Annotated in this window: 94 protein-coding genes, 1 other RNA gene and 1 pseudogene (2 of these 96 cut by a window edge); 47 read left to right on the plus strand and 49 right to left on the minus strand. The window is 71.4% G+C overall.

What is annotated here, in order from left to right; translation table 11 throughout:
* The 3 genes from ACSRUE_RS10325 to ACSRUE_RS10335 all read right to left on the minus strand — a co-directional run.
* Positions 1-17, minus strand: the 5' portion of a protein-coding gene (locus ACSRUE_RS10325) for a hypothetical protein (protein WP_441290852.1). 2,008 nt of this gene lie to the left of the window's left edge; the window shows 17 of its 2,025 coding nt (coding positions 1-17); it begins with the start codon at positions 15-17; the stop codon falls past the left edge of the window.
* Positions 18-141: 124 nt separating this feature from the next.
* Positions 142-747: a hypothetical protein gene (locus ACSRUE_RS10330; protein ID WP_441290853.1), complete on the minus strand. Its 606-nt coding sequence runs from the start codon at positions 745-747 to the stop codon at positions 142-144.
* A gap of 109 nt (positions 748-856) precedes the next feature.
* Positions 857-2,470: an AMP-binding protein gene (locus ACSRUE_RS10335; protein WP_441290854.1), complete on the minus strand. Its 1,614-nt coding sequence runs from the start codon at positions 2,468-2,470 to the stop codon at positions 857-859.
* Positions 2,471-2,532: 62 nt separating this feature from the next.
* Between ACSRUE_RS10335 and ACSRUE_RS10340 the strand changes: the two genes are divergently transcribed.
* Together ACSRUE_RS10340 and ACSRUE_RS10345 are read left to right on the plus strand one after the other, a co-directional pair.
* Positions 2,533-3,312 carry an ExbD/TolR family protein gene (locus ACSRUE_RS10340; protein WP_441290855.1) on the plus strand — a complete coding sequence of 260 codons (780 nt, stop codon included), beginning with the start codon at positions 2,533-2,535 and terminating at the stop codon, positions 3,310-3,312.
* 546 nt (positions 3,313-3,858) lie between these two features.
* Complete coding sequence (locus ACSRUE_RS10345; protein ID WP_441290856.1) at positions 3,859-5,010, plus strand: hypothetical protein; 1,152 nt, start codon at positions 3,859-3,861, stop codon at positions 5,008-5,010.
* 3 nt (positions 5,011-5,013) lie between these two features.
* Here ACSRUE_RS10345 and ACSRUE_RS10350 read toward each other — a convergent pair whose 3' ends face one another.
* From ACSRUE_RS10350 to ACSRUE_RS10395, 10 genes are all read right to left on the minus strand, one after another.
* Positions 5,014-5,553, minus strand: a complete 540-nt coding sequence (locus ACSRUE_RS10350; protein ID WP_441290857.1) for a DUF2085 domain-containing protein — start codon at positions 5,551-5,553, stop codon at positions 5,014-5,016.
* 1 nt (position 5,554) lies between these two features.
* A complete protein-coding gene (locus ACSRUE_RS10355) occupies positions 5,555-6,658 on the minus strand; it encodes a uracil-DNA glycosylase family protein (RefSeq protein ID WP_437763946.1) in 1,104 nt (367 codons plus the stop codon).
* A 10-nt stretch (positions 6,659-6,668) separates the two neighbouring features.
* Positions 6,669-7,628, minus strand: coding sequence for a thioredoxin-disulfide reductase (gene trxB, locus ACSRUE_RS10360; RefSeq protein WP_437763947.1), 960 nt, complete (start codon positions 7,626-7,628; stop codon positions 6,669-6,671).
* 184 nt (positions 7,629-7,812) lie between these two features.
* Positions 7,813-9,384 carry an OmpP1/FadL family transporter gene (locus ACSRUE_RS10365; protein WP_441290858.1) on the minus strand — a complete coding sequence of 524 codons (1,572 nt, stop codon included), beginning with the start codon at positions 9,382-9,384 and terminating at the stop codon, positions 7,813-7,815.
* A gap of 42 nt (positions 9,385-9,426) precedes the next feature.
* Positions 9,427-11,193 carry an MXAN_5187 family protein gene (locus ACSRUE_RS10370; protein WP_441290859.1) on the minus strand — a complete coding sequence of 589 codons (1,767 nt, stop codon included), beginning with the start codon at positions 11,191-11,193 and terminating at the stop codon, positions 9,427-9,429.
* A gap of 3 nt (positions 11,194-11,196) precedes the next feature.
* The gene (locus ACSRUE_RS10375) at positions 11,197-12,039 is read right to left on the minus strand and encodes a hypothetical protein (protein WP_437763950.1); all 843 of its coding nucleotides are present in this window, start codon (positions 12,037-12,039) and stop codon (positions 11,197-11,199) included.
* 268 nt (positions 12,040-12,307) lie between these two features.
* A non-coding RNA gene (ssrS, locus tag ACSRUE_RS10380) (6S RNA) lies at positions 12,308-12,500 on the minus strand.
* A 264-nt stretch (positions 12,501-12,764) separates the two neighbouring features.
* Positions 12,765-13,637, minus strand: coding sequence for an inositol monophosphatase family protein (locus ACSRUE_RS10385; protein WP_441290860.1), 873 nt, complete (start codon positions 13,635-13,637; stop codon positions 12,765-12,767).
* The gene (locus tag ACSRUE_RS10390; protein ID WP_441290861.1) at positions 13,634-15,121 is read right to left on the minus strand and encodes a UDP-N-acetylmuramate--L-alanine ligase; all 1,488 of its coding nucleotides are present in this window, start codon (positions 15,119-15,121) and stop codon (positions 13,634-13,636) included. The genes ACSRUE_RS10385 and ACSRUE_RS10390 overlap by 4 nt, the downstream gene beginning before the upstream one ends.
* 264 nt (positions 15,122-15,385) lie before the next feature.
* Entirely contained in the window at positions 15,386-16,006 is a 621-nt protein-coding gene (locus ACSRUE_RS10395; RefSeq protein ID WP_441290862.1) for a helix-hairpin-helix domain-containing protein, read from the minus strand.
* Positions 16,007-16,342: 336 nt separating this feature from the next.
* Here ACSRUE_RS10395 and ACSRUE_RS10400 point away from each other — a divergent pair, with 336 nt between their 5' ends.
* Together ACSRUE_RS10400 and ACSRUE_RS10405 are read left to right on the plus strand one after the other, a co-directional pair.
* Entirely contained in the window at positions 16,343-17,443 is a 1,101-nt protein-coding gene (locus tag ACSRUE_RS10400) for a DUF362 domain-containing protein (RefSeq protein ID WP_441290863.1), read from the plus strand.
* 51 nt (positions 17,444-17,494) lie between these two features.
* Positions 17,495-18,250 carry a hypothetical protein gene (locus tag ACSRUE_RS10405; protein WP_441290864.1) on the plus strand — a complete coding sequence of 252 codons (756 nt, stop codon included), beginning with the start codon at positions 17,495-17,497 and terminating at the stop codon, positions 18,248-18,250.
* A 69-nt stretch (positions 18,251-18,319) separates the two neighbouring features.
* Here the strand turns inward: ACSRUE_RS10405 and ACSRUE_RS10410 are convergent, their stop codons facing one another.
* The 3 genes from ACSRUE_RS10410 to ACSRUE_RS10420 all read right to left on the minus strand — a co-directional run bounded on the left by ACSRUE_RS10410 (position 18,320) and on the right by ACSRUE_RS10420 (position 23,561).
* Complete coding sequence (locus tag ACSRUE_RS10410) at positions 18,320-19,561, minus strand: serine/threonine-protein kinase (RefSeq protein WP_441290865.1); 1,242 nt, start codon at positions 19,559-19,561, stop codon at positions 18,320-18,322.
* A 260-nt stretch (positions 19,562-19,821) separates the two neighbouring features.
* Positions 19,822-21,549, minus strand: coding sequence for an acyl-CoA dehydrogenase family protein (locus ACSRUE_RS10415; protein ID WP_441290866.1), 1,728 nt, complete (start codon positions 21,547-21,549; stop codon positions 19,822-19,824).
* A 65-nt stretch (positions 21,550-21,614) separates the two neighbouring features.
* Entirely contained in the window at positions 21,615-23,561 is a 1,947-nt protein-coding gene (locus tag ACSRUE_RS10420) for an HDIG domain-containing metalloprotein (protein WP_441290867.1), read from the minus strand.
* A gap of 535 nt (positions 23,562-24,096) precedes the next feature.
* Between ACSRUE_RS10420 and folP the strand changes: the two genes are divergently transcribed.
* The 3 genes from folP to ACSRUE_RS10435 are packed head-to-tail and all read left to right on the plus strand — an operon-like array spanning position 24,097 to position 27,255.
* Positions 24,097-25,020, plus strand: coding sequence for a dihydropteroate synthase (folP, locus tag ACSRUE_RS10425; protein ID WP_441290868.1), 924 nt, complete (start codon positions 24,097-24,099; stop codon positions 25,018-25,020).
* A complete protein-coding gene (cdaA, locus tag ACSRUE_RS10430; RefSeq protein ID WP_441290869.1) occupies positions 25,013-26,320 on the plus strand; it encodes a diadenylate cyclase CdaA in 1,308 nt (435 codons plus the stop codon). The genes folP and cdaA overlap by 8 nt, the downstream gene beginning before the upstream one ends.
* Positions 26,317-27,255, plus strand: a complete 939-nt coding sequence (locus ACSRUE_RS10435; protein ID WP_441290870.1) for a CdaR family protein — start codon at positions 26,317-26,319, stop codon at positions 27,253-27,255. Before cdaA ends, ACSRUE_RS10435 begins: the two co-directional genes overlap by 4 nt.
* 131 nt (positions 27,256-27,386) lie before the next feature.
* Here ACSRUE_RS10435 and ACSRUE_RS10440 read toward each other — a convergent pair whose 3' ends face one another.
* Positions 27,387-27,872, minus strand: a complete 486-nt coding sequence (locus ACSRUE_RS10440) for a nitrate reductase associated protein (protein WP_441290871.1) — start codon at positions 27,870-27,872, stop codon at positions 27,387-27,389.
* A gap of 100 nt (positions 27,873-27,972) precedes the next feature.
* On the opposite strand from ACSRUE_RS10440, the gene ACSRUE_RS10445 reads away from it, so the two are divergent.
* Positions 27,973-28,674, plus strand: a complete 702-nt coding sequence (locus ACSRUE_RS10445; RefSeq protein WP_441290872.1) for a hypothetical protein — start codon at positions 27,973-27,975, stop codon at positions 28,672-28,674.
* 1,332 nt (positions 28,675-30,006) lie between these two features.
* Entirely contained in the window at positions 30,007-31,281 is a 1,275-nt protein-coding gene (locus ACSRUE_RS10450) for a carbohydrate porin (RefSeq protein WP_441290873.1), read from the plus strand.
* Positions 31,282-31,377: 96 nt separating this feature from the next.
* Here ACSRUE_RS10450 and ACSRUE_RS10455 read toward each other — a convergent pair whose 3' ends face one another.
* Positions 31,378-32,163 carry a UPF0158 family protein gene (locus tag ACSRUE_RS10455; RefSeq protein ID WP_437943415.1) on the minus strand — a complete coding sequence of 262 codons (786 nt, stop codon included), beginning with the start codon at positions 32,161-32,163 and terminating at the stop codon, positions 31,378-31,380.
* A 276-nt stretch (positions 32,164-32,439) separates the two neighbouring features.
* Entirely contained in the window at positions 32,440-33,951 is a 1,512-nt protein-coding gene (glpK, locus tag ACSRUE_RS10460; RefSeq protein ID WP_441290874.1) for a glycerol kinase GlpK, read from the minus strand.
* Positions 33,952-34,220: 269 nt separating this feature from the next.
* Between glpK and ACSRUE_RS10465 the strand changes: the two genes are divergently transcribed.
* The 10 genes from ACSRUE_RS10465 to ACSRUE_RS10510 all read left to right on the plus strand — a co-directional run bounded on the left by ACSRUE_RS10465 (position 34,221) and on the right by ACSRUE_RS10510 (position 48,871).
* Positions 34,221-36,104 carry an adenylate/guanylate cyclase domain-containing protein gene (locus tag ACSRUE_RS10465; protein ID WP_437943413.1) on the plus strand — a complete coding sequence of 628 codons (1,884 nt, stop codon included), beginning with the start codon at positions 34,221-34,223 and terminating at the stop codon, positions 36,102-36,104.
* A gap of 125 nt (positions 36,105-36,229) precedes the next feature.
* Positions 36,230-37,183: an acetyl-CoA carboxylase carboxyltransferase subunit alpha gene (locus tag ACSRUE_RS10470; RefSeq protein ID WP_441290875.1), complete on the plus strand. Its 954-nt coding sequence runs from the start codon at positions 36,230-36,232 to the stop codon at positions 37,181-37,183.
* A gap of 55 nt (positions 37,184-37,238) precedes the next feature.
* Positions 37,239-37,640, plus strand: coding sequence for a hypothetical protein (locus ACSRUE_RS10475; protein ID WP_441290876.1), 402 nt, complete (start codon positions 37,239-37,241; stop codon positions 37,638-37,640).
* A complete protein-coding gene (locus ACSRUE_RS10480) occupies positions 37,637-38,656 on the plus strand; it encodes a Gfo/Idh/MocA family protein (RefSeq protein ID WP_441290877.1) in 1,020 nt (339 codons plus the stop codon). Before ACSRUE_RS10475 ends, ACSRUE_RS10480 begins: the two co-directional genes overlap by 4 nt.
* A gap of 272 nt (positions 38,657-38,928) precedes the next feature.
* Positions 38,929-39,267: a gamma-butyrobetaine hydroxylase-like domain-containing protein gene (locus tag ACSRUE_RS10485; protein ID WP_437763969.1), complete on the plus strand. Its 339-nt coding sequence runs from the start codon at positions 38,929-38,931 to the stop codon at positions 39,265-39,267.
* The gene (gene yihA, locus ACSRUE_RS10490) at positions 39,264-40,031 is read left to right on the plus strand and encodes a ribosome biogenesis GTP-binding protein YihA/YsxC (RefSeq protein ID WP_441290878.1); all 768 of its coding nucleotides are present in this window, start codon (positions 39,264-39,266) and stop codon (positions 40,029-40,031) included. Before ACSRUE_RS10485 ends, yihA begins: the two co-directional genes overlap by 4 nt.
* Positions 40,032-40,238: 207 nt before the next feature.
* Positions 40,239-42,830 carry an NADH-quinone oxidoreductase subunit L gene (locus ACSRUE_RS10495; RefSeq protein WP_441290879.1) on the plus strand — a complete coding sequence of 864 codons (2,592 nt, stop codon included), beginning with the start codon at positions 40,239-40,241 and terminating at the stop codon, positions 42,828-42,830.
* Between the two features lie 7 nt (positions 42,831-42,837).
* Entirely contained in the window at positions 42,838-45,096 is a 2,259-nt protein-coding gene (locus tag ACSRUE_RS10500) for a complex I subunit 4 family protein (RefSeq protein ID WP_441290880.1), read from the plus strand.
* Positions 45,097-45,099: 3 nt separating this feature from the next.
* Positions 45,100-46,620, plus strand: coding sequence for an NADH-quinone oxidoreductase subunit N (locus ACSRUE_RS10505; RefSeq protein ID WP_441290881.1), 1,521 nt, complete (start codon positions 45,100-45,102; stop codon positions 46,618-46,620).
* A 97-nt stretch (positions 46,621-46,717) separates the two neighbouring features.
* The gene (locus ACSRUE_RS10510) at positions 46,718-48,871 is read left to right on the plus strand and encodes a beta-galactosidase (RefSeq protein ID WP_441290882.1); all 2,154 of its coding nucleotides are present in this window, start codon (positions 46,718-46,720) and stop codon (positions 48,869-48,871) included.
* An 84-nt stretch (positions 48,872-48,955) separates the two neighbouring features.
* Here the strand turns inward: ACSRUE_RS10510 and ACSRUE_RS10515 are convergent, their stop codons facing one another.
* Complete coding sequence (locus tag ACSRUE_RS10515) at positions 48,956-49,720, minus strand: TM2 domain-containing protein (protein WP_441290883.1); 765 nt, start codon at positions 49,718-49,720, stop codon at positions 48,956-48,958.
* Positions 49,721-49,915: 195 nt separating this feature from the next.
* On the opposite strand from ACSRUE_RS10515, the gene ACSRUE_RS10520 reads away from it, so the two are divergent.
* Positions 49,916-51,055, plus strand: coding sequence for an AI-2E family transporter (locus tag ACSRUE_RS10520; RefSeq protein ID WP_441290884.1), 1,140 nt, complete (start codon positions 49,916-49,918; stop codon positions 51,053-51,055).
* Positions 51,056-51,124: 69 nt separating this feature from the next.
* Here ACSRUE_RS10520 and mrtC read toward each other — a convergent pair whose 3' ends face one another.
* On the minus strand, positions 51,125-51,961 hold the full coding sequence (gene mrtC, locus ACSRUE_RS10525) for a myxosortase MrtC (protein ID WP_441290885.1): 837 nt from the start codon (positions 51,959-51,961) through the stop codon (positions 51,125-51,127).
* A 240-nt stretch (positions 51,962-52,201) separates the two neighbouring features.
* Between mrtC and ACSRUE_RS10530 the strand changes: the two genes are divergently transcribed.
* The 5 genes from ACSRUE_RS10530 to ACSRUE_RS10550 all read left to right on the plus strand — a co-directional run bounded on the left by ACSRUE_RS10530 (position 52,202) and on the right by ACSRUE_RS10550 (position 59,330).
* Positions 52,202-53,527, plus strand: a complete 1,326-nt coding sequence (locus ACSRUE_RS10530) for an extensin family protein (RefSeq protein ID WP_441290886.1) — start codon at positions 52,202-52,204, stop codon at positions 53,525-53,527.
* A 192-nt stretch (positions 53,528-53,719) separates the two neighbouring features.
* A complete protein-coding gene (locus tag ACSRUE_RS10535) occupies positions 53,720-54,712 on the plus strand; it encodes a serine/threonine-protein kinase (RefSeq protein ID WP_437763979.1) in 993 nt (330 codons plus the stop codon).
* A complete protein-coding gene (locus ACSRUE_RS10540) occupies positions 54,709-56,079 on the plus strand; it encodes a serine/threonine-protein kinase (RefSeq protein WP_441290887.1) in 1,371 nt (456 codons plus the stop codon). The genes ACSRUE_RS10535 and ACSRUE_RS10540 overlap by 4 nt, the downstream gene beginning before the upstream one ends.
* A gap of 61 nt (positions 56,080-56,140) precedes the next feature.
* Positions 56,141-57,124 (plus strand): hypothetical protein, encoded by a 984-nt coding sequence (locus ACSRUE_RS10545; RefSeq protein ID WP_441290888.1) that lies wholly within the window; start codon positions 56,141-56,143, stop codon positions 57,122-57,124.
* 145 nt (positions 57,125-57,269) lie between these two features.
* Positions 57,270-59,330, plus strand: a complete 2,061-nt coding sequence (locus ACSRUE_RS10550) for an ATP-dependent helicase (protein WP_441290889.1) — start codon at positions 57,270-57,272, stop codon at positions 59,328-59,330.
* Between the two features lie 27 nt (positions 59,331-59,357).
* On the opposite strand, the gene ACSRUE_RS10555 is transcribed toward ACSRUE_RS10550, so the two are convergent.
* Positions 59,358-61,022: a nitrite/sulfite reductase gene (locus tag ACSRUE_RS10555; protein ID WP_437763982.1), complete on the minus strand. Its 1,665-nt coding sequence runs from the start codon at positions 61,020-61,022 to the stop codon at positions 59,358-59,360.
* A gap of 85 nt (positions 61,023-61,107) precedes the next feature.
* Here ACSRUE_RS10555 and ACSRUE_RS10560 point away from each other — a divergent pair, with 85 nt between their 5' ends.
* Positions 61,108-62,304 (plus strand): trans-sulfuration enzyme family protein, encoded by a 1,197-nt coding sequence (locus tag ACSRUE_RS10560; protein WP_441290890.1) that lies wholly within the window; start codon positions 61,108-61,110, stop codon positions 62,302-62,304.
* Here ACSRUE_RS10560 and ACSRUE_RS10565 read toward each other — a convergent pair.
* The 17 genes from ACSRUE_RS10565 to ACSRUE_RS10645 all read right to left on the minus strand — a co-directional run bounded on the left by ACSRUE_RS10565 (position 62,301) and on the right by ACSRUE_RS10645 (position 79,916).
* A complete protein-coding gene (locus tag ACSRUE_RS10565) occupies positions 62,301-62,858 on the minus strand; it encodes a response regulator transcription factor (RefSeq protein WP_441290891.1) in 558 nt (185 codons plus the stop codon). The genes ACSRUE_RS10560 and ACSRUE_RS10565 overlap by 4 nt on opposite strands.
* A gap of 7 nt (positions 62,859-62,865) precedes the next feature.
* On the minus strand, positions 62,866-64,338 hold the full coding sequence (locus ACSRUE_RS10570; protein WP_441290892.1) for a sensor histidine kinase: 1,473 nt from the start codon (positions 64,336-64,338) through the stop codon (positions 62,866-62,868).
* A gap of 193 nt (positions 64,339-64,531) precedes the next feature.
* Positions 64,532-65,029 carry a cytochrome C oxidase subunit IV family protein gene (locus tag ACSRUE_RS10575; RefSeq protein ID WP_441290893.1) on the minus strand — a complete coding sequence of 166 codons (498 nt, stop codon included), beginning with the start codon at positions 65,027-65,029 and terminating at the stop codon, positions 64,532-64,534.
* Between the two features lie 15 nt (positions 65,030-65,044).
* Positions 65,045-65,731: a cytochrome c oxidase subunit 3 family protein gene (locus ACSRUE_RS10580; RefSeq protein WP_441290894.1), complete on the minus strand. Its 687-nt coding sequence runs from the start codon at positions 65,729-65,731 to the stop codon at positions 65,045-65,047.
* Positions 65,728-67,365, minus strand: coding sequence for a cytochrome c oxidase subunit I (gene ctaD, locus ACSRUE_RS10585; protein ID WP_441290895.1), 1,638 nt, complete (start codon positions 67,363-67,365; stop codon positions 65,728-65,730). Before ctaD ends, ACSRUE_RS10580 begins: the two co-directional genes overlap by 4 nt.
* 19 nt (positions 67,366-67,384) lie before the next feature.
* The gene (gene coxB / locus ACSRUE_RS10590; protein WP_441290896.1) at positions 67,385-68,329 is read right to left on the minus strand and encodes a cytochrome c oxidase subunit II; all 945 of its coding nucleotides are present in this window, start codon (positions 68,327-68,329) and stop codon (positions 67,385-67,387) included.
* A gap of 30 nt (positions 68,330-68,359) precedes the next feature.
* Positions 68,360-69,202: an SCO family protein gene (locus ACSRUE_RS10595; protein WP_441290897.1), complete on the minus strand. Its 843-nt coding sequence runs from the start codon at positions 69,200-69,202 to the stop codon at positions 68,360-68,362.
* Positions 69,202-69,849, minus strand: a complete 648-nt coding sequence (locus ACSRUE_RS10600; RefSeq protein ID WP_441290898.1) for a hypothetical protein — start codon at positions 69,847-69,849, stop codon at positions 69,202-69,204. The genes ACSRUE_RS10595 and ACSRUE_RS10600 overlap by 1 nt, the downstream gene beginning before the upstream one ends.
* Before the next feature lie 10 nt (positions 69,850-69,859).
* Positions 69,860-71,065 carry a hypothetical protein gene (locus ACSRUE_RS10605; protein WP_441290899.1) on the minus strand — a complete coding sequence of 402 codons (1,206 nt, stop codon included), beginning with the start codon at positions 71,063-71,065 and terminating at the stop codon, positions 69,860-69,862.
* Positions 71,062-71,667 (minus strand): c-type cytochrome, encoded by a 606-nt coding sequence (locus ACSRUE_RS10610; RefSeq protein WP_437763993.1) that lies wholly within the window; start codon positions 71,665-71,667, stop codon positions 71,062-71,064. The genes ACSRUE_RS10605 and ACSRUE_RS10610 overlap by 4 nt, the downstream gene beginning before the upstream one ends.
* Positions 71,664-72,431, minus strand: coding sequence for a DUF3341 domain-containing protein (locus ACSRUE_RS10615; protein ID WP_441290900.1), 768 nt, complete (start codon positions 72,429-72,431; stop codon positions 71,664-71,666). Before ACSRUE_RS10615 ends, ACSRUE_RS10610 begins: the two co-directional genes overlap by 4 nt.
* Positions 72,421-73,854 carry an NrfD/PsrC family molybdoenzyme membrane anchor subunit gene (nrfD, locus tag ACSRUE_RS10620; RefSeq protein WP_441290901.1) on the minus strand — a complete coding sequence of 478 codons (1,434 nt, stop codon included), beginning with the start codon at positions 73,852-73,854 and terminating at the stop codon, positions 72,421-72,423. Before nrfD ends, ACSRUE_RS10615 begins: the two co-directional genes overlap by 11 nt.
* A complete protein-coding gene (locus ACSRUE_RS10625; RefSeq protein WP_441290902.1) occupies positions 73,851-76,850 on the minus strand; it encodes a TAT-variant-translocated molybdopterin oxidoreductase in 3,000 nt (999 codons plus the stop codon). The genes nrfD and ACSRUE_RS10625 overlap by 4 nt, the downstream gene beginning before the upstream one ends.
* Positions 76,847-77,278, minus strand: coding sequence for a cytochrome c3 family protein (locus ACSRUE_RS10630; protein WP_441290903.1), 432 nt, complete (start codon positions 77,276-77,278; stop codon positions 76,847-76,849). Before ACSRUE_RS10630 ends, ACSRUE_RS10625 begins: the two co-directional genes overlap by 4 nt.
* Positions 77,279-77,885: 607 nt before the next feature.
* Entirely contained in the window at positions 77,886-78,671 is a 786-nt protein-coding gene (locus ACSRUE_RS10635; RefSeq protein WP_441290904.1) for a phytanoyl-CoA dioxygenase family protein, read from the minus strand.
* Positions 78,668-79,663: an aldo/keto reductase gene (locus ACSRUE_RS10640; RefSeq protein WP_437763999.1), complete on the minus strand. Its 996-nt coding sequence runs from the start codon at positions 79,661-79,663 to the stop codon at positions 78,668-78,670. The genes ACSRUE_RS10635 and ACSRUE_RS10640 overlap by 4 nt, the downstream gene beginning before the upstream one ends.
* 10 nt (positions 79,664-79,673) lie before the next feature.
* A complete protein-coding gene (locus ACSRUE_RS10645) occupies positions 79,674-79,916 on the minus strand; it encodes a hypothetical protein (protein WP_012240189.1) in 243 nt (80 codons plus the stop codon).
* Between the two features lie 129 nt (positions 79,917-80,045).
* On the opposite strand from ACSRUE_RS10645, the gene ACSRUE_RS10650 reads away from it, so the two are divergent.
* From ACSRUE_RS10650 to ACSRUE_RS10665, 4 genes are all read left to right on the plus strand, one after another.
* Positions 80,046-82,064, plus strand: coding sequence for a SpoIVB peptidase S55 domain-containing protein (locus tag ACSRUE_RS10650; protein ID WP_441290905.1), 2,019 nt, complete (start codon positions 80,046-80,048; stop codon positions 82,062-82,064).
* 56 nt (positions 82,065-82,120) lie between these two features.
* Positions 82,121-84,226, plus strand: a complete 2,106-nt coding sequence (locus tag ACSRUE_RS10655; protein ID WP_441290906.1) for a hypothetical protein — start codon at positions 82,121-82,123, stop codon at positions 84,224-84,226.
* A gap of 304 nt (positions 84,227-84,530) precedes the next feature.
* Positions 84,531-85,397: a hypothetical protein gene (locus tag ACSRUE_RS10660; RefSeq protein WP_441290907.1), complete on the plus strand. Its 867-nt coding sequence runs from the start codon at positions 84,531-84,533 to the stop codon at positions 85,395-85,397.
* 98 nt (positions 85,398-85,495) lie between these two features.
* A complete protein-coding gene (locus ACSRUE_RS10665) occupies positions 85,496-86,692 on the plus strand; it encodes a metallophosphoesterase (protein ID WP_441290908.1) in 1,197 nt (398 codons plus the stop codon).
* A 13-nt stretch (positions 86,693-86,705) separates the two neighbouring features.
* Here ACSRUE_RS10665 and ACSRUE_RS10670 read toward each other — a convergent pair whose 3' ends face one another.
* Complete coding sequence (locus tag ACSRUE_RS10670) at positions 86,706-87,398, minus strand: hypothetical protein (RefSeq protein WP_441290909.1); 693 nt, start codon at positions 87,396-87,398, stop codon at positions 86,706-86,708.
* A 135-nt stretch (positions 87,399-87,533) separates the two neighbouring features.
* On the opposite strand from ACSRUE_RS10670, the gene ACSRUE_RS10675 reads away from it, so the two are divergent.
* On the plus strand, positions 87,534-88,904 hold the full coding sequence (locus ACSRUE_RS10675) for an OmpP1/FadL family transporter (protein ID WP_441290910.1): 1,371 nt from the start codon (positions 87,534-87,536) through the stop codon (positions 88,902-88,904).
* Between the two features lie 83 nt (positions 88,905-88,987).
* Here ACSRUE_RS10675 and ACSRUE_RS10680 read toward each other — a convergent pair whose 3' ends face one another.
* Positions 88,988-89,782: a response regulator transcription factor gene (locus ACSRUE_RS10680; protein ID WP_441290911.1), complete on the minus strand. Its 795-nt coding sequence runs from the start codon at positions 89,780-89,782 to the stop codon at positions 88,988-88,990.
* A 59-nt stretch (positions 89,783-89,841) separates the two neighbouring features.
* Here ACSRUE_RS10680 and ACSRUE_RS10685 point away from each other — a divergent pair, with 59 nt between their 5' ends.
* From ACSRUE_RS10685 to ACSRUE_RS10695, 3 genes are read left to right on the plus strand one after another with little or no spacing between them, the layout of a single operon-like run.
* Entirely contained in the window at positions 89,842-90,903 is a 1,062-nt protein-coding gene (locus tag ACSRUE_RS10685) for a DsbA family protein (RefSeq protein ID WP_441290912.1), read from the plus strand.
* Positions 90,900-91,676, plus strand: coding sequence for a 3'-5' exonuclease (locus ACSRUE_RS10690; protein ID WP_437764008.1), 777 nt, complete (start codon positions 90,900-90,902; stop codon positions 91,674-91,676). Before ACSRUE_RS10685 ends, ACSRUE_RS10690 begins: the two co-directional genes overlap by 4 nt.
* 4 nt (positions 91,677-91,680) lie before the next feature.
* On the plus strand, positions 91,681-92,250 hold the full coding sequence (locus tag ACSRUE_RS10695) for a hypothetical protein (protein ID WP_441290913.1): 570 nt from the start codon (positions 91,681-91,683) through the stop codon (positions 92,248-92,250).
* A gap of 21 nt (positions 92,251-92,271) precedes the next feature.
* Here the strand turns inward: ACSRUE_RS10695 and folK are convergent, their stop codons facing one another.
* The 6 genes from folK to ACSRUE_RS10725 all read right to left on the minus strand — a co-directional run bounded on the left by folK (position 92,272) and on the right by ACSRUE_RS10725 (position 96,675).
* Entirely contained in the window at positions 92,272-92,769 is a 498-nt protein-coding gene (gene folK, locus ACSRUE_RS10700) for a 2-amino-4-hydroxy-6-hydroxymethyldihydropteridine diphosphokinase (protein WP_441290914.1), read from the minus strand.
* Between the two features lie 112 nt (positions 92,770-92,881).
* Complete coding sequence (locus tag ACSRUE_RS10705; RefSeq protein WP_441290915.1) at positions 92,882-93,268, minus strand: hypothetical protein; 387 nt, start codon at positions 93,266-93,268, stop codon at positions 92,882-92,884.
* 55 nt (positions 93,269-93,323) lie between these two features.
* Positions 93,324-94,280, minus strand: coding sequence for a glutathione synthase (gshB, locus tag ACSRUE_RS10710; protein ID WP_437741930.1), 957 nt, complete (start codon positions 94,278-94,280; stop codon positions 93,324-93,326).
* A gap of 67 nt (positions 94,281-94,347) precedes the next feature.
* Positions 94,348-95,214 carry an anti-sigma factor family protein gene (locus ACSRUE_RS10715; protein ID WP_441290916.1) on the minus strand — a complete coding sequence of 289 codons (867 nt, stop codon included), beginning with the start codon at positions 95,212-95,214 and terminating at the stop codon, positions 94,348-94,350.
* Positions 95,211-95,897: a sigma-70 family RNA polymerase sigma factor gene (locus ACSRUE_RS10720; RefSeq protein WP_437764013.1), complete on the minus strand. Its 687-nt coding sequence runs from the start codon at positions 95,895-95,897 to the stop codon at positions 95,211-95,213. The genes ACSRUE_RS10715 and ACSRUE_RS10720 overlap by 4 nt, the downstream gene beginning before the upstream one ends.
* A gap of 34 nt (positions 95,898-95,931) precedes the next feature.
* On the minus strand, positions 95,932-96,675 hold the full coding sequence (locus ACSRUE_RS10725) for a polyhydroxyalkanoate synthesis regulator DNA-binding domain-containing protein (protein ID WP_441290917.1): 744 nt from the start codon (positions 96,673-96,675) through the stop codon (positions 95,932-95,934).
* A gap of 96 nt (positions 96,676-96,771) precedes the next feature.
* Between ACSRUE_RS10725 and ACSRUE_RS10730 the strand changes: the two genes are divergently transcribed.
* From ACSRUE_RS10730 to ACSRUE_RS10745, 4 genes are all read left to right on the plus strand, one after another.
* Complete coding sequence (locus ACSRUE_RS10730; RefSeq protein WP_441290918.1) at positions 96,772-97,563, plus strand: ABC transporter ATP-binding protein; 792 nt, start codon at positions 96,772-96,774, stop codon at positions 97,561-97,563.
* Between the two features lie 108 nt (positions 97,564-97,671).
* Positions 97,672-99,651 (plus strand): NADH-quinone oxidoreductase subunit NuoH, encoded by a 1,980-nt coding sequence (nuoH, locus tag ACSRUE_RS10735; protein WP_441290919.1) that lies wholly within the window; start codon positions 97,672-97,674, stop codon positions 99,649-99,651.
* Between the two features lie 49 nt (positions 99,652-99,700).
* Entirely contained in the window at positions 99,701-101,512 is a 1,812-nt protein-coding gene (locus ACSRUE_RS10740; protein WP_441290920.1) for a hypothetical protein, read from the plus strand.
* Positions 101,509-102,678 (plus strand): trypsin-like peptidase domain-containing protein, encoded by a 1,170-nt coding sequence (locus ACSRUE_RS10745; protein ID WP_441290921.1) that lies wholly within the window; start codon positions 101,509-101,511, stop codon positions 102,676-102,678. The genes ACSRUE_RS10740 and ACSRUE_RS10745 overlap by 4 nt, the downstream gene beginning before the upstream one ends.
* A gap of 264 nt (positions 102,679-102,942) precedes the next feature.
* On the opposite strand, the gene ACSRUE_RS10750 is transcribed toward ACSRUE_RS10745, so the two are convergent.
* The gene (locus ACSRUE_RS10750) at positions 102,943-103,728 is read right to left on the minus strand and encodes a hypothetical protein (protein WP_441290922.1); all 786 of its coding nucleotides are present in this window, start codon (positions 103,726-103,728) and stop codon (positions 102,943-102,945) included.
* A gap of 345 nt (positions 103,729-104,073) precedes the next feature.
* On the opposite strand from ACSRUE_RS10750, the pseudogene ACSRUE_RS10755 reads away from it, so the two are divergent.
* From ACSRUE_RS10755 to ACSRUE_RS10785, 7 genes and pseudogenes are all read left to right on the plus strand, one after another.
* Positions 104,074-104,703: pseudogene (locus ACSRUE_RS10755) on the plus strand (hypothetical protein); the annotation flags it as partial.
* A 110-nt stretch (positions 104,704-104,813) separates the two neighbouring features.
* Positions 104,814-105,059 (plus strand): hypothetical protein, encoded by a 246-nt coding sequence (locus tag ACSRUE_RS10760; protein ID WP_441293210.1) that lies wholly within the window; start codon positions 104,814-104,816, stop codon positions 105,057-105,059.
* Between the two features lie 86 nt (positions 105,060-105,145).
* A complete protein-coding gene (locus ACSRUE_RS10765; RefSeq protein WP_441290923.1) occupies positions 105,146-105,352 on the plus strand; it encodes a hypothetical protein in 207 nt (68 codons plus the stop codon).
* Positions 105,353-105,725: 373 nt separating this feature from the next.
* Positions 105,726-106,001 carry a hypothetical protein gene (locus tag ACSRUE_RS10770; protein WP_012240164.1) on the plus strand — a complete coding sequence of 92 codons (276 nt, stop codon included), beginning with the start codon at positions 105,726-105,728 and terminating at the stop codon, positions 105,999-106,001.
* 545 nt (positions 106,002-106,546) lie between these two features.
* Positions 106,547-108,919, plus strand: coding sequence for a 3-hydroxyacyl-CoA dehydrogenase/enoyl-CoA hydratase family protein (locus ACSRUE_RS10775; protein ID WP_441290924.1), 2,373 nt, complete (start codon positions 106,547-106,549; stop codon positions 108,917-108,919).
* Positions 108,920-108,928: 9 nt separating this feature from the next.
* Positions 108,929-110,110, plus strand: a complete 1,182-nt coding sequence (locus ACSRUE_RS10780; protein ID WP_441290925.1) for a thiolase family protein — start codon at positions 108,929-108,931, stop codon at positions 110,108-110,110.
* A 129-nt stretch (positions 110,111-110,239) separates the two neighbouring features.
* Positions 110,240-110,497 carry a BolA/IbaG family iron-sulfur metabolism protein gene (locus ACSRUE_RS10785; protein WP_012240161.1) on the plus strand — a complete coding sequence of 86 codons (258 nt, stop codon included), beginning with the start codon at positions 110,240-110,242 and terminating at the stop codon, positions 110,495-110,497.
* Positions 110,498-110,518: 21 nt separating this feature from the next.
* Here the strand turns inward: ACSRUE_RS10785 and ACSRUE_RS10790 are convergent, their stop codons facing one another.
* Complete coding sequence (locus ACSRUE_RS10790; protein WP_441290926.1) at positions 110,519-111,286, minus strand: DUF4215 domain-containing protein; 768 nt, start codon at positions 111,284-111,286, stop codon at positions 110,519-110,521.
* Between the two features lie 441 nt (positions 111,287-111,727).
* Between ACSRUE_RS10790 and ACSRUE_RS10795 the strand changes: the two genes are divergently transcribed.
* Together ACSRUE_RS10795 and ACSRUE_RS10800 are read left to right on the plus strand one after the other, a co-directional pair.
* Positions 111,728-113,794 carry an OmpA family protein gene (locus tag ACSRUE_RS10795; RefSeq protein WP_441290927.1) on the plus strand — a complete coding sequence of 689 codons (2,067 nt, stop codon included), beginning with the start codon at positions 111,728-111,730 and terminating at the stop codon, positions 113,792-113,794.
* A gap of 82 nt (positions 113,795-113,876) precedes the next feature.
* Positions 113,877-113,976, plus strand: partial view of a hypothetical protein gene (locus tag ACSRUE_RS10800; RefSeq protein ID WP_441290928.1) — the beginning only. The gene runs 404 nt beyond the window's last position; the window shows 100 of its 504 coding nt (coding positions 1-100); its start codon is at positions 113,877-113,879; the stop codon falls past the right edge of the window.

Below are 113,976 nucleotides of genomic sequence, written 5' to 3' on the forward strand. Positions count from 1 at the left end.
ACAGGATCGAGGCGCATCGCGCGGGACCCTCGCAGAGCTCGCGGAAATGGGCCAAGTTTCGGCGAGCGAGCGACCGAAGGCAGCGCCGGCCGCGGCATCGGCGGGCCTCTCGCGAGGCCGCGGCGGGTCTCGGGTGGGGGCCTAGCGGGACTCGCGCGCGGTCTCGGCCATGAGGGCGAGCAGGGAGCAGGCGATGGCGAACCGGGCGTCGATTCGCCCCTGGTTCATCGACAGGTCGAGCGTGAACTCCTTCACGAACCACCGGAACACCTGCTTCACCTTCGCGACCTCCTGCTGGTGGAGCTCGATGTGCCACTTCCCGATGAGGAGCGGGAACATGCGGCGGAGCAGCGCGGCGCCGTCCTCCTGCATCAGCCCGACCGGCTGATCCGCGGGGTCGAGGATGTCCCAGGTGTCGCGGACGATCGATTTGAGCCCGCGCGAGCGGAGGGTGCCGACGCGCTCGCCGGTGCGCGCGTCGAGGACGTCGAGGCACCGGTTGAGGGCGATGACCTCCCGCGCGCGGATCGTCAGCAGCGGCTGCGACTCCGACTCGTCCGCGAAGAGGGTGAACTCCTCACGCAGCTTGAGCAGCGGGTGCTTGACGAAGCAGACGAGGGAGCCGTCCGGCGCATAGACGTGGAACTTGCGGCCGAGCAGCGACCAGAAAGGCCGCTTGATCGTGTACGTGGGGTGCGAGAACGGTTGAACCGCGAGGCCGCCGTGCGCGGCTTGGGCTTGGACCATGGGGCTGGCAGGCTGCATCGGCGTCGAGTAGGCCGGAGCCGAGCGCGTCGGTCAAGCAGCGACGACCGCGCGTCTCGCGCGTTCAGCGACGACCGCGCGTCTCGCGCGTCTACCGCGCGAGAGGGCCGCGCTCCTCCACGGCAATGCCCGCTGCGATGGTCTTCACCAGCTCTGGTTTGACGACCTTGCCCATCGCGTTGCGCGGCAGCGCCCGCACGACGATCGACTCGCGTGGGACCTTGTAGGGCGCGAGGCGCTCCTTCGCCCAGGCGCGGAGCGGTCCGGTGGCGCACTCCGCCTCTCGCCCGGGCGCGGCGACGACGACCGCGACGACGCGCTCTCCCCACGCCTCGTCAGGGACGCCGATCACCGCGACCTCGGCGATCGCGCCGTGCTCCCGCAGCGCCTCTTCGATCTCGAGGGCGGACAGCTTGTATCCGCCGCTCTTGAGGATATCGACCGAGGTCCGCCCGAGGAGCCGGAAGCGCCCGTCGCTGGAGCGCTCGGCGACGTCGCCGGTGCGGAACCAGCCGTCCTGGAAGGCCGCGGCGGTGGCGTCCTCGCGCCCGAGGTACCCCTTGAAGACGCTGGGCCCGCGGATCCAGAGCTCGCCCCGCGCGACCGCGGCGTCGCGCGGCGCTCGCGGATCGCCCGGCGGTCGTTCCCCCGGCGTCCACGCATTGCCCGCGTCGTCCGTGATGCGGGCCTCGACGGTCGGCAGCGGGAAGCCGACCCAGCCTGCCCGCCGCGCGCCTGGATCGAGCGGGTTGCTCATACCGACGCCGATCTCGGTCATCCCGAAGCGCTCGAGCGGGATCGTGCCGGTGAGGTCGCGCCAGCGCTCGGCGAGCGTCACCGGCAGCGCCGCGGAGCCGCTCGTCGCGAGCCGCAGGGCCTTCGCCCCCGCGGCGAAGCCGGGCGCGCCGCCCCGGTCGACGTGCTCGAACAGCCGCTGGTACATGGTCGGCACCGCCATGAACGACGTCACCGAGCGGCGCGCGATCTCGGCGGCGACGCGCTGGGCGTCGAAGCGCGGCAGCATCCGGGTCGCGCTGCCCGCGAGCAGCGACGTCATGAGCGCGATGACGACGCCGTGGAGGTGGTGCAGCGGCAGCGCGTGCAGCAAGAGGTCGTGATCCGAGAAGCCCCAGGCCGCGCGCAGGAGCTCCGTTTGCACGGCCAGGTTGCGGTGCGTGAGCAGCGCCCCCTTCGGCTTGCCGGTCGTGCCGCTCGTGTAGAGCAGGAGCGCCGGATCGTCCGCGGCGATGTCGGAGATCGCCGCGTCTCGCCCGGGCGCGGCGCGCTCCAGGTCCTCCACGCGGAGCACGGCGCGGCCCTGCGCGATCGGGGCGGCCACGGCGGCGAGCTCGCCGTCGGTGATGATCCGCCGCACGCCGGCGTCGCTCGCGAGCCACTCGAGCTCTGCCGGCGGATAGAGCGCCGACAGCGGCAGCGCGATCCCCCCGGCGAGGAGGGCGCCGAGGAAGGCCGAGACCCACGCCGCGCCGGGCGACACGAGGAGCAGGATGCGCTCCCCCGCGAGGGAGCTCGGGCTCTCGGCCTCACCCGCGCCGGGCCGCGCGCCGCCGGCGAGCAGCGCGCCGCGGACGCGGAGGGCTCGCTCCAGGAGCGCCGCGAAGGTGGTCTGCCCCCGCTCGTCCTCGACGGCGGTTCGGGCGGACGAGCCGAGCTGCGCGAGCCGTTCGACGAGCGGGGAAGCCATCGCGCGGACTCTCGCACAGCGGGGGTGCGCGGAGCCAGGCCGGTTGGTTACACTGCCGCGCCATGAGAGCTTCCTGCCTCCTTTTCAGCGCCTCGCCGCGCCTCGCGCTCGCCGCCGGCCTGCTCCTGGCCGCGGCGGCGTGCGAGAGCGCGCCGAAGCCCGCCGAGCCTGGCGCGGCCGCCACGGCGGCCTCGAGCGCCGAGGCGCCCGTCGCGCCGCCGAAGCCGAAGGGCATGCCGGAGCTGCTCGTCGACTCCATGGGCCCGTACATCGGCGGCCAGCGCGTGGATCTGGCGCACAAGGAGGGGCCCGAGAAGCTGACGAAGGTGATCCGTGAGCTGCCGATCGAGGGCAAGCCCGTGACGCTGCTGGCCGACAAGAGGGCGAAGCCGAGCGCCGTCGCCGCCGTCGTGACCGAGCTCGGCGCGGCCGGCGCGCCGAAGGTCGTCATCAAGACCGACGGGCGGGACGACCTCCCGAAGGAGATCACGGTGGTCCCCGAGGGGCGCGTGTCGAAGCCGCCCTCCTGCGCCGTCAGCACGATGGTGCTGAAGGACCTCGCGACGGCGATCTGGCCGTTCGGCGGCGGCATGGGCAAGAAGCAGCGCAAGGGGCTCGCCGGCCCGGATCTGTCGAACACCGGCGAGCAGCTCACGAAGGACATCGCCGCGTGCAGCGCGACGGTGGCCTTCTTCTCGGCGGACGACGAGGTGCCCTGGGAGATGGCGCACAACCTGGCGGGCACGGTCATGGCTTCCGACGCGAAGAAGAAGCTCGACACGCTCGTCCTGCTCCGCGCTGCCCCGGTCGCGGGGCGGCCAGTGCAGCTCGGTGGAAGCTGACGTGCGCAGTGCCGGGGGGATCCATCACCTGGATCGCCGTGCCTTCGGGGCACACCGGCCGCAGGAGGCAGCGGGTGCGCTCGATGCGCATTTTTGCGGAGGGGCTGTCGAACGCGGTGGGGCGAGATGGCGTGTGTGCTCGTTCGAGCGCGGGTAGGGTTGGCTGGGGTGACCGCGGCACGATCCGGCACAGGCGATGGTGCTGCGAAGGCACAGAAATGCGCGGGCGAGCGCTCGCCGTTGGGGTCGGCCTGGATCATGAATAGGGCGAGTCGCCGGTCCCCTGCGCCATCGGGGGCGTGACAATCACGGGAGGATGGTTCGGACATGTCGAAGCGACTTCTTGGATCCGCCCGCGCGAACAGGGGCCGGAGTCTCCGTCCCCGGGCCTCCCAGCCGCGGGCGTCGGCGGCGCCTGAGGGGCCGGCCGTCGCGACCAGGGACTCCGCGAGGCCGGTCGCGAGCGGCTCGGACGTCGTCGCCGAGGTAGCTGAGTGTTCCGCCGCTCCTGCGCCGGCGGCCCGCGCCGCGGATGACGTTCCCGCTGTGTCGCCGGCTCTCGATGCGCCCGCCGCACCGATCGTCGCGGAGGTGGCCGCGGCTGCGCCGGTGGTTGCGGCTGCGCCGGTGGTTGCGGCTGCGCCGGTGGTTGCGGCTGCGCCGGCGTCCGAGGCGCTCGCCGCGCTGCGCGCCGTTCCAGGCGACACGGACGACGCGGGCCCAGACAAGGGGCTGGAGCGCGACCCGTTGATCATGGCTCCACAAGCCGGCGCCCTGAGCCAGCCGGGTGCCCTTGCGTCCCCGCCCGATGAGCTGGCGTCCGACGAGGATGCGCTCGATCTGATCGACCCTTCGTCGCCCACGGCGGCGTTCTTTCGGCGCGAGGAGGAAGAGTCGTTCCCGCCGCTCGCCGAGGTGGCCAGCGGCTCCGACGATCACGCTGACGAGCGCCTCGTCGTGGTTCATCAGCTGTCGCCCGAGACCCTCGCCCGGCGGGCGCGCCTTCGTCGGATCGTCGCGGCCGTCGCAGGGCTCGCCGGGGTGATCTCCGTGGCGGTCGTCGCCAAGGCGGTGTTCTCGAGCAAGCCGTCCTCACCTGCGCCGGTCGCGATGGCCGCGCCGGCTCCGAGGCCAGCGCCCGTCGAGACGAAGCTCCTGGCCGCGGCGGGCGCTCCCTCTCCGGCACGGGCGAAGACGCCTGCGCAAGCCGAATCGGCGCTGACGGAGTCCTCTGCAAAAGGCGCCGGCGCCGTTCCCGATCCGGTGAAGGCGGCGGCCGGCGCGGAGAAGGCCGAGGCAGAGGAGGCCGCGGCGGAGAAGGCCGCGGCAGAGAAGGCTGCGGCGGAGAAGGCCGAGGCGGAGAAGGCCGAGGCGGAGAAGGCTGCGGCGGAGAAGGCCGAGGCGGAGAAGGCCGCGGCGGAGAAGGCCGCGGCGCCGGCGGCCGGCGCTGAGGACGCGAGCAAGCTGAAGAAGGAGGCGCTGAGCTTCCTCAACCGCGGCAGGTACAAGGACGCGATCGAGGCATCCCGCGCGGCCATCGCGGCCGATCCGAGCGACGCGCTGCCCTATCTCTACCTGGGCTCGGCGCTCCAGGACACGGGCAAGTGGAAGGACGGACTCGCCGCGTACAGCGATTGCGTTCGCAACGCCACGAAGGGCCCCGTCCACGAGTGCAGGGCCATGGGCGGCCGTAAGTAGCGCCTAGAGCGGGCGGCGAGCGATCTGCGCGAGGAACGCCGCGGCCGCGGCATAACCGAAGGCCACGCCCGTGGCGAGGCGGCTCGCGTGCCAGACGGGGCGCAGCCCGAGGTCCTGGGTCGCCACGTCGACCGCCATCAGCGCGGCGAGGGTGATGAGGATCGGGCGCCACGCCGTCATCGCCAGGCGAGGGCGCGCGATCGCGGCGCCCGCCGCGAGCCCGGCGAAGATGCCAGCGCAGCGACTGCAGAGCGGCATGACGACGCCGTCGAGCGCGAGGGATCGCTCGGGCATCCGGTGGCACATCGGCGCGAAGACACGATCGAGCGCTGCGCCGAGCTCTCCGAGCGGCGCGTGGCTCCGCGCGAGGGGGAGGCACCAGGGCAGGGCGCCGAGGAGGAACAGCGCGGAGCGCACGATCGACAGCAGCGAGGGCTGCTCGGCCGGGCTCGATTCGCCGGGCGCGTGCGGCTCGGCGCCCGCGTGGACGGCGGCGGGCACCTGCGCCGCTGGCTGTCCGCGCCCGGACGCGCGCGCGGCCACATCAGCCTCTGTCGGGCGCGCTCTTGCCGAGGTGGCGCATCACCTCTTTCAGGTCGCTCCACACCTCTCGCTTCGCGCCCGGCTGGCGCAGCAGGTAGGCCGGGTGGAACGTGGGCATGATCGGGATCGATCCCTTGTAGAGCTTCCACGTGCCGCGGAGCTTCGTGATCCCCTCGCTCGTGCCGATCAGCCCCTGCACCGCGGTGGCGCCGAGCGCCACGATCACCTTCGGCTTGATCAGCGCGAGCTGAGCGGTGAGGTACGGGCTGCAGGCCGCCATCTCGGCCGGCTCTGGCTTCCGGTTCTTCGGCGGCCGGCACTTCACGATGTTGCAGATGTAGACCTCGTCGCGGTGGTACCCCATCGCCGCGATCATCTTGTCGAGCAGCTGCCCCGCCGCGCCGACGAACGGCTGCCCCTGCAGGTCCTCTTCCGCCCCTGGCCCCTCGCCGATGAACACGACCTCGGAGCTCGGGTCGCCGCGCGAGAACACGGTGTGGGTGCGGCCCTCGTGGAGCGGACACTTCTGGCAGGTGCGGACCTCCTCCGCGAGGAGCGAGAGCCGCGCCGCGCGCTCCTCCTTCGTGTCCGGCAGCGTTGCGCTCGCGCGTGCAGCCGTCTCCGCGCGATGCGCCGGTGCGGCGCCCACGGCAGGCCGGGGCGACGGCTCGGGACCTCGCTGCGCCTGCGTCGGCGACCACGCCCCCTGCAGCTCGGAGCCGCCGCGCTGCTCCGGCCGCGGGGAGGCGCCAGCTGCGCCACCGCGCTGCTCCGGATGCGGCAGGGAGGCGCTCGCGGTGGCTCCGCGCTGCTCCGGATGCGGCAGAGGGGCGCCCGCGGCGCCACCGCGCGGCGGCGGCGGCGAGAACGCCGCGCCGCTGCCCCCTCGCGCCACCGGCGGCGAGGGCGCATCCTGCCCGGAGAAGCCGCGCTCCGGCCGCCGAGGCGCCGGGGTCGCGCCGTCCGAAGGAGCCGCGCCCAGCGCCTCGTGGAGCGCTGCAGGGTGGCCCGGCATTCCGTCCGTGCCGGTCGTTGCGTGCCATTCCAGGAACGCCCGGACCGAGGCGGTCAGATCGGCGAGCTCTTCGCGCAGCGCTTCGACCATGGTCGTCCCCTCAGTGGCCGCCCTGCTGCGCGAGCCAGCGCTCCGCGTCGAGGGCCGCCATGCAGCCCGTGCCAGCGGCCGTGACGGCCTGGCGGTAGTTCCAGTCCTGCACGTCGCCCGCGGCGAAGACGCCCGGGATGTTGGTGCGCGTCGAGCCCGGCACCGTCTTCAGGTAGCCGTTCGGGTGCGTGTCGAGCTGCCCCACGAAGAGATCGGTCATCGGCGTGTGGCCGATCGCGACGAACATCGCCGCCGCCGGCACGAGGTGGCTGTCGCCCGTCTTCGTGCTCTTCACGCGGACGCCCGTCACCATATCGGCCTTCACGTCGAGCACCTCCTCCACCACGTGGCTGTAGAGGATCTTGATCTTCGGGTTCTCGACCACGCGCTGGACCATCGCCTTCGACGCCCGGAACTCGTCGCGGCGGTGCACCAGCGTGACGCTGCTGCAGAGGCCGGACAGGTAGGTGGCCTCCTCCATCGCCGTGTCGCCGCCGCCGACGACCACGACGTCCTGGCCGCGGAAGAGCGCGCCGTCGCAGACCGCGCAGGCGCTGACGCCCTTGTTCTTGAGCTTGTCCTCGCTCTCGAGGCCGATGTAGTTGGCGCGCGCGCCCGTCGCGATCACGACCGCCTTCGTCAGGTAGAGCGTGTCCTCCACCCACACCTTGAAGGGGTGGCCCGTCAGCTCGACCTTGGTCACGTCCGCCGTCACGATCTCGGTGCCCTGATGAGCGGCCTGATCGCGAAAGCGCTGCATCAGCTCCTGGCCGGTGATCTTCTCGGGGAAGCCGGGGTAGTTCTCGACGTCGGTCGTGAACATGAGCTGGCCCCCCGGGATCAGGCCGCCGGCGCTGAAGCCCTCGATGAGGAGCGGCTTCAGGTTGGCGCGCGCCGCGTAGATGGCGGCGGTGAGCCCGGCGGGGCCGGAGCCGATGATGACCAGGTTGCGGACGTTCGATTCACTCATGGTGGAGGCATCTTATAGGCGCGACCGCCTTCCGCGTCGACCGCCCCGGCGGTCGACGCGCCTCCGCTGCGCCGCGGCTCCGCCTCCTGCGCTCCGCTACGTCGGAGGTACGTCGGAGGTACGTCGGAGGTACGTCGGAGGTACGTCGGACGCACGTCGGAGGCACGCCCGAGCAGCCGCTCGCTCAGAAGCGCATCGTTCCGCTCAGACCGAACTCGTCCAGGCTGCTCTCGAAGCGGCCGCCGTTGACGCTCTGGATGCTGCGGTAGCCGCTCAGCGCAGCGCCGGAGACGGCCTTGAGGCGCCCGTTCCCGCCGTTGTCCAGCGCACCGAAGGACGTATGCTGAAACGCGGCTGAAATGTCGACCGGGCCGACTCGCGCGGTCACGCCGGCCCCGACGCCGATCCGGTAGCCGAGGTGGAAGTCGAGGTTCAGATCGGCGTCGTCCTGCCCCTTGTTCTCGAAGAAGCCGCCGGCGCGCAGCGCGAGGAGGCTCGGGAGCACGACGAAATCGCCGCCGAGCCGGACTCCCAGGACGTCTCGCCAGCGGTGCGGGACGTCGGCGTTGGGCGGCACCGTGCCCACGCTCGTGCCGCGCACGGCGATGCCCTTGCGGAACCGGACCTCGATCGCGTCGACCGCGCTGTTGTTGGCCCAGGTGAAGTCGAGCTCCACATCGAAGAGGTCGTCCGCCATCGGGTCGCGGACGCGGGGCTCAGCGGCGGAGGCGCGGCGTGCGCTCGCGGCGCTCCGCGCGCCGGCGCGGGGCATGTGGTACCGGAGGCCGAGCTTCGCCTCCATGGGGATCCGCATCGTGAGATCGCCGGCGTTCTGCTCCTCGGTGACGTTGCACGCCGGCGCCTCGCCCTTGCACGGCGCCTCGTCCTTCGCCCCTGCCGGCGTCCAGTAGCGAGACTCGATGGTGAGATCGGTCTTCGCGCGCACGGCGTCCTGCCACTTGAACCATGCGCCCAGGTCCAGGTGAGCCGCCGCCGCCCAGCGCGCGCCGAGCACGAACCCAGGGATGAAGAGGTCGGTCGCCTTCGCGCGCGTGCGCAGGTCGCCGTGCGCCTTGAAGTCGTCGCCCCCTTCGCCCGAGAGCGCCTCGCTGAAGTTGACGAAATCGATGGCCGCCGTGCCCCAGATGAAGCCGGCGCCGAGCGAGACCCCCTCCGCGGGGGTGAAGCCGACCGAGAGCGTCGGCATCAACATCAGGGCGTCGAGCGACGTGAGCAGGTACCGCTGCGGCGACGGCTGCGTCATGTCGCCGAAGCTCGGGTGCGTGTACCGGAGCGACTCGGGCCATGCCCGCTCGCCGACGCCGTGCGGGCCGAGCACCGCGACGCCGAGGGCGAGCGCGTCGCTCAGGCGCAGGGTCGCCGCGAGCTGCGGGTTCGGGAACAGGCCGCCCTCGGCGCACACCTCGGGGTCGGGGCCCCCGTCGCTGCCGGGCGCCGGGATCGCCGTCGTGGCGCTCGGCGGGACGGGGCGGCCGCCGGGGCCGAGCCTCGTGAAGCACTGGGCCAGCTCGATGAAGTGGACGCCGCCGTGGGCGCCGCTCCGCTGCGCGGCGAGCCCCGCCGGGTTGAAGTAGGCGGCGAGCGGGTCGTCCGCCCGCGCGACCCACGCCCCGCCGCGGCCGAGCTGGAGCACCCCGATGTCGGGCGAGTCGAGCCCCGACGACGCGCGCGCGGCGCCGGCGGCCACCATCGCAGCGAACACGGCGCCCGCGGCGCCGGCAGATCCTCGTTTCATGACCCCCCGTCCCCGCCGCGCGGCGATCCCCGCCGCGCGGCCTCACTTCACCGGAGACGCCTTGAGCGCCGCCTTGCCGTCCTTCACGTAGACCGTGAAGCGAACACGCGAGCAGTTGTGGCGCGCCACGAGCGCGTCCTTGTTGCGCTGCAGGGTCCCCTTGAACTTCTCGAAGGTGAGCGCGTTCGTGGGCTCCCCGCACTGCTGCTTGACCGACAGGAACTCCTCGTAGACGGCGTTCCATTCGGTGAGCTCGTCCGGATCTCCCGCGCCGTCCTGCTGCGGCGCCGGCGCTGCCGGCGCGCTCGCCGCCTCGGGGAGCGGGTTCGGCACGGCGGGCGCCCCCGGCGCCCTGGGCGGCGGCGGCGGCGGCGGCGGGCGCCGCGGCGGCGGGCGCCCGGGAGCGCCCGCGGGCTCGACGGCGGAGATCGCCATCCCCGCCTCCGAGACCTCCTCGATCGCCTCGACCGGCTCCACGGAGTCGCGGGCCGGCGGCGGGCCGCTGAGCGGGTGCGAGCCGGGCCGCCGCGTCGGGCCGCGCGGGCTCACCATGGGCTTCGGGTACGAGGGGCGCGAGTCGGGGCGCGGCTCGCCGGGGCCGAGCGGCACCGAGAACGCGCTCATCGCCGGCTGTGCCGGGATCGGGCCGAGCACCTGCTCGAGGTCGGCGGCCTTCCGGGGCGCGCCGCCCTTCGCGGCCACCTTCTCGACGCCGTCGTTGATGTCGGCCGCGATCTTCCGGTAGGCGCCGCGGAAGCGGCTCGGCGCCAGCACGTCGACCTCGCCCTTGGCGAAGCGCGCCGCCTCGCCGCGGAAGACATGGAGCGGCCGCGTGTGCTCCAAGAACGAGAGCACCAGCCCGATCGCGGCCACGGCGAGGACGCCGACCAAGAGCAGCACCGTGGGCACCTCGCTCTTGTCGTCGTTGTTCGCCTTGTCGAGGAAGTTGAGCGGCGAGTCGACCGACGCCGCGAGGCGGCCGACCGCGTAGCCGGCGCCGAGCTCCCACGCCTCGCCGGGCAGCCGCGCGTAGACCACGCCGAGGTGCTGGCCGATGACGCGGACCTCCGAGCGCCCCTTCTCGACGTAGTCCTTGTTGTCGTCGAGCAGCTTCAGATCCTGCGTGATCTGGTCGAGGTTCGCCTTGTCGAACCCCTCGGGCGCGCCGGAGGCGACGCGCGCCCCCTCGGCGTAGAAGCCGACGGCGGCGCCGGTGCGCTTCGTGACGGCGCGGGCGAAGGTGTCGTCGATGATCTTGGCGCCGATCACGGCGCCGACCGGCTCGCCGTTCACGTCCTGCTCGACGGGGCGCGCCACGACGCGGAGGATGCGGCCCTTCCAGACCCACGCGTCATCGCGGATCCAGCCGTGGAGTGCGTCGGCGACCAGCGGGTAGCCGCCGAGCTCCCAGTCCTCGCGGTGCTCGAAGTCCACCGACGCCATCACCCGCCCCGTCGCGTCGACGGCCCACACGTGATCGAACTTGAGCTCCGGGGGCACCTCCGCGGTCGCGGCGCGCAGCGCGGTGCGGGCCTTCTCGCGCAGCTCGGCGCCGGGCTTGGCCTCGGTCGACGACTTGGCGAGCGCGGTCCGCAGGGCCGGGTTCAGCGCGACCCGGATGAGCGCGCTCGAGCGCTTCCGGGCGTCGTCGTTGAGGAACCACTCGACCGCGCTGGAGTCGGCGCTGAGCGCCTCGCTCATCGCGCGGTGGCTCGAGCGGTTGTAGAGCTGCGCGGCGACGAAGAGAACGAAGACCGCGGCGCCGAGCGCGAGCGCGAGCACCCCGTACCAGAAACGCGACAGCAGCATGGCCTACTTTCCAGCCTCCGCGCTCGGTCCGCCGGCCGCACCCACGACGACCGGCTCCCTGATGAACTGCTCGTCCGGCCCGGGCTTCACGATCGCCTCGATGGCCTTCCCGACCGGCTCGCCGTTGAAGTAGCCCTGCAGCGTGTACGTGCCGGCCTCGATCTCCATGGCGAAGTTGCCCTGACGATCCGGGTAGGCGACGGCCACCGCCCTCGGCTCGACGACGATCCACGACCGGACGCTCGGGGCGAGCTGGTCGCGGAGCTCGTATTTGCCGGGGCCTGGCGGTGTCCAGGCGCGGGTCTTGGCCGCGGCGATCTCGACCGGCTGGAGCCCCTTGTTGCCGACGTCGTAGATCTTGTGCGGGAACGGGTCCTGGTTCTCGAACTGGATCTGCTGGCCCTCGGCGACGACGAGCGTCACGGGCGAGGTGCGGCCGCCCGCGATGACGACCGATCGCGGTGTCTTGAGCGGCGCGCCCTTCTCGCCGAGCGCGGCGATGCACAGCTCCTTCGGCGCGTAGCCGAAGAGCGCGCGGACATCGGCGCGGACGGTCGGGGACGGCTCGCGGAAGGTGTACCGGTTCGCCTTCGGGTCCTTGGCCTCGTTCCAGGCCGGGTTCAGGAGCTTGGGCATGCCCGTCGCCCGGCCCTTGATCGTCACCGCCGCCAGGGCGGCCCCGGGCACGGTGAGGATCGCGAGCGTCAAGGCCAGGCGCCGGACGAAGCGCGAGCTGCCGGGGAGGCAGCGCGCGAGGTGGCCTGACGACCCAAACCGCGCTGCGCCGACGAGCGGGCCCTGCTCGCCGTGCTGCGCACCTGCCGATCGAGGGGATCTCGTATCCATCGCGGGCCCGAAGCTACCGGAAGGGGGATGAGAACGGAAACAAAAGCCGGGCCGTGCGCCGCGTGCCCCGCCCGCGCCGCCCTCCGGGCTCCCCGTTCCTTGTCCGGTGTGCTTGGCCTTGTCCGGTGCCGCGAGCGCCGTGGCGCCGCGCCCGGGCGGGGGGACCCCCCGCCGTCAGGTGATGCCGCGGTGCGCCGGTCGCCGGGCGCATGTCGAGGGCATCAAAAAAAAACTGCGGGCCGCTTGGACGGCCCGCAGGGGAGAGATGTTCCGTACCGCCGAGGACGTGGGCCGAAGGACTTGAACCCCTAGCATAGCTGCTAGGTGGGAGCCTAAGTACCGCTTCAGGCTTCCCGGTGAATGATTCCGGGCCTAGCTCACCACGGTATCGTTGCTGGCTCCCTGGTTCTTGCTTACTCGGGATTCAATCGTCCAGCGCCTCACGAAGTCGGCAGAGGGAACAACCATAGGATAGTTCACTGGGCGGCTCCGTCAACCGCTCTTCCGCACGTTCTCCTGTTTTGCTCATGTTTTGCTCATGTTTTGATGGTCGCGTTCGCCGGTCGCTGGTTGCTGGTCGCCGTTCGCTCGCCGTTCGCGGTTCACGTCGCTCGCACGGGTCGTGCATGAATCGCGCAAGGATCTCGCCCGATTCACCCGTGAGTCCTGCGCGCGTCCTGCACGAGAGCCTGATGGCGTACGGGGAGCCCCGAGCGGGCCGGCGCCTAGCTGGTCGGCGAGCCCGGGTGAGAGAACAGCGCGACGATGGGGGCATGGACGAGGCCGTTCGACGCCACGATGTTGCCTGTGTGGTAGTTCGGCGGACCGCCGTCGAGCGCGGTGACGACGCCGCCCGCGCCGCGCACGATCGCGCTTCCGGCGGCGACGTCCCATACATGCAGCCGGCGCTCCCAGTACGCATCGTAGGTTCCGTCCGCGACCATGCAGAGATCGATGGCCGCGCTGCCGCAACGACGCACGGCCTGCGCGTTGCGCTTGACGGTCATGAAGGCGTCGAAGTTGTTGTCCGGCGCCCGGTCGCGGATCGGCGGGAAGCCGGTCGCCACCATCGCGCGCTGCAGCGACGCCGTGGCGCTGACCGCGCATCGCTCGCCGTTGCGGCGCGCCTCTCCGTCGATCGCCGCCGTGCTCGCCGCCGCGCGAGCGGCGCCGCGCGGCCGGAAGCCCGTCCAGCGGAGCCCGAGCGCGGGCGCGACGACGGCGCCGGCGACGGGCACGTCGTCCTCCATCAGGCCGACGGACACGCACCAGAACGGATGGCCGTGGACGAAGTTCGTCGTGCCGTCGAGCGGATCGACGTACCAGACGAGCCCGCCGCGCGGCTCCGCGCGGCGCGCGGCGCTCTGCTCCTCGCCGACGACGGCGACGCCGGGCGTGAGCGCGTCGAGCCGCGCCACGAGCAGGTCCTCGCTCGCCCGGTCGAACTCGGTCACGAGATCGTGCGGCCCCTTCTCCTCCACGCGCAGGCCGCGCGGCCCTGCCCGGAACCCGGCCTGGACGAGCGCCGCCGCCTCCTCGGCGACGCGCAGCGCGATCCCGGAGAGCTCGAGCAGCTCGGCTGATCCGCGCCCGCTCATCGCGCCCCCGCCGACAGCGCGCCGCGGAGCTTCTCGTAGATGCCGCCGAACGCCCCGTTGGACAGGAGCGCGATCGTGTCGCCCTCCCGCGCGTCGCGCGCGATCGCGGCGACGATCGCGTCCACCGAGGCCGACGCCTCCGCGCGCTTGCCCCCGCGCTCGATGTCGCGCACCAGCCTGTCGAGATCGAGCCGCTCGCCGGCGGCGATGTCGGGGCGCCCGAGCGGCGCCAGCACGACGCGGTCGGCCGCGTCGAACGCGCGCGCGTAGGGCTCCTGGTGGAGGGCGCGGCACGCGGTCGCGCTGCGCGGCTCGAACACCGCCCACAGCGCGCCTCCCGGGTGCCTGGACCGGAGCGCGCGCAGCGTCTCGTCCACCGCGGTCGGGTGGTGCGCGAAGTCGTCGTAGACGCGGACCCCGCGCGCCTCGAAGAGGAGGTCCTGCCGGCGCCGGACGCCCGCGAAGCCGGCGAGCGCCGTGGTCGCGGTCGAGAGCGGCACGCCGAAGCCCTGCGCCGAGGCCGCGATCGCGGCGATGGCGTTGCGCACGTTGTGGTGCCCCGGCATCTGCAGGGCGAAGCGCCCTGCCAGGACGCCGCCGGCGTACAGATCGAACGACTGGCCGCTCTCGCCTGCCTCCGCGGGCGCGGCGAGCCAGTGCGGCGGCCGCCCGTGCGTGTCGTCGCCCTCGAGCGCGAACCACGCGACCTCTGCGCGCGCCGATCGCGACACCAGCTCGACGACCCGCGGATCGTGCGCGGCCGCCACGACGAGCCCGGTCTCCGGGATCCGCTCGACGAACCCGCGGAACGCCGCCTCGTAGGACGCGGCGTCGGGGTAGATGTCGATGTGATCGTGCTCCATCGACGTGACGACGCCCACCTCGGGCTGGTAGTGCCAGAACTTCGGCGTCTTCTCGAAGAAGGCGGTGTCGTACTCGTCGCCTTCGACGACGAACGGCGTCCTGCGGCGCCCAGCGCCCGCCTCGCCGAGGAGCGGCAGGCCGCGGCGGTCGCTCGCCGAGGAGGCGCTCCGGGGCAGGCGGAAGCTCGCCTCGAAGTTCTTCGGCAGGCCGCCGATGAGGAAGCCAGGGTCCCTGCCCGCCTCGTGAAGGATCCACGCGCACATCGAGCTCGTCGTCGTCTTGCCGTGCGTGCCGGCCACGACGAGCGGGGAGCGGCCCGCGAGCAGGTGATCCGCGAGCGCGTGCGCCATCGTGGTCACCCGCATGCCTCCGTCGATCGCGGCGCGGGCCTCGGGGTTCGTCGGGCGGCAGACGTTCCCGATCACGACGAGATCGGGCCGGGGGTCGAGGTGCGCGGGATCGAACCCGGTCAAGAGGCGGATGCCCCACCGCTCGAGGGCCGGCCCCATGGGCGGGTAGAACGAGACGTCGGAGCCCGAGACGTCGTGCCCCGCGGCCTTGAAGAGCCCCGCCAGCGCACCCATGCCGGTGCCCGCGACGGCGACGAAGTGGACGTGCATCGCGGCGCAGTGTGCCCGAGCGCCCCGGGGGGGCAAGGGGGCATCCGCGCGAGAGCTCGCCAGACCGCGCTGGTCCCAGGGAGTCGCCGCGCGCCACGTCCGCGATGCTGAGTCGCGCGCGCGATCTCGTTGCGGAAAGACCGAAGAGAACGAGCGCGCCTTGACTCGACATCTCACGCTCCGCGGGTTTACCGGTCCTGGCAGACTCCCTGTCTGGACGGCTCGACCGAGGAGGCGAGCCGGCGCTGCGGCTCGCGTCCAGCGTCAAGCCGGATCGACGAGCACGAGCGGCCTCAGCCGCTTCAGCGACCGCCGGCCCAGCCCCTTGACCCGGAGCAGGTCATCGACCTTCCGGAAGCGCTTGAGCTTGGCTCGCAGCGCCAGGATCGCGGCCGCCTTCGCCGGGCCGATGCCGGGAAGGCGCCGGAGGTCCGCCTCGGTCGCGAGGTTCAGCACGACCTTTCCGTCTGCGGTCACGCCGGCGCCCGCGGGAGCGCCGGCCCCGCCATCGCTGGGCGGTGGCGGCTCCACCGCTGCAGCCCCCGCGTCGGCGCCGGGCTCGGAGCTGGCCTGGGGCGGCGGGCTTCCGGCGGAGCCGAGCGGCGCTGGATCGACGGCGACCATCGCCAGCTCCGCGGTCGGGTCCGGCGGGCGGGCCGCGTCTGCCGGGCGGGCCGGGAGCAGGCTCAGCGCGTGCCCGGAGCCCACGAGCGCCAGCGCGAAGAACCCCGCAACGTAGGCCGCGACCTTGCCGCCCAGCGCGGTCCAGGCCGAGTCCCTCAGCGCTGCCAGCGCCCGCGCTCGCCACGGGCGAATCACCTCGTTGTCCTGCGCTGCATCCGCCGGCCCGGCGGGCGAGCCTGTCCCCTTCGATGTCGCTTGCATCGTGCCGCGTCTCCTTCCGGTCTTCCCGTCTCGTGCCAGGGACGTCGCCCTCCGCGCACCCGCGCGCGGCGTTCGTCTCCTCGGCGTCGCCGCCACCGCCAAGCGAGCGGCGTGCCGGCGCGCGCTTGCCTGGAAACCCGAGCAAATCCCGGGTGGGAGGCGCTCCGGGCCCTGGCGCCGCCATGGCGGAGTCGCGCGGCGCGGCGCGGTCGACCTCGCCGCCGGGCGGCCGAGCGCCGTGTCTCGAGCGAGAAGCTCGGCTACCATCAGCGCCCCGGGCGCCCCGCGACCGGCGGCATCCACCACCGCCGCGAGGCGCTCTCACCACGAGGTCTTATGCCCCACGATCCCCGTCGCTTCGTTGATCCCGGCCCCGCGGGGCGCTCGCGCCGAGGCTTCCTCGGCGGGCTCGTCGCCGGCGCCGCGGGCGCCGCGCTCCTCGGCCCGCGCGCGGCGTTCGCCGAGGCGCCCCTGAGCCTCGCGGCCGCGCCGCCCCCCGGCTTCACGCCGCTCTCCATTCCGGGGAAGATCGTGAAGGTCACGAAGGCGAACACGATGCAGCCGAACGGCCTCTGGCCCGACGCGTCCGCGGCGAAGGTGATGCTCGACCGGGCGATGGCCGAGCTCACCGGGAAGGCCGATCTCGGGGCCGCCTTCGCGCGGTTCGTCCACAAGGACGACCGCGTGGCGATCAAGACCAACGGGATCGCCGGCCAGAAGGGGGCGACCATGGCCACCAACAAGGAGCTCGTGCTCGAGATCGTGCGCGGGGTGATCGCGGCGGGCGTCCCCGCGGAGAACGTGGAGATCTTCGAGCAGTACCCGTCCTTCCTCGCCGGCACCCGCTGCGCCGACCGCAGCGCCAAGCCGGCGGCCGAGTTCCCGGTCGGGATCCGCGCCGCGGTTCACGAGAACAAGGACGCGGTGATGCCGAGCATCTCGGTCTGCGGCATCCCCACCAAGTTCGTGCGCCCGTTCACCCAGGCGACGGCGGTGATCAACGTCTCGCTGATCAAGGACCACTCGATCTGCGGCTATACCGGCTGCCTCAAGAACATCACCCACGGCGCGACCATCAACCCGCACTCCTTCCACGAGCACACCGCGAGCCCGCAGATCGCGGAGCTCTACGGGCAGGACGTCGTGAAGAGCCGTGTCCGCCTGCACATCACGGACGGCTTCAAGCTCATCTACGACCAGGGTCCGCTCGACAAGAACCCGAAGCGGCGCGTCCTCCACGAGTCGGTCTACGCCACGACCGATCCGGTCGCGATGGACGTGATCGGCTGGGGCGTGGTCGAGGCGTGGCGCAAGGAGAACGGACTGCCCACGCTGAAAGAGGCGAGCCGTGAGCCTTCGTACATCCGCATCGCCGGCGAGCTCGGTCTGGGCGTCTTCGACAAGAATAAAATCGCGATGCGCGAGGTCCGACTGTAGCGGCGCCGCGGAAACCGCTCGCGGGGCTGCCAGCCGAGGCTCGTGTTGCCCATGCCCCGCTCCAGCTCGCTTGCGCGTTCGTTCCTGCGTGGGGGGATCGCGTCCGCCGCGGCCCCTCTGCTCGTCTCCCTTGCGGTCACCGCTTGCAGCAACAGCCCCCCGCCGAGGGCGCCGGGGTTGCCGCCGACGCCGGACTCGGTGACGCGCGAGAACCCGGGGGGCGATGCGGCAGACCCGGAGCGGGCCGCGCTAGAGCGGCTGCTCAACGAGCCGTGGGGCCGACGCCAGGACCCCTTCAAGACGCTCGACGTGCCCCTGGTCGACTGGCGAAGCTGGCGCGGGTTGCGGATCTGGAGCCACCCGACGCGCGCGACCTTCCGGTACGGCGACGAGCACTACGCCGCCCTGACGGTCCTCTACACGAGCACCTCCGGGCCGAGCGATCCCGACAGCTGCCTCGACGAGTTCTGGGCGAAGCACGCGCCGCTCGCCGATGGCTACGGCGTGCGGCTCGGGGAGGCGCAGATCATCCGCACGACGCAGGAGATCGACGGCGAGGTGCGGCCGCTCGTGTTCAAGGTCCTCCAGGGCAGCGTCGAGTCGGTGCTCGCGAGCGACGAGTATGTCGGAGCGATCGCCGTCTACGAGTCGTGGCCGGGGACCTGCCTCATGGCCGCGATGGCCGTGAAGTCGACCCAGCACCCCGAGCTCGCGCGCCGGGTGCGCGACCGCTGGATCGACGAGGGCGCTCCGAAGCTCAAGTGGACGTCCGGTATCACCGAGGCGCCCACGACCAGCGCGCGGTAGCGGCGCCGCCGCGCCCTGGCGATGGCCGGCGATGCGAGCGCCAGGGCGGCGTCGCGACGCCCCGCGAGATCACGGTCCCCCGGGCGCCGGGCTCTCCGCGGCCTCGTGCGACCACGGCGCGCCCTGAGCCACGCTGTGGAAAACAACGCAGGCGGCCGCGATGAGCAGGCCGACGGCGACCATCCACGGGACCCGGAGCGGCGGCAGGACGCGGCTGTCCAGCACGACCTCGCTCTGCCGGTCGCACGAGGCGGAGGCGGGCTCGACGGCCGCGTCCGTCGCCGTGGGGCTGCCGAGATCGTTCGCCGGCGCCGCCAGCATGGCGGCCATGGTCGTCTGATCATCCATCGCGCAGCGAAGCGGGGCCGCGACCGCGCCTATCGCGCTCCGCTTCACGATGGCGCTCCGCTCGGAGGGCGGCGGGACGGGGATCGCCCGCGACGACTCCGACGACGGCATGGAGGTCGGCACCTGCACGATCGCGGAGAACGCTTCCATCATCTCCTTGCCCGACTGGAACCGCGCCTCCGGCTCGAACTCGAACGCTCGGGCGAAGAACGCGTCGACCCCGGGCGGGAGCTCGGGCGCGAGCGCGGACGCCCTCGGGAACGACGTCTGGCAGATGTGCCTGACCAGCTCATTGATGTTGGCGCCCGCGAACGGACACTGGCCGGTGATCGCGCGGTAGAGGATCACCGCCATCGACCAGAGATCGCTCCTGTAATCGACCTGCCTGGGCGCCATGGTCTGCTCGGGGCTCATGTACCTGGGCGTCCCGAGGACCATGCCCGTCTTCGTGATCCGATCGCGCGAGCAGGACGACTTCGCGACGCCGAAATCGACGACCTTGACCAGATCGTCGCCCGCCGAAGACGTGATGAAGATGTTCCCCGGCTTCAGATCCCTGTGGATCACCCCCGCGGCGTGGATCGCGTCGAGCGCCTTGCCGAGCTGCGTGAACAAGGCCGTCGCCTGCGGGAGCGGGATCCGCTCCTCGCGCTCGAGGCGGCGATTCAGGTCCTCTCCCTCGAGGTACTCCATGACGATGAACGCGCAGCCGCGATCGACGCCGTAATCGTAGGTCTCGATGACGTAGGGGCTCCGGACGCGCGCGGACGCGCGGGCCTCGCGCTCGAAGCGGGCGATGAGCTCGGGCTCCGTCGCCGCGAAGCTCCGGATGAACTTGATGACGACCCGCCGCCTGAGCTTGATATCGAAGCCCAGCCACAGATCACCCATCCCACCGCCTCCGAGCCTGCGCTCGAGACGGTACTTGTCCATCACGGCACGACCTTCAGCAGTCTCCTTCATGGCTCCGCACCTGCCACCCAATGCTCTAGCCTGGGACAAGTGATCACCTGATTCCTGTCGAAGGGTCCACCCCCGATACTACGCCTGATCAAACTATAGAGCAATCCGTCCGGGCGGTGAGCCGAAAACGTCCCGAAACAGAGCGCAGCTCACAATGAATGAGCGTACTGCGCCGAAGCGCGCGTGGCGCGTGTGTGACTCTATGTGACTTGATGTGACTTGAGGTGAATCGATGTCCGTCGAGGTGCGGCAGACTGCGATTACAGGATGTCGAAGGGGTAGGCGCGATCCGCATAAGCTCGCACCGCGATGGCCTTGCGCAGCTCGTCGTCGTTCTTCTGGAAGTCGGCGACGTGCTGCCGCAGCCGCTTCTGCGCCATGCCGGTGAACACGGTCGTGAGATCGATCTCCCGCCGCGCGCCGTCCTCCCCGCGCCGCTCGATGGCCCGGGTCGTGCGCGAGATGCACGCGGCCACGCAGTAGAGATCGATGGTCATCTCCGCGATGCGGCGCTGCGCATACTGCATCTCCGCGATCTCCCTCCCGTGCTTCCGGAGCATGTCCTCGCTGTGGGTGGCGAGCTCGGCGGTGCATTCCTCGAAGATCACCGCCTCCCGGCTGAGCAGCGGGTGCGCCTTCGACATCCGCTCGCGCCCGAGCACCGAGCGCGCCTTGCGGAGCGCGAAATCGCTGAGCAGCCCGAAGCCCTTGATGGGCTCTCGCATCGCCTTCGCGACGTCCGCGAGCGCCTTGCCCGGGCCGCTCATCCCGGAGAGCGCCATGAAACAGCGCAGGATCTCGTTCGTCCCCTCGAAGATCATGTTGATCCGCGCGTCGCGCAGGTGCCGCTCGTAGGGGTACTCCTCCATGTAGCCGATGCCGGCCGCGATCTGGAGCGTCTCGTTGACCACGAACCACAGGGTCTCGCTCCCCATGACCTTGCAGATCGCGCTCTCGATCGAGAAGTCGGGGACCTTGGCGTCGACGAGGCTCGCCGTCAGGTACGTGATGGACTCGAGCGCGTACGTGTGCGCGAGCATCGTCGCGATCTTGTCCTTGATGAGCCCGAAGTCGCCGATGCTCCGGCCGAACGCGCGCCGCTCCTGGACCCGGTCGAGCGCCAGCCGGATCAGCGTGTTGCACGCGCCCACGCACCCCGCCGAGAGCCCGAGGCGCCCGTTGTTGAGCACCTCGACGGCGACCTTGAAGCCCTTGCCGACCTCGCCCAGCACGTTCTCGCGCGGGACCTTCACGTCGTCGAAGAAGAGCTCCGTCGTCGAGGAGCCGCGGATCCCGAGCTTCTGCTCGTTCGGCCCGTTCTTCACGCCCATGCTCCGCTCCACGATGAAGGCGGTGAGCTTCGGCTTCTTGCCCTCCTCGAGCGCCGAGGTCCGGGCGAACACCGTGAAGACGTCGGCGAAGCCGCCGTTCGTGATCCAGATCTTCGACCCGTTCAGGGTGTAGTACGAGCCGTCGGCCGACATCTCGGCGCGCGTCCTGATCGCCGCGGCGTCGGAGCCGGCGCCCGGCTCCGTCAGGGCGAAGGCCGCCATCCACTCGCCGGTCGCGAGCTTCGGGAGGTAGCGCTGCTTCTGCTCCTCCGTCCCGAAGAGCTGGATCGCCTTGAAGCCGATCGACTGGTGCGCGCCGAGGGTGACGGCGATCGACGCGTCGAGCCCGCCGATCTCCTGCATCACGCGCGCATACGCCATGTTGCTGAGGTTGACGCCGCCGTGCTCGGCCGGGATCTGCAGGCCCATCAGGCCGAGCCGCTTCATCTCGGCCAGGAGGCCCGGATCGATGGTGTGCTCGCGGTCGATCCGGCTGCTGTCGACGCTCGACGCGAAGAACCGCCGCACGCTGTCGAGCATCATCGACGTCGTCTCCCGGTCCTCGGCGGGCATCTCGGGGTACGGGAAGATGATGTCCTCGGCGATGATGCCGTGGAAGAGGGCCTTCATGAAGCTCTGCTCGATCGTGGGAGGCATCGGACCGTCCTTTCCTGGAGCAGGCCGCTCGGCCTCCGCGGGAGCGCGCGGCGCGCCCGGCCTGCTCAGTGCGTCTTCCTCGGCGTCCGCACGGACTCCGCTGGGCTCTCGTCCTTCACGGGCCCTCCGGCCTCGTCCACGACGACGGGCGCGACCGCGCCCCGCGCGCTCGCGGAGGGCGGCGGGGCGGCGCCCCGGGTGCTCGCGGGGGGAGGCGGGGCGGCGCCCCGGGTGCTCGCGGGGGGCAGGGCAGCACCCCTGGCGCTCGCGGAGGGCGGCGGGGCGGCGCTCCCGTCCCGACCCGGCGCGCTGGACGCGGGGACGGGCGTGGGCGTGCCTGGGCGCGTGGGGTGCGGCGTGACCGTCGGCGGCGCAGGCGTGTGCCCGGCGCGCTCGCTCTCGCGCTGCCACGGGTACTTGATGCGCCCGTGGTACATGTTGACCAGCGTCGACGCCATGCGGCTCGTCATGATGCGCAGGTCCTCGATCGTCAGCCCGGATTGATCGAGCTGGCCAGACGCGAGCTTCGAGAACATCACCCGCTGGATCATCTCCTCGAACTTCTTGTGTTCGGGCGGCCAGATGGTCCGCGACGCCGCCTCGATGGAGTCGACGAGCATCAGGATGGCCGTCTCCTTCGTCTGCGGCTTCATGCCGGGATAGCGGAAGTGCTCCTGCGTCAGGTCCTTCGGGTTCCCTTGCTCGACGCACTTGTGCCAGAAATACTCGACGACCTGCGTGCCGTGGTGGGTGTACGCGAACTCGACCACCGGCTCGGGGATGTTGCCCTCGCGCAGGATCTTCGTGCCCATCACGACGTGCGCCATGATCGCGTCGGCGCTCACCTCCGGATCGAGCTCCTCGTGCGGCGATCGCTCGCCGGGCGGGAGGTTCTCGATGAAGTACTTGGGCTGCACCGTCTTGCCGAGGTCGTGGTAGTAGGCGCCCACGCGCGTCAGCAGCGCGTCGGCGCCGATCGCAGCGGCCGAGGCCTCGGCGAGGTTCGCCATCGCGCGCGCGTGCTCCCAGCTGCCCGGCGCCTCCGCCGCCATCTTCTTGAGCAGCGGCTGCTCCAGGTCGGTGAGGTCGAGCAGCTTGTCGCGGGGCACGTGCCCCATCGCCCGCTCGGCCGGCTCCCTCAGGCTCCGACCGAGCACGCCGACGAGCAGCCCCCCGCCGACGCAGGCGAGCACGTTGGAGCCGAGCCAGCGCTTCAGATCGGCGCCGAGATCGAAGCTCCCCTCGAACAGCACGGTCAGCGCGATGAACCCGATCGCGCCGGCGATGCCCGCCAGGCTGCCCGCGACGAGCAGCTGCCGCGAGCCCTTGCGCTTGAAGAAGAACATCGTCGCGGCGATGCCGCGCACGAGCAGCACCGACAGGAGCACGACGTCGAACCGGAGCAGCGACGACGCGATGAACGCCACCCCGACCTCGACGAGGAACGCTGTCCGCCGATCGAACGCGATCGCCACCCAGAGCGGGAGCGCCGCGACCGGCATCCAGAACTCGGGCAGCGCCGTGAAGAGCAGGAGGAGCTTCGCGACGATGAGCGAGCCCGTCATCAGGACGAACATGCCCACCTGCGTGCGGAGCAGCCGCACCCGGTTCTGCCCGAAGCGACGCAGGTAGACCGTCAGCATCAGGCAGACGATCAGGTAGATGGCGTACATGCTCGCGAGGCGCGCGCCGAGCCCGGGCCGCCGCATCCGCCGCACCGTCTCGTACGCCATCGCGGCGTCATGATCCTCGTTGTGCTCCGAGAGGACCGTGCCGCGCGGCACGATCACGCGCCTGTGCTCGTACGAGAGCGTGAAGCTCCCGTCGTGCGTGTCGCGCACGATCCGCGGACCGTACGGGACGCGCAGCGTCACGGGCGCAGGCATGCCCATCTCGGGGCTGAGCGCAGGGATGAAGAGCTCGCCCACGCCGAGCACGGCGAAGCACGCCGCGAAGAGGGCGCTCAAGACGAAGCCGGCGAGGGGACCTGCCCGGATACGCGTGCGCAGCATGGAACCGCTCGGTCTCGTCCGCTGGTGCAGCCTGAGAAATGGTTGACAGGGCACGCTCGCGCGTGTCCCCGCCTCCACCGGACGACCGCGAGGGGCCGCCGATGTCAATGTGTAGGCGGGACCCTAGCAAAGAAGCAAGGCCGAGTCAGCGGCGCGCGGAGCGTGGGGGGGGCCCCCGGTGCCGCGCGCCGCTGATTCGGCCGTGCTTCCCCTTGCTTCCCCTTGCTTCCCCTTGCCTGATTGCCTCCGTTCTCTGCGTTCCCTCCGTTCCCTCCGTGCCGTTTCTTCCCCATGGTTCGCGCTGAGTCCCCGTCCGAGCGTGGGGCGGCCGCCGGGAAGCCGGCGCCCGAAGCGAATGTGGACGCCGGTGCGCCGTCCAACGCCGGCGCCCGTCGGCCCAGCCGGCGGTTGGCAGAGCGCGACGCGCCGGACCCCCCCTCGCGATGTTCCAATTGCTCCTGGAAAACATCGATTCGAGCAGACAATTGCCGTTCGGCGCAAAAGTTGCTACCCACAGGAAATGTCCCCGCTGCGCATGCTGCTCGAACGCCGCAGGAGCGTGGTGATCATGGGGGTCCTGAACCGCACGCCGGACTCGTTCTCCGACGGCGGTCGCTTTGCGGATGAAGGTACGGCTCTCGCGCAGATCGATGCGATGCTCTCCGAGGGGGCAGACATGATCGACATCGGCGCGGAGTCGACGCGGCCGGGCGCGCGGCCCGTGCCGGATGACGAGCAGATCGCGCGCATCGGCGGGAGCGTGCGCGACGCGGTGAAGAGGGGAGCGGTGGTCTCCATCGACACGACCTCTCCCGCCGTCGCGGCGCGCGCGCTCGACGATGGCGCGGCCGTGGTCAACTCGATCTCGCTCGACAGCGCGGCGGAGCTCGGCGCGCTCTGCGCTCGGCGCGGGGCGTCGCTCGTGCTCATGCACAGCCGCGGCCCGATGTCGGCGATGGCCGGCTTCTCCGCGTACCCCGACGACGCCTACGGCGACGTCGTGGCCGACGTGTCCCGCGAGTGGTCGAGCGCCGCCGCGCGGGCGCTCGAGGCAGGCTTGCCGGAGGGCGAGCTCGTCCTCGATCCGGGCCTCGGCTTCGCGAAGAACGCGCGGCAATCGCTCGAGCTGTGCGCCAGGCTGCACGAGCTCTGCGCCCTCGGCTTTCCCGTGCTCGTCGGGCCGAGCCGCAAGTCGTTCCTGGCGCGCGCCGCGGCCTCGGAGGCCGCGGGGCGAGGCGGCGGCGGGGAAGCGCCGCTCGCGCCGCCCCCGGACCGCCTCGGCGGCACCGTCGCCGCCGCGATCGCGTGCGCCGCGCGCGGCGCCGCGGCCGTCCGTGTCCACGACGTCCGCCCCGTGCGGCAGGCCCTCGACGTGATGCGCGCGATCGAGCGCGCGGGCGCCGGCGACCGTCGGCGCCCGGACGGCCCCGTCGCCCAGGGGGCGCGCGGCGATGGTTGAAGGGTTCCTCCGCCTCTTCTCGGTGAGGCCGGCGACGCAGGTCATCCGGGACTTCTTCGACATCTTCATCGTCGCCTACGTCGTCTATCGCGCGCTCCTCGTGCTGCGCGGCACCCGCGCGATGCAGATGGGCCTCGGGCTCGGCATCGTCTTCCTCATCTATCTCGGGGCGAAGATCTTCGGCCTGACCACGCTCCTCAACCTCCTCTCCTGGCTCCTCTCCTCGATCATCCTCATCGTGGTCGTCGTCTTCCAGAACGACATCCGCCGCGCCCTCATCCGCGTGGGCGGCAGCAACTGGTTCACGAGCGGACGCGAGCAGCAGTCGCGCGTCATCGACGAGGTGGTCGCCGCCGCGACCGAGCTCGCCCGCCACCGCATGGGCGCGATCATCGCCTTCGAGCAGGACGCCAACGTGCTGGAGTTCGTCAAGAGCGAGGGGATCCACATCGACTCGGTCGTCACCCGAGAGCTGCTCGTCTCGCTGTTCGTCCCCGAGTCGGTGAACAAGCTGCACGACGGCGCGGTGCTGATCCGCGATCTCAAGATCGCGCGCGCCGGCGTCTTCTTCCCGATGCCGGAGACCAAGATCCTCGACGCCAGCCTCGGCTCCCGCCACCGCGCCGCGCTCGGGATCACCGAGGAGACGGACGCCGTCGTCGTCGTCGTCAGCGAGGAGCGCGGCACGATCAGCTTCTGCTTCAGCGGCAACATCGTCTCGAACCTCGACGGCCAGTCGCTGCGGCACGCGCTGCTCGGGCTCTTCGGCCGCTCGTCGCGCAGGCGGCGCTTCGCCAAGAAGGTCGCCCAGGTCGGCCGCGCGAGCCTCCCCACGCCGGCGGCGCGCGGCCCCGCCGCGGGCGCGACGCAAGGCGCCGGGCAGGCCCACGAGCCCGGCAAGCCCCCCGCCGCGAAGCCCGCGCCGATCGAGGCCAAGCCTGCAGCGCCGGTCTCGAAGACGTCCTCGATGATCAAGGCGGCCGTGGACCCCGACGCGCGGCCGATGGCGCGGATGTCGACGTCCACGCCGATGCGCTCGGGCGCCGAGGCGCGCACCGCGACGGGATCCAGCGCCGACCTGCGCGCCGCGCCCGGGGCCGGCGCCGGGGGGACGGCCGCGCCGCAGGACGCGGATCGCCCGTCCGAGCGCGGCCGGGCGGCGGTGGTCGACGTCCCCGCGGCGGCCGCGACCGACTCCCCCGTCCCGTCGCAGCGCACCTTCGTCCCGACCGGGCAGGTCGCGGCGACCGCCGCATCCAAGGGGAGCGCGGAGGGGATGCCCCCGCGAGATGAGCCATGACGCTTGCCGGCATCCGCGAGGCGCTCCGCTCGGCGCTGCTCGACAACCTCGGCCTCAAGCTGCTCTCGATCACCTTCGCGCTGTGCCTCTACGCCTTCATCCACGGCGCGGAGAACGCGCAGCGCACGCTGATGCTCAGCGTCGTCTCGATCCTCCCGCCCGAGTCGAGCAACCGGCAGCTCATGACCCAGATCCCGAACGAGGTGGCGGTCACGGTGCGCGGCTCCCGGACGCAGCTCGACGACCTGCGCGCCGAGAGCCTCGGGACGCTGCGGCTCGATCTCCGTAACGGCACGGTGACGCACATCGATCTCGACGCCTCGATGTTCCACGTGCCGGCCGGGCTGATGGTCGAGCAGATCTACCCGTCGACGATCGAGCTCGGCTGGGACGACGTCGTCGTCCGGGCCATCCCGGTGCACGTCCCCCGCACCGGGGACGTCGCGCAGGGGTTCCTCGTGAAGGCGATGATCTCGGTCGAGCCGCCGATGGTCAGCGCCCGCGGCCCGCGCTCGGTCGTCGACGTGATGCAGCTCGCGCGCACGGCGCCGTTCGACGTCAGCGGGCTCACGGAGGGCACCTACCAGCGGCAGCTGGCGCTCGATCGGCCGCCGAAGCTCGTGACGTACAGCGCCGAGAGCGTCATGGCGACGCTCGAGATCGGGCGCGAGCTCGCCACGCGCACGTTCGAGCGCAAGGTCGAGGTGATCGGCATCCCGCGCGCGACGGTCGCGCCGGCCGTGGTGCAGGTGAGGATCACGGGGACGCCGGAGGACGTGGGCGCCGTCAACGCCGACGCGATCGTGGCGCGCGTGGAGCCCAAGGCGGCGAGCCTCGATCTGAGCCAGCCGGGCAGCGACTTCCTCGACGTGCTCGTCGACGTTCCGCGCGTCACCGCGGAGGTCAACCCGTCGAAGGTCATGGTGAAGTGGTGAGCGCGGCGCGCTGACGCTCCGCCGCCGCGGACGTCAGCGCGAGGGGACCACGAGCTCGCCCCGCGCGAGCCGCGCGGACGGCGCCCTCACCCGCGCCCTCGTCGCGCCCGGGATCCTCGCCGCGGCCTGGCTCACGGCGAGCGCGCTGCGCCGGCGTCCCGGGACAGCCCGAGCTCGCCGAGCAGCGCGCGCAGCTTCTCGGGCCCGCGCTTCGGATCGGCGAGCTTGACGATGGCGTAGCGCTCCTCCTCGGTCAGCTCCGCCAGGCGCTCGAGCGCGCCCTCGTCGAGCGCGCCGTCCGGGCCGAGCCGGTCGCGCAGCCGCGCGCTGACGCTGTCCGGATCCCAGGCCGCGCGGCGCACCGGCGCGCCGGCGAGGGGGGCGAGGGCGACCCCGGCGCGCTCCGCGAAGCCGCGGAGCACCTCGGCGTAGACGGCGACGTCCTCGTCCGTGTCGGCCGGCAGGTGACACAGGGCGAGCCGCTCCGCGCGCGACAGCGCCTGCCACCCTGCGAGGGAGATCTTGATCTCGGCGAGGTCCAGCTTCCGCCGCACCGAGAGCGGCACACAGTCGAGCAAGGCGTGGACCTCGCCCTCGAGCGCGAACTGCCTGTACATGGTGGCGCCATTCTATACCGGCTGCCCGCACCCCGGGCGCTCGGCGAGCGCGGCGCTGCCAGGAATGGGATGCGCGCGGCGGTTGCGCTAGCCTGCCGATGTGCGCCGCTCCGGGCTCCTCACGACGCTGCTCGCGTTGCTCACGCTCGCGTCGCTGACCTCGAGCGCCCACGGCCAGGTCGCGCCGTCGGCGGCGGCGCCGGTGCCGCTCGATCGCGTCGTCGTGCGCTGGCACGCGCCGGAGACGGGCGGCGTGCGCCGGCCTCGGTTCATCTTCGAGCGGGAGCTCGCCTTCGAGGCCCGCCTCGAGGCGCTCGCCGATCCCGACGCGGAGCCCGGGCTGTACCGGGACAGGCATGTCCGCGCCGCGCTCGACAGGCACATCGCGGAGACGCTGCTCGCCAGCCTGCCGATCTCGCCGGCGCCGACCTCGACCGAGGTGGCGCAGCGGGCCGAGGCCGCCCGGATCGCGCTGGAGCAGCGCGCTCGCGGCCGCGCGCGCCTCCTCGCCGCGGCGGCCGCCGAGGGGATGAGCTCCGACGAGCTCGACGCGCTGCTGCGCCGCCAGGCGCGCGCGAGCTTGTACCTGGATCGCATGGTCGCGCCGATGCTCGAGCCCACCGATTTCGAGCTCAAGATCGTCCTGCGCTCCGGCGCCACGCCGTTCAAGGATCAGCGCTACGAGGAGGTCGCCCCGGCGCTGAAGCGCTGGTACGTCGGGCAGCGGCTCGCCCAGGCGCTCGACGCGTACTACCAGAACGCGCGGGCCCGGGTCTCCTTGAGCATCATGCCCGCTCGCTGAGCCGCGCCGAGCGACCGGCGAGCTGCGCGCCGCGCCGAGCCGCGCGACCGAGCGGCAGGAGAGCAGAAGTCCATCTCACCGGTCGATTCCACCTCTCGATAGCGAAGGACAGCACCAGAGATGGTGAAGAGGGCTCACGAACCGTTGTGCCTGCGGAGGATGGAGGCCTCTCTTTCAACAACTCAGGCGTTCGGCGCGGCGAGCCGGTGGCATCGCGGCGCGCGCCGCGACCGCGCCCGGAGGCCCGCCAGGCACCAGCCGGCCTCGCCGAAGCAGATGGGATGTCTCGGGGCGACAGCGCAACGCCCTTCCTGGACAAGAACATGTCCACCCGCGCTGCACTGCAATCGAGACTGACCCGCTCTGGATCTGCGTCGCTCGTTGCGCCGTTGCGGCGCGACGCGTTATCCTGTCGACCGAGGGCGATCTGCCTGCGCGGCCTGCGCTCCGCGGCATGGTCCTGCGCGCGTGCGCAGGATCCGCTCGCTGGCGCGGCGCGTTCGGTGCGCCGGCGAGCGTCAATTGACGCTCAGCGGGGCCGACGGCTCGCCCTGGGTTCAACCCAGGAGAGAGACGCGCACCGCGGCGACGCCCCGGCCGGGTGTCGACATGAAAAGCCAGGTTCGAGGTCCCGAAACACGCGGCACACCGTCGCGCGCGGCGGCGCCATCGCGCTGCGAAAGCGCAGCTGGCCGGGGCCCGCCAATGCAGCCTTCCTGTCCGTGCCACGCGCGCGGCGCGCACCCGGTAACGCACCAGAGGCACCCGTGAATTCTTCTGGCAACACTTCAGCCAGCGCGAGAGCCAGCGCGAGCCTGTTTTTGGTGCATCGCGTCATTCCAGGCCCCCGTTCCTCGCCCGAGGAAGAGCGCGGGCCCTGCTTAATCGAGTGATTTCGATTACTTAATAATGACGCGCCGCAGAAGATGACAAACTGCTGAAGGGTGTTCGGAGACCTTTGACATGAACAGAACGTTCCTGTTAACTGTGCCCCCCGCGGGCCCCGCATGTGTGGCAGCGGGTGGCTCATTCCTACAGAGTCAACTTAGATTCTCTTGTCAGGCCACTTCCTCTGCCGCGCTTGGCCATCTGGCCGAATCACCTCCCATCACCCCAAGCACACTCCCAGAGAATGGATAGGAGCGTCGTTCGATGACATCACTTATGAGAGACAGGTCGTCGGTCCCCAGCAAGCGAATCGCGGGTCGGCGCGCCGCTGTCCGAGCCCTCGGGTTGCTTTCCGTCTCCGCCCTTTGCCTCACGGCGGCGCCGCGGTCGGCTCACGCGGTGGGGAGCGAGAATTTTGAGTGGCACTGGTACTCACGCCTCGGCATGGCGTGGTCCCCGGTCTACGGGCAGAACGTCCAGGGCGCGTCCCTGAACCTGCTCGGGTTCGGCATCGGTGGCCGCTACGAAGAGGGCGATTACTCCGAGCCGTCGTTCGTCGCGCACGTGGTGAAGGGCGCGACGCCGGATGACTTCTACGTGAAGTCCGAGATGACCTTCGCCATCTGGAACCAGTACGGCGGGCCGTTCATGCAGCCCGCGTCGAACGGCGGCCAGTCGATCACGGTGCAGTTCAACCAGGCCTACATCGAGGCCGGCAACTTCCTCGTCCCGGGCCTCAGCGTCTGGGGCGGCGCGAAGTTCTTCCGCGAGCAGTACGCGCCCATCGGCGACTACTTCTACCTCGACGACCTCAGCGGCCAGGGCGGCGGCATCAAGTACGGCGGCCTGCAGCTCGCGATCCTCGGGTATCGCGGCTTTGGAGCCACCACCCCCCCCTACAACATCGACGTGAACGGGGACGCGCCGGGCGGGAACCTCGAGCGCTTCCGCACCATCTTCGCCGGCAACTACAAGGCGGAGTTCGGCGGCGAGGCCAAGCACCACGTCAAGGTCCACGGCGAGTTCCATGTCCTGCCGGCCGCGAAGCTGGGCGAGGGCTACGCGGTGCCCGACAACGCGCCGGCGGATTTCGGCGGCGTCATCGGCGCGAAGCTGCACCTCGGCCTCGGCCAGGGCAACTTCAGCGACACGGCGGTGCGCTTCGGCACCGGCATCGCCAACGGCGCCGCCGGCGGCGCGAAGACGTACCAGACCTGGGGCGCTCCGAGCTCGGACAACACCTACGCGGGCTCCTTCGGCATCGAGGCGGTCGAGCACGTCGGCTTCCGGCTCGGCGACGCCGCCGCCCTGGAAGGTCTCGCCACCTTCCACTACACGAAGGCGGCGTACGAGGCCGAGGGCGCCGCGCCCCCCACGGCCCTCGAGAAGCAGATGGACTTCTCGGTCCAGGCGAACGCCACGATCTTCGCGCACAAGAACTTCCACCCCGTCGTCGAGGCCTCGTTCCAGGGCCGTAAGGACGGCGACGGCGAGCTGGGCACCGCGGTCAAGGTCTCGGTCGTCCCGACCCTCGTGCCGACCGGCGAGCTCAGCGCCGGCGCGCGGCCGCACTTCAAGCTCATCTACTCGCTCGCCATCTACAACGACGCGGCGAGGGATCAGGCGATGTCCGGCTACCTGCAGAGGACGGGCGCCGGTCCGGGCGTCGGCTCGAAGCTCGGCCAGTACATCGGTGCCCGCACCGACTGGTACTTCTAGACCGCTCGGCGCTCGAAGCCGCCGCTCCCTTCCGTTCCCTCACCCACCCTCAGGCCAGCGCCCCGGCGCCGCGATCGCGGCGCCGGCGGCGCGCCCTCACGCCGTGTCGCTGCGCGACTCGCTCGCGATCTCCTGCGAAGCAGGCCCGGCGTCGTCGTCCACCGGCCCCTGGGCCTCGTGGTAGTGGTGCGCGAACGAGCGCGCCGCGCGGCGCGCCTTCAGGAACTCCGCGAACGCCGTCAGCGTGTCGAGATCCCGCGGACCGAGCGCCTCGGCGATGTCGCGGAGGTTCTTGCGCAGGCTCTCCACGCTCTTGCCGCGGCGGGGCTCTCGCGTCTCCTCGCGCTCGCGCGTCGGCGGCTCCACCGCAGGGGCCGCCGGGACGACCGGCTCCGGACGAGACGGCACCTCCGGCACCCACAGCGGGCGAGGGACCGGGTTCAGCGCGTGGGCGCTGAGCCACGCCTCCATGAAGATCCGCAGCCGCTCGCTCCGGAACGCGAACCAGCGCTCCCGCTCCGGACCGTAGGACATCAACACATCCTTGAAGCGACGGAACGCGCCCTTGCCATCGATCGCCTGGCTGAGCTTCGCCTGGAGATCCATGTCTTCCACCATCGGGATGTAGCGCTCCATCCACCGGTACTGCTCGCGCGAGCTCACGGGATCGATCCGGAGGTAGTTCGCGTCCGCCGCGATGCGCGCGTGCATCTGCGGATCCGCCACGCCGTCGACCACCCGCAGCACGTCGCCCGTGCCGAGGTGCAGGTACGAGTGCACCTCTGGGGCGTTGTTCTCGAAGGCGTCCTCCAGCGCCTCCCAGTCGATCGGGATGTCGCGAACGGCCGTCCCGCCGGCTGAAGCATTCTCGGTAGTCGGCATGTCCTCCTCGTCTCCATCGAAAGCAGCGAGGCGGCGGTGGGCTGGCCGCGCGCCTCGGTTCAAGTGCACCAAGTTTGAACGGAAATGCGCCGTCGTCATAGCACTCTACGCTGGTTGGGGGCTTCTGGGCCTAACTCTCGCAACCTAGGGTTGATTCCTTGATCCGGAAGCCCGTTCGGCCGCCGAGCCGCGGCGCGATGACGGCTCGGGAGAGAGCTTCGGAAGACCTGGTCCAAGCGGAAAACAGCGTGGAAATTCAGGGGAATCGGCGAGTGCTCAGCTGCGCTTCGAGCGCGCGCGGGCGACGGCGTCGGCCCAGCGGTGGAGGTGGGCGGATCGAGCCGCTTCGCTCATCTCGACCTGGAAGCTCTGCCCCACACGGGACATGCGGGCCGCGTCCTCCTTCGTGAGGAAGAGGCCGGCGCCGACCCCGGCGAGCATTGCCGCGCCTCGCGCCGTCGTCTCCAGGTCGGTGGGGCGCTCGATAGCGACGTTCGCCACGTCCGCCTGGAACTGCATGAGCAGGTCGTTCGCGGCGGCGCCGCCGTCCACGCGCATCCGGCGCAGCGGGTGGCCCAGGTCGTCGGCCATGGCCCGCACGAGATCCGTCACGGAGAGCGCGATTCCCTCGAGCGTCGCGCGGGCGAGGTGCGCCGCGGTCGTGCCGCGCGTCACCCCGGAGATGATCCCGCGAGCGTCCGGATCCCAGTAGGGCGCGCCGAGGCCCGAGAGCGCCGGGACGAACGTGACGCCCTCGCTCGAGGGCACGCTGCGGGCGAGCGCCTCGATCTCCGCCGCGCTCTTGATGAGGCCCAGGCCGTCGCGGAGCCACTGCACCGCCGCACCGGCGATAAAGGCGCTTCCCTCGAGCGCAAAGACCACCTCGGAGCCGATCTTCCACCCGACGGAGGTGAGCAGGCCGAAGCGGCTCCTGAGCGGGCGATCGCCGATGTTGGCCAGCACGAACGCGCCGGTGCCGTAGGTGCACTTCGCGTCGCCCGTCGCGAAGCAGGCCTGGCCGAAGAGGGCCGCCTGCTGGTCGCCCGCGATGCCGGCGATCGGGATGCCGTCGGGCAGGTGTGGGAAGCCGCGAGTCGCCGCGATGCGGCCCGCCGAGCCGACGATCTGCGGCAAGAGCGGGCGCGGGATCCGGAGCATCGCGAGCATCGCGTCGTCCCAGCTCAGCGACGCGAGGCTCATGAGCAGGGTGCGCGACGCGTTGGTGACGTCGGTCGCGTGCACCGGCGAGCCGCCGGCCGCGTCGCCCGAGAGCCGCCACACGAGGAAGCTGTCGATGGTGCCGAAGCAGAGCTCGCCGCGCTCGGCGCGCGCGCGCGCGCCGGGCACGTTGTCCAGGAGCCACGCGAGCTTCGTGCCGCTGAAGTACGGATCGAGCACGAGGCCGGTGGTCTCCTCGACCGCCTGCTCGTGGCCCGCGGCGCGGAGCTCGGCGCAGCGCGCCGCCGTGCGGCGGTCCTGCCACACGATCGCGCGGTGGATCGGGCGCCCGGTCGCGCGCTCCCAGACGAGCGTCGTCTCGCGCTGGTTCGTGATGCCGATGGCCTTGATCGCGCTGCCGGCCACGCCCGCCGCCCTGAGCGTCTCGCCCACGGCGTCCTGAACGCTCTGCCAGATCTCCTCCGGGTCGTGCTCGACGAGGCCCGGCTCCGGGAAGTGCTGGCGAAATTCGCGCGTCGCGCGGCCCAGCGTCGCGCCCGACGTGTCCATGAGGAGAGACGTCGTTCCGGTGGTGCCCTGATCGATCGCGAGGAGGTACGCGGAATCCATGCGGCCGACTAACGCGGCGGCATGTGGGCGCATAGCCGTTCCAGGCGACGCGTCCATGAGATGCAGGGCCCGGTAAGCTAATCATCCGGTCAGGTATCCATGCGACAGCCGACGACAGCCGCCCCGGGCGGCCGAGCTCGGCGCAGGCGTTTCCAGCGGGGCGAAGGCGCATTTTGCGCGGCCCGGCACGGCCGCTTCCCGCGGCCGGCGCTGGACTTCGGCCGGAAAGATTGTCGGTCCGTGCCCGGCTGGGTAATCTGCCAGAACCGATGGCCCGCCTCATCCTGCAGACCGCCGAGGGCCAGCAGGCGATCGATCTGCGGCCCGTGAACTCGCTGGGGCGCCACCCGAACAACTCCATCCAGCTGCTCGACAAGATCGTCTCCAAGGAGCACTGCATCATCGAGCAGCGGGGCGATCACTTCGTCCTGCGCGATCTGGGGAGCCTGAACGGCACGTTCATCAACAGCGAGCGTGTCCGGGGCGAAGCGCCGCTGAAGCACGGGGACGAGATCGCCCTGGGGTCCACGCGTGGCCGCTTCGACGATCCGGCCGCCCCGGTCGCGCCGCCCCTCGTCCCGGGCTGGCCGCCCGTGGCCAACCACCAGGGCGCGGCGCCGGCGCAGCCGCCGGGCCACGGGTATCCGCCGCAGCAGCCGCAGTACCAGCGCCAGCCGGCGCAGCCGCCGCTCCCGGGAACGCCGGTGGCGCCGCCGGTGACGCGGCAGCCGTACGTGCCGCCGCCGCCGCTGGGCGCCGGCCCGGGCGGGACCGCGCCGCTGCCGGGGCGCTCGGGGGCGCACGGAGGCTCGTTCGTCGCGCAGGGCACCCGCATCGACGTGAACGATCAGGCCCGGCAGATCGGGACGCAGATCGCCGCGGTCGACAAGGGGTTCCTGGCGTTCGATCGGATCGCCAACGACATGAACCAGCTGCGCGCCGACTACGAGCGGCTGCGCCTGTCGCACGAGCTGTCCCGCGAGATCGCCGCCGAGCGCGACACGACGAAGCTGCTCGAGAAGATCCTCACGAGCGTGTTCAAGTTCATCCGCGCCGACCGCGGGGTGATCTTCCTGCGCAACGAGAACGGCGAGCTCACCCCGCAGGCCATGCAGCGGCGCGACGGGACGACGGCCCCGATCAGCGTGTCGTCGACGATCCTGAACCACGTCGTCCACGAGCGGGCCGCGGTGCTGACCCACGACGCGGCGATGGACTTCGCGGCGTCGAAGGGCAAGAGCATGATCTTGAACCGGATCAGCTCGGCGATCGTCGCCCCGCTGCAGCACAACAGCGAGGTGCTCGGCGTGCTCTGGCTCGACTCGGAGACGCTCGCGCAGTTCCAGCCCAAGGACCTCGAGCTGGTGACGGCCATCGCCTACCAGGCGGCGATGTTCATCGAGATCAACATCCTCGGGAAGAAGATCGAGAACGAGATCGTCACGCGCGAGCAGCTGCGCCGGCTGCTCTCGCCGAACATCGCCGAGCGCGTGCTGAGCGGCCAGCTCGCCGTGAAGCAGGGCGGCCAGCACGTCGAGGAGTGCACCGTCTTCAACAGCGACATCCGCGGCTTCACGCGCATGGCCGAGAGCAAGCGGCCCGAGGAGCTCGTCGAGATGCTGAACCTGTACTTCGAGCGGATGGTCGACACCATCTTCCAGTTCGAAGGCACGCTCGACAAGTTCATGGGCGACGGGATCATGGCGCTCTGGGGCGCGCCGGTCGCCCACCGGGACGATGCGGTCCGCAGCGTGGAGTGCGCCCTGAAGATGGGCGAGGTGCTCGGCGAGTTCAACCGCGAGCGGCTCGAGAAGGGCGAGCTTCCGCTCGCGGTCGGCATCGGCATCCACACCGGCCCGCTCGTCGCCGGGTACATCGGGAGCTCGAAGGCGCTCAGCTACACGGTGATCGGCGACGTGGCGAACACGTCGGCGCGGCTCTGCTCCATCGCGCTGGCCGGACAGATCGTCATCAGCGAGAGCACGTACGCGCAGCTCGGGGGAAGGTTCGAGACCGAGGAGCTCCAGCCCGCCAAGGTGAAGGGCAAGGACAAGCCGGTCACGATCTACAACGTCATCCGGAGCCGGCCGATGTCGCAGGTCCCGGCGAACGCCTTCATCCACGCCGAGCCGACCAACGCCCTCCCTGAATGACCGCGGTGACGCGGCGCCTCGGCCGATCGGGCCGGGGCGTACGCGCGCGCGTCATCCCGTGGACGATGCAGCGCGGCAGCACAGCGCCGTAGCCGTCCGCCCGCTCTAGCGTTAGGGTCCGGGCCGTGGCTGCTTCGATCCTACCCTTTGAGAAACCTGTCGCAGAGCTCATCGAGAAGGTGCGGGAGCTGCGCGCGCTCGCCGCGGCGGACCCGCGGTTCGAGCCGGAGCTCGCCCAGCTCGAGGACAACACGGGCCGGCTGGCGCGCGAGATCTTCGCGGGCCTCACGCCGATGCAGAAGGTGCTGCTCTCGCGCCACGCGAACCGGCCGTACACGCTCGATTACATCAAGCGGCTGTTCACCGACTGGGTCGAGCTGAAGGGCGATCGGCGCTTCGCCGACGACTGCTCCATCGTGGGCGGGCTCGCGACGTACCACGGGCGGAGCGTGGTGGTGGTGGGCCACCAGAAGGGGCGCGGCGCCAAGGAGAACGTGAAGCGCAACTTCGGGATGCCGAACCCGGAGGGCTACCGGAAGGCGATACGGCTCTACGAGATGGCCGACAGGTTCGGGCTCCCGATCCTGACGTTCATCGACACGATGGGGGCGTACCCGGGCATCGGCGCCGAGGAGCGCGGTCAGAGCGAGGCGATCGGCTCCGCGCTCGCCGCGATGGCGCGGGTCGGGGTGCCGATCGTGGCGACCGTCATCGGCGAGGGGGGCTCGGGCGGCGCGCTGGCGCTCGGCGTCGCCAACCGGGTGCTGGTGCTCGAGTTCAGCTGCTACTCGGTCATCTCGCCGGAAGGCTGCGCGGCCATCCTCTGGAAGGACGGCTCCCGCGCCGACGAGGCCGCGGCCCGGCTCAAGATCACCGCGCCGGATCTGCTGCAGCTCGGCGTCGTGGACACGGTCGTCGAGGAGCCGACCGGCGGCGCGCACCAGGATCACGACGACGCCGCGGTGCGGCTCGACAAGGCGCTCTGGGCGACGCTCACGTCGATGGACGGGCTCGGGCCGGAGGAGCTCGTCGACGATCGGTACCGCAGGTTCCGCGGGCTCGGGTCGTTCGTGGGTTAGGCGGCGCGCCGCCCCGGCTGGCTCTCCTCGAGCGCCGGGGCTATACGGCTCGCGGATGGACTACGGCAAGGCGGTGCGGATGCTGCTGCTCGTGGGCACCAGCGCCGCCGCCGGCGGCGCGGTCCTCTGGACGCAATCGAGGTTCAACGCCTCGGACCGCAGGGCGGCGCTCGGCGTCGTGCAGCAGTACCGCCCCGAGGGCGGCCGGAGCGTGCCGGAGGCGATCGGCGCGCGGCACGCGGGAAAGGCGCCCGCCTGGAGCGCCACCACCGAGTCGGCCTGCTTCCAGCACGTCCGCGTGCGCGCCACGATCGAGGGCGAGGCGCGCGCGCGGTACGACTTCCTCGTCGACATCAACGGGCCCTCGATCCACCCGGGCAACGCCGAGGGCGAGGCGATCCTCGGCGAGCTGACGCTCCGGCCGGCCGAGTCCGCCGCGGCGCCGGGGGCGCCGTGAGCGCCGCGGGCGTCCGAGTTGCGCTGGTGGGCTGCGGGCGGTGGGGGGAGAAGCTCCTCCGCGCGCTGTCGGAGAACGCGCGGGCGCGCGTGATCGCGGTGGCGGACGTCGACCGCGGCCGCCTCTCGCGTGCGCGCGCGCTCGCCCCGCGGGCGCGGCTCGTGCGCACGATCGACGAGGCGCTGGCCGCGCGCGTGGACGCGGTGATCATCGCGACCCCCGCGGCGAGCCACGCCGAGCTCGCGCTGCGGGCCCTCGAGGCCGGCGCCGACGTCTTCGTGGAGAAGCCGCTGGCCCTCTCCGCCGCGCAGGCCGATCGCTGCGCTTCCCGCGCCGCGGCGCTCGGCCGGATCGGCATGGTCGGCCACCTGCTCCGCTACCACCCCTCCGTGGTGCACCTCGTCGCGCTCGCGCGCGAGCGGCGCCTCGGCGATCTCGTGAGCTTCAGCGCGGCGCGCCTGTCGATGAGCGCCGGCGCCGCCGGCGCCGGCGGCGGGGCCCGGTCGGCGCTCTGGACGCTCGGGCCGCACGATCTCTCGCTGCTCTCGGCGCTCGACGCGAGCCCGCTCGCCGAGGCGCGGGCCCACCTCGCGCCGTGCGGCGAGCTCGTCACGCTCGAGGCGCGCCTCGAGAGCGGCCTCGCGGCGCGGATCGAGCTCTGCTCGTCGAGCCCGACCAAGGAGCGGCGGCTGCGGCTCGTCGGCAGCGCGGGCGTCGCGGTCTTCGACGATGTGCGCGCGCCCGATCGCATCGTGTTCCTGGACGCGCGCGGCGCCGCGGCGGGCGCGCCGGCCGGCGAGCGCGCCGCGCACCTCGAGCTCGCGCCGGCCGGGCGCGAGCTCGAGGTGCCGTGGCGCGAGCCGCTCTCCGTGGAGATCGAGCACTTCCTCCGCTGCGTCGAGGACCGCGCGCCGCCGCTGACGCCGCTCGACGAGGGCGCCGCGGTCGTGCGGATCCTCGAGCGCGTCGAGGCGACGCTCGCCCCCGTCGATGCGCGGGTGGTCGCCGCAGGGTGACGTGCGTAACGTGCGTAACGAGCGTAACGAGCGTAACGAGCGTAACGAGCGTAACGAGCGTAACGAGCGCAGCCGCGCTCCGCTCCCGCTCCGGCTAGCCCGAGGCGCCCGGGAGGGCGCGGAGAGCGCCGGCGCGGTCGAGCCCTGAGGGCGCCCTGGAAACCTCGGAGACACCGCGGGATCCGAGAAAAGCGGAGCGGCGCCCGGCGGACGCGCCGCGGCGCTTTGCAGCGCCGGATCGGCGTGGTACTGCCGTCGGCTGGAAGGGCACGATGCCGCAGGATCCGAAGCTGACTCCCACTCAGGTCAAGGCGCCGCACGGCGCGCGGGTGATGGAGATCCACTGGGCCGACGGCCACCGCAGCCTCCTTCCGCACGAGATCCTGCGCGGGTACTGCCCGTGCGCGAACTGCCAGGGGCACGGCGGCACGATCAACTTCGTGCCCGGCGGCGACCTGAACGTCCGCGAGATCGAGCAGGTCGGCAACTACGCGCTCCAGTTCACGTGGGGCGATCGGCACGACTCAGGCATCTACACCTTCCGGTACCTGCGCTCGCTCTGCCAGTGCGACGAGTGCAAGCCGCAGTTCCAGCCGCCCCGCTCGAAGTGACCACCTCCCGCCGCGCCCCCAAGCCTCAAGCTGCTCCGCCGGCGCGCGCCGAGCGGCAGCTCGATCCGTTCCAGATCGTCGACTCGTCCTTCGTCGCCGGCGCGGGCTCGCTCGCGTCGCTCCCTCCGCCCGTCAGCGCGGAGGTGGCGTTTGCCGGGCGCTCGAACGTCGGCAAGTCGAGCCTCATCAACACGCTCGTCGAGCGCAAAGGGCTCGTCCGGACGAGCTCGAACCCAGGCTCGACGCGGCAGATCAACCTCTACGAGGCGCGGGCCCGCGACGGCGCGGTGTTCCAGCTCGTGGATCTGCCGGGGTACGGCTTCACCCGGCGCTCGAAGTCCGAGCAAGCGGCGTGGGCGTCGCTGATCGAGGGGTACCTGCGCGGGCGCGTCACGCTCGCCGCGGTGCTGCTCCTGGTCGATGCGCGGCGTGGCCTCGAGGAGGACGATCTCGAGCTCATCCGCTTCATCGAGGCGTCGCGCGACGTCGCGCGGCGGCCGGTGGAGCTGCTGCTCGTCGCGACGAAGATCGACAAGGTGCAGCGCTCGTCGGTCCGGCGCGCGCTGGACCAGCTGTCCGCGGCGGCCCCGCGGATGGCGGGCGGTGCTCTCCGCCGCGCGATCGGCTTCTCGTCGATCACCGGCGAGGGCAGGCGGGATCTGTGGCTCGCGATCCGGCGCGTGACGCAGCTCGGCGGCGCGGCGCCGTCATCGAGCGGCGGCACCGCGCGCGAGGACGATGACCAGCGGACGACCGACGGCTGACCTCGCAGAGGTGCGAGATGCGCGCAGAAACAGCGCGTCTCGCCGCGGAACAGGGCCGATGGAAGTATTGACCCGCCCTGTGACCCTCCATTAACGTGCGGCTCCTCCGGTTCCGCGGGGGGGTCACCAGAGCCGACTGACACGTCGCGGGGTGGTTGCAGAGCAAGACGCGCGTGCCGGCCCATGTTCTCACCGGCTGCCCCAACGATGCCCGACTACTCCGGCCAGGTCACGCACGTCCACACGGCGCTGACGCCACTCTGGTGGATTCCGCTCCTGCCGATGCTCGGCGCGGTGATCAACGCGCTGTTCGGCCGCGCGTTGCAGCGGAGCGCGTTCGGTCGCGACGTGTCGAGGCGGCTCCACATCGGGAGCTTCGGCGTCACGCTCGTCGCCGTGGGCGCCATGCTGGGCGCCTTCGCTCTCGGGCTCGCGAGCTTCGTCCAGCTCGTCGGGCTCGCTCCGGGGGAACGCGCGCTCTACAGCTTCGCCTGGCAGATGGTCCGCATCGGATCGCTCGACGTGAACTTCGCGTTCGTGATGGATCCGCTGAGCTGCCTCATGACGCTGATCATCACCGGCGTCGGCACGCTCATCCATGTTTACGCCGCCTCGTACATGGAGGCCGAGCCGGCGTACTGGCGATTCTTTACCTACCTGAACCTCTTCGTCTTCGCGATGTTGCTCCTCGTCCTCGGGGACAACTTCATCGTGATGTTCTTCGGCTGGGAGGGCGTCGGCCTCTGCAGCTATCTGCTCATCGGGTTCTGGTACAGCGACTACAAGAAGGCCTCTGCCGGCATGAAGGCCTTCGTCGTGAACCGGATCGGCGACTGGGGCTTCGTGTGCGGCCTCGCGTTCCTCTTCTGGGGGCTCGGCGCCAGGTGGCTCGACGACGGCCGGTTCCTCTCCGATTACCGCGCGCGCTTCATCGCGGTGGCCGCGGAGGCGCGCGGCGATGACGGCGCCTCCGCCGGGGCGCAGGACGGCGCCGCGGGCAAGGCGGGCGAACGCAGGGCGCAGCCGCTCGCCGGGGCGAAGGGGTACCTCACCTTCACCGGTCATCCCGGCGCGCGCGTGTACCTCGGTATCGCCGACGCCGCTCAGCTCGCCTCGAGCCCGCGGCCGTTCGGCGTGTCCCCCTTCATCCGCAAGGAGATCGACGCCGGGGCGCACTCCGTGGTGATCGTGCCGGGCGACGGCGCCGTGATCGGGGGCGACGGCGTCGAGATCGCCGCGATCGAGCGGATGCGCGTCGAGCCGGGCAAGGAGATCGTGGTGGCGACCGTGGGCTCGACGGTCACGTTCCGCGAGATCCACGATCAGCTCGTGATCAAGGACGCGAGCGGCAAGGCGTTCCTCAAGGATGCCCTCGTGTCGAAGACGGTGTGGGGCGGCGTCGCGCTGATCACGCTGGCTTGCCTCTTCCTCTTCGTCGGCGCCGCCGGCAAGAGCGCCCAGATCCCGCTCCACGTCTGGCTGCCGGACGCGATGGCCGGCCCGACCCCCGTCTCCGCGCTGATTCACGCCGCCACCATGGTCACGGCCGGCGTTTACATGATCGCGCGCCTCAGCTTCCTGTTCTCGCTGAGCCCGGTCGCAGGCGGCGTCATCGCGCTGATCGGGGCCTCGACGGCGCTCCTCGCGGCGACCATCGGCTTCTTCCAGTACGACATCAAGAAGGTGCTCGCCTACAGCACGGTGAGCCAGCTCGGCTTCATGTTCATCGGGGTCGGCGTCGGGGCGTACTGGGCCGCCGTGTTCCACCTGATGACGCACGCCTTCTTCAAGGCGTGCCTGTTCCTCGGCTCCGGCTCGGTGATCCACGGGATGCACGCGGTGGAGCACGACGAGGCCGCGGCCCAGGACATGCGCAACATGGGCGGCCTCCGCCGCGTCATGCCGCGCACGGCGCGGGCGTACCAGGCGGCGTGCCTCGCCATCACCGCCGCGCCCATCCCGTTCTTCGCGGGCTTCTGGTCCAAGGACGAGATCCTCTGGAAGGCGTTCGGCACCGAGAACACCGGCCCGATCCCGGGGCTGCTCCTCTACGGGATGGGCCTCGCGGCGGCGCTCGGCACCTCGTTCTACATGTGGCGGAGCTATTTCCTGACGTTCGAGGGGCCCCACGCCCGCAAGGAGATCGAGACCCAGGTCCACGAGTCGCCGCCGGCGATCACCTGGGTGCTCGCGGTGCTGGCGGTCCTGTCGGCGTGCGCGGGCGCGGTGTTCGGCTTCTCCAGCCACTTCATCGGCGGCCACGGCGAGCCCCTGCTGGAGGCGTGGCTCCATCCGGTGTTCGCTCACGCGGACGTCTCGTTCCGGCGCCACGGGCTGGGGCTCGAGCTCGCGCTCATGGCGCTCTCCGTCGGCGGCGCGATCGTCACCTTCTCGCTCGCGCGCGCCCGCTACGGCGCGCGTCGCTCCCCGCGCTGGGCCGAGGAAGAGCGGCGGCTCCCGGGCTTCCAGCTCCTCTCGAACAAGTACTACGTCGACGAGATCTACGACGCGACGGTGGTGCGCGCCGTCCTCTCGCTGCGCCTCTTCTTCGCCGAGATGGACCGCTGGATCGTCGACGGCATCGTCAACGGGGTCGCGGTCCTGGCCCGGGCCGCCGCCTGGGTCACCGGCGCCATCGATCGGTACCTCGTCGACGGCGTCGTGAACCTCGTCGCCGAGGGCACGCTGAGCGCCGGGGCGAAGCTCCGCTCCCTGCAGACCGGGCGCATCCAGAGCTACGTCTATTTCCTCCTGGGCGGCGTCGCCTTGTTCAGCATCGTTCATTACTTCCTGCGGTGAACGGCCGATGTCGAACCTCTCCCTCGTCAGCATGCGCCGTGGATTCGCACTCGCGAGATCGGCCAGGTCCACCTCGATGAAGCTCCTGATCCCCCTCCTGGTCGCGCTCTCCGTCGTGCTCGGGGCGGCGCCGCCGGCGCTGGCGCTCGATGCGCCGAGGGCGCCCGGGCCGCGCGGCCAGATCGCGCTGCGCGCGGAGCCGCCCGGCGCGCCGGTCGAGCTCGTCGCGAGCGGGCCGGATCACGCCGGCTCGTTCACGATCGAGAACCAGGGCGACGGCCCCTTGAAGGTGACGCGGGTGATCGTGCGGACGTCCCCCGAGGACCCGCGCGTCCCGCCGGGCGTCAGCGTGGAGCTCGAGGGCGGCGGCGCCGCGGCGACCCTCCCGCCGGGCGCGAGCCGGAAGGTCGTGGTCCGGTGGAAGACCGCGGGCGTGCGCGCGCGGGAGCTCTACGGGCACGTCGTCGTCGAGTCCGACGCCGTGGCGGCCGGCGCGGCCGGCGTGCTGGGTGTAGCGCGGACCGTCGCGATGGGCATCCACGCGGAGCGCGGGAGCAGCCTGGGCTTCGTCGGCGACCACATCCTCTCGATCCTGACGTTCCTGCCGCTGCTCGGCGTGGTCGCGGTCTTCCTCGCGCACCTCTTTCGTTACCAGGACGACAGGAAGCTCCGGCTGATGACCGTCGTGCTGATGGGCGTGAACCTCGTGCTCGCGGCGTGGCTCTACGCGCACTTCGACCGGGGCTTCACCCGGGCCGACGGGAACGACGGCTACCAGTTCATCGAGCACGGCGTGTGGATCCGCTCGCTGAACGTCGAGTACTTCGTCGGCGTCGACGGCGTGTCGATCTCGATGGTCCTGCTCACGGCGCTGATCTCGTTCGTGGGCGCCCTCGCGAGCTACAGCGTCCACGACCAGCTCAAGGGCTACTTCGCGATGTACAACCTCCTCGTCACGGGGATGTTCGGCGTCTTCATCGCGCTCGACCTGTTCCTCTTCTTCGTCTTCTGGGAGGTGATGCTCCTGCCGATGTACTTCCTCATCGGCATCTGGGGCGGACCGCGGCGCGAGTACGCGGCGATCAAGTTCTTCCTCTACACGCTGGCCGGCAGCGTCTTCATGCTGCTCGCGTTCATCTGGTTCTACCTGAACGCAGGCCACACCTACCTGGTCGACGGCCAGGCCACCGAGCGCATCTTCTCGATCCCGGAGCTCTCGCGGGTCGCCTGGGCGGCGCAGGGGCTCACGATCCTCGGCGTCGCCGCGGTGAAGGTGGTCTGGATCTGGCTCTTCGTCGGGTTCGCGATCAAGATCCCGATGTTCCCGTTCCACACCTGGCTGCCGGACGCCCACGTGGAGGCGCCGACCGCGATCAGCGTGATCCTCGCGGGGGTGCTCCTCAAGATGGGCACCTACGGCATCCTCCGCGTCAACTTCACCCTGCTGCCCGAGGCGACGCAGTGGGCCGCGCCGGCCATCGCGGTGTTCGGGGTGGTCAACATCCTCTACGGCGCCTTCTGCGCCATGGCGCAGAGCGACCTGAAGAAGCTCGTGGCCTACTCCTCCGTCAGCCACATGGGCTTCGCGCTGCTGGCGCTCGGCGCGATGACGCCGCAGGGCATCCAGGCCTGCCTCGTCCAGATGTTCAACCACGGCCTGATCACCGGGATGCTGTTCACCCTGGTCGGCGTGGTCTACGACCGCGTGCACACGCGCGACATCGACAGGTTCGGCGGCCTCGCCTCGGAGATGCCGCTCTACACCGCGCTCGTCGGCTTCGCGTTCATGGCGTCGCTCGGCCTGCCCGGCCTGTCCGGCTTCTGGGGAGAGGCGATGACGTTCATCGGCGCCTTCCCGCGCTACCGCGCGCTCACGATCCTCGCGGCCATCGGCGTCATCCTCACCGCGGCCTACCACCTCTGGGCCCTCCAGCGGATGTTCCTCGGCACGTTCCGCGCGTCGTGGCGGCAGAGCAAGTACCTCGAGCCGTTCGGCGGGAAGTTCCCCGAGATCAGCGGGCGAGAGCTCGCGTCGATCGCGCCGCTCGCGGCGCTGGTCCTCGTCCTCGGCTTCTGGCCGCGCCCGCTGCTCAGCCTCATCGATCGCGGGGCCCTCGACGTGCACCGCCTCGTCGACAGGCCCGGGCAGTCCCAGATCGCCGGCGCGCCAGGCGCAGACAGCGTGGGCGGCGCCGCGTACGCCCGCGCGGGCGCCCCGGGAGAGGGCGCCTCGCCGGGCCAGGGCGCCCTCGCCAGCGCCAGGTAAGCCGTGGAACCCCGCACCCTCGACAACGTGGCGAGCCTCGCCTACTTCGCGCCGGAGCTCGTCCTCATCGCGGCGGCCCTGCTGCTCGTCGTGTGGGACCTCGCGTCCCCGGCGCGCTTCAAGCTCACCGGCCTCGTGAGCCTCAGCCTCGCGGCGCTCGCCTGCTCGGGCGGGCTGGGCGCGTACTTCCTGGCGACGGACGCCGCCCCTCGCGCGCTCTTCCACGGACTGCTCGCGTTCGATCGCTTCTCGAACCTCTTCCGCGTGATCTTCGCGCTCGTCACCGGGGCGATCGTCCTCTTCTCGGTGCCCCCGCGGTCCCCCGGGATCGAGCCCGAGCTCCGCCGCGACTCGGGCGAGTTCTTCACGCTGATCCTCGTGCTCTCGCTGGGCATGAACCTGATGGCGGCGAGCCGCCACCTGCTGCTCATCTACCTGTCGATCGAGCTCGTCAGCGTCATCAGCTTCGTCCTGGCGGGCTTCAAGATCAACGACGCGAAATCGAGCGAGGCGGCGCTGAAATACGTCATCTTCGGCGGCGTCGCGTCGGGGATCATGCTCTACGGGATGAGCTGGATCTTCGGCATCACCGCGTCGATGCGGCTCGACGAGTGCGCGGCGCGGATCGCCGCGCTCACGGCGCAGCAGGGCAAGGTGCCGGAGGTCGTGTTCGTCGGCACGGCCTTCATGCTCGCGGGCTTCGGCTACAAGATCAGCGCCGCCCCGTTCCACATGTGGACGCCCGACGTGTACGAGGGCGCGCCGACCCCGGTGACCGCGTTCCTCTCGGTGGGGCCGAAGGCGGCCGGCTTCGCGGTGCTGATCCGCTTCTTCTCGGACGCGCTCGGCGCCGGGAGCGCGCCGCCCGGCGTCGCGACGCCGTGGCCGGTGCTCTTCGGGTGCCTCGCGATGGCGACCATGACCGTCGGCAACCTGTCGGCGCTCGAGCAGGAGAACGTGAAGCGCATGCTCGCCTACTCGAGCATCGCGCACGCGGGGTACATGCTGCTCGGCTTCTCGGTGTTCAGCGGCGCCGGCGTCGCCGCGATCGCCTTCTACATCGTCACCTACTGCTTCATGAACCTCGGCGCGTTCATGGTGGTGATGGCCGTGGCCGAGGAGAGCGGCGGAGACGAGACGTTCGCCGCCTTCCGGGGGCTCGGGCGCCGCGCCCCGCTCGTCGCCGCGGCGATGGCCGTGTTCCTCGTCTCGCTCACCGGCCTGCCCCCGACGGCGGGCTTCATCGGCAAATTCTACCTCTTCTCGGCGCTGCTCGCCGCCGGGGGCGCGTGGAGCTGGGCTATCGCGGTCGTCGGCGTGCTGAACAGCGTGATCTCGCTCTTCTATTACGCGCGCCTGCTCCGCACGATGTATCTCGACAAGAGCGATCGCACCGAGCCCACACTGGTGCGGCCGCTGCTCGGCGCGACGACGTGCGCGCTCGCGGTTCCGACCGTGCTGCTCGGGGTCTACTGGGGGCCCGTTTACGACTTCGTGGCGCGCTCGGTGACGATCCTGCGCTGAGCGCTGTGCCGCGGCGCCGACGCCGTCTCGTCCGGCGCGCGCCGGGCCGAACGCGGCGGTATCGATCTCCCCGCGATCCTTGCTAGTGTGCGCGCGCGTGGCCACGACCCAGGACGCGATCTCTCCAGAGGAACGTTTCGCGCGGGGGGTACGCCTTGTCCCGGGCGGCCTGGACATCGGCGGCAAGCTGGTCCCGCTGTACGCCGGCAGCGTGCACTACTGGCGGCTCGACCCGCAGCACTGGCGCGCCTGCCTCGAGGCCACGCGCTCGCTCGGCGTTCACCTGATCGACATCTATGTGCCGTGGGCCGTCCACGAGACCGGCCCGGGGCAGTTCGATTTCGGCCGGCTCGATCCGCGCCGCGACGTCGGCGCCTTTCTCCGCCTCGCGCACGAGCTCGGCTTTTACGTCATCGCCCGCCCGGGCCCGCACATCAACGCGGAGCTCACCTGCTTCGGCATCCCCGAGCGCGTCATCTGGGACCCGAGCTGCCAGGCCCGCTCGGCGCGGAACAACCCGGTCGTGCTCCCGATGTTGCCGTACGGGTTCCCGGTCCCGAGCTACGCGAGCAACGCATTCCACGACGAGGTCGCCCGCTATTTCAACGCGCTCGCCCCGGTCCTGAAGCCGCACCTCTACCCGGACGGGCCCATCGTGCTCTTGCAGATCGACAACGAGGGCGCGCTCTACTTCCGCGACGGGGCGTACGACCAGGATTACCACCCGGACGCGATCTCCCTGTACCGCGACTTCTTGCGCGAGAAGTACCGGACGATCGAGGCGCTCCAGCGCGCGTATGCGACGAGGAGGGGGGAGCCCGCGCCGGAGGGCGACGCGACCGAGGACGTCGGCGCGGCGCTCGTGCGCGCGATCGCCCGCGAGCGCGCGCAGGCCGAGGAGGGCGATCTGCGGTTCGCCACGATCACGCCGCCGGTCGCGTTCGACGCCGAGGCGCCGGCCGATCTCGCGCGCCACCTCGACTGGAGCGAGTTCCACGAGCACCTCCTCGAGACCGCCATGGGGCGCTTCGCGAGGGCGCTCTCCGCGGCGGGCGTCGACGGCCTGCCAACGATGCACAATTTTCCGATGGGACAGGACGCGACGCCGCTCAACCCGGCGCGCATCTCGCGCGTCGTCGACCTCGTCGGCCTCGACTACTACAGCGTCGCGAGCCCGAGCAGCCGGCAGATCATCGCGCGCCGGACGAGCGAGCTCGCCGTGCGCTGCGAGGCGCTCTCGCTGCCGCCGTTCGCGTGCGAGATGGGCGCCGGCTTCCCGCCGTTCTTCCCGCCGCTCGAGGAGCGCGACAGCGTGTTCGTGATGATGGCCGCGCTCGCGTACGGGCTGCGCGGGTACAACATCTACATGGCGGTCGAGCGCGACCGCTGGATCGGCGCGCCGATCGATCCGCGCGGCCGCCCTCGCCCCTTCGCCGCCTTCTGGCGGAAGCTCGCCGCGGCCCTCGAGGCCACGAGGTTCCACGAGCTCCGCCGCCCGGCGCCGGTGCGCATCGTCACGCCGCGCACGGAGCGCCGCCTCTCCCGCGTGATGCATGCCTTCGGCCCGCTCACCGGGGCGTTCTTCTCGATCATGAACTTCGGCGCCCGCGATCGCTGCCTCGAGGACGACCTCGGGCTCGGTTACCCGCTCGCGGTGGAGTCCGACACGTTCGTGCGTGCGTTCGAGGAGGCGCTCGACGCGCGCGGCGTCCCCTACGCCCACGTCGGCGGCGAGGATCGCGACATCTCGCTCGTCGGGGCGCGCTGGGTCATCTGCGCCACCTCGGGCGGCCTGAGCCCGGAGCTGTTCGCGTGGCTGGAGGCGACGTCCCGGCAGGGGACGCTGATCACGCTCGGCCCCCGCGAGCCCACCTTCGACGGCGCCTTCCGCCAGCTGCCGCGGCCCTACGATCTGAAGCGGCTCCTGGCCCCCGGACAGAACCTGCCGGCGCTCCTCCAGGACGACCCCGCCGCGGCCGACGCCGCGGTGTCCCGCGCCATCGACGCGCTCGGCCTGCCGGCCTTCGCGTGTGATCCCGACAGCGTCTTTGCGACGCTGCACGAGGACGCGTCGGGCACGCCGCGGGTGCTCTTCCTGCTGAACCCCGGAGACGCGGACGTGGTGGCGCGCGTCACCGTGAGCGCCCAGCGCGCGCGCGATGTGCTGGACGACGCGCACTTCGAGGCGCGGCGCGGGGCGCTCGAGGTGCGGCTCGTGCCTCGCTCCGTGCGGATGCTCGCGCTGGAGTAGCCCCGTCGCCGCGCGCTGCGCGGCGACGGCCAGCGAGGCTCGGTATCTCCGCTCGCTCCCCTCCTGCCCCGGTGTGCCCCTCGATCAGCGCTCGAACCGCAGCGAGTTGCCCTCTGCGTCGCGGAAGCGGCCCATGCCGATCATGAGGATGTCGATCAGCGACCAGATGCCGAGCCCACCGCACGTCAAGAGCTTCGCTATGCCGAGCCCGGTCTGTCCCAGATAAAAGCGATCTACGCCAAAGTAGCCGAGGAAATAGGAGAGCAAGAACAGCGTGGACTGGCTCTTGGTCGGGTGACCGACGGGCGCGTCGCGCCTGAGCACGAGCCCCTGGGCGTCTCGCATCGATCCGGTGCCGATCAGGATCGTGTCGATGAGGCTCCAGAAGCCGAGGCCGCCACACGTGAACAGCTTGAGGAGCCCGAGCCCCGTCTGGCCCAGGTAGAAGCGATCGACGCCGAAGGTCCCGAGAAACACGGCGAGCATGAAGGCTGTCGCCTGGTCCTTGTCGGAATAGGCCTGCGCCGGGGCGCCGTGAGGCGGCCCGCCGCCGTGAGCCGGCGGCGGGCCCCAGCCGCCTCCTGGCGGCGCGCCGTAGCCGCCTGGGGGCGCGCCCCATCCTGCGCCCGGCGGCGGGTATCCTCCGCCCGGCGGCGGGTATCCTCCGCCCGGCGGCGGGTATCCGCCCGGCGGCGGGGTTCCGCCCGCCGAGGACGCGCCGCCACCGCCGCCCGGCGCCACGCCCTGGCCGCCGGGCGGGCTCGACCCCCAGCCGCCATTCCCCCAGCCTCCGCCTGCGTTGCCCCAGCTTCCGCCGCCGGGCGGAACCCCGCCTCCGCTCGTGCTCATCCTCGTTCCCTCCAGCTGATGCGGCTGTGGAGGCGGACGCGTGCGCCCCGTGGTCGTCAGCCGAGCCTGACTGTATCCTGGAACCGCGGCGCCGCGCTTGCGCAACGCGGAAATCGCTGGTGGTTGCCAGATGCCCACCCTACCTTGACCCACGATGGGCCGCTGAGCGCGGCGCAGGAGCGAGCGCACCCGGCGATGCAGCAAGATTTTCAGTCCGATCGATGGCTGTCGTTCGCCCTCCGGGCGGGGCTCATCGCTCTGTTCTTCTGGATGGTGAAGGGGCTGCTCGTCCCCGTCCTGCTCGGCGGTCTGGTCGCGCTCCTCGTCTCCCCGCTCCAGCGCCGCCTCGCGCCTCGGCTCGGCCGCTTCCGCCAGTTCGCGCCCGCGATCTCGACGGTGGGCGTGATCATCCTCGTGTGCATCCCGCTCGCGGTGATCATCATCGAGGCCTCCGCCTCGATAAGCCGCTTCTTCGCGCGGGATTGGTCGAACACGATCGAGCGGGTCGAAGGCCTCCTGAACGACGGGAGGGTAACGGGGCTCCTCAACAGGGCTGGCCTGTCCGGGGACGATGTCCGCACGTACGTGAGCAACCTGTTCGAGCGGGTGGGCAGCTCGATCGCCGGCTTCGCGGGCGGCATGGTCGCCGCGGTGCCGCAGACGATCGTCGACGCCTTCCTGTTCGTCGTCGGGCTCTACTACCTGCTCCGCGACGGGGGCCTGCTGCTGCGCTGGCTGCTCACGCAGTCGCCGTTCAGGAACGAGGAGACGGACGTCCTCTTCGCGTCGATCCAGGACACGGTGCACGGCGCCGTCCTCGGCCTGCTCGCGACGGCGGCCGTCCAGGGGACGCTGACGACGATCGCGCTGTTTGCCTGCAAGGTGCCGGGCGCGTTCCTGCTCGGCCTCCTGGCCACGCTGCTCTCGCTCGTCCCCATGATCGGCACCACGCCGGTCACGCTGGGTGCGGCCATCTACCTGTTCGTCGTCGGGCGCATCGGGGCGGGCATCGGCATGTGCGCCGCGGCGGTCCTCATCGGGCTCTCGGACAACGTGATCCGGCCGTGGGTCCAGAGCTCGCACGGCGGGATGCACCCGCTCATCGCGCTCCTCGCCATCTTCGGCGGGCTCGAGCTGTTCGGCGCGGCGGGGATCTTCATCGGCCCGGTCGTCGCCGCGATCGTCCTCTGGGCGGTCGACACGCGCGCGGGCATCTCCGGTTCGGGTCTCCCGCTGGGCCCGCACACGTCGCAGCCGCCACCCTCGCTGACGTCGCCGACCTCGCGACCGCCGCCGACCTCGCGACCGCCTCCGACGTCGCGACCGCCGGCGTGACGGCCGGTGTGACGGGACGGCGCGCCGGAGCGCCGCGAAAGGCGCGGTCCGCGCCCTCGAGCGAGGCGCTCACGGCGACAGGCCGTAGCCGCGGGCGAGGGTGAGGGAGAGGAGGTTGCACGCCGCGTGGAACACGAGCGGCGCCCCGATGCCGCCTGTGCGCGCCCGCAGCCATCCGAAGAGGAGCGCGGGGAAGAAGACGGCGAGCCGGGCCGGGTGCTGGATCGTGAGCACGTGGCCGATCGCGAAGATCGCCGACGAGAGGAGCCACGCCGGGCCGAGCGTCGCGCCGGCGACGCGGAAGCGCGGCGGGAAGACGCGGTCGAGGGCGCTCTGGAGGTAGCCCCGGAAGAACGCCTCCTCGGGCAGCGCGACCACGAGCAGCTGCGCGGCGATCTCGTCGGCGAGCGAGGGCGGCGGCCGCAGCACGAACGGCGAGGTCGCGCCCCAGTACAGCCGGTAGCCCAGCCAGAAGAGCGGGAAGACGATCGCGGCGACCAGCGTCGCCCAGGCGACGGCGTGGAGCGCGGCGCGGGCGAGGCGCCTCGCCGACAGCGGCACGGGCTCCAGGAGCCCCCCGAGGGACAGGCCGTGGGCGCGGATCGTCGACTCGTCGTACCTCAGCACGAGCCAGGACGTCGCCGCGAAGAACGTGAGGCCGACGAGCGTGCCGGCGTAGCTCTTCGGCGCGGCGTAGGACACCACCGTCACGGCGGCGGTCGTGATGCCAGCGGCGAGGAGCGCGCGCCCCGCGGTCGGCTCGGGCGGCCGCGGGCGCTCGCGCTCGCGCTTGCGCTTGTCGACGCTCGCGTGCGCGGCGTTCACGTCTGCCGGCGCGCCAGGTGTCTCGTCGCCGGCAGGTGCGCGGGCGTCTCGGCTCGGTTCGATGGGTGTGGGCGGCTGCAAGGCGTGTTCGTCGCGGAGGGGAGCGCGCGGTGCGGGGGCTTACGCGGGGATCGCGGCGACCAGGGGTCGCGGCCGCGCGCGCTCAGCCTAGCCGCCACGATGTCTCTCCGCGATGGTCAGCGCTCGGGGCGGCGCGATTCAGGTGCTGCACACGGGTCCAGCCACCGCCCATTTTCTAGCCTTCCAGCCCGGTCACGTTAGAGTGCGGCCGCTGTGGCGTTTTCCCGACTTCGCTGTCTGATGAAGCCGTTGGCCTGCGCGCTGCTTGCGTCCGTCGCGACGCTCGGTCCGGCGCCCGCGTCGGCCGCGTCGCCGTTCCTCATGACGCCGGAGGCGAGCGTCGCCGAGGCGTCTCCGGCGTACCGCTACGCCAACATGACGAACGAGGAGGCGCTGGCGGAGCTGGATCGCCGGAAGATCCTGTACCTCAAGGTCGATCACGCGCCCGGGGTGCGCGCTCCGATCCGGCTCACGGGTCGGCTGAACGGCGTGAACTTTCATTCGGTGCTCCCGCCCGAGCAGCGCGTGACGAGCATGTTCGAGATCCTGGACGCGCGCCTCGCGCTCGCCCTCGACGATTTCGCGGCCGTGCTCTCGCGGCACGATATCGACGAGGTCGTCCATTACACGATGTATCGACCCAACGTGCCGATGCGCGGCCGCGAGGGCGTGGACGGCGACGGCGAGCACGGGCACCCGATCGCTCATGCCAAGGCCGCTGACAGCGCGGTGCAACAGGCAAAGGCCGCGGACGGCGCTGCCCGCGAGGAATCGACGAGGCAGGCCTCGCTGGTCGAGCCTGCGCCGCCGGTGGAGCTCGGCAAGAAGGGCGCGCTCGATGGGACGTCCAAGGCACCTGAGGAGCGGCCGCGACGCGTGAAGGAGAAGGGGGCGCCGGAGGCCGCGCCGAAGGAGAAGGGGTCCGCGGAGGCCGCGCCGAAGGAGAAGGGCGCAGCGGGGGCCGCGCCGAAGGAGAAGGGCGCAGCGGGAGCCGCGCCGAAGGCGAGGGCCGCAGCGGGGGCCGCGCCGAAGGAGAAGGACGCCTTGAAAGCCGAGCCAGGCGCCGCTTCCAAGGCTCCCGGCCAGCGGACGCGGACGATCGCTGCGCGCAGCGGGCCGGCCAAGAAGGCCGCCGGCAAGGTCGGAGCGCGCCGCGCTGCTCGGCGCAAAGCCGCGGGGCCGACCCGGGCGACAACGTCTCCGGTCAAGCACCGTGGCGACGTCGCGCTGCGCAGCGATGCAGCGCAGAAGCCCCGCGGCACGTGGGCTCCGCCGGGCACGCGGCACCCCGCCGGCCTGGCCATCGACGTCGGTGCCCTCAAGAAGCGCGACGGCACCTGGATCAGCGTCGCGCGCCACTTCCACGGCCGCATCGGGGACAAGACCTGCGGTGAGGGGGCGCCCCAGCCCGAGCTCCCCGAGGCGCGCGAGCTCCGGTCCATCGTGTGCGAAGCGGCGGATCTCGGGATTTTTACCTACGCGCTGACGCCCAATTTCAATGCGGCGCACGCCGACCATTACCATATGGAGATCAAGCCGGGCGTCCGGTGGTTCCTCTATCACTGAGCGAAGGCCGCGCACCCCCTTGTACAGCCCTGAACGGCTCGCAGCGCGCCCCACTGCACATCCGTTGATTGCGCGTTTTTTGATGATCTGAGCGGTTTGTTCGCGCAACTTCTGCCACGAGGGCGACGATTCCCTTCCCGAACGAGGGCGCCGGCGCTCCGCCGCGCGCCCCCGCGAGGGAGGTCGACGGACATGGTGCAAAAAAAAGACGGACAGCCGCTGCCGGGGACTTCCTACCGTGTGCTCCGTCGGATCGGGGCAGGCTCGTGCTCGGAGGTCTTCGAGGTGACCGGGCGCCGCGGCCAGCTGCGCGCGCTCAAGCTGCTCCGCGCCATGCACGAGGGGTCGAGCGAGATCGGAGCGCGCCTGGTCCAGGAGGGGCGCGCTCTCTCGGCGCTGAGCCATCCCCACATCGTGAAGGTCGAGGAGGTCGGCGTGACGAGCGACGGCCGGCCGTTCCTCGTCATGCCGCGCCTCTTCGGCGAGACGATGCGCGAGCGGCTCGACGCGCGCGGACCGCTCGCGACGCCCACCGCCGTGCACATCGCCATCCAGGTGCTCGGCGGGCTCGCGGCGACGCACCGCGCTGGCATCGTCCACCGCGACATCAAGCCGGCGAACGTCTTCCTCGCGCAAGACAGCTGCGCCGAGCAAGGCGTCGCCGATCTGGAGAGCGCGCCCGGTGCGCCCGAGGCCGAGCACGCCGTGCTCATCGACTTCGGCATCGCGAAGGTGAGCCGCGAGGGGCTGGAGCCGTCGACGGGCTCGAACGTCCTCGGCACGCCGCGCTACCTGTCGCCCGAGCAGATCCGCGGCGAGGAGGTCGACGCTCGCACCGACGTGTACGCGGTGGGCCTCCTGCTCTTCGAGGCGATCACCGGGCGCGGTCCGTTTCCGGTGGTCGACTCGATGGCGGTGATGCGGGCGCACCTCGACACACCGGCGCCGCGGCTTCGCTCGCTCCTCTGGGTGCCTCCGGCGCTCGATCATGCCGTCGCGCGCGCGCTCGAGAAGGATCCAGGGCTCCGCTGGCAGACGGCGGACGCGATGGCCGCCGCGCTCGCGGAGGCGCTGGGCGAAGGCGGGGGCAGGGAGACGCCGGCTCACGGCGGAGCGGGGCGCGCCGCGCCGCCGGAAGGCGAGCGCAGCGCGCGGGCGCGCCTCGCGGTCGGAGAGGCGCGATGAGCGGCGCGTCCGCCGAGTGCTCCGGGGCGCGCACGCTGCTCTACGCGCGCGGGGTGTCGCTCGCGCCGAGGGCGCCTTTCACGCGGTCGCTCCGAGCGCCGGGCGAGGGCGAGCCGTCCGAAGGCGCGTGGCCGCTCCGCGCGCTGGGTGAGGGCGAGCCGCTCCCCGGCACACCGTATGTCGTGCTGCGCCTGCTCGGTCAGGGCGGCATGGGCGAGGTGTACGAGGTCGAGCACCGGGCGCTCGGCCGCCGGTTCGCGGTGAAGGTGCTGCACCGCAGCCACGCCGGCCGCAGCGATCTCTCGGCGCGCCTGCGCGCCGAGGCGCGCTCGATCGCTCGCCTGCGCCACCCGGGTCTCCCCGACGTGTTCGACCTCGGCGTGACCGACGGCGCCCGCCCCTACTTCGCCATGGAGCTCCTCGAGGGGCGCGATCTCCGGACCGAGCTCGCGCGCCTCGGCGTGGTCGCGGTCCCGACCGCGCTCGACCTGGTCCTGCAGGCCCTGTCCGCGATGTCGCTCGCGCACGCGGCGGGCATCGTCCACCGCGATCTCAAGCTCGAGAACCTGTTCCTCTGCGACGACGGCACGCTCAAGGTCCTCGACTTCGGCGTCGCGAAGCTCCTCCACGCCGGCGCCTCGCTGACCGCCCCGGACGCCGTCATCGGCACCCCCAGGACGATGGCGCCCGAGCAGTGCGCCGCCCAGCCGATCGATCCGCGCGCGGATATCTATGCGATGGGTCTCGTCCTCTACGAGCTCGTCGCCGGGCGAGGCCCCTTCGACGAGCTGCGCGGCCGGGGCGACGCGCTCCGCTTCGCTCACTGCGAGCGGGAGCCTCCTGCTCCCTCGCGCTTCGCGCCGCAGCCGATCCCGGTGGCGCTCGAGCAGCTGATCCTGCGCGCGATCGCGAAGGCGCCCGAGCATCGCTTCCAGACGGCCGCCGACATGGAAGCCGCTGTGCGCCGAGTGCACGCCCGGTTGCACGACGGATCGCAGTCGAGCGCCGCGCCGGCGGTCAGCGCGGCCACGCTCACCCCGACCGCGGCCGAGGCCGTCGCGGCCTGCACGCCTGCGCGCGGCGAGGTGCCCGCCGAGCTGCTTCGCCGACCGCTGCTCGCCGCGTCGGCCGGCGCCGCGCGCCTCTCGCGCCGCCCGAGGGCGCGCTCGACGCGGCGCGCACCTCCGGCGCGGCCCGTCGCCCGTGCAGCGTCGCGCGCCTCCGCGCTCGCCGTTTGCGCGCTCGCCGTCGCGTCGGCCGCGCTCGGGCTCGCGCTCGCGCAGCGCTGGATCGCGGCGAGCGAGCACGCCGCGCCTGCGCCGCCGTCCGCGCACGCCGGGGCGCAGGCGCGCTCGGCTGTAAGGTAGCCTCGTCGCGCCCGTTCTCTCGTCGACACCGCAAATGCGGAGCGGAGGGACCATGAACCGGATGCGACGAATCGGGCTGGCTTGTTTGGCGCTATCGCTCCTCGCGGGCACCGCCGGCTGCGGCGGCAGCACAGCGGCCCGGCCGGCGGATTCCACGGCCAAGGGGGGGCGCGCGATCACGGGCGCTCCCGAGCCCTCCAGCGCGCAGGGGTTCCAGGACGGCGCCGCGTTCGACGGGCCGGGCGCGCCCGCCGCGCCGCCGTCGATCGACGCCTCGCCCGCGGCGCCTTCGGCCGAGATCGAGCGGCCCTCCGCCACGGGCGGCGCCTCGCGCGCCGAGGGGGCCGCGCGCAAGGCGCCGAGCAGCCAGGTCGCGCCGGAGCCCATCGATCGCCCGGGCCTCGGCACCGCGTGGGGTGAGACGCGCGTGTCGCGCATCTCGACCGCGCCGTTCGTCCGGGCCGACGTCAACCGCCCCTTCGTGGTCGCGAGCCTGTTCTACAACGACGCCGAGGGCGCCCGCGCCATGGCGAGCGCGTCCGGCTTCCGCCGCACGTCGCCGCAGGCGTTCACCTTGGCGGGCGGCGCCGTCGCGGTCGGGCTCCGCGGCGAGGGCGGCGGCTTCCTGAGCGGCTTCGTCGCCGGCGAGAAGAGCCATGTCATCGGCGAGGCCGGCCAGCGCTACAGCATCGTGCTGCGCAACCTCACGCCGACCCGGCTCGAGTGCGTCGTCTCCGTCGACGGCCTCGACGTCATGGACGGCCAGGCCGCGACGTTCAGCAAGCGCGGTTACCTGATCGAGCCCCACGGCGAGCTCGAGATCGACGGCTTCCGCCAGTCCGTCGACACGGTCGCCGCGTTCCGCTTCGGCTCGGTGCGCGGCTCCTATGCGAACCAGAAGCACGGCGACACGAGGAACGTCGGCGTGATCGGCGTGGCCCTCTTCAACGAGCGCGGGACGACGCCCTGGACGTTCGACGAGGTCCAGCGCCGCCGCGAGGCGAACCCGTTCCCTGGGCAGTTCGCCACGCCGCCCGGTATCTGAGCCTTTTCAGCGCCCATCCCGCGTCCGCGCCGCGCTCCGGTAAAATCAAGCTCCCGCTCCGCCGCGCGCCGGGCTAGGCCACGGCACGGTGTCGGACTTATTGAACCCGTCTCAACGTGCGGCCGTCGAGCACGAGCTCGGGCCAATGCTGGTGCTCGCCGGCGCAGGCTCCGGCAAGACCCGGGTGGTGACCACGCGGATCGCCCGCCTTCTCGATCGCGGCATCCCGGCGCGCTCCATGTTGGCGATGACCTTCACCAACAAGGCCGCCGCCGAGATGCACGAGCGCGTCGGCAAGCTCGTCGGCTCCAAGGTCGCGCGCGAGCTCAAGGTCTGCACCTTCCACCGCTTCGGGCTCGACGTCCTCGGCGCGGAGACCCGCGCCCTCGGCCTGCGCGGCGGCTCCTTCGCCATCTTCGACCAGTCCGACGCCCTGGGGGTCATCCGCGAGATCCTCCGCGAGCTCCGCGCCGGCAAGAGCTACGACGTCAGCGCGATCCTCTCGCGCATCTCGAACGCCAAGAACGCGTTCCTCGACGCCGAGACCTGGGCCGAGGCGCAGCGGCAGGGCAAGGGCATCGACGAGTACGACGAGATCTCGATGCTCGTGTACCCGCGCTACATGGCGGCGCTGCGCTCGTTCCAGGCGTTCGACTTCGACGATCTCATCTGCGAGGTGGTCCGCCTCTGGCAGGCGCGCGCCGACGTCCTCGAGCGCTGGCGGATGCGCTACCGCTTCGTGATCGTCGACGAGTACCAGGACACGAACCGCGCCCAGCTGGAGCTCCTGCGCCTGCTCTGCGGCGAGCACCGCAACGTGGTGGTCGTCGGCGACGACGACCAGTCGATCTACGCCTGGCGCGGCGCCGACGTGCGCAACATCCTCGATTTCGAGGAGCACTTCTCGGGCGCGAAGGTCGTCAAGCTCGAGCACAACTACCGCTCCCGCAAGCCGATCCTCGACGTCGCGAACGCGGTGCTCGCCAAGTCCGGCGCCCGGCGGCACAAGAAGTCGCTCATCGCCACCCGGGTGGAGGGCGACAAGGTGCGGTCCATCATCTGCGTGGACCCCGACGTCGAGGCGAGCTTCGTGGCCACGGAGGCGCAGCGCCTCCTGGAGCGGGAGGCCGCGCGGCCGAAGGACATCGCCGTGCTGTACCGCTCGAACCTCCAGGCGGCCGCGATCGAGTCGGCCCTCAAGGAGCGGCAGATCCCGATCCGGATGATCGGCGGCCAGCAGTTCTTCGAGCGCAAGGAGGTCAAGGACCTCATCGCCTACCTCCGCGTCGCGCTCAACCCGGGCGACGAGATGTGCCTGCGGCGCATCCTGAACTACCCGGCGCGGGGCATCGGCGACGTCGCGGTGGCCAAGCTCGGCGCCTACGCGACGGCGCACGACGCGTCGCTCTGGACGGCGGTGTCGCGGCCGCACGCCGTCCACGAGCTGACCGCCGCCGCGATCGAGGGCTGCCGCCAGCTGCTCCGGATCATCGAGGCCACGCGCGCGCGGTTCGAGCGCGGCGAGCCCTCCGCGGAGGTCGCCCGCGCGCTCCTCGCCGACGCCGGCTTCAAGGAAGACATCATGGCCGGCTCGTCCACGGCCAACGCCGCGGCGCGCCGCTGGGGCAACATCGAGGGCCTGCTCAACGTCTTCGCGCGCCGCGACGAGAAGGGGAAGGGGGACCGCGCGAGCTTCGCCGAGTTCCTGCGGCTGCTCGCCCTGCGGCAGGACTCGGAGGAAGAGGAGGCCACCGATCGGGTGACGCTCACCACGATGCACGGCGCGAAGGGGCTCGAGTTCCCGTACGTGTTCGTGATCGGCCTGGAGGAGGGGCTGATGCCTCACCAGCGCAGCCTCGACGAGCGCGCCACGGACGCCGCGCCGAGCGGCGCGGAGGGCGGCGACACGGGCGGCCACAGCATCGAGGAGGAGCGGCGGCTCTTCTACGTCGCGGTCACGCGGGCCCGCGATCGGCTCTACCTCACGCGGGCGAAGCACCGCGGCTCGCGCGGCAAGATGGTGCCGAGGACGCCGAGCCGGTTCATGCTCGAGATCCCCCCCGAGCTCCTCGAGGAGCGCGAGGAGCTCGCGCCGGTCGCCCCGGGGATGGAGAAGGTGAAGGCGGGCGCGGCCGGCGTGCTGGCCGCGCTGTCGATGAACCCGTTCGCCGGAGATCCCCCCCTCATCCCGCGCCGTCGCACCTGAGCGCGGCGCGGGACGGCGGGGGCTCGGTCAGAGGGCGCCCTCGGCGGCCGCGAAGCCGGCGCGGGTGATCTCCTGCACGCCCTTGCGCGTGACGAAGTCGCGGAAGCTCTCGCCCTCGGCGCGGCCGGCCATGTAGAAGCGCGCGATCGCGGCGATGACCTTGGGCGTCTCCTCCTCGGGGATGCGGCCGTCGAGGCGCTCGCCGATGCGGGCGTTCGGGCCGCAGCCGCCGCCCACGCGGAGCGAGTAGTGCGGGCGCTCGACGCCGTCCTTGCCCTTCACCATCAGGCCCGTCATCCCGATGTCCGCGACGTGGTGCTGACCGCACGAGTTCGGGCACCCCGAGATCTTGATGTCGAACTCGCCGAGCGTGCTGACGAAGTCGTCGGCCTCCTGGCGGCTGCCGTTCGGCACCAGGTGATCCCGGATGCGCGCGCCGACCTCCATGCTCTTCGTGATGGCGAGCGTGCAGTAATCGCCGCCCGGGCAGGTCACCACGTCGGTGATGTGCCCCGAGTCCGCCTCGGCGAGGCCGATCTGCGAGAGCTCGCGGTGCAGGTTGAGCAGCTGCCCCTCCGGCACCCAGCGCAGCACGAAGTTCTGGGTGTTCGTCGCCCGCACCTCGCCGTTGCTGTAGCGCCGCGAGAGGTCGGCCAGGCGCCTCAGCTGCTCGCTCGTGATGTCGCCGAGCGGCAGCTTGACCGTCGCCACCCGGTAGCCGGTCTGCTTCTGCGCGATCGTGTTGGTCCGCTTCCAGCGCGCGAACGCGCCGTCGCCGAGCGTCTCCCGCAGCGGCGTGAGCGGGGGCGGAGCGTTCTCCCGGTACCCGGCCACCTGCTCCGCCAGCTCGGCCGCGAGCGCATCGCCGCGCTCCGCCTTGATGCGAGCGAACTCCTCGTCGAGCCTGCGCAGGAACTCGGCCTCGCCGATCTTGCGCAGCAGGAACTTGAGGCGCGCCTTCTTCCGGTTCTTCCGCTCTCCGTCGCGGTGGAACACGCTCACCACGGCCTCGCACATCGGCAGCAGATCGGACTCCGGGATGAACTCCTTCCAGAGGTGCGCGATCTCGGGCGTCGAGCCGAGCGAGCCGGCCACGTAGACCGTGAAGCCGCGCCCGCGGTCGCCGATCTTCGCGAGCAGACCGACGTCGTTGATCATGATCTGCGCGTGATCGCGCGCGCTCCCCGAGAAGGCCACCTTGAACTTCCGCGGTAGCCGCCGGTTGTGCTCGTGGAAGAGGAAATGCTCGGTGACCGCGAGCGCATAAGGCGTCACGTCGAACACCTCGTCCTCGACCACGCCAGCGAGGTGGGACGCGGTGATGTTGCGCAGCGTGTCCGCGCACGCGCCGACCGTCGTCACCCCCGCGCGCGCGAGCACGTGTTGCAGGTCGATCGTCTCCTCGATCTCCAGGTAGTGGAGCTGGATGTCCTGGCGGGTCGTGACGTGCGCTAGCCCGCGCCCCCACCGCTCCGTGACTTCCGCGAGGGCTTCCAGCTGCGCAGCCGTGAGCTGTCCTCCAGGAATCTTGATCCGCTGCATGTGCTTCACGTGCGCGAGCTGCGCATAGACACCCATGGCCAGCCGTAGAGGACGGAACTGGTCGGGGGTCAGCTCACCACGTTTGAATTTGGCGACGTTCTCGGCGTGTACGTCGATGGCCGCCGCAAGGCGCTCGACTCGTTGCGACATAACCGATGGTATTCCCTATATTTCCGACGCGTCAAGTGCGACAATTATCACCGCCGGTTCCACGAGGTATCCAGCCCCCAGCACCATGAAGACCGCTCTGCCGAACTCGACCGACGCCGTGCACGCGGGCGTGCTCCGCCAGCGCCCCTCCCACACCCTCGCGCCTGCGATCGCGCAAACGGCGACCTACACCTTTGCGAACACGGCGGACCTCGAGCGCTATTTCGCCGGAGGCGACGCGGATCCCGAGCGCCAGGAGTACGGCCGTTACGGCAACCCCACCGTGCGCGAGGTCGAGCAGCGCATCGCCGCGCTCGACCGCGCGGAGGACGCCCTGCTCTTCGCGAGCGGGATGGCGGCGGTGACGACCACGGCGTTCGCGCTCCTCAAGGCGGGCGACCACGTCATCCTGTTCCGCGACGTGTACCGCCGCACGCGGCAGTTCGTGATCAACGTGCTCTCGCGGCTCGGCGTCGAGCACACGCTGATCGACCCGGGCGCGTTCGATCAGCTCGAGGCGGCCATCCGGCCGCGCACCCGCTTCGCGCTCAGCGAGTCGCCGACGAACCCTTACCTCCACTGTATCGACCTGTCCCGCTTCGCCGAGATCTGCAAGAAGGCGCGGGTGAAGACGGTCGTCGACGCGACGTTCGCGACCCCCTTCAACTCCGACCCGATCGGCCGTGGCATCGACCTCGTGGTCCACAGCGCCAGCAAGTACCTGTCCGGCCACAACGACGTCCTGGGCGGCGCGGTCTCCGGATCGAGCGCGCTGATCTCGCTGATCCGCGACATGCGGAGCGTCCTCGGGAGCATCATGGATCCCCACGCCGCGGCGCTGATCGGGCGCGGGATGAAGACGCTCGCGCTCCGCGTCGAGCGGCAGAACGCGACCGGGCTCGCCGTGGCGCGCGCGCTCGAGGCGCACCCCGCGGTGGAGCGGGTGTTCTACCCGGGGCTCCCGTCGCACCCGGATCACAAGGTCGCGGCCGAGCAGATGCGCGGCTTCGGCGGCGTCGTGAGCTTCACCGTGCGCGGCGGGCGAGAGGCGGCGTCGCGCGTCGTGGACGGCACGCGCATCGCCGCGATCGCCCCGAGCTTCGGCGGCGTGGAGACGCTCATCGAGCAGCCCTGCATCATGAGCTTCCACGAGCTGAGTGACGAGCAGCTCGCGGCGATCGGCATCTCCCCCGCGCTGATCCGCCTGTCGGTCGGCATCGAGGAGACCGAGGACGTCGTGAGGGACGTCCTTGGCGCGCTCGACGCGCTCGGCGGGGCCTAGCCCCCGAGCTTCTTCAGCTTCCGCTGCAGCGTCCGCCGGTCGATCCCGAGCAGCTTCGCCGCGGTGGCCACCACGCCGCCCGACTCCCGGAGCGCGGCGCGGATCGCCTCGCGCTCGAGATCGTCGAGCTTCAGGCTCCCCGGCGGCGGCGTCGGCGCCGTCGAGGCCGAGGGCGGGGGCCGCTGGCGATCCCGGAGGCTCGCGGCCTCGCGCAGCAGCTTGTCCGCGTCGACGGGCTTGCTGAGCAGCGTGTCGGCGCCCTCGCGCATCGCCGCCACCGCGAGCGGGATGTCCCCGAACCCGGTCAGCATCACGATCGCCGCCTCGGGCTGCAGCTTGCGGTACTGGGCGAGCGCGCTGAGCCCGTCGCCGCGCGGCATGCGGTAGTCGATGACCACGAGGTCCACTGGCTCGTACTCGAGCGCCACGAGCCCCTCGTCGATCGTCGCCGCCGTCCTCGCCACGACCCCGCGGCGGCGCAGCGCGCCCTGCAGGGTGGTGCGGAACGCGTCGTCGTCGTCCACGAGGAGCGCCGTCTCGATCCGTCGCGTCATCTTCACCTCAGGCGGCCCCGGAGCGCTTCAGCGCGCCGGGGAGATCCGCGTCCATGGGGTCCGTGCTCCCGTCGAGGCGGAGGCGCAAGGTCGCCTTCGCGCCGCCGGTCTCGACGCTCTCCATGCGCAGCACCGCGTTCATGCGGGAGGCCATCATCGAGCTGATGTAGAGCCCGAGCCCCATGCCTCCCTGCTCCATCTTCGTCGTCTGGAACGGCTCCCCGAGCCGCCCGGCGATGTCGGGGTTGAGCCCCGGCCCGCTGTCGGAGACCGCGATCTCGCAGACGTCGCCGCGCTCGACGACGCTCACCTCGATCCGCTGCTCGGCCGAGTCGGCCGTCGCCTCGGCGGCGTTGGCGAGCAGGTTGACGAGCACCTGGCAGAGCGCCGGCCGCAGCACGTCCGCCTGCACCGGCCGCGGCGTGTCGAACGCGAGCGCGCCGCGGTAGCCGAGCCGCGCGAGCTCGACCTTCGCCAGGTCGCGCACGAAGCGGGTGAGCTCCAGCGGCTCCATCCGCTGATCGAGCCGGATCTGGCCGCGCATCAGCCCGATGATGTCGCTCGCGCGCCGCGCCTCGCCGGCCACGGTCTCGGCCATGCGCGCCGCGTCCTCGGAGCCCGTCTCGCGGGCCACGTCGACGAGGTCCTTGCTCGCGAGGAGGATCGTCGCGAGCGGCGTGCTGAGCTCGTGCGACATCCCGCCGACCATGCGCCCGAGCATCGCCAGCCGCTCGTTCCGCTGGCTCTGCTGCCGGAGCTCCTCGAGCCTGTGCGCGTAGACGACGACGAAGAAGCCGAGGAACAGCGTCAGCGACGTGAGCGACACGAGGTCGCCGAGCCGCCGGATGCGCTCGCCGCCGAGCGGCGCCGCGTCGAGCGGCAGCGGCGTCGCGTACGTGAGCACGGCGATGGCGGCCAGCGTCAACAAGCCCACGAGCACGGTCGTGCGCCGCGGGCAGAGGAGGCCGGAGAGGGCGATGTGGAAGGCGAGGAAGACGGCGAAGGGGTTCGCCAGCCCGCCCGAGAACCAGAGCATCCAGGCGTTGGCGATCACGTCGCCGACGAGCTGGGCCCGCGCGTGATCCTGCGCGGGCTCGCGCGCCGAGGGCTCGCCCCCGTCCGGCCGGCGCGCGCGCCGGACCCGGAAGGTCCAGGCGACGTTGGCCGCCGCGATCGCGGCGATGCCGACGATCAGCGGAGCGAGCCCGAGGTCGGGGACGAGCTTCCTGCCCGCGACCGTGGTCGCGATCATCCCCGCGATCGCCCCCCACCGCAGCTGGATCAGCCACCTGTCGGCGGTGTCCCAGGACGGGGGCTTCGGCCCGGAGAGCAGGATCGCGAGCCGCCGGCGCGCCGCAGGGGGCGCGCTGCTCTTGGCGGGGTCGTGCCCTGCGTCAAGCGACCATGGCTGGAAGGAGGAGTGCATCCGCGCGCGGGCAGGGGGGCTTTCCAGGGCGCGGTCGAGGCGTCCGGCGTCCATCCCGGAGCAGCCTTCCGACGTGGCCTTGCATGCGCTCCCTTGTACCGCGCACGAAAGCCGCGAGCACGCGCGAGGTGCGCCCGGGCCCACATCCGGGGGGTGTCAGGAAAAACCCCAGCGAATACAGCGACTTGGAATTGTTGTCTGGGTTACGTTCGGCCTCGCGCCGGCGGGGCGCTCGGCCCCGGGCCGGTCACTTGGCCTCTTCGGCTCCGTTGCCGTGCGCGCCGTGCGCGGGCGGCGGCGGCGCCTTCTGTGCCCGCTTCATCCTCCAGTCGTCGGCGGCGCGCTTGCCGTCGAACGGCGCCTTGATGTCCGCCGGCCGCTCGGCCTCGATCCCCTCGGCCCGGCCGCGGTTGGCCGTGTCGAACATGGTGAAGCCGATGAAGATCGCCAGGAAGATGAGCGACGACGCGAAGATCAGGGTGTGGAACTTATGGTCCCACTTGAGGTGCATGAAGATGAGCGCCACGACGCCCGCCTTCGTCGTCGCGATGAGGATCGCGATCGCCAGGTTGGCCGCGCCGAGGTCGACGTAGCTCGCGCCCACGGTGACGACCGTGAGCACGAGCAGCGCGAGCCACGTGGCGATGTAGACCTTGAGCGGCAGGACGTGAGGCACGTGGTCTGCGCCGTGACCGTGGCCGTGCCCGTGCCCGTGCGCGCCGGCTGCTTCTGCGTGTGTCGACATGCTGTCCTCTCGGCCTCAGCCCACCAGGTAGAGCAGGGGGAAGAGATAGATCCAGATGAGGTCGACGAGGTGCCAGTACAGCCCCACCCCTTCGACCGGCGAGTAGTAACGGCTCGAGAACTCACCGCGCAGGTTGCGGATGAGGATCCAGGTGATGAGCCCCATCCCGATGACGACGTGCAGCCCGTGGATGCCCGTCATCATGAAGTAGATGGCGAAGAACGTCCCCGCGTGGGCCGTGGTGAAGCCCTGGGCGGTGAAGTACTTCCCGGGCAGGAGGCCGTCGTGGAACTTGTGCTGGTACTCGAAGTACTTGATCACAAGGAACACGGCCGCGCAGAGCAGGGTCACCACGAGCAGCCGGGTGGTGGTCTTCTGGTCGCTCCTCTGCGCAGACCGGACGGCGAGCGCCATCGTCAGGCTGGAACAGATGAGCACGATCGTGTTGATGCCGCCCATCACCTTGTCGAGGTGATGGTGGGCTTCCACGAACGAGTCGAAGAACCAGCCCCGGAAGATGGCGAACGCGCAGAACAGCCCGCCGAAGAGCAGGATCTCCGTGACCAGGAAGAGCCAGATGCCCATCCTGCCGGCGTCGAACTGCGTGTCGGCGGAGTCGAAATGATGGGCGACGTGGAAGTCGGCAGACAGGGCCGAGCCTGCCTTGTTCGGCCGGTCGGCGGCCTCGGCGTGCGCGCTCATGCGTTCTCCGTGTTGAAGTCGTAGGCGCCCTTGGTCACGACCGGGGTGCGGACGAAGTTCTCGGTGATGGGCGGGGAGGCGGTGGTCCATTCGAGGCTGAGCCCGCCCCAGGGGTTCGCCGGCGCCGGAGCGCCGGAGCGCAGCGACTTGATGAAGCAGATGAGCATCACGAGGAAGCCGAGGCCCAGGATCCACGAGCCCACGGTCGAGAAGGCGTGCAGCGGCTGGAACTGGTCCAGGTAGTTGTAGTAGCGGCGCGGCATCCCGCGGCTACCGAGGACGAACTGCGAGAAGAACGTCACGTTGAAGCCGACGAAGATGAGCGCGCAGGCGACGGCGGCGAGCTTCTCCGAGTACATCTTCCCCGTGATCTTGGGCCACCAGTGGTGGAGCCCGCCCATGAAGGCGATGACGGTGCCGCCCACCATCACGTAGTGGAAGTGCGCGACCACGAAGTACGTGTCGTGCAGGTGCAGGTCGACGCTGAGCATCCCGAGGAAGATGCCGGTGAGCCCGCCGATCGAGAAGAGGATGAGGAACGACAGCGCGTAGAGCATCGGCGCGTTGAAGCTGATCGAGCCGCGCCAGAGCGTGGCGGTCCAGTTGAAGACCTTCACCCCGCTGGGGATGGCGACGAGGAAGGTCAGGAACGAGAACATGATCGCCGCGAACTCGCTCTGGCCCGAGGTGAACATGTGGTGGCCCCACACGAGGAAGCCGACCAGGGCGATGGCGATGCTGGAGAACGCGATCGCCTTGTAGCCGAAGATCCTGCGCCGCGCGTGGACCGAGATGAGCTCGCTGATGATGCCCATGCCCGGCAGGATCATGATGTAGACGGCCGGGTGGCTGTAGAACCAGAAGAAGTGCTGGTAGAGCACCGGGTCGCCGCCGAGCGCCGGGTCGAAGATGCCGATGTGGAACGCGCGCTCCGCGATGAGCAGGAGGAGCGTGATGCCGAGGACCGGCGTGGCGAGGATCTGGACGATGCTCGTCGCGTAGATCGCCCAGAGCATGAGCGGCATCTTGTACCAGCCCATCCCGGGCGCCCGGAGCTTGTGCATCGTGACGATGAAGTTCAGCCCCGTGAGCACGCTGGAGAAGCCCAGGATGAACACGCCGAACGTGACGCTCAGGACCGACGTCGTGGTCACCGTGCTCGAGTACGGCACGTAGAACGTCCAGCCGGTGTCGATGCCGCCCGTGACGAGCGACGACAGCGTGAAGAGGGCGCCGATCCAGTAGAGGTACAGGCTGAGGAGGTTCAGCTTGGGGAAGGCGACGTCCTTCGCGCCGATCATGATCGGCAGGAGGAAGTTGCCGAGCGCGCCGGGGATGCTCGGGATGATGAACAGGAACGTCATCACGGCCCCGTGGAGCGTGAACATCTGGTTATAGGTGTTCGCGCCCATGATCGTCTCCTTCGGCGTCAGGAGCTCGAGCCGAAGGACCAGCGCGAACACCCCGCCCATGGCGAAGGCGATGAACGTGCTGATGAGGTACATCAGGCCGATCCGCTTGTGATCGACCGTGGTGAGCCACGACATGATCCCGCTCTTGGCCCGGATGTAGTCCGCTCCGTGGCCGGCGTCGGGCGCCGTATTGACGTCGAGGGTTGTTACGGTCTGCGACATGACTGCTTCTCCTCGGCGCTCACTTCACCGACTTCAGATAAGCGATGAGCGCGTCCACTTCTTTGTCCTTGAGGAGCCCCTTGAACGACGGCATCACCGGCGGATAGCCGCGCACGACCTGGCCGCCGGGGTTGAACAGGCTCTCGCGGAAGTAGTTCTCGTCCACGACGACCTTGGCCCCGTCCGTGAGCTCCTCCTCGCGGCCGAAGAGCCCCTTGAGCGACGGGCCCTGGATGCGCGTGCCGTCGAGCGAGTGGCAGGTCGCGCAGCTCCTCTTGGCGAAGAGCAGCTTGCCGAGCTCCTCGGGCGGCAGGTCGCTGTTGTTGTTGCCCTCGAGCCACTTCTCGAAGTCCGATTGCTCCAGCACCTTGACGGTGGCCAGCATGTCGGAGTGACCGGAGCCGCAGTACTCGGTGCACAGGAGCACCGTCTCCCGCGTCTCTGTCGCCTCGAACCACAGCGACGTGTACGAGCCCGGGACCACGTCCTGCTTCACGCGGAACTCCGGGATGTAGAAGCTGTGGAGGATGTCCTTCGAGCTCATGATGAGCCGCACCGGGCGCCCCCGCGGCACGGCGAGCTCGTTCACGGTCGTCGTCCCGTCGGGGTAGGTGAACGTCCACATGTACATCTCGCCCGTGACGTTGATCTCGTAGGACTCGGCCGGCGCGACGGAGGCGTGCACGTAGCCGCGCATGCCCACGAAGAAGAGCGCGATCACGATGGCGAGCGGGATCAGCGTCCACACGACCTCGACCGTCGTGCTGTGGTCGATGGGGCTCGTCTTGTCGTGCTCGCCGCGCCGCTTGTACTTGATGGCGAAGAGCACCGTCGCCCCCGTCACCAGGATGAAGAAGACGACGGAGACCCAGTAAGCCGCAGCCCAGCCGGCGTCGACGTGCTCAGCGAGCGTCGAGCCCTGGCGGGGCAGCCAGAAGGAGCCGAGTTCGATCGGGTTTTTCATCACCATAGTTGTGGCTCCGCCACCTTGTATCTAGGAAGCCTCGTTTACGCGCTCCCTCGTGCGGGAGCGTTCAGTCCGCCAGAAGCGAATGAGCCAGAGCCCGATGAGCACGACGGTGACGGCGCCGGACGCCATCATCAGCCGCCTCGTCGCCAGGACGTACCCTCGGGCGTTGGGATCGTAATGGAAACAGAACAAGAGCACCCGATCCCAGGCGCTCCCGACCTGCCCGCTGCCCGCTTCGCGCAGCGCGAGGCCGAAGTTCTTCTGCGGGAAGGAGATGCCGTACAGCGTGCGCGACAGGCGCCCGTCGGGCGTGAAGACGAACGCGCCCGCCGCGTGTGCGTACTGCTTGGTCGTCTCGTCCCACCGGTAGTGGAAGCCCACCGCGTCGGCGAGCGCGCGCACCGACGCCTCGTCTCCGACGAGGAAGTCGAAGCCGTCGCCGGTGACCGGCTTGCCGTACGCCTCGATGTAGTTCGCCCGCTTCTTGCGCGCTGCTTCGGGCGTGTCGCGGGGGTCGAAGCTGACGACGAGGGCGCGGTACTCCTTGCCCGCTGTCCAGGCGCTCTCCTTCATGGCCTGGAGCACGCCGTTCAGGACCAGCGAGCACAGCATCGGGCACTCGAAATAGCCGAGCACCAGGACGAGGGGCTTGTCGCCCGCCGCGTACCTGGCGAGCTCGACCTCCTGCCCCGACTGGTCGCGGAGCCGGAGCTTCTGCGGAAGCAGAGCTCCCGGCCGCTCCTCGATGTCGATGCCGGCGAGCTCCGTCGGAATGGTCGTGTCCGCGGCTCGCGCGCTCCGCGCCGGGGTGACCGTGGCCACCACGAGCGCGAGAACGGCGAGCAGGGCAGACAGCGGGCGGGACATCACTGCTCCGGAGCGGGGGTCGCCGGGGCCGCCGGCTTGGGCGCCGCGCCTGCAGGCGCGGCGGCGTCGGCGGGCTTGGCGGGCTTCACGGCGTCGGCGGGCTTGGCCGCCTCGGCGGGCTTCGCGGGCGTGGCCGCCTCGGCGGGCTTGGCGGCGTCCGAGGGCTTCGCCGCGTCCTTGTCGCCCGGCTTCGCTGCGCCCTCGCCCTTCGGCGCCTCGCCGGCGGCGGCGGCGCCCTCGTCGGGCTTCGCCGCGCCGTCCGCGGGCTGCGCGGGCTCGGTCGTCGCGGCGGGGGCGGCCGCGGTCCTCACGCGCTTCTCCTGGTAGTCCTTCAGGGTGAGCGCGACGGCCTGATCGATCGGGATGCGGACGACGCCCTTCTTCTCGTCAGCCCACTGGTAGTGGCTGAGCCGCTCCTTCTCCCAGGCCCGCAGGCTGCGGACCCCGCTGCTCGGCGGCTCCAGCACCTTGCTCGAGATCTCCCGCTCCATCGTCGCCTTGAAGACCTCGTTGACGAAGAGCACGGTCGCCACGATCGAGAGCAGCGTGGCGATCACGATCACGAAGATGAGCGAGTTGTTCGGTCGATCCACCTCGGCCTGGGCCTCGGCGTGATCGGTCGCTGTGTTGTCGGTGGCTTCGCTCATGGCCGGCTCCTTACGGGTTGTCGATCCGAGCCGCTTCGGCAAGGTGAGGGTCGTTCAGGGGATACAGCGGGCTCTTGGCCGCCTGGAGCGCGAGCATCCAGGCCCCGACGCCCAGCGGGCCGAGCAAGCCGGCGAGATCGATCCAGCTCAGGTGCGCGCCGTGGTGATCCACGTTCGGCATGACGAGCCAGTAGAGGTCGACGTAGTGCATCACGAGGAGGAGCACCGAAGACGCGCCGAGCACGAGCGGGCTCCGCTTCGCGTGCCGCGAGAGGAGGACGAGGAACGGAACGACGAAGTGCCCGAACAGCAAGGCCAGGCTCACGACCTTCCACGAGCCCTCCCAGCGGTGGTGGTAGAAGATCGTCTCCTCCGGGATGTTCGCGTACCAGATCAGGATGAACTGCGAGAACGCGATGTAGGCCCAGAAGATCGTGAAGCCGAAGAGCAGCTTGCCGATGTCGTGCTGGCGCTCGACGTTGCTCACCTTGCGCAGGAGCCCCGCCTTGTGGAGCGCGATCGTGATCAGCGCGAGCGCCGAGAGGGAGCTCGTGGCCGCGCCGGCGAACACGTAGACGCCGAAGATCGTCGAGTACCAGTGCGGGTCGATGCTCATCAGCCAGTCGAACGCCGCGAACGAGATGGTCAGGGCGAAGACGATGACGGCCGGGGCCGCCCCGGCGCGCATCCTCGCGGTGGGCCGGAAATCGGCGCTCTTGTCCTGCGCGCGGGAGGTCTTGATGAACCAGAGCGCGAGGCCCGCCCACGCCGCGAGGAACACCGCCGCGCGGATGTAGAAGAAGGTCGGGTTCAGGTAGGGCGCCTTCTGGTGGAGCACATGATCGTTCGCCGCGTCGGGCCCCATCCAGTGATGGTAGATGTCGTGGGCGAGCACCGCGACCGGGAGGAAGAGCACGATGCAGGCGGGCAGGACGCCGCTCATCCACTCCATGTGGCGGCGCGCGGCCGCCGACCAGCGCGCGCGGGTCAGGTGCTGGATGATCACGAAGAACAGCGCGCCGAGCCCGATCGTCACGAGCCACGTGAAGCCGGTGAGGTACGAGAACGCAAAGCGCTTCGCGTCGGAGACCGCCGCCGCCGCCGAGAGCGCCACGCCGACGATCGCCAGCACCATGCTCCCCGAGACGAGCCGCTTCGCGACCGCCGGATCGAGGACCTTCGTGTCCTCGGCCAGAGCACTTCCGTGGGACTTCATGGAGTTCCGCTCTCCTTCGCGATGTTGCCCCGCTGGGCCTCGGGCACGTCGTCGACGCGCGCGTGCTGGCTGTGCTGCAGCACGCGCACCCACGTGACGATCGCCCACCGGTCCTTGACCGGGATCTGCTTCCGATAGGACGGCATGTTGCGCACGCCGTGCGTGATGACGTTGAAGATCTCGCCGTCGGGCAGGCCGAGGGCCCGGTCGGACGCGAGGTCGATGGGGGGCGGGTACCCGCGCTTCACCACCATGCCCTGGCCGCTCCCGCTCTGGTCGTGGCACGGCGCACAGTAGATGTTGAAGCGATCCTGGCCGCGCCGGATCACCGCCTCATCGACGGTGATGGGCGCGAACGCGAGGAACGTCTCGCCGTCCTTGCCGGTGCGGTAGGCCTCGCTCTCGTCGAGCGCTCCCTGGGCCACCGTGCCTTCGACGATCGGCCGCATCGCCCGCCCGTCGGGGAACAGGCGGGTGCCCTCCTCCGGCTGGAACTTGGGCTGCCAGTCCATGTCTCCGAAGATGTGGAGCGGCGGATCGCTGCTCGCCTGTCCGCGGCAACCTGCCAGGACGACGAGGAGAGGAATGCACCAGCGCTTCACGAGGAGACCTCCCTGATGCCCTGGGCGCCGAGGCGCTGGAGGAGGTTGCGCGTCTCCGTGGAATCGAACTTCGGGTCGCTCGCCTCGACGCTGATGAAGAAGGCGTCGTCGGTCGCCCGCGGGAACGAGGGGTGCGTCATGGTGGGGTGGAACAAGGTGGGCAGGCGCCCGAGCGCGAAGAGCCCGAAGAAGCACGTGAGCGCCGCGACGAGGACCGTGAGCTCGAAGAAGATGGGGATGAAGGCCTGGTACGAGAACGACGGCTTGCCGCTGATGATGAGCGGATAGTCGTAGTACTGGGTGTACCAGGCGAGCGCGATGGCGCTGGCGAGCCCCGCCGCCCCGCCGCCGAGCACGAGCCAGGGCAGCGGAGACGGCTTGAGCCCCATCGCCTTCTCCAGCCCGTGCACGGGGAACGGCGTGTGCGCGTCGAAGCGGCTGTACCCGGCGTCCCGGAGCGCCTCGCACGCGTGGAAGATGTCCTTCGGGGTCGTGAAGTAGCCCATCACCCCGAACAGGGCCGACTCCCCGTCCGCCTCCTGCTCGGCCTTGCGCTCCAGCTTGCGCTCGATCGCGAGCGCGGCCTGTCCGTGCGGCCCGCTCTCGCGGGGCTCGTCGTACTCCGCGTCGTCCTCGGGCACGTGGCCCTGCGGCTTGATGTCGGGCTGGCTGTCGCGCGCGGGGTCCTTGAGCGCCCGTGCCTCCTCGGCCGAGGCAGGCTTCCCGGAGCGCTTCTGGCGTCGGGCATCGCTGTTACGCTGCATGATGAGCCTCGTCGTTGCTGTGCGAGCCGTGAGGATCGGCCGCCGCCGTGACCCCCTTCACCTCGCTGATCGCGACCATCGGCAGGTAGCGGACGAACAGCAGGAAGAGCGTGAAGAAGAGGCCGAACGAACCGAAGAACGTCGAGATGTCCCAGATGGTCGGGCGGAAGTAGGTCCAGCTCGAGGGGAGGAAGTCGCGGTGGAGGCTCGTCACGATGATGACGAAGCGCTCGAACCACATCCCGATGTTGACCAGGATCGAGATGATGAACATCGCCGGGATGCTGGTGCGCACCTTCTTGAACCAGAAGAGCTGCGGGAAGATCACGTTGCAGCTCACCATGGTCCAGTAGGCCCAGGCGTACGGGCCCAGGATGCGGTTCCGGAAGGCGAACTGCTCGTAGCCGTTGCCGCTGTACCAGGCGATGAAGAGCTCCATCCCGTACGCGTAACCGACCATGGTGCCGGTCGCGACGATGACCTTGTTCATGTTCTCGAGGTGCCGCATCGTGATGAGCCCCTCGAGACCGAACGCCTTGCGCGCGAAGACCATCAGCGTGACGACCATCGCGAACCCGCTGAAGATGGCGCCGGCGACGAAGTACGGCGGGAAGATCGTCGTGTGCCAGCCGGGGATGATCGAGACGGCGAAGTCGAACGACACGATCGTGTGCACGCTGAGCACGAGCGGCGTCGAGAGCCCGGCGAAGATCAGGTAGGCCTTCTCGTAGTGGAGCCAGTGGCGGTGCGAGCCGCGCCAGCCGAGGCTGAGGATCCCGAAGACGATCTGCTTCGTCCGGGTCGTGGCCCGGTCGCGCATCGTGGCGAGATCAGGGACGAGCCCGACGAACCAGAAGAGGGTCGAGACCGTCGCGTACGTCGAGACGGCGAACACGTCCCAGAGCAGCGGGCTCTTGAAGTTCGGCCAGAGGCTCATCTGGTTCGGGATCGGGAACAGCCAGTGGGCGAACCAGATCCGGCCCAGGTGGGCCACCGGGTAGATGGCGGCGCACGCGACCGCGAAGATCGTCATCGCCTCCGCGGCGCGGTTGATGCTCGTCCTCCACTTCTGGCGGAAGAGGAAGAGGATGGCGCTGATCAGCGTGCCGGCGTGGCCGATACCGACCCAGAACACGAAGCCGGTGATGTCCCACGCCCAGTTGACCGTGGTGTTCAGCCCCCAGATACCGATACCGGTCCCGACGAGGTGAACGAGCGAGCCGGCGAGGATGAAGAGGATGCTGATGGCAAGGCACAGCAGGACGAGCCACCCGGGGGGGCGCTTGCTGAGGACGATGCCCGAGATCTTGTCGGTGAGAGAGCGGAAGTCGTCCTTCCCCTGCACGAGCGGCGCCTCGTCCAAGAGGGCGGCGCGGTCCGAGAGCCGGGGGTGATCGACCTGGAGGGGTGCTGTGGCGCTCATGCGTCGGCGAGCTCCGGGTTCTTGTTGCGGATCTTGGCGAGGTAGGTGACCCGCGGCTTGGTGTTGATCTCGTCCAGCAATCTGTAACCGCGCGGGCTAGCGGACGTGGCGGCCACCTGGCTCTTGGGGTCGTCGAGGTCGCCGAAGACGATGGCCTGCGTCGGGCAAGCGCCCTGGCACGCGGTCACGATCTCGCCGTCCTTGATGTGCTCCCGCCCCTCTCGCTTGGCGTCGATCTTGGCGTGGTTGATCCGCTGCACGCAGAAGGTGCACTTCTCCATGACGCCCCGCGATCGAACGGTGACGTTGGGGTTGAACTGCATCTTCCGCTCCTCCGAGTCCGGCTGGCCGTACTCGAGGAAGTTGAAGCGGCGGACCTTGTAAGGGCAGTTGTTGGCGCAGTACTTCGTGCCGACGCACCGGTTGTACGCCATGTCGTTCAGCCCCTCGGGGCTGTGCGTCGTGGCGGCGACCGGGCAGACCTGCTCGCACGGCGCGTTCTCGCAGTGCTGGCAGGGGAGCGGCTGCGAGATGCTCTCCGGCTCGTTCGGGTCCGTGCCCTGGAAGTAGCGGTCGATCCGGAGCCAGTGCATCTCGCGGGTCTGCCGCACGCCGTCGGCGCCGACGACCGGGATGTTGTTCTCGGCCTGGCAGGCGACGACGCACGCGTTGCAGCCGAGGCAGGCGTTGAGGTCGATGGTCATGCCCCAGGCGTGCCCCTGCCGCCGGTTCGGCTCCTTGAACAGGCTGAGGAGCGGCGGCACGTGGACCTGCTTCTGGGCGAACTCCGCGTCCTTCTGGAACTCGGCGAGCGTCCCCTCCCGCGCGAGCGGGCGGCCCTCCATCACGAAGTGCTCCTGGGTGCGCGCGAGCTCGACGACCTCGCCGGTCTTCTCCAGCGAGAAGCCGCCGGCGAGCTCGAAGGCGTCGCTCTTCCGCAGCGGGGTCGTGTCGACGCCGACGCCATGGCCGACCCGGAGCCGCGCGCGCCGCCCCTGGCCGACGGTGATGCCCACCGAGTCGTCGGCCTGCCCCGGCGCGACGAGGACGGGGATCCGCACCGACGCGCCGCTGCCCGTCAGCGTCACGACGTCGCCGTCCTTCAGGCCGAGCCGCGCCGCCGTCGAGGGCGAGAGGTTCGCGGCGCTGCCCCAGGTGAGCTTCGTCATCGGGTGGGGCAGCTCCTGGAGCCACCCGTTGTTCGCGAACCGGCCGTCCCACGCGTGCACGTCGGGCCGGAAGGTCACCTCCAGGCCCTCGCCCACGGCGGGCGCGAACGCGCGCAGCGCCTCGATCGCGCCCTGCGCCGCGGCGGCCACCTGCTCGTCCGCGAACTGACTGCCCGCGATGAGCCCGTCGTGCAGCGCGCGGCGGAACTCGTCCTCGGTGCGCTTCGCGCCCTCGGCGGTCAGCCAGGTCGCCCGCACCAGCTCGTACGCCGTCCGCGAGCCGCCGAGCAGGAGCTCGATGACCTCGGCGTCGGTCCTGCCGCCGAAGAGCGGCGCGATGAGCGGCTGCGCGACGCTGGCCGTCCCGTCCTCCGCCCGCACGTCGCTCCACGACTCCAGCGGGTGGGCGCGGTTCAGGTGCCATTTGGTGCGCTCGCTCGTCTCGTCGACGTGCGTCGAGACGTGCACGCTCGCGGGCACCTTGGCGAGCGCGTCGGCGAAGCGCGCGTCCGCGGGCGCGTCGAAGGCCGGGTTGCCGCCCAGGATGATCAGCGTCTCGACCTCGCCCTTCTCGATGGAGTGCGCGAGCTCGACGAGCGCCTCGGGGCCCTCGCGCGCGTCGTCGAAGGGCGCGACGAGCCGGACCGCCTTGCCCGTGTTGTCGAGCGCGAGGTTGATGAGGTGCACGAGCCCGTGGACCTCCTTCGGCAGCGAGCGCCCGGCCACGACAGCGCCCTGGCCCCGGTTGGCGGCGAGGTCGGCGGCGATGGCGGCGACGTGCCGGGTCGCCTTGGCGTCGAGCCCCTCCGATTTGCCCTCGAGCGCGTTGAGCAGCTGCGGGTCGAGCGCGACCCCGCGCTTGCCGAGCTCGGCCGCGAGGGCGAAGGCGAAGGCGGGGATCTTGCGGCTCTGGATGCGGAGCCGGTGATCCGCGGCCGCGCCGGTGATCGTGAAGGCGCTCTCGACGGCGTAGAGCCGGTTCATCGCCTTCGGGTCCTTGTCGACCGCGCGGCCCGCCGCGAACGCGCGCCCCTGCTTGAGCGGGCTGCCGTCGGAGGCGAACAGGTCGGCGTCGAGCGCGACGATCACGCGCGCCTTCGTCAGGTCGAGCGTGGTCTCGAGCGGCTTGCCGAACGCGAGCCGCGCGCCCTCACGCGCGGCGTCGCGCGAGAAGGGCTCGTACCGGACGACGCGCGCCTCCGGCAGCGTCTTGCGGAGATCGGCGAGGCGCGCGGCCAGCGTCGGCGACCGGTGCGCCTCGGTCAGGATCGTGAGCCCCTTGCCGCCGCGGCCGCGGAGCTTGTCGCCCTCGGTGCGGAGGAACGCCGCGGCGTCGTCCCAGGACTTTTCGTTCGCGCCCTCGCGCGGCGATTTGCTGCGATCGGGATCGTAGAGGTCGAGGACCGCGGCCTGGGTATAGAGGGTGGTGCCGCCGAGGCTCTCGGGGTGCTTCGGGTTGCCCTCGATCTTGGTGGGCCGCCCCTCGTGGCTCTCGACGATGACGCCGAAGGCCGTGCCCATCATCGGCAGCGCCGTCGCGAAGAACAGCGGCTTGCCCGGGATGACCTCCTCCGGCGTCCGCGAGTACGGCAGGATCTGCTCGACGGGCCGGCGGCAGCCCACGAGGCCACCGAGCGCGAGCGACGCGCCCATGAGGCTCAGGAACGTGCGCCGCCCGACGCCCTCCGGCGGCTCGAACGCGGCCGGCGGGAACTCGCGCCCGAGCGCGTCGACGAAGTCGGGCGAGCCGGAGAGCTCGTCCAAGCTGCGCCAGTAGGTCTTTCCAGAGAGGTCCTGGGCGAGGGGGAGGGGAGTTCGTTTACTCATCGGTGGCACCCCGAGCAGTGAAGCGGCGCTTGCACCTGCCGCCCGGAGGAAGTGACCGCTGGCACGCGATCGTTGTAAGGCTCGTGGCTCGCGGGGATGCCGGCGCCCGCCATGGCGGCCGTCGCGGGTGCCATATCCATCTTGGTGACGTCCGCGGGATTGCGGAGGTGGGGCCCCGGATCGCGGTGGCAGTCCAGGCACCATCCCATCGAGAGCGGCTGGACCTGCCGGACCTTGTGCATCTGGTCCACGCGGCCGTGACAGCTCACGCAGCCGACCCCTGCGGCCAGGTGGGCCGAGTGGTCGAAATAGGCGTAGTCAGGAAGGTTGTGGACGCGCACCCAGGGGATGGGTTGATCCGTCGCCCAGCTCTCCTGCACGAGGAGGAGCTTGTCGCTGTCCCGCCGCACCTTGGCATGACAGTTCATGCACGTCTCGGTGGGGGGAACCGCGGCGAAGCTGGATACCTCTACTGTGCTGTGACAGTAGCGGCAGTCGATGCCGAGGTCGCCGGCGTGCAGCTTGTGGGAATAGTCAACCGGTTGATCCGGCTGATACCCGACCTCGAGATGTTTGTTGGTACCGTAGTACCAGAATCCGCCGATCACAGCGGTGCCGAGGGGCAGGACTCCGAAGAGCAGCCCCAGCGGAACCACTTTGTTGGCCCATCGTGGGAACAGGAACCGAGCCATAGGGTTGTGGTGGGCGTCGGAAGGACGCGCGGGCGCAGTTATGGCTTGCTGGCGGGGTGCGACAAGACGGCAAAGTGCCGCGTGACCGTGGCAGATTGCCGCTGTGGGTAATTGAGGCTCCACGCCGCGGCAGGTCGCCGCGGGGGTGCGGCAGGTTGCCGCGGGCGCAGGCATCCGTCCTTACGATACGGGAACGAACTGGATGCGCCGCCGGATCGAAAAATTCTCGAAACGCCGGCGCCGGCCGGGGAACGTTCCGGGGAAGCCGGGGGAAGCCGGGGAAAGGGGAGGGCTGGCGAGCGAGGGGCCGCCGGCCGCGCCGGGGCCGCCTGCCCGGGGGCGCTCAGAACACCGGCGTGAACGTGCGTGGGGCCTTCTTCTTCCGGAGGCAGCGGGTCGCCCTGTTCATGTAGCAGACGGTGAACGCTCGCCTCGGCTGGCCGCTCCGGTTCACGGCGGAGCAGTGCCAGAGGTAGTTGTGGATCAGCAGGGCCTCGCCCGCGCGCGCCGGCAGCGCGATCTTGCGGGCGTCCGCGTCGGCCGCGCGTACGCGGTCGGCCGGAATGACGCCGCCGAGCGGCGTCGCGAGCCCGTCGATGTGGCTGCCTTCCAGCACCTCCACGCAGCCGCCGCCGGCGGGCGCGTCGTCGAGCGCGGTCCAGATCTGCAGCTCGGGGTCGCGATCGAGCCCCCAGTAGCTGCCGCCGTCCTGGTGCCAGGGCAGCGGCGTCCCTCCGGACGCGGGCTTGTTGAAGAGCACGGCCCGGTAGATGGAGACCTCTCCGTCGATGAGCGCGCGCGCGATCCTCTCGAAGAGCGGGTTCTCGATCCAGGCGAGGAACAGCGGGTCCTTCTCGAGCTTCTCGAGCTTCCGGTACGACGTGCTCGGCCCCTGGTAGCCCTTGCCGTACGGCAGATCCTCGTAGCGGCCCGACGCGGCGTCGTGCTGGAAGAAGAGCCCGGGGTACGTGACGCGCCCGAGCATCAGGTCATCCGAGCGCGCGCGCAGCGCCGCGAGCCCCGCGTCGGTCATCACGCGCCCGAGGCGGGCGTGGCCGCGGGCGGCGTAGTCGGTCAGGGGGCCCGCGAGATCGAGGTCCCTGGCCCCGGGCAGCAGGAGATCGATCATCGCGCGTAGCTCGCGTCGGTGCCCAGGTGATCGCGGTAGAGCGCGTCCATGCGCCGCGCCGCCTCCTCCGAGAGCGGGCGCCCGACGGCGTCGGCCGCCGCGTCGAGGTGCTCTGCCCGGACCGGGCCGACCAGGATGGAGTCGACGACGTCCCGCCCCGCGAGCCAGGCGTACGACAGCGAGAGCAGGCTCATTCCTTCGTCCGCCGCCACCGCGGCGTAGCCGGCCGCGAGCTCGAACATGCGCCTGCTCCAGTACCGGCGCTGGTAGAGGCCGTTGCGCTCGAAGCGCGAGCCCGCCTGCGTCGCCTCCGGCCCCGCGTGCCGCCCCGTCAAGAGCCCGCCGGCGAGCGGGTTGTACACCGCGGTGGCCAGCGCGTACCGCCGCGCGAAGGCGGCGTACTCGACGTCGAGCTGGCGGATCAGCGCGTTGTAGAGCACCTGAGAGACGGCGGGGCGCGGCGCCCCGACGGCGTCGCGGCGCGCGATGATCTCCAGGATCTGCCACGACGCGAAGTTGCTGACCCCGTACTGCAGGATCTTCCCCTGCTCGAGCAGGGCGTCGATCGCCGACAGCGTCTCCTCGACGGGCGTCTCCGGGTCCGGCGCGTGGAGATAGCAGACGTCGACGCGGTCGGTGCCGAGGCGCGCGAGGCTCTCCTCGACGGCGCGGATCACGCGCTCGCGCCCGAGGCCCTCGGGCCTGCCCCGGACGCGGCGCAGGCCGACCTTGGTGGCGATCTGCGCCTCGGCCCGGCGGCCCCGGAGCGCCCGGCCGAGGATCCGCTCGGACGCGCCGTCCTGGTAGAGGTTGGCCGTGTCGAACGCGGTGATCCCTCGCTCGAGCGCGCGCAGGGTGATGCGCTCGGCCTCCTCGGGCGGCGTGCGGCCGCCGAAGTTCATCGTGCCGACGAGGATCGCGGGCGGCGCGCCCGGCCGCCGCTTCGCCGTCATTCCCGCCCTCACGTCGTCTGCCTTCACGTCAGGCGCCACGCCCTGCTCCTCACGCCCGCGCGACGAGGAGCGCGAGCACGTACACGATCAGCCATACGAGCCACAGGGTGCTCGTCCGCCGCCACCCCAGCCGGAAGCCGTACATCGGCGCGAGCGGCGGCACCACCAGCGCGACGAGCCCGCGCCAGCGCGGCTGGCTCCGGAGCGCGAGCCGCGCGGCCAGCGCGACGTGGGTGGTCACCCAGGCGGCGAACGAAAGGACGAGCGTCGCGGTCGCCGCGATATCCTTCACGGGGCGAAGCCTAGCGTCGCCGGCGCGCCTCGCCTCTGGAAAACGGCGACCCTGGGCAGCGCGGTGACCTCCCGGCGCGGCCCGCGCCCCCGCTCTGTCGCGCTACCAAATCCGGGCTAAGCTTGGCCCGTGCCTCTGCGCAACATGCCGTGGTTTCGTCCGGATTCCTTCCTCTTCGCGCGCGCCGCCCCGCTCGCGACCCGCGGCGCGAGGGCGATCGCGCGCGCCGCCCGCGCCGTCGTCGACCGCGACGGCCGCCTCATCCCCCTGAGCCTGCTCGCCGGCGCGGCGTGCAGCGTCGGCGTCGGCATCGGCGCGGCCCGAGCGATCTCCGCTCCGCCCGATACGTTGCCGCTCTCCGAGGTGAAGCCGGGCATGAAGGGGTACGGCCTCACCGTCTTCTCCGGCACCACGCCCGAGAAGTTCGACGTCGAGGTCATCTCGACGCTCCGCAATTTCCGGCCGAACCAGGACCTCGTCCTCGTCAAGACGCAGCACCCGCGCCTCGAGGTCGCGCGCACCGTGGCGGGGATGAGCGGCAGCCCGATCTACCTGAACGGCAAGATGATCGGCGCCTACGCGTACGGCTGGCTCTTCGGCGCGGAGGCGATCGCCGGCGTCACCCCGATCAAGTCGATGCTCGACGAGCTCGCGCGGCCGCTCCCGCGCGGGATCGCCCCGAAGGTCGGCGGCCCGCTGCCCGCCCCGGTGAGCCGCGCCGGTGGTGCGACGCCGCCGCGCGCCGCCGCGCCGGCCCGCCTGCACGGGAGCCGCGGCTTCCTGGGGGCCGTCGACGCCTACGACCTCGCCGGCCACGCCAGCCAGATCGCCGCGCGCGTCGCGCCGTCGCTCGCCCCGCCCGAGTCGACGGGCCTCGCGCGCGCCTCGACGCCGGTGATGCTCGGCGGGCTCGGCGGGACGTCGCTGCGCATCGCGAGCGATCTGCTCGGCCCCATGGGGCTCGATCCGATGCAGGCCGGCGGCGGCTCGTCCGCGAGCCCGGAGCCGGGCGCGCCGACCAGGTACGTCGACGGGGGGGCGATCGGCGTCGAGCTCGTGCGCGGCGACATCTCCGCGATGGGCATCGGCACGGTCACGCGCGTGTCGGGCGACAAGCTGGTCGCGTTCGGCCACCCGATGATGAACGGCGGCGTCACGAACCTCCCCGCCGCGATCGCGCGGGTCCACTGGATCCTCGCGAGCCAGAACCGGAGCTTCAAGATCGGCGAGGCGGTGCGGCCCCTGGGCACGCTGGTGAACGATCGGCAGGCCGCGATCGTCGTCGACAGCTCGGCGAAGGCGCCGGTCTTCCCGATGCGCGTCCAGATCGACGGCGTGGACGGCGCGCCGCACCCGACGTGGAACGTCGAGGTCGCGCACGATCAGTTCCTCGCGCCCGCCTTCGTCTCGATGGCCGTCGGCAACGCCGTCGAGGCGACGACGGCCGAGCGGCGCGACATGACCTGGCGGGCGGTGAGCCAGGTGAAGATCGGGCGCTACGGCACCATCTCGCTCGTCGACTTCGGCGCCGGCAACGGCACCCCGCTCAGCAGCGACGATTTCGTCCGCAGCCGGCTCGTCCGGGCGATGGGGGCCCTGCTCAACAACCCCTGGGAGGACGTCTCGATCGAGCGTGTCGACACCCGCGTGAAGGTCACCTTCGACCGCGAGGTCGTGCTGCTGCGCGGCGCGAAGGTGCTCGAGCCCGAGATCGAGGCAGGCGCGCCCGCGCGGATCCGCCTGGATCTCCAGCCTCATCAGGGCCCCATCGAGTCGCGCGTCATCGAGGTGCCGGTGCCGCGCGAGCTCGCCGGCGGCCGGGTGGACATCGATCTCGCGCCCGGCTACGAGGTGGAGCGCCCGATGGCGACCCCGAACAACGTCGCCGAGCTCGTGGCGATGCTGCCGAGCCAGACCCACGACGCGGAGAGCGTCGTCGCGACGTTCCGGCTCCGGGAGAACGGCGCGGCGTACCGCGGCAAGGTCGCCTCGCGGCTCCCCCCGGGCGCGATGGACACGCTGCGCCCGACCTCCGCGTCCGACGCGCCCGAGACCTTCGGCGCGCAGGTGCAGGTGCCGGTGCGCCTCAAGCGCTTCCTGGTCGGGAAAGACTCCGTGAGCGTCACGGTCCGGCCTATCCTCCGCTGAGCCCGCCGGTCTCCCGCCTCCCTCTCTCCCCTTACCCCCCCTCCATTTTGCGACCCATGAGCACAGAGCGCTCTTCTGCCCATTCCCGAACGCCTCACCCTCGCGCCGTCCCCTCTCCGCGCAGGCTCCTCGCCGCCGCCGTCGCCGCCGCGGGGCTCGTGGCGCTGCCGGCCCACGCGGTGGGCACGCGCAGCTTCGAGCTCCGATCGCTCGAGGACCTGAAGGGCGGGGATCTCACCGGCGTCAGCGTGGACTCGAACGGCGCCGTGCGCGCCGGGCTGACGCTCGGCGCGACGCCGCTGCCGGACGCGACGTCCATCTGGAGCTCCGTGGTGCTGCCGGACGGGACGGTGCTGCTCGGCACGGGCAACGAGGGGAAGATCTACAGCGTCTCGGGCGGCCGGGTCGCGCTCGTGGCCACGACCGGGCAGATGGCGGTCAGCGCGCTCGCGCTCGCGTTCGATGGCGATGTCATCGCGGGGACCTTCCCCGAGGGCAAGCTCTTCCGCCTGCCGCGCGGCGCGGGCAACGGCGGTCCTGCGAAGGTCTTCGCCGAGCTCCCCGACACCGAGGACGTGTGGGGCCTCGCGTACGATCCCAGGGCGAAGGCGCTCTACGCGGCGACCGGCTCGGGGGGGAAGCTGTTCCGCGTCGACGCCGCGGGCAAGGCCCAGGTGTACTTCGACAGCGACGAGCCGCACCTCATGTGCGTCGCCGTCGGGGACGACGGCGCCGTCTACGCCGGCTCGAACGGCAAGGCGCTCCTCTACAAGCTCACGGCGCCCGGGCGCGCGACCGTGCTCTACGACTTCGACGCCGACGACGTGAAGGCCATCGCCATCGCGCCGGGCGCGAAGGGCGGCGCGATCTACGCGATCGCCAACAAGTACGCCGAGGCGTTCGCCCCCCCGAAGCGCAACCGGAACGGGCCGCCGTCGCCGCAGCCGGCGCGCGCGCAGAAGCCCGGCAAGGGCGTGCTCATGCGCTTCGATCGGAGTGGCGTCGCCGAGAAGATGATGAGCGACGACGACACCCACTACGTCTCGCTCGGCCTCGGCGACGACCTGACGCCGTACGTCGGGACCGGCGCGGAAGGCCAGCTCTACGCCGTGAGCGACAACCACGTCGCGCGGCTCGTCGCCGACACCGACGAGCGCCAGGTCGGCGCCTTCCTGATGGCCGGGCGGCGCAGGTTCGTCGCGACCACCGACCCCGCGGTCTTCCACGAGGTGAAGGGCGTCGGCGGCGCCGACGCGGTGTGGACGAGCAAGGTGCTCGACGCCGGGCTGCGGGCCACGTTCGGGCGCCTTTCGTGGCGCTCCGACGGCGCGCTGGAGCTCGAGACCCGGAGCGGAAACACCGACACCCCGGACAGCACCTGGAGCCCGTGGTCGACGGCGCTCGCCGCGCCGGGCGACGTGAAGAGCCCGCCGGCGCGCTTCGCGCAGATCCGCGCGCGCTGGCGCCGCGATCCGGGCGCGGTGCTCCGCGAGGTGAAGCTCTCGTTCGTCACCGACAACGCGCGCGCCGTGGTCACGTCGATCGAGGCCGCGCCGAAGGGGCAGGCGAAGCCCTCTCGCTCGAGCCTCCCGCCGTCGGGCGGGGAGGCGCCGAAGCCCGTGAGCGCGCTCCAGCTGACGTGGAAGGTCGACAATCCAGACCAGGACGACCTCCGCTACCGCCTCTCTTACCGGATGGAGGGGCAGTCGACCTGGCGCAGCTTGCTGAAGCCGGGCGAGAAGGTGACGCGCGCCGAGCACGTATGGGACACGACCGCGCTTCCGGAAGGCGAGTACCGCATCCTCGTCGAGGCGAGCGACGAGCTGGCGAACCCGCCCGAGCGCACGCTGCGCCACAGCCTCGAGTCCGGCACCGTCCTTGTCGACAACACGCCGCCGGTGTTCCGGGCGCTCGCGCTGCAGGGGCGCCGGCTCACGGGCGAGGTCGCGGACGGCCTCGGTCCGGTCGCGCGCGTCGAGGTCTCGATCGCGGGCCTGGAGGAGTGGCGGCCCATCTTCCCGAGCGACGGCGTCTTCGACGAGGCCGTCGAGCCGTTTGAGGCGGATCTCGGCGCGATCGTGCCGCCGGGCGCGCACCTGCTCGCGGTGCGCGCCTATGACAGCGCGGGCAACGTGGTCACCCGCGACATCGAGGCGCGGTAGGCGCCATCACACACCCTCGCGCGAGGCCCGGCGCTCGGTGCGACACGGGCGTCATGCTTGCGCCAGGGATGCCCGCAGGCGAGGTGCCCCCGTGTGCGCGGCGCGCAGGGCGGCGCCCTCCCCCAGGTTGCGCTCGGCGCCCTGGCGGCGACACACCGAATGGGCACATTCTGTGAATGCAAGAGGCGACATGATACGCTCATTCCGCTTGTGCTTTTCTGGTGGTCCTGGAATGAGCTCACACCACGCCCGTCTGCTTTCTGGCCTCGCGGCGGCCTGGGTTTTCGTGCTCTCCGCGTGCTCGATGGGCGACGCCTCGGCGGGTGGGTACGAAGACGGCGGCGGGGTGTTCGGGAGTGGGGGAGGCGAGGGCGCGTCGACCCAATCGGGTGGCAGCCCCCCTCCGCCCGCCAGCGCCAGCGGCAGCGGCAGCGGCGGTGCCGGCGGCGTCGTGAACGAGGACCTCAACATCCCGGCGGCTCCGGAGGCGCAGGACCCCTACACCCGCTTCGCTTACCTGTGCGGCGATGGCTGCACCCCAGGCGGGGAGCCGACCGAGTGCTCGTCGGACGGCGGCGCGGGCACAGGGACGGGGCTCCCTGCCGCGCAGACGCTGCACTGCCAGCTCGTGCTCGACGACGGCGATGCGATCCCGAGCTGCCGGCCGGCGGGCCGCTTCGAGGCAGGCGGCCCTTGTCACAGCGGCGCCGACTGCGCGGCTGGCCTGGGGTGCGTGGCAGCCGACGGGGAGGGCGGCGTGTGCCGGCAGTACTGCTGTGGTCACGTCGAGAGCTGCGCGGCGGGGACGTACTGCGACGAGCGACCGATGTCCGAGTCGGTCGTCGAGGCGAGCGCGAGGGCTCCGGTCCCGATCCCCGTCTGTGTCCCCGCGATGAACTGCGAGCTCTTGAACGACAGCGTGTGCCCGACGGGCCTCACCTGCACGATCGTCCGCGAGGATGGGACGACGAGCTGCGTGGTGCCGGGCGAGGGGCGGGCCGACGAGCGTTGCCCGTGCGCGCCCGGCTTCGTGTGCTCGATGCTGACGAACCAGTGCAAGCAGCTCTGCCGCATCGACAGCAGGGCGCCGGAATGCGGCGCAGGCGCCAAGTGCCAGGGCGGCAGCGCGATCTACCCCGCCGGGTTCGGCGTGTGCGTGAGCACGTCGTAGCCGCCGTCCGCGCGTCGCTCCGTTAAGAAATGTTGTCGAGCCTGGCTCCGGCGCGGATCGGAGCGGCGGGCGCGCGCCGCCGTGGTCATGCTGGACGCGTGCAGCGGCCTCTCCTCTCCTTCGTCGTCTTCATCGCTGTCTTCAGCGCCATCGTGGCAGGCGTCCACTACTACCTCTGGCAGCGCATGATCCGCGCGCCCGAGCTCGGCCCGCTCTGGCACCGCGTCGGCAGCGTGGCCCTGGTGGTGCTCGCGTCGCTGGTGCCCCTCGGCCTCTTGCTCACCCGCGCGCTGCCCCGGCACGTCGCCGGCGTCGTCGCCGGCGTCGTCTACACGTGGGTCGGGCTCGCCGTCCTGCTCTTCTTCCTCCTGCTGACCTCCGAGTTCGTCCGCCTCGGCGCCCACGGCGTCACCGCGCTGCTGAACCAGCCGCTCGACGGCGAGCGCCGCACCTTCCTCTCGCGCGCCCTCGCGGGCGCGGCCGGAGCGCTCGCCATGAGCTTCGGCGTCGCCGGCGCCGCGAGCGCCCTCGGCGACGTCGCCGTCCGCCCGGTGCGCGTCCGCCTCCGCCGCCTCCCCGCGGCCATGTCGGGCTTTCGCGTGGTTCAGCTGACCGACCTCCACATCGGCCCGACGATCGGCCGAGCCTGGCTCGAGCGCGTCGTCGCGCGCGTGAACGCGCTCGAGCCGGATCTCATCGCGATCACGGGCGATCTCGTCGACGGCTCCGTGGACGAGCTCCGCGAGCACACCGCGCCGCTCGCCGATCTGCGCGCCAGGCACGGGGTCTTCTTCGTGACGGGCAACCATGAGTACTACTCCGGCGCCGAGGCGTGGATCGCGGAGCTCCGCCGGCTCGGCGTGACGGTGCTGCGCAACGAGCGTGTCTCGATCGGCGACGGCGAGCACGGCTTCGACCTCGCCGGCGTGGACGACTGGAGCTCCCGCGGCATGGGCCGCGGCCATGGCCCCGACCTCGCGCGCGCGCTCGCGGGGCGGGACCCTTCTCGCGAGCTCGTGCTGCTCGCGCACCAGCCCAAGCAGATCCTGGAGGCCGCGGAGCGGGGCGTGGGCCTGCAGCTCAGCGGCCACACCCACGGTGGTCAGATCTTCCCGTGGAACTTCTTCGTGCGGCTCGACCAGCCCTACGTGGCCGGGCTGTCCTCGCACGGCGACAGCCAGATCTACGTGAGCCGCGGCACGGGCTACTGGGGGCCGCCGATGCGCGTCGGCGCGCCGTCCGAGATCTCGCTGATCGAGCTCGAAGGCGCCGCCGCCGCGGAGGCCGTGGCGTGACCCGACCGGGCGCTCACTCGAGCGGGTTCGCCGGGTCTCTCTTGCAGTTGATGACCGGCGCCGGGTAGCCGCTCGGATCGGCGATTCGCTCCATGGCGAAGGTAGAGTTCTTGAGATTCAGGGGGAGCGGCCTCGCCGTCGTGCCGGTGATAACGCCACAGATGAAGTCGGCGGGCGCGCAGAGGGAGCCGCCGGTCAGCGTGATGGTGGCCTCGAGCTCGCTGCCGGAGATGGAGTTGGCGTCGCCCGGCACGACGAGCGTGGGCAGCTGCGCGGTGAACGTCCCATCGGCGGACAGCTCGAAGGGACCCACGTCGAACGGCTCGCCCGTGGGCGTCTCGCGATCGGCGGCCACGAGCGGCTGGAAGGTCAGCGAGAAGCTCAGGCCGCCGTCGCTGGCCTCGGTGGTCAGGCTGGCCACGAAGAGGATAGGGGCCCGCGGGTTGAGATAGGCCGAGAGGCTGAAGAGGAAATCGCCGTCGACGGCGCCCGCTTCCGGCAGGCAGTTGTCCCCGCCGCCTCCAGCGCCGCCATTCCCGTCGCTGCCACCACCACCCTCGCCGCTGCTCTGGTCTTCGCGGATCGTGGTATCGCGAGCTTCGAAGTCATCGTATCTGCCTTCCGGGTCGGCGCAGCCGATGAGGAGCGCGGCGGTGGTGAGGGCAGCTGAGGCGAGCGTTGTCCGGATGGTGCGGGAGAAAAGCATTTGACACCGTGCGAGAGGTGACATTTGACTTGAGCGGGTAGAACGTTCCCCGACGTGGCAGGTGTTGCAACCCTACCATGCAGGGTCCGCCGCATGCGCCGCATTCCTCCGCCCTCAGAATCGAGAACACCGGATATGTTCATCCACCGCCCCTGTTTCGCGATCTCCGTCGGCCTCCTCGGCGGCCTCGCCTGGACCGGATCCGCGCTCGCCGGTGGGTTCGCGACCGCGCGGTTTGGCGGCGAGCACGGCAACCCGATCACGAGCAATCCGACCGCGGTCTACTACAACCCCGCAGGCCTCGCCGAGAGCGAGGGGATTCATCTGTTCCTGGACGGAAATATCGCGCTGCGCGCCGCGTCCTACACGCACTCGGCGGCGGCGACCGATGACGTGACGGTGCCGCGGGCGAACACGGGGGAGGCGAGCCTGTTCAACGTGGCTGCCTCGCCGATGCTCGGCGCGTCGGCCAGGCTCGGCGATCTGGCGCTGGGCGCCGGCGTCTATGTGCCCTTCGGCGGCGCCGCGTCCTGGGACACGAACGCGGCGTTCGAGGGCAATCGCGAGCTCGCCGGGCCGGTGGACGGCGTGCAGCGCTGGCACTCCATCGAGTCCTCGCTCCAGACGATGTTCTTCACCCTCGCCGCCGCCTACAAGATCCCGTCGCTCCGCCTCAGCCTCGGCCTTTCGGGCAACCTGATTCGGACCCAGATGAACACCGTGCGCGCCCGCAACGCCTCCGGCGACAACCTCCTTGCGACCGAGGGGCGCTCGCTGCTCGAGGTGAGCGGCTTCCACGCGAGCTTCGGCGTCGGCGCGCTGGTCGAGGCGGCGCCGGAGCGGCTCTGGATCGGCGCGTCGTACCAGTCGCGGCCGAACGTCACGGGGGGAGAGTCGCTCGAGGGCACGCTCACCAACCGCTTCAGCGGCGTGTCGAGCTCCCCGAGCGACGTGGAGCTGCACCAGGGCCTGCCGGACATCGTGCGGCTCGGCGCCCGCTTCGTCCCGGCGGAGCGCTTCGAGGTCCGGCTCTTCGGCGACTGGACGCGGTGGAGCTCGATGGAAAACCAGTGCCTCACCCAGGTCGGCGCGGCGTGCGAGATCGACCGCGACGGCTTCGCCGGAGAGGGCGCCCGTGTGGTGCAGAACATCGCCCGGCGCTGGGACGACACGTTCGGCGTGCGCGTGGGCTGGAGCCACTGGCCACGGCCCGCGATCGAGCTCTTCGGCGGCGTCGGGTACGACTCCAACGCAGTTCCGGACGAGACCCTGGATCCATCGGCCGTCGACTTCCACGACGTCTCGTTCGCCCTCGGCGGGCGCTTCCATGTCGCGAAGCAGCTGCACCTCGCCGCGTCGTATACCCACCTGTTCTACGTCAGCCGGGACACCACGGGGGACAGCATCACCGCCAGCCTGCACCCCAACTCGAGGGCTCCCGACTCCGGCGGGCACTACGCGCAGAGCATCGGCGTGATCAACCTCAACGTCGATGTCGCCTTCTGAGCGCGGAACCTGAGCGCGGAACCTGAGCGCGGAATCTGCGTGCGGTGACCGAGCGCGAGCCCGCGTCGCCGCGGAGCCGCTCCTCAGGAGGTGGAGCGCCGCGTCCGGCGGAGCAGGCTGAAGATGCGAGCCCCCAGCTCGGGGGCGCGGAAGGGCTTCACCATGTAGTCGTCGGCGCCGCTGGCGAAGGCCTCGACCATGTCCTGCGAGGAGGCGTGCGCCGTCAGGAAGAGGACCGGGAGATCGCGGAGCCCGGGGTCCTGCCGCAGCGTCCGGCACAGGTCGATGCCGGTCATCTTCGGGAGGTTCCAGTCGAGGACCACGAGGTGAAACGGTGAGCCGCGGACCCGCGCCAGCGCCTCTTCCGCGCTGGCGACGGCGACGACGGCGAGCTCGACCGCCTCGAGCATCGCCGACAGGAGCTCGCGGATGTGGGGGTCGTCGTCGACCACGAGGACCCGCGAGCCTTTGCCCTTCAGCCGAGGCGGCGCAGGGGGCGGCGCCCGGCCTGCCGGGCCGGCGCCCTGGACGCCGGATGACGCGGCGGGCCCGGCCCCGTCCGCGGCGCGGAGGAGCGCCGCGGCGTCGGTGTCGGGCACGGATCCGGGGCGGGGCGCCTCCGTCCGCGCGAACTGGGCGAGGCGATGCCAGTCGCGCGGCTCGAACGTGAGCCGCGCCCCCTCCGGTGAGACCGACGCGCACGCCGCGGCCGACGTCGCGCGGCGGTTTTCACCCAGCTCGAAGATGGCGAGCACCCACTCGCCATCGGCCACGACCTCCCCCGCGGGCAGCCCGAGCTCGAGGTCACGCTCCTCCGGATCGCACACGATTTGCTCGAACTGCTGCAGATCCGGGAAGCGGTAGAGGACGCTCCGCACCTCTTGACGCTACACCCGCGCTAGCATCTCGCAAGGGGTCCGACTAAGCTCGCGCCGCGATGTCATTCCTGCGCTGGATGCCGCCGCTCCTCGCGTCGCTCGCGATCGGCGCCACGGGCTGTCCTGGGAACCCGAGCTCGAACGAGCCCAAGCCGGCCGCGAGCCCGGAGGTGTCGGTCTCGCTGCCGGGCGTGGACACCTCCTCGCTGACTCCCCGCGAGCGCCGGGAGTGGGCGGCTCAGGTCTCGGAGCTCCTCTCCCCTTGCCCGGACACGCCCGTGAGCATCGCGCAGTGCGTGAAGGAGCAGCGCCCCTGCAAGGCGTGCCTCCCCGCCGCGCAGCTCCTGCTCGATCTGGTCAAGGACGGCCGATCGAAGAAGGAGCGCGACGACGCGTTCCACATGCGCTTCGACGCGAACAAGGTGAAGACGCTCGCCACCGACGGCTCGCCGGAGATGGGGCCGCCCGACGCGCCGATCACGATCGTCGAGTGGGCCGACTTCGAGTGCCCGTTCTGCAGGCTGATGTCGCCGCTGCTCGAGGCGCTCGTGAAGCGCTTCGACGGGCAGGTGCGCCTCGTCTTCAAGTTCTACCCGCTCTCGGCGCACGTCCACGGCGAGCCCGCCGCGCGCGCGGCGACCGCCGCGCTCAACCAGGGCAAGTTCTGGGAGATGCACCACCTCCTCTTCGAGAACCAGGACAAGCTGGAGCAGGCCGACCTCGAGCGTTACGCGCAGCGGCTCAAGCTCGATATGGTGAAGTTCCGCGCCGATCTCGTCTCGACCGACACCAAGGCGCGCATCGACAAGGACAAGCTGCAGGCCGACGGGGTCGGGCTCGAGGGCACGCCCCTCATCTTCATCAACGGCCGCGAGGTCAACCTCCAGCTCCTCTCGAACCCCGGCCAGGATCTCGAGGCGTGGGTCAAGCTCGAGCTCGAGCTCCTCGGCAAGACGCCGCGGCCTGCGCCCCCGAAGCCGGACGACGCGTCGCCCTCCGGCAGCGCGATCCCCGCGGCCAGCGCGATCCCCGCCGCCGGGACCAGCGCGCCGGCGGGCGGCGCGGCGCGCCCCGCGACCTCGGCTGCGCCCGTCCAGCCCGCGAAGCCGAGGACGCCGTGAAGGTCGCCGACCCGTGCGGCTGCTTCCCGACGGGCCGGCACTACCCTGGGATCGCGCACCTCCTCAAGGTGCGCGCCGTCGGTGTCGCGTCGGAGATCGACGCGGGCTGCGCCTGGATCGACCAGCCCATCGCCTTCGTCGACGTCGAGACCACGGGGCGCGATCCGGCGGGCGATCGGATCATCGAGCTCGGCATCGTCATCGGCCGCTCCGGGGAGATCCTGACGCGTTACAACTGGCTCATCCACCCGGGGCGGCCCATCCCCGCGGAGAGCACCGCCATCCACGGGATCAAGGACGCGGACGTCGAGGGCAAGCCGTCGTTCGCCGAGGTCGCGGAGGAGATCCTCACCTGCTTCAAGGGGGCGATCCCCGCGGCGTACAACGCCACCTTCGATCGTTCGTTCCTGCTCGCCGAGCTCGAGCGCGTGGGCATGCGCCCGCACGAGCCGCCGCCCGCCATGCGGCGCGAGGTCGACTGGGTCGATCCGCTCACGTTCGCCCGCGAGCTCTACAAGAACGAGGAGAGCCGCGCCCTCGGCGACATGGCCGCTCGGCTCGGGATCTCGCTGGAGAAGGCGCACCGCGCGACGGACGACGCCGAGGCGGCGCTCCAGGTCCTGTACGCGCTCGCGAAGGATCCGCGTGTGCCTCGCGCCTACGGCGGCCTGATCCAGGAGCAGCGCCGGCTGGTCCGCCTGCAGGACGAAGCGCGGAAGTTCTGGCGGAAGGCCCCTGCCGCCGCGCCGCCCCCGACCTCGAAGCCCAGCTGACGCCATGGGGGACGTGCCGAAGCGACGCCTCCCGGTCGTCGGCAGCGGCGCGGCAGGCGCGGCGCCTCCTCGGGGCGGCGCGGCAGCGCCGGAGAAGCGCAAGCTCCCCGTGCTGCAGAGCAGCGGCGACGACGAGGGCGAGGACCGGCCGCCGTGGCACTGGATCGCGCTCGGGACGGTGGCGATCTTCATCGCGTGGCTGCCGCTCGCGGGCGTCGTCAACACGCTGCTGCGCCGGATGATCGAGCGGGCGGGGGACGCCGGGGCACAGGGCTCGGTGCGGCTCGCGATGGTGGGGCTCAACGCGCTCGCGTTCGCGCTCGCCGGGGTCGCCGGCGGCTACCTCGTGGGGCGGTTCGGCGGGCGCGCCGGGCGGCGCGAGGCCGCCGCGAGCGGCGCCGTCGTCGCGGCGCTCGCGTGGGCGCTCGCGCTCGCCGACGGCGCGCCGGCGGGCGCGCTGGGGTGGGCGCTGCTGCTCGTCGTGGTGGTCACGATCGGCAGCGCGGCGTCGTACGCCGGCGGCAGCGCCGGCCTCCGATCCCGCGCCGCTTCCGGCCCGCCGCGCTCGCGCTGAGCGCCGCGCGCGCGGCGCCGATCAGATCGGATCGAGCTTGCGAATGGGCGCGCTCGCCTCGGGGAGCGCGGCGTACGCGACGGTCGTGCGAGGGTCGCGCGCGCCGGGGGCGACGTCGAGCAGCGGCCTGAGCGCGAACACACGGTCGCAGAGCCGCGGGTGAGGCACCTCGAGATCCGGCTCCGCGACGACCTCGCCCTCGATCCAGAGCAGGTCCAGATCGATCGTGCGCGGGCCCCATCGCACCGGATCGGGGCGCGTCCGCCCGAGCGCGCGCTCCACGGCGAGGGTGCGCTCGAGGATCTGGCGCGCGGGCAGCGACGTGGCCACGAGCACCGCGGCGTTCACGTAGTCGCCTTGCGGAGGGCCGCCAGCGGGCGGCGACTCGTAGCGCGACGACTCGCGGATGACGTCGAGATCGGGATCAGCGCCGAGCGCCGCGATGGCGGCGCGGAGGGTCGCCAGGCGATCGCCCAGGCTCGACCCGAGCCCGATGACGACATGCCGGCGGGATCTCATGGCGAGAACCTACCACGCGCCGCGCGCATCCGGCGGCCCGCGGCGCTCCGCGCGGAGAGCGGGCGCCGCTCCGGAGATCGGCGCGAGCAGGGCGCCGGCGCGGCCGCCGCGATCACTCCCCCGGATCGCTGGCGCGGCGTCCTGCGCCGAGCCGCCGGCCCTCCGGCCGCGGGGGGAAGACGCGCCGATCCTCGGGGTTGCGGCGCGGGATGGGGGAGCGGCGCTCGATGGACGGATCGCGCTGCGCCGGCTGCGCGGCGCGCTGCGCCGGCTGCGCGGCGCGCTGGAGCCCCACGAACAGCGCGCGCATCTCCTCGAACGTCTCCGGCATGGCGGCGGCCACGGTCGCCGCGTGCGTCCGGCACAGGCTCAGCGAGCGCCCCTGGATGACCACGCGCGCCATCCGCGTCCTCGCGCGAGGATCCCCGGGCGCACCGCCGTCCCGATCGCCCTGCTCGCCGTCGCTGCAGACGGCACACCGCTCGAATGAGTCGCCCATGAGGGACCCTTCGCAGAGGCGGGCGCTCCGGGCCAACTTTCCAGATCGAGGCGGCTCACGCGCGCGCGGCCTGGCCGCGCGCTCGCTCCTCGGCCCAGGCGATCACCCTCGCCGCCGGATCCGCGCCGGTGAAGCGCCCGAGCTCCTGGATGCCCGTCGGGCTCGTGACGTTCACCTCGGTCAGGCGCTCGCCGATGACGTCGAGGCCCACGAAGAAGAGGCCGTCGGCGCGGAGGCGAGGGGCGACCGCGCGGACGAGATCGAGCTCGCGCGGCGAGAGCTCCGTCGAGACCACGCGCCCGCCGACGTGGATGTTCGAGCGGTGATCGTCGTCGCGGGGCACCCGGAGGATGGCGCCGAGCAGCTCGCCGTCCAGCAAGAGGACGCGCTTGTCGCCGTGGACGACGGCGGGCAGGTACTCCTGGACCATGGCGAGGCGGTGCCCCTCGTTCGTCATCATGTCCGCGATGGCGCGCGCGTTCTTGTCGCGCTCGTTGATCTGCAGCACGCCGAGGCCGCCCGCGCCGTCGAGCGGCTTGATCACCGCCGTGCCGCCGAGGGCGCGCACGAACGCGTGGATCTGCTCGCGGTCCGCGGTGACCAGCGTCCTCGGCGTCCACTCGGGGAAGTTCAGCGCGTAGAGCTTCTCGTTGGCGTCGCGCAGCCCGCGGGGGTCGTTCACGATGAGCGGGCAGCGCCGCGCGCGCTCCAGGATCAGCGTCGCGTACAGGTAGCTGCGATCGAACGGCGGGTCCTTGCGGATGAAGATGGCGTCCACGTCCGCGAGCCGGAGCCGCTGCGCGCCCCCCGCGAGCGAGATGAACGGGGGCGCGTCGCCGATGAGCACCGGCGAGGCCGAGGCGTGCGCCTCGCCGCCCTCGATCGAGAGGTCGCGCGGCAAGCAGTGGTAGCTCTCGTGGCCGCGCGCCTGCGCCGCGCGGATGAAGGCGAACGACGTGTCCTTGTCGTGCGTCACGCGGCTCAGCGGATCCATGACGAAGACGAAGCGCATGCGGTCTCTCGCGGTAGGGGGTGGGAGGGAAGGACGGCGCCTCGCTATGGAACGAGCGCCGGCGCGCTCACTGCATCGCAGCGAGGACGAGCTGCGTGCTGACGTCGTCGCCGAGATCCGAGGCGAGCGCGTAGCCGACGCCGCTGCGCTCGGCGGCGGCGACCGAGTAGCCGTTGATGTTGCCCACGTAGACGGGGCGCTCGCGCACGACGCGCGGCTGCAGGATCGGCTGCGCCTTCTGCACCGGGACCGCGCGCGAGTTGAACATGTAGACCGTCACGCGGTGGTTGCCCCGCACCACGAACTGGAGCAGCGCGGCGCGCCGATCGCGCATCGCGTGCACGCGGGCGCCCATGAAGTTCGCCGGTATCGACTGGAACTGCGGCCTGCGGACCGGGACGCCGACGAACGGATCGAAGCGCGGGAGGTCCTCCGGGTTGGTCGTCTCCGGCGGCAGCGGCTGCGCGTGCTGGGTGACGAGATCGTCGAGCAGGACCTCGACGCTCGCGGCGGCCGCCGCGCGATCGGCCGCCGCCCTCGCGGCGTCCACCCTCGCGGCCTCCGACGGCGCGTCCGGCCGCCGCGCCACGCCCACGACGAAGACGACGCCCGCCGCCGCGGCGAGCGCGATCGCGTACCCCCTGTGCACGAGGCGCGGCCTCGCCTCGGCCGCCTGCGCCGCGTCGCGCGCCTGCTCGTGCGCGACCGCCGCGGCGACGCGCGCCCGCAGCGCGTCCGGGCACCCCGAAGGCCGCGCCCGCTTCAGGCTCGCCCGCAGCGAGCGCAAGAGCCTCACCTGCTCGAAGCACGGAGGGCACTGGACGAGGTGGGACTCGAGATCGACGGCGTGGTCCGGATCCAGCTCGCAGTCGACGTAGGCCGACAGCGCGTGGTCGAACCGCGAACAGCTCTCGATCGATTTCGCAGCGCTCATGCGGCACCCCGCTTCCGCTTGCGGTACGCGTCCAGGTCAGCGGGCGCGTCCTTCGCCGCGTCTTCGCTGACGATGCCCATCAGGACCGCGTGCTCGCGCAGCGTCTTCTGGAGGAGCTTGCGGCCCCTGTGCAGGCGCGACATCACCGTGCCGATGGGGCAGCCCATCGCCTCGGCGATCTCCTTGTAGGAGAGCTCCTCGATGTCCGACAGCACCACGGCCAGCCGGAACTCCTCGGGCAGCGCGTCGAGGGCGCGCTGCACCTCCGCCTCCACCAGCGGCGTGAGCGCCTGGGTCTCCGGATCGCGCATCGCGCGCATCGTCGTCGCGCCGACCCACGCATCGGTGAGCGGCTCGGCGTCGGGGCCGTCGAAGATGCCTCGCTCGAGGCCCCCGCGACGGTACCGGTTGATGAACGTGTTCGTCAGGATCCGAAGCAGCCAGGCCTTGAGGTTGGTGCCCGGCTCGAACTGATCCCGGGCGCGCATCGCCTTGACGATGGTGTCCTGGACCAGATCCTCCGCCTCCGTCGAGCTCTTCGTCATCCGGCAGCTCACGCCATAGAGCGTGTCCAGATGACCCAGCAGCTCGATCTCGAAGGCGTCGACGCGGCCACCGTCGGCGCTGGCCAACGACAGGTCCTGCGCTACGGACGCAGGTTTCTTGCTGAAGAAGAACGGCATGGGCTCGCCCGGGGGAACAGAGGAGCGCCCAGAGCTATTCCAGCCTGGTCTCGCCCCCTTGAGCCTCGCCCGCGGGTTCGTCCGCGCCGGAGCCCGCCTGGTGCGGAGCCGCGCCCTCGATGGGTTCATCCGCGCGTCCCTGGAGCTTCGCCTCCAGCTCGTCAATGCGCTGCGACAGGCGCTTGACATCGGACTGGAGATCGCGGACCAGCCCGAGGCCCGGGAGGATGGCCCGGATGCGCTCGTCGACGGCCTGCTGCCACTGATCGAGCGTCTGCTTCGAGCTCTCGACGATCCCGCTCAGGCGCCCCTTCGCGTGGCTCGACCTGTCCGCGTCGAGCGGCGGGGGCGGATGGGACGAAGGCGACGCGGGCGCCGCCTGCTCCGTCCCCGGGGCGGGCGCCGTTCCAGGCGCCACCACGCCGCCCTCGCCAGGGACCGCGCCGGGAATGAGCCGGCCGATCGGGCCCTCGCGCAGCTGCGAGAGCAGCCGCTCGCCGCGCTCCTGGATCAGATCTCTCAGCGTGCCGAGCGGGACCGAGCGCGGCTGTGATTTGAGATCTTCCGAGATGATCAGCGCCAGCGTGACCTCGGTCTTGTCCTCCTTGGTCGCGTTGTCGATGATCTGGACCTCTTCGCCAGCCCGGACCATCTCCCCTATCTGCTGCAGGGTGACGTAACGACTGTCCTTCGTGTCGTAGAGCTTCCGATTGGAGTAGCGCTTAATAACGCGACGCGGTACCTCGCCGCCTCCCAGAGTCTCCTTCGCCGTTTCCATCTCCTCTACGCCTCGAGTCGATTGGACCACCGCGAGAAACCTCGCGCAAGGGAAGATCACTCGATATCACTCAAATCATTCGACAAAAGAGACCGCGTGCAGGGGCCGGCGATCGATCTGCGTGACGTGGCCGCGAGCTATCCCACCGGGAGGCTGGCGCTGGAGGGGATCAGCCTGGATGTGCGCGCGGGCGAGCTCTGCGCCGTCCTGGGGCCGAACGGCGCGGGAAAATCGACCCTGGTCCGGGTCCTCTCGGGGGCCCTGCGGCCGGGGCGGGGCGAGGCGACCCTGCTGGGGAGGCCGCTCGCCGGCATGGACCGGCGGGCGATCGCGCGGTGCGTGGCGGTCGTGCCGCAGGGGATCGCCTCGGCGCCCGGCTTCACGGTGCGCGAGGTCGTCATGATGGGCCGCGCGCCCCACCAGGGCGCGTGGATGCTCGCCGCCGGCCGGGACGAGGAGGCGGTCGCCCGCGCCCTCGACGCCTGCGATCTCGTGGGGCTCGCGGGGAGGCCGGTGGCCGAGCTCTCCGGCGGCGAGCAGAAGCGGGTGGCCATCGCCCGCGCGCTCGCGCAGGAGGCGCAGGTGCTGATCCTCGACGAGCCCGGGGCGCACCTCGACATCCGCCACTCGATCGAGGTCCACGAGGTCGTGCGCAGGGAGGTGGCCGAGCGGCGCCTCGCGTGCGTCGCGGTGCTGCACGACCTCAACGCGGCCGCCCAGTACGCCGACCGCGTGGCGCTCCTCAAGGCCGGGCGGCTGGTCGCCCACGGCACCGTCGAGGAGGTGATGACCTACCGCCGGCTCAAGGACGTGTTCGAGGCAGAGCTCTACGTGGGCGTGAACGAGCTCGACGGCAGCCGGTACTTCCTCCCCGTCCGGGGCCGGTAGGTAACCGGTGGTAACCGGTGGGTAACCGGGGGTAGACAGACAGCGCGAGCAGGAGCGCTTTTCTCCGCATTCTCGACCGCGCGAGCGGCGCGGTTTATAAGCGGCACCATGCGCGGATCTCCTCCCTGGAGAGCTCTTTCTCGCGGCTTCTTGCCGTGCCTCCTGGCCCTCCTCGCGCTGCTCGTCGCGGCCGGCTGCGCCGAGAGCAGGACGGCGCCCGAGCTCCTGAGCGTCGTCGACGTCGTGCCGCGCGAGGTCGACCTCGGCGACCGTATCGAGATCCTCGGGACCAACCTGCCCACGGCGGAGGCGAAGGAGGCGGTCGTCACGTTCCGCGGCACCCTCCGCCGCCCCGGCCAGGCGCCGCTCACCGGCCAGAGCATCGAGATCGAGGGCGCGCAGGTCAGCAGCACGAAGATCTCGCTGGTCTTCTCCGAGGGCCTGCAATCCCGCTTCGCCGGCCGCGGCGACGACGCGGTGCACACGACCTTCCACGGCGACGTCGTCGTCGAGATCCCCGCGACCGCGCAGGGGGCGCTCCCCGTGAACGGCACGGTGAGGGGCGTCACGATGGACTTCCTCCCGCCGACCCCGCGCCGCGCCGTCATCGAGGCGCGCGTGAAGGAGGGGGCGCGCGCGCTCGCGTTCTTCGGCGTCGAGGTCGCGGCCGAGTCGCCGCCCGCCGGCGGGCTCGTCGTGACGGGCGTGCGCGACGGGAGCCCGGCGGGACAGGCAGGGCTCCAGCGCGGCGACGTCATCACGCGCTTCGAGGGCGTGAAGGTCCTCTCGAAGGCCGACGTGATCCCGAGCGGCCACGAGCGGCGGTCCGCGGTCGGGATCCGCCGGGGCGGCGCGACCCCGTCCGAGATCGAGCTCTCGACCGAGGGGTTCCAGGCGAGCGCACCCGCCGATCTGCTCGGCGCCGGGATCCTCCTCGGCGTGGCCGCCGCGATCATCTTGCTCTTCATGGCGCCGACCGCGGGGATCATCACCTGGGTCGAGCGCCGCGTCTCGGCGCGCATGCAGTCCCGCATCGGGCCGAACCGCGCCGGGCCGCAGGGCCTCCTCGTGTGGGTCGCCGACGGGATCAAGTCGATCATGAAGGAGGACGTCATCCCGGCCGAGAGCGACAAGGCGCTCTTCCGGCTCGCGCCCTACCTCGTGTTCGTCGGCGTGTCGGCCACGTTCGTCGTCATGCCGTTCGGCCAGTACCTCATCGCGGCCGACCTCGACATCGGGATCCTCTTCGTGATCGCCGTGACGTCGCTGGTGACCATCGGCCTCATGACCGGCGGCTGGGCGTCGAACAACAAGTGGTCGCTCCTCGGCGGGATCCGCTCGGCGGCGCAGATCATCAGCTACGAGATCCCCGGCGCGGTCGCGATCGTGTGCATCGTCATGATGACCGGCTCGCTGCGGCTCCAGGACATCATCGGCGCCCAGGGCGGCGCCGGGCCCTCGCTCCTCGACGTGGGCGGCTGGCCCTGGCACTGGTTCGTCTTCCGCAACCCGATCACGTTCGCGCTGTTCTTCCTGTATTTCACGACGGCGCTCGCGGAGGGCAACCGCGCGCCGTTCGACCTGCCCGAGGCGGAGAGCGAGCTCGTGGCCGGCTACTCCACCGAGTACTCCGGCATGCGGTACCTCTTCTTCTTCTTCGCCGAGTGGGCGAACGTCTTCGTGATGTGCGGCATCGCGAGCGCGCTCTTCCTCGGGGGCTGGCAGATCCCGGGCGTCTCGCCGGCCCAGCAGGAGGCGAGCTTCGGGCTCCAGCTCATCGGCGTCTTCCTCTTCCTGCTGAAGAGCTGGGCCCTCGTCTTCGTGGTCATCTGGATCCGCTGGACGCTGCCGCGCGTCCGCATCGACCAGATGATGAACCTGTGCTGGAAGTGGTTCGTCCCGCTGTCGTTCGCGGCGTTCCTTCTGACGGCGCTCTGGATGGTGATCGGCGTCAGCAAGACGGTCCAGCTCGTCATCAGCGTCGTCACCTTCGCCGTCTGGGCGTACCTGTTCATCCACTTCATCCGCAGGGTCCAGCACAACCTGCGGGAGGCCAAGGTTGCGCTCCACCTGAATCCGTTCCTCTGAGCGCAAACCGCGGTGCCACCTCGGCCTTGCGCTGAGGTATGCTGTCGGCGTGGCGGTCCCCTCGAGCCCGGCCTCCGACTTCTGCTCCGCGTGCGGGTTCCCGCTGCGTGGGCCGCGGTGCGAGGCGTGCGGGGTGGACCGGTCGCCCGTGCTCTCCGCCTCGCGCAAGCCGCCGCCCGCGGACGCGGACTGGGACGGGAGCTCCATCGACGCCTGGCGCACGCGCGACCCGGTGCGCTTCGTCGCGCACTGCGCCTCCGCGGAGGCCGGGGCGAGCCTCCAGGCGACGACGCTTCAGGAGGGCGTGGGGTGGATCGTTCCGCTCGGGGCGATGACGCTCTTCGTCTCGCTCGACGCGGCGAACGAGCGGGTGTCGATCGACGTCCCCGTCGTGCGCGTCGCGGAGCGGCACCGGGTGCCGCTGCTCAGGACGGCGCTGGAGCTGTCGGGCGGCCCCGAGCCGTTCCGGCTGTGCATGCGGGAGGATCTGCTGCTGCTCCGCCGCGTCCGCCGCGTCGCCGCCTTCACGCCGGAGGCGCTGCGCCAGGCGCTGCGCGAGAGCGGCGAGGCGGCGCAGCGGCTCGGGGAGACGATGGGCGCCTGGTTCGACGCGCGTCCGCCGTTCTCCGAGGAGCAGCGGGCGAGCCTCACGTGGGCCTCCGCCGGCCGCGCCCGGCCGCTCAAGAACCTCACCGTCCCGCCCGCGCCTGCCCGTCCGCAGAGCGCTCCGTCGGTGCGGGCCGGCGCGCCGGCGACGCCGGTCTCGGGGGCGCGGACGCCGCTCGAGGAGCTGGCGGCGTGGGCGGCGCCCCCCTTGCCGCGCCTGCCCGAGTCGGTCGCGCGCCCCATCCGCGACGCGGACGCGATCCCCGACATCCTGTCCCCGTCGCTGGCGTCGGCGCCGATGCCGGCGCCGAGCGCCGCGTCGCCGAAGAACGGCGGCGCGCCCGCGCCCAAGGCCGGCATCCTCCCGCCGGCGCACGACGCCGGCGCGGCGTCGAAGGCGAGCGGCGGCGTCGCGATGCCGGGGTCCGAGGGCGGCGCTGCGAAGCCGGCCCCGGGGAGCGCGGCGACGGCGGCGCCGCTGTCGGGTGAGCAGGCGGCGGCCGCGGAGATGCCGGCGCAGGTCAGCGATCGCCGCAGCGCGCGCACCGTGCCCTTTCGTCGCTCGTCCTCCATCATGGCGGCGACGCCGCTGTCGGTGCGCCCGCCCGCGCTGCCGGAGGTGGAGATCGAGCCTCCGTCGCGCCGGAGCATCCCGTCCCGCCCGGAGTCGGCGAACGCGGCGGCCGATCGGTTCTGCCAGCTGCTCCGGGACGCGCAGGTGCTCGGCGCGGCGCTCAGCTTCCAGGAGCGGCCGGGCGTCATGGTGCTCCTCATCCGGTGCACGGTCTTCCGCGCGATCTACGAGCACGGCGAGGCGATGCCCGACGCGGTGGCGCACCTCTACCGCTGCACGGCGGCCGCGACCCGTGAGCTCATCCAGGCCGAGGGCGGCGCGCGCCGCGGGAACACCGCCGGCGTCGCGGAGCCGGCGCTCCTCGCGATGGAGCGGCTCGTGGCGGTGCGCGGCCAGGTGCCCGAGGAGAAGCCGCTGCACATCGATCCGCTCACCACGGCGGCGCTCGCGCGCGAGCACCTCGGCCGTTACCTGCGCGAGATCGAGCGCGCGCCGGCCGACCCGATGCTCCGCCACTTCCTCGCGATCGGGGCCCTGTCCGAGCTCCTCGTGCGCACGAAGCTGCCCGTCAAGACCGAGCAGCGGCTGCGCGACATCGTCGCCTACGCGCAGCGGGACGGCGCCAAGCCCGGCACGATCGAGCTGCTGATGACGGCGCTCTCGAGGATCGTCGCGCAATGACGTCGCAGCTGGCGGCGCACGGCGACGGCGATCTCGCGCTGCTCCACGAGCGCGTCGCCCGCGCCCGCCGCTCGGTGGTGGCGATCCGCGCCGGCGCGCGCGTGACGACCGGCTGGGTGGCGCTCGGCAACGGCGTCGTGGTGGCGAGCCGGCGCGGGCTCGGCTACCCGACGGAGGTCGCGCTGACGTTCGAGGACGGGCGGGGCATGGCCGGGCGGGTGATCGCCGCGGACGTGGGCCGCGACGTGGCGCTCGTCGCGCCGGCCGATCCGCCCGGCGTCGCGGCGCTCGCCGCGCGCGCCGCGGCCGAGCCGCGGCTCGGCGAGCGCGCCGCGGTGCTGAGCTGCCTCCCGGGGCAGAGCCTGCGCCTCGCGGTCGCGCGGGTCTGCCACGTGGCGCGCAAGGTCGACGGGCAGCTCCCGGCGTTCGAGCTCGACGTGGCGGCGCCCCTCGGCGCGCCGGTGCTCGATCCCGAGGGGCGGGTGATCGGCGTGGTCGCGGCGCCGTCCGGCGCGGCCGGGGAGCTCGCGGGTCACTGCGTGGTGGTCCCGGCGGGCGCGTTCCAGCCGCTGCTCGCCTCGGGGGACCGGCCGCTCTCGGAGCTCAGGGATCGGGCGCCGGTGTACCGCTGCCCGGCGTGCGAGGAGCCGTTCGACGTCGAGTGCGACCGGTGCCTGGGCTGCGGGCGCCTGCTGCCGCACGCGTACCCGCCGTGCCCGGCGCGCGCGGGCGTCGAGCGGGTGATCCGGCAGGGCCTGTCGACGCTCGGGCTCATCGCCAACCGGGGGCGTGTCGGTCCGAGGGCGTGGCGCATCGCGCAGCGGCCGTACCCCACGGCGGAGGCGGCGACGCAGGTGGACATCGAGATCGACGAGGCGGGGCGCCTGCTGACGCTGCGCGCGCCGGTCGTGGGGCTGCCTGCGGCGAACCACGAGCCGTTCTACCGGTTCCTGCTCACGATGAACGACCAGACGACGGGGGAGTTCCGCGTGTCGCTCACGGGCGACGAGGTGTCGGCGTCGTGCGTGGCGTCGCTGGAGGGCTGCGCGGACCACGACGTGGCGCTGCTCATCGATGGGCTCGTGCAGATGGCCGACGAGTACCGGAGGACGCTGGCGGAGACGTTCGACGCGGCGCCCAGGTTCGAGTCGGCCGCGGGGCGCTGAGGACGCGGGTCGAAAGCTTCCGACGCGCTCCGGAGGTTTCCGACGCGCTCCGGAAGCTTCCGGCGTGGAGGCGAGATGCGGAATTTACCGGGAAATTCGTCCTCCAGCGCGTGTCGGACGGTGCCGGGGGCGCGGCGGACGCTGCCAAGTATGCGAAATTTCATGCTCCGGAGCGCGTCGGAAGCTTTCAGAACGCGTCGGAAGCTTCCGGAGCGCGTCGGAAGGTCTCATCGGCGCGCCGGATGCGTTGATTTGTGAGTCGAGTTACTCGACGTCGGTCTCGTGGGTCTCTTCGCCCGGCGATGTCGGCTGGGAGGGCGTGGCTGTGGGCTTGGGCGGCGCGGCGGTGGGCTTGCGCTGGCGCGCCTTGCGGCTCGCGAGGCCGAGGCGGATGAGGTAACCGCGCTTCTTGATGACGGCGCGGGCCGTGGTCGACCACTCATCGAACCAGGCGCGCAGCTTCACGAGCGCTTCGCGCCGGCGCGCGGTCTCCGGGAGCTCGGCCTGCTCGGGCAGAGGGGATGTCGGGCCGAGCGCGACGTTGACGAGCCCCTGGAGGCGCTTGCGCTCGGCCTTGTCGAGGCAGCGAGTCGCGAGGAAAGCGACTGCCTTCTTGTCGCTCTGCTTCGTTCCGGCGCGGCCCGGGTCGGTGCCATTCTCGAGGGCATCGAGCCTCGCCAGGAAGGTGGCCACTCCCTGGACGGCGGCGGTGCCGGTGGAGGGCGCGAGGTCCCTGAAGACATAAGCGTTCACATCGGGGAAACGCCGGCGGAGCGCGGCGCCATAACGGGTGAAGTTGGGCTCGTCCCACTGATCGAGCTCCCCCGTCGCGGCGCGCTGCGCCCTGGCATCGTCGGTATCGGGCGGTGCGCCGATCTTGCGGGGAGCGGCGAGGACGTCGAGGAGCAGCGCGCGGCCCTCCACGATATCGTCATCGGTCATCCCCGCCCCGGCCATTGACGTGCGAATCGCGGCGACAGCGCCCATCCCCGTCAAGAACTTGGTGACGCGCTCAGGCGTGGCCTCGAGGACTTCGTCCGAATAATCCATGCTGAGTTCCTCCCTGCCGACCGGGGGATCCGGACGGCGGCAATGAGAGCAGAAGCTACAATGGGTGTTTCGACGGTTGGAAGAGGATTGTTGCGCGCGCGGGCGCGAGAGACCGTCGGTTTTTTGCTCTGGTCCGGTGTGGGCGGCACTCTGAGGACTCGGCGGCCTTGGCGTCGATGGGAGATCCTCGTCGGACGCGCAGGCGGACAGCTCCCGTCGCCCGCAAGGCGCTCCGTCCCGCAAGCTCGGCAATATTCCGTACATCGAGGACGGACGACATGGCGCTCGGGGCGCGAGCCAGGGCCGAGCAATGTCCCACCGCCTTGGTGTGGACGCTTGCTGCAGGCGGCCGTGCGGGCGTGGCGGGCGAACAGCGCAGCGCTGGAGATCGCGCTGCGCGACCGGATGGGCGTGTCGGTCGCGGAGACGAACGCGTTCCTCAAGGCGCAAAACCGGATCACGGGGTACGTGCGACAGTTCATGGATGCGTCGGACTGGTTCGTGGACACGCCGGTGCCGGCGGACCTGCGGGCGCAGGTCGACACGGTGCTGAAGCCGCGGTTCGACGCGCTCGCCGACCAGAGGAAGGACAGCCTCAACCAGTGGTCGGGGGACGGGCTCGACCTGGAGCAGACGCAGCTCTACCAGACGATCAGCGCGTTCGCGGGGGCGATATCGACGGTCGCCGAGGGGTTCGGGGCATACGCGGAGGTGATGCAGACGCTGGTGCACGCGACGACGCGCATCGGCGTGGGGTTCGTGCCCGTGGTGGGGCCGGCGCTCGACCTGTGCGAGGCGGTCACCGGCAAGGCGTGGTGCTTGCCGTCGGGGGAGGAGCTCAGCACCGAGGAGCGGATCTTCTCGGGGGTGGGCTTCGGGCTCGGGGCGCTCGGGCCGATGTGGCGCGCGGTCAGTCGCACAGGCGGGCTAACGCCGGATGCGATTCGGGTTGCCGAGGAGATCGCGCAGTTCGACGCGTACCCCGCGCCGTCCTCCCAGGCGACGTCGAGCTCACACGCGAACAGGTCCTTCGGACGCTCTCCATCCCGCCCGTCACGCTACTCGAAGCGCTCGAAGCTTCGGCGGTGCCGGACGATGAATGGCGCTCCGCCGAGACACGCGCGCGCGAGATCGTCAATGAGACGAAAGCCGGCGCGCCCACCTACGAGGCGGACGTCACCTCGCGCAAGCACGTCCAGTTCATCGAGCGCCACGCCCCCTACCACGTGCGGCGCCTTCCAAGCGGCGGCGTCGTGCTGGCGACCCATTCCTACCGCACGCTCTGGCCACTCTGGGCGGACGCTCTCTTCTTGCTCGGCATCACGTCCTGACGTGATGGACCTGTTCGCCCCGCCTCGCGGCTTACTGTCTTTGAACGAGACCTCCATCAGCCAATCAGCATCGGGACACATCGTCTATGAACAATGAACATGGCGAAAGCATGGGCGAGCTCTCGCGTCTCGTTGAGCTGGTGCTCGACGTTGCAAAGAGTGCTCTGGAGGAACAGGGAACATTTCTCCCCGGTTCCCTCGCGCTCGACGCCGCCGGGAAGTATGCCATCGGCGTGGCGCCGCACGGCGGTGAGGATGGGCTCGATTTCCTGAAGGCCTTGCGGCGAACCTGACACTCCCCTCGGTACTACGCGACCGAGGTCGCCGAGATGGACGAAGAGGAGGCGCTCCGTGGCTGCGAGGACGGCGAGGGGGAACGCGCGCGGGCCCACCGCGCCCACTTTCCGCGCCGCTCTCGCAACGCCGTCCGAGCGCAGCGCGGGCCCGGGGAGGCGCGGTAGCCTCGCCCGCTATGCACACCACCTGAAGGAAGTCAACCCACACGCCCCCACGCCGCCGCCGTCCGCAGGCGACGTCGTGCAGGTCCGTCCCGCACCGCCGCGCCACCAGCCTCCGCGCCGTCCGCCCGAACCCTCGCCGAGCGGCGCGTGGTAGCTTCACCCGCGCCCGCACGAGGCCGTGCGGCCACCCGTCATCGAGGAGACCATGAAGCGAGAGAAGCGACTGACCAAGCGCGAGCGGAAGGCGCTCGCGCCCGCGCGCCCGGCGCAGCCTCACGAGCACAAGCACATCCACTGCGTCGCCTGCGGCAAGCACCTCGATCCGGAGGAGTTCCTGGCGCAAGGGTCGGCGACCTGGATCCAGTGCCTGCACAAGTCGCGCTTCGCCACCTGCACCGAGTGCGTCGAGATATCGAAGCGCCTCCTCGCCGAGCACGACCGCACCGGACAGCCAGTTCAGTCCGCTCAGGCATGGCACTGAGCGACCGACACCAGCCGACCCGCCTGCGCGGCCTCACCTGAGCACGCCCGGACGGCCTCACCTGAGCACGCCCGCATCGCAGGCGGGCGCCCTGGACAGGTCGTCCCAGAAGCCAACTCCCCATCTCCCCCGCTCTCCCGGAAACGGAAGCACACCGAGGACGGCCAGTCGCTGGAACACACGGGTCGCCGGTCGTCCAGAGGACGCTGCCGCGTCCGCTCCGGATGCGCCGTCCCTCCTGCGGATGCGCCACCCCTCATGCCGGTGCGCCGCCCCTCATCGCAACTGCCGCTCGCCCTACACTCCCGCGCTGGCCCGTGCGGTATCCCACGTGCGCCGCCTCTCATTGCAGCTGTCGCTCGGTGTCGCACACCCGCGCTGGTCCGCCCGGCGTCCCGCGGCGCCCCGCCGATCAGCGCGCGCCCTCGACGGCGACGCGTAACCTTGCTCGCTCTCCCGCGCGGCCGTCCACCCCGGATACGCTTGCGCTCGGGGCCCTTTCCGTCAATGGTTTGCGCCCCCTTCATCTCTCTCGGAGGATCTGCATGACGAAACCAATCCGCCGCGCGGGCGTCATCGGCGCGGGCGTCATGGGCAGCGGCATCGCCGCCCACTTCGCGAACGCCGGCATCGAGGTCCTGCTCCTCGATATCGTGCCCCCGAACCTCACCGACGCCGAAAAGAAGGACCCGGCCGCCCGCAGCAGGTTCGCCGCAGGCGGGCTCGAGAAGGCCCTCAAGGCCAGGCCCGCCGCGTTCTTCCACCCGTCGAACGCCCGCCTCGTGCGCACCGGCAACACCGAAGACCACTTCGCCGAGCTCGCCCAATGCGACCTCGTTATCGAGGCGATCATCGAGAAGATGGAGCCGAAGCGCGCCCTCTTCGCGCGGCTCGAAGCGGTCTTGCGGCCCGACGCGGTCGTGGCGTCGAATACGTCCGGGCTGCGCATCGAGGAGATGATGCAAGGGCGCTCCGCGGACTTCCGCAAGCGATTCCTCGTCATGCACTTCTTCAACCCGGTCCGGTACATGAAGCTCCTCGAGCTCGTGCTCGGGCCCGACACCGATCCCGCCGTCGTCGCGCGCGTGCGGAAGCTCGGCGAGGACGTGCTCGGAAAGGGCCTCGTCTTCGGCAAGGACACCCCGAACTTCGTCGGCAATCGCATCGGCACCCACGCGATGCTGACCGCCATCCACCTCATGATCGAGGACGGCCTCGCGCCGGAAGACGTCGACGCCATCACCGGCGTCGCCATGGCCCACCCGAAGAGCGCGAGCTTCAGGACAGGCGATATCGTCGGGCTCGACACCTTCGCCCACGTCGCGGACAACTGTTACTCGGCGCTCGAGCGCGACGAGGACCGCGACGTCTTCAAGATGCCCGCCTACGTCAGGAAGATGATCGAGGCGAAGCTCCTCGGCGACAAGACCAAGGGCGGCTCCTACCGCAAGGGCAAGGAAGGCCTGGAGACGTTCGACCCGGTGAAGCTCGAGTACCGCCCCCACGGCGGCGACGAGGCCATCAAGAAGGCAACGAGGTCGTGCGAGAAGATCGAGGACCCCGCCGCGCGCGTGAAGAAGCTCGCCAGCGACCCCGGCAAGGCCGGCCAGTTCGCCTGGAAGGTGCTCTCCCGCTCGCTCGCGTACACGGCGCGGCGCGTCGGCGAGATCGCCGACAGCATCGTGGCGATCGATGACGCCATGCGCTGGGGGTACAACTGGGAGCTCGGGCCGTTCCAGACCTGGGACGCGCTCGGGTTCGCCGAGACCGTGGAGCGCATGCAGAAGGACGGCATCCAGCTGCCCGCGTCGATCCTCCGCATGAAGCAGAGCGGCGCGACGTCGTTCTACCGCGCCGATGGGGCGGTGTTCGACCTGCTCAAGGGGGAGTACGTCGCCCGGCCCGTCGATCCGCGCAACGTGACGCTGGCCGGCGCGCGGCGCGGCGCGAAGGCCGTGCTCGCCAACGACGGCGCGGAGGCCTGGGACCTCGGCGACGGCGTGCTCGGCGTCACCTTCAAGACCAAGGCGAACAGCCTCGATCCGGACTCGATCGGGATGCTCTCGCTCGCCGCCGAGAAGGCCGAGCAGGACTTCCGCGCGCTCGTGGTCGTGAACCAGGGCGAGCACTTCTGCGTCGGCGCCAACCTGTTCCTCGTGGCCATGGCCGCGGGCAACAACGACTGGGACGCGATCCGCAAGATGGTGAAGGCGTACCAGGACGCGACCCAGCGGCTGAAGTACGCGAGCGTGCCGGTCGTGGCCGCGCCCTACGGGATGACCCTCGGCGGCGGCCTCGAGCTCTGCTTCGCCTGCGACGCGGTGCAGGCCGCGGCCGAGACGTACGCGGGGCTCGTCGAGGTCGGCGTCGGCCTGATCCCGGGCGGCGCGGGGACGCTCAACATGCTCTGGCGCGCGCTGGAGGGGATCCCCGAGGGCGTGACGGTGCCGACGTACGACATCGTGACGCAGGTCTTCAAGAACATCGCCCTCGCCAAGGTCGCGACCAGCGCGGACGAGGCGAAGGCGCTCGGGTTCTTCCGCAAGACGGACGGCGTCTCGTTCGACCGGGCCCGCCAGCTGTACGAGGCGAAGGCGCGCGCGATCGGGCTGGCCGAGGCCGGGTACCACGCGCCCGTGCCGCGCGCCTACAAGCTGCCGGGCGAGAGCGGGATCGCGACGCTGCAGATGATGATCGACACGCTCGTCGCCGGCGGCCACGCCAGCGAGCACGACGCGAAGATCGCGCGCAAGCTCGCCGAGGTGCTCTGCGGCGGCGCGGGCGGCGGGGCGCGCGAGGTGACCGAGGACGAGATCCTCGAGCTCGAGCGCGAGGCGTTCGTCAGCCTGTGCGGCGAGCCCAAGAGCGCCGAGCGAATGCAGTACATGCTGATGAACAACAAGCCCCTCCGGAACTAGGTGAACGCCATGGTCGACGTCGTAATTGCAGAGGCCGTCCGCTCGGCCGTTGGCCGGGCCCACAAAGGGTCGCTCGCGCTGAAGCGCCCCGACGAGCTCGCCGGCGAGGTCGTCGCCGCGCTGCTCCAGCGCGTCCCCCAGGTGAAGCCGGAGGACGTCGAGGACCTCGTCCTCGGTTGCGCCATGCCGGAAGGCGAGCAGGGGCTCAACGTCGCGCGCGTCGTCTCGCTCCTCGGCGGGATGGCGCAGGATGCGTCCGCGATCACCATCAACCGCTTCTGCTCGAGCGGGCTCCAGGCGATCGCGATCGCCGCGGGCAGCATCGCGATGGGGTCGCTCGACGTCGCCGTCGCCGGCGGCGTCGAGTCGATGACGATGGTGCCGATGACCGGCAACAAGCTGAGCGCGTCGCCGGAGGCGATGGAGCGGTGTCCGACGGTGTACACGCCGATGGGCATCACCGCGGAGAACGTGGCGAACCGCTTCCAGGTGAGCCGCGCCGACCAGGACGCGTTCGCGCTGAAGAGCCACCAGAAGGCGGCGGCGGCGCGCGCGGCCGGGCGCTTCGAGGACGAGATCGTCACCGTGAAGGGGGTGCGCTTCGAGAACGGCAAGCGCGCGACCTTCGACTTTCGCGGCGATGAGCTGATCCGCAAGGAGACGACGGCGGAGGCGCTCGCGGGGCTGAAGCCGGCGTTCTCGGCGAAGGGGAGCGTCACGCCGGGCAACAGCTCGCCGCTGTCGGACGGCGCCGCCGCGGCGCTCGTGATGAGCAAGGCGAAGGCGGACGCGCTCGGGGTGAAGCCGCTCGGGTACTTCCGGGCGTTCGTGACCGTCGGCGTCGACCCCGCCATCATGGGCATCGGCCCGGTGCCCGCGGTGCGCAAGCTGCTCGCGAGGACGGGGCTGAAGATGGCCGACATCGACCTCTTCGAGGTCAACGAGGCGTTCGCCTCGCAGGCCGTCTACGTGCAGCGGACGCTCGAGATCCCCGAGGAGAAGCTCAACGTGAACGGCGGCGCGATCGCGCTCGGCCACCCGCTCGGGTGCACCGGCGCGAAGCTCACCGCGACCGCCCTCTACGAGCTGCGCCGGCGCGGCGGCCGGTACGCCGTCGTGACGATGTGCATCGGCGGCGGCATGGGCGCGGCCGGCCTCATCGAGCTGGCCGGCGCGACCGCGCGCGCCTGACCCCACCGCACCGCGCCGATCCCGCCTCTCCCGTGCCGTCGCGGCGGTCACGTCGACCGCGCGCCCCGCCGCGGCCCGAGCCTCGCGCTCCGGCTTTCCCGCGGCGGGGCGATGGCCTATAGAGCGCCCATGCCGAGCCACTTGACGACCTTTCAGGGGTCGATCCCCGAGGCCCTGAAGCAGGCCATCGAAGCGAAGATCGAGGGTTCCACCGCCGAGGTGACCGGCGGCGGGGGCCACTTCAACCTGGTCGTGACGTCGCCGGTGTTCGCCGGCAAGAGCATGCTGGAGAGCCAGCGGCTGGTCTACGGGGCGATCGCCCACCTGATGGCGGGCGACCAGGCGCCCGTCCACGCGATCGACAGCCTCAAGACGCGTACGCCCTGAGAGGGGCGCCGCTCGGCGGCATCAGTCGTCCTCGACGTGGCAGGTGCTGCTGCAGCCGTCGCCGTCGGCGGTGTTGCCGTCGTCGCACTCCTCCGGGCCCGCCTCGATGCCGTCGCCGCAGACGGGGGCGCAGACGCTGGGCTCGCCGGTGCAGAGGTAGCCGTGATCGACGTCGCAATCGGGGCTGCAGCCGTCGCCGTCGACGGTGTTGCCGTCGTCGCAGCCCTCGTTGCCGATGAGCAGGCCGTCGCCGCAGAGCGGGCCGCAGGCGCTGGGCTCGCCGTTGCACTCGTAGCCCGCCTCGATCACGCAGACGGCGTTGCAGCCGTCCTCGTTCCGGACGTTGCCGTCGTCGCAGGCCTCGGCGCCCCGCACCAGGCGGTCGCCGCACATCGTCGAGCAGATGCTCGGCGCGCCGGCGCAGGTGTAGCCGGGCTCGACGGCGCAGCCCGCGTCGCAGCCGTCTCCTGCCGCGGTGCCGCCGTCGTCGCACGCCTCGGCGCCGCCCACCGCGCCGTCGCCGCACGCCCCGCCCCCGGCGCCGCCGTCGCCTGCGCCGCCCTGGCCGCCGTCGCCCGCGCCGCCCTGGCCGCCGTCGCCCGCGCCGCCCTGACCCGTGGCCCCGCCGGAGCCCGCCGTCGTCGTGCTCGACACGGCGCCCGGCCCGCTCGTGCTCGATCCGGACCCGCCGCCCCCGCCGTCGCCGTCGCTCGCGCCTTCCCGTTCACACGCGAGCAGCGCCGTGGCCGCGATCACCGCGGCCGCCCCAGTCCATCTCGTCAACAGCATCTGTTCCTCCAGGAGCGAGGTCCGCGAGCGACGGGGCCTCCCCTCGACCCTCGAGCGCGCGCCGAGCATGTGTTGCCCCAACCTTCCACGGAATACTCCGCTCCGATCGTCCGGACAACTTCGCCCTACCCGGACGTCCCGGCGTTCGGCCGCGCGGCACGCCGGCGCGCATCAGCGCGCATCAACTCATGATTTCGGCGGATCGCGGGCCCTCGCGCGGGAGCGGCGGGCGCGCGCCGCGCCCAGGCGGAGCGCCCGGCGCCGGGCGCGCGGCGGGTCGCGTGGCAGGTCGCGTGGCACGTCCGAACGGCGCCGCGCTCGCTCGCGCCGCGAGCTCGCCGCGCCGTCTGTTTGACACCGGAATTCGCGCGATGTTACGTGGCGCCGGGCGCCCCACGCGCTGGCCTGATAGCGACCTCACACGATCCCGAGGACCCTCCCATGACGCCTCGTTCCCCGTTGCTCCCCGCCGAACCGCTCCCAGGCGCTCCTGGGGCGAACGACGCCCGGCTCCCGGCCCAGGCGCGCTCCGGCCGAGCCTCCCGCCTGGGCGCCGGGCTGCTCTCCTTCGTCCTCGGCGCAGCGATGACCGCCGCCGCCGCGGGCGACGCCGCGGCCCAGACGCGCACGGGAGACGGCGCCAACGGCGACGGCATGGACCTGCACCTGTTCCGGCCGGCGGTCGACTCCAAGGGGCTCTTCTCCGTCAACGGGGCGGACATCCTCGGCGCGAACGACATCAGCCTGGGGCTCGTGCTCGATTACGGGCACAACATCCTGCCGCTCACCAAGAACGACCGGGGAACGGACGTGATGCTCAATCACGCGTTCCAGGGGACGTTCCAGTTCGATTACGGCATCGCCAACTTCCTGGTCGTCGGGCTCTCGGTCCCGGTGGTGCTCAACGGGGGCAAGCCGGTCGACGACATCGGCCCGGGCGGCAGCGCCAACTACAACGACGACTCGCTCGACGCGCAGACGCTCGGCAACCTGGCGATCCACGCGAAGGCGCGCATCCTCCGCCCCGATCAGGACGTGATCGGGCTCGCGGTGATCGCCCAGGCCGGGATCGGGGTCGGCGGGAGCCAGGACTTCGCGTCGGATCCGGGGTTCTTCTTCTGGCCGCAGCTCGTGCTGGAGAAGCGGCTCGGCACGACCAACCCGTTCCGGATCGCGGCGAACGTCGGCTACCGCGGCCACGCCGGGAAGAACCCCGTGTTCGGCCTGCGCCAGGACGGCGCGACCTTCCAGCTCAAGCACGGGGACCTCGAGTACTCCGACCTGATCACCGCCGGGGCCGGCATGAGCTACCGCGTCCTCACGCCGCTCGACCTCGTGGCCGAGACCTACCTGACCCAGCAGGTCGGCGGCGGCGACAGCGCCAAGCAGAAGCTGTCGGCCGAGGCGATCGGCGGCATCAAGCTCTTCATCGAGCGCAACAGCTTCCTCATGCTCGGCTTCGGGGTCGGGTACACGCCCGGGTTCCAGGCCGCAGCGCAGCGCGGGACCATCGGGTTCGTCTTCGAGCCGTCGATCGGCGATCGGGACGGCGACGGCATCAAGGACGATCAGGACGACTGCCCCGACGAGCCGGAGGACTACGACGGCTTCCAGGACACGAAGGCCGACTCGCCCCCCGGGAAGTACGGCTGCCCGGATCCGGACAACGACGAGGACGGCATCCTCGACGTCGACGACCGCTGCCCGAACAACCCGGAGGATCGCGACGGCGACGAGGACGACGACGGCTGCCCGGAGGGGAGCGACGGCGATCGCGACGGCGACGGCATCCTCGACTCGCGCGACAAGTGCCCGGACGACCCGGAGGACCGCGACGGCTTCCAGGACAAGGACGGCTGCCCGGATCCGGACAACGACAAGGACGGCATCCCCGACAAGTCCGACCAGTGCCCGAACGACCCCGAGGACAAGGACGACTTCGAGGACGAGGACGGGTGCCCGGAGCCCGACAACGACAGGGACGGCATCCCGGACGTGGTCGACAAGTGCCCGAACGATCCGGAGACGTTCAACGGCCTCGAGGACGAGGACGGGTGCCCGGACAAGGGCAGCGTCGTGATCGAGGAGAACAACATCGTCATCCTCGAGAAGATCCAGTTCGCGACCGGCAGCGCCGAGATCCTCCCGGAGTCGTTCGGCATCGTGCAGGCGGTGGCCGAGACGCTGAAGCACCACCCGGAGTTCACGATGATCGAGGTGCAGGGGCACGCCGACGAGCGCTCGGCCGACGCGTACAACCTCAAGCTGACCCAGGCCCGCGCGGACGCGGTCGCCGCGGCGCTCGCGCAGCGCGGCGTCGACAAGAACAGCGTTCGCTCGATGGGCTACGGCGAGTACTGCCCGATCGATCCGGCCCACAACGCGGCCGCCTGGGAGAAGAACCGGCGCGTCGAGTTCAAGGTCGTGCGGACCGACAAGGGGCCGACCAACGTGGAGCTCGGCTGCGCCCTCGCCCGATCCAAGGGCGTCATCCCGCCGCCGCCCTGAGCGGATGCGCGGCGCCGCCCTGGGCAGGCGTGCGGCGCCGCCGATCTGGACAGGACCGGCCGGGCCGGGAGAGAGTGAGCCCATGAAGGCCCGCGCCAGGCGCTCCGCCGCCACCACGCTCGCCGCCGCGCTCACCATGATGGCGAGCGGCTGCATCAACACCGACGCGGCCGTGTTCGTCG

Origin of the sequence: Sorangium sp. KYC3313 (genome assembly GCF_052075895.1) — a bacterium.
In the GTDB taxonomy this organism is placed as follows: domain Bacteria; phylum Myxococcota_A; class Polyangia; order Polyangiales; family Polyangiaceae; genus Sorangium; species Sorangium cellulosum_B.

Coding starts and splice junctions, on each gene's coding strand:
- ACSRUE_RS10595 (WP_441290897.1), bottom strand. CDS start 69,202: ATGTCCCGCCCGCTGTCTGCCCTGCTCGCCGTTCTCGCGCTCGTGGTG.
- gshB (WP_437741930.1), bottom strand. CDS start 94,280: ATGCGCTTCGTCTTCGTCATGGATCCGCTGAGCCGCGTGACGCACGAC.
- glpK (WP_441290874.1), bottom strand. CDS start 33,951: ATGGATTCCGCGTACCTCCTCGCGATCGATCAGGGCACCACCGGAACG.
- ACSRUE_RS10780 (WP_441290925.1), top strand. CDS start 108,929: ATGGTCGACGTCGTAATTGCAGAGGCCGTCCGCTCGGCCGTTGGCCGG.
- ACSRUE_RS10355 (WP_437763946.1), bottom strand. CDS start 6,658: ATGGTCGAAGCGCTGCGCGAAGAGCTCGCCGATCTGACCGCCTCGGTC.
- ACSRUE_RS10550 (WP_441290889.1), top strand. CDS start 57,270: ATGCTGGTGCTCGCCGGCGCAGGCTCCGGCAAGACCCGGGTGGTGACC.
- ACSRUE_RS10335 (WP_441290854.1), bottom strand. CDS start 2,470: ATGGCTTCCCCGCTCGTCGAACGGCTCGCGCAGCTCGGCTCGTCCGCC.
- ACSRUE_RS10415 (WP_441290866.1), bottom strand. CDS start 21,549: ATGCCTCCCACGATCGAGCAGAGCTTCATGAAGGCCCTCTTCCACGGC.
- ACSRUE_RS10410 (WP_441290865.1), bottom strand. CDS start 19,561: ATGAAGGAGACTGCTGAAGGTCGTGCCGTGATGGACAAGTACCGTCTC.
- ACSRUE_RS10340 (WP_441290855.1), top strand. CDS start 2,533: ATGAGAGCTTCCTGCCTCCTTTTCAGCGCCTCGCCGCGCCTCGCGCTC.
- ACSRUE_RS10795 (WP_441290927.1), top strand. CDS start 111,728: ATGACGCCTCGTTCCCCGTTGCTCCCCGCCGAACCGCTCCCAGGCGCT.
- ACSRUE_RS10375 (WP_437763950.1), bottom strand. CDS start 12,039: ATGGATACGAGATCCCCTCGATCGGCAGGTGCGCAGCACGGCGAGCAG.
- ACSRUE_RS10670 (WP_441290909.1), bottom strand. CDS start 87,398: ATGCTTTTCTCCCGCACCATCCGGACAACGCTCGCCTCAGCTGCCCTC.
- ACSRUE_RS10625 (WP_441290902.1), bottom strand. CDS start 76,850: ATGAGTAAACGAACTCCCCTCCCCCTCGCCCAGGACCTCTCTGGAAAG.
- ACSRUE_RS10545 (WP_441290888.1), top strand. CDS start 56,141: ATGCGACGAATCGGGCTGGCTTGTTTGGCGCTATCGCTCCTCGCGGGC.
- ACSRUE_RS10370 (WP_441290859.1), bottom strand. CDS start 11,193: ATGCTGCTGTCGCGTTTCTGGTACGGGGTGCTCGCGCTCGCGCTCGGC.
- ACSRUE_RS10655 (WP_441290906.1), top strand. CDS start 82,121: ATGAGCACAGAGCGCTCTTCTGCCCATTCCCGAACGCCTCACCCTCGC.
- ACSRUE_RS10450 (WP_441290873.1), top strand. CDS start 30,007: ATGGCGTGGTCCCCGGTCTACGGGCAGAACGTCCAGGGCGCGTCCCTG.
- ACSRUE_RS10500 (WP_441290880.1), top strand. CDS start 42,838: ATGTCGAACCTCTCCCTCGTCAGCATGCGCCGTGGATTCGCACTCGCG.
- ACSRUE_RS10580 (WP_441290894.1), bottom strand. CDS start 65,731: ATGAGCGCGCACGCCGAGGCCGCCGACCGGCCGAACAAGGCAGGCTCG.
- ACSRUE_RS10720 (WP_437764013.1), bottom strand. CDS start 95,897: ATGCCGTTCTTCTTCAGCAAGAAACCTGCGTCCGTAGCGCAGGACCTG.
- ACSRUE_RS10385 (WP_441290860.1), bottom strand. CDS start 13,637: ATGAGCGGGCGCGGATCAGCCGAGCTGCTCGAGCTCTCCGGGATCGCG.
- nuoH (WP_441290919.1), top strand. CDS start 97,672: ATGCGCGGATCTCCTCCCTGGAGAGCTCTTTCTCGCGGCTTCTTGCCG.
- ACSRUE_RS10565 (WP_441290891.1), bottom strand. CDS start 62,858: ATGACGCGACGGATCGAGACGGCGCTCCTCGTGGACGACGACGACGCG.
- ACSRUE_RS10675 (WP_441290910.1), top strand. CDS start 87,534: ATGTTCATCCACCGCCCCTGTTTCGCGATCTCCGTCGGCCTCCTCGGC.
- ACSRUE_RS10660 (WP_441290907.1), top strand. CDS start 84,531: ATGGGCGACGCCTCGGCGGGTGGGTACGAAGACGGCGGCGGGGTGTTC.
- ACSRUE_RS10770 (WP_012240164.1), top strand. CDS start 105,726: ATGAAGCGAGAGAAGCGACTGACCAAGCGCGAGCGGAAGGCGCTCGCG.
- ACSRUE_RS10365 (WP_441290858.1), bottom strand. CDS start 9,384: ATGAAACGAGGATCTGCCGGCGCCGCGGGCGCCGTGTTCGCTGCGATG.
- ACSRUE_RS10750 (WP_441290922.1), bottom strand. CDS start 103,728: ATGGATTATTCGGACGAAGTCCTCGAGGCCACGCCTGAGCGCGTCACC.
- ACSRUE_RS10775 (WP_441290924.1), top strand. CDS start 106,547: ATGACGAAACCAATCCGCCGCGCGGGCGTCATCGGCGCGGGCGTCATG.
- ACSRUE_RS10405 (WP_441290864.1), top strand. CDS start 17,495: ATGCCCCGCTCCAGCTCGCTTGCGCGTTCGTTCCTGCGTGGGGGGATC.
- ACSRUE_RS10695 (WP_441290913.1), top strand. CDS start 91,681: ATGGGGGACGTGCCGAAGCGACGCCTCCCGGTCGTCGGCAGCGGCGCG.
- ACSRUE_RS10765 (WP_441290923.1), top strand. CDS start 105,146: ATGAACAATGAACATGGCGAAAGCATGGGCGAGCTCTCGCGTCTCGTT.
- ACSRUE_RS10485 (WP_437763969.1), top strand. CDS start 38,929: ATGCCGCAGGATCCGAAGCTGACTCCCACTCAGGTCAAGGCGCCGCAC.
- ACSRUE_RS10570 (WP_441290892.1), bottom strand. CDS start 64,338: ATGGACGCCGGACGCCTCGACCGCGCCCTGGAAAGCCCCCCTGCCCGC.
- ACSRUE_RS10635 (WP_441290904.1), bottom strand. CDS start 78,671: ATGATCGATCTCCTGCTGCCCGGGGCCAGGGACCTCGATCTCGCGGGC.
- ACSRUE_RS10715 (WP_441290916.1), bottom strand. CDS start 95,214: ATGAGCGCTGCGAAATCGATCGAGAGCTGTTCGCGGTTCGACCACGCG.
- ACSRUE_RS10515 (WP_441290883.1), bottom strand. CDS start 49,720: ATGAGCACGAGCGGAGGCGGGGTTCCGCCCGGCGGCGGAAGCTGGGGC.
- ACSRUE_RS10330 (WP_441290853.1), bottom strand. CDS start 747: ATGGTCCAAGCCCAAGCCGCGCACGGCGGCCTCGCGGTTCAACCGTTC.
- ACSRUE_RS10705 (WP_441290915.1), bottom strand. CDS start 93,268: ATGGGCGACTCATTCGAGCGGTGTGCCGTCTGCAGCGACGGCGAGCAG.
- ACSRUE_RS10530 (WP_441290886.1), top strand. CDS start 52,202: ATGAAGCCGTTGGCCTGCGCGCTGCTTGCGTCCGTCGCGACGCTCGGT.
- ACSRUE_RS10745 (WP_441290921.1), top strand. CDS start 101,509: ATGACGTCGCAGCTGGCGGCGCACGGCGACGGCGATCTCGCGCTGCTC.
- ACSRUE_RS10555 (WP_437763982.1), bottom strand. CDS start 61,022: ATGTCGCAACGAGTCGAGCGCCTTGCGGCGGCCATCGACGTACACGCC.
- ACSRUE_RS10495 (WP_441290879.1), top strand. CDS start 40,239: ATGCCCGACTACTCCGGCCAGGTCACGCACGTCCACACGGCGCTGACG.
- ACSRUE_RS10435 (WP_441290870.1), top strand. CDS start 26,317: ATGACGCTTGCCGGCATCCGCGAGGCGCTCCGCTCGGCGCTGCTCGAC.
- folP (WP_441290868.1), top strand. CDS start 24,097: ATGCTGCTCGAACGCCGCAGGAGCGTGGTGATCATGGGGGTCCTGAAC.
- ACSRUE_RS10400 (WP_441290863.1), top strand. CDS start 16,343: ATGCCCCACGATCCCCGTCGCTTCGTTGATCCCGGCCCCGCGGGGCGC.
- ACSRUE_RS10455 (WP_437943415.1), bottom strand. CDS start 32,163: ATGCCGACTACCGAGAATGCTTCAGCCGGCGGGACGGCCGTTCGCGAC.
- ACSRUE_RS10560 (WP_441290890.1), top strand. CDS start 61,108: ATGAAGACCGCTCTGCCGAACTCGACCGACGCCGTGCACGCGGGCGTG.
- coxB (WP_441290896.1), bottom strand. CDS start 68,329: ATGAAAAACCCGATCGAACTCGGCTCCTTCTGGCTGCCCCGCCAGGGC.
- ACSRUE_RS10475 (WP_441290876.1), top strand. CDS start 37,239: ATGGACTACGGCAAGGCGGTGCGGATGCTGCTGCTCGTGGGCACCAGC.
- nrfD (WP_441290901.1), bottom strand. CDS start 73,854: ATGAGCGCCACAGCACCCCTCCAGGTCGATCACCCCCGGCTCTCGGAC.
- ACSRUE_RS10540 (WP_441290887.1), top strand. CDS start 54,709: ATGAGCGGCGCGTCCGCCGAGTGCTCCGGGGCGCGCACGCTGCTCTAC.
- ACSRUE_RS10395 (WP_441290862.1), bottom strand. CDS start 16,006: ATGCAAGCGACATCGAAGGGGACAGGCTCGCCCGCCGGGCCGGCGGAT.
- trxB (WP_437763947.1), bottom strand. CDS start 7,628: ATGAGTGAATCGAACGTCCGCAACCTGGTCATCATCGGCTCCGGCCCC.
- ACSRUE_RS10465 (WP_437943413.1), top strand. CDS start 34,221: ATGGCCCGCCTCATCCTGCAGACCGCCGAGGGCCAGCAGGCGATCGAT.
- ACSRUE_RS10520 (WP_441290884.1), top strand. CDS start 49,916: ATGCAGCAAGATTTTCAGTCCGATCGATGGCTGTCGTTCGCCCTCCGG.
- ACSRUE_RS10630 (WP_441290903.1), bottom strand. CDS start 77,278: ATGAACTGTCATGCCAAGGTGCGGCGGGACAGCGACAAGCTCCTCCTC.
- cdaA (WP_441290869.1), top strand. CDS start 25,013: ATGGTTGAAGGGTTCCTCCGCCTCTTCTCGGTGAGGCCGGCGACGCAG.
- ACSRUE_RS10725 (WP_441290917.1), bottom strand. CDS start 96,675: ATGGAAACGGCGAAGGAGACTCTGGGAGGCGGCGAGGTACCGCGTCGC.
- ACSRUE_RS10390 (WP_441290861.1), bottom strand. CDS start 15,121: ATGCACGTCCACTTCGTCGCCGTCGCGGGCACCGGCATGGGTGCGCTG.
- ACSRUE_RS10615 (WP_441290900.1), bottom strand. CDS start 72,431: ATGCAGCGTAACAGCGATGCCCGACGCCAGAAGCGCTCCGGGAAGCCT.
- folK (WP_441290914.1), bottom strand. CDS start 92,769: ATGAGATCCCGCCGGCATGTCGTCATCGGGCTCGGGTCGAGCCTGGGC.
- ACSRUE_RS10440 (WP_441290871.1), bottom strand. CDS start 27,872: ATGTACAGGCAGTTCGCGCTCGAGGGCGAGGTCCACGCCTTGCTCGAC.
- ctaD (WP_441290895.1), bottom strand. CDS start 67,365: ATGTCGCAGACCGTAACAACCCTCGACGTCAATACGGCGCCCGACGCC.
- ACSRUE_RS10605 (WP_441290899.1), bottom strand. CDS start 71,065: ATGAAGTCCCACGGAAGTGCTCTGGCCGAGGACACGAAGGTCCTCGAT.
- ACSRUE_RS10600 (WP_441290898.1), bottom strand. CDS start 69,849: ATGAGCGAAGCCACCGACAACACAGCGACCGATCACGCCGAGGCCCAG.
- ACSRUE_RS10790 (WP_441290926.1), bottom strand. CDS start 111,286: ATGCTGTTGACGAGATGGACTGGGGCGGCCGCGGTGATCGCGGCCACG.
- ACSRUE_RS10685 (WP_441290912.1), top strand. CDS start 89,842: ATGTCATTCCTGCGCTGGATGCCGCCGCTCCTCGCGTCGCTCGCGATC.
- ACSRUE_RS10785 (WP_012240161.1), top strand. CDS start 110,240: ATGCCGAGCCACTTGACGACCTTTCAGGGGTCGATCCCCGAGGCCCTG.
- ACSRUE_RS10535 (WP_437763979.1), top strand. CDS start 53,720: ATGGTGCAAAAAAAAGACGGACAGCCGCTGCCGGGGACTTCCTACCGT.
- ACSRUE_RS10420 (WP_441290867.1), bottom strand. CDS start 23,561: ATGCTGCGCACGCGTATCCGGGCAGGTCCCCTCGCCGGCTTCGTCTTG.
- ACSRUE_RS10575 (WP_441290893.1), bottom strand. CDS start 65,029: ATGTCGACACACGCAGAAGCAGCCGGCGCGCACGGGCACGGGCACGGC.